Origin of the sequence: Streptomyces sp. yr375 (assembly GCF_900110755.1) — a bacterium.
Lineage (GTDB): Bacteria > Actinomycetota > Actinomycetes > Streptomycetales > Streptomycetaceae > Streptomyces.
Genome location: NZ_FOFF01000027.1, coordinates 1 through 112,847, shown reverse-complemented (window position 1 = coordinate 112,847; position 112,847 = coordinate 1). Strand labels below are relative to the sequence as shown.

Annotated in this window: 74 protein-coding genes and 3 pseudogenes; 38 read left to right on the top strand and 39 right to left on the bottom strand. The window is 71.8% G+C overall.

Annotated features, from left to right (window positions below; genetic code table 11):
- The coding region (locus BMZ82_RS24875; protein ID WP_143098898.1) for a transposase at positions 1-297 on the top strand (297 nt) is incomplete at its 5' end.
- A gap of 53 nt (positions 298-350) precedes the next feature.
- Here BMZ82_RS24875 and BMZ82_RS24870 read toward each other — a convergent pair.
- From BMZ82_RS24870 to BMZ82_RS24860, 4 genes are all read right to left on the bottom strand, one after another.
- Positions 351-1,424: a M14 family metallopeptidase gene (locus BMZ82_RS24870; protein WP_177244648.1), complete on the bottom strand. Its 1,074-nt coding sequence runs from the start codon at positions 1,422-1,424 to the stop codon at positions 351-353.
- A gap of 10 nt (positions 1,425-1,434) precedes the next feature.
- A complete protein-coding gene (locus tag BMZ82_RS40855; RefSeq protein ID WP_177244647.1) occupies positions 1,435-1,749 on the bottom strand; it encodes a hypothetical protein in 315 nt (104 codons plus the stop codon).
- 94 nt (positions 1,750-1,843) lie between these two features.
- Positions 1,844-2,587, bottom strand: coding sequence for a TetR/AcrR family transcriptional regulator (locus BMZ82_RS24865; protein WP_093779447.1), 744 nt, complete (start codon positions 2,585-2,587; stop codon positions 1,844-1,846).
- Between the two features lie 596 nt (positions 2,588-3,183).
- Positions 3,184-4,323, bottom strand: a complete 1,140-nt coding sequence (locus BMZ82_RS24860; RefSeq protein WP_093779445.1) for a lytic polysaccharide monooxygenase auxiliary activity family 9 protein — start codon at positions 4,321-4,323, stop codon at positions 3,184-3,186.
- A gap of 274 nt (positions 4,324-4,597) precedes the next feature.
- On the opposite strand from BMZ82_RS24860, the gene BMZ82_RS24855 reads away from it, so the two are divergent.
- The 3 genes and pseudogenes from BMZ82_RS24855 to BMZ82_RS39585 form a co-directional block, all read left to right on the top strand.
- Positions 4,598-4,882, top strand: a complete 285-nt coding sequence (locus tag BMZ82_RS24855) for a hypothetical protein (protein WP_093779443.1) — start codon at positions 4,598-4,600, stop codon at positions 4,880-4,882.
- A gap of 357 nt (positions 4,883-5,239) precedes the next feature.
- Positions 5,240-5,515, top strand: coding sequence for a hypothetical protein (locus BMZ82_RS24850; protein WP_093779441.1), 276 nt, complete (start codon positions 5,240-5,242; stop codon positions 5,513-5,515).
- A gap of 78 nt (positions 5,516-5,593) precedes the next feature.
- A pseudogene (locus BMZ82_RS39585) lies at positions 5,594-5,671 on the top strand (IS5/IS1182 family transposase); the annotation flags it as partial.
- 26 nt (positions 5,672-5,697) lie between these two features.
- Here the strand turns inward: BMZ82_RS39585 and BMZ82_RS24845 are convergent.
- The gene (locus BMZ82_RS24845; protein WP_093779439.1) at positions 5,698-6,816 is read right to left on the bottom strand and encodes a fatty acid desaturase family protein; all 1,119 of its coding nucleotides are present in this window, start codon (positions 6,814-6,816) and stop codon (positions 5,698-5,700) included.
- 7 nt (positions 6,817-6,823) lie between these two features.
- Positions 6,824-7,879: a ferredoxin reductase gene (locus BMZ82_RS24840; protein WP_093779437.1), complete on the bottom strand. Its 1,056-nt coding sequence runs from the start codon at positions 7,877-7,879 to the stop codon at positions 6,824-6,826.
- A gap of 86 nt (positions 7,880-7,965) precedes the next feature.
- On the opposite strand from BMZ82_RS24840, the gene BMZ82_RS24835 reads away from it, so the two are divergent.
- Positions 7,966-9,105, top strand: a complete 1,140-nt coding sequence (locus BMZ82_RS24835) for a PucR family transcriptional regulator (protein WP_093779435.1) — start codon at positions 7,966-7,968, stop codon at positions 9,103-9,105.
- Positions 9,106-9,203: 98 nt separating this feature from the next.
- Here BMZ82_RS24835 and BMZ82_RS24830 read toward each other — a convergent pair whose 3' ends face one another.
- Entirely contained in the window at positions 9,204-9,479 is a 276-nt protein-coding gene (locus BMZ82_RS24830; RefSeq protein WP_093779433.1) for a hypothetical protein, read from the bottom strand.
- Between the two features lie 608 nt (positions 9,480-10,087).
- On the opposite strand from BMZ82_RS24830, the gene BMZ82_RS24825 reads away from it, so the two are divergent.
- Complete coding sequence (locus tag BMZ82_RS24825) at positions 10,088-10,750, top strand: hypothetical protein (protein ID WP_093779431.1); 663 nt, start codon at positions 10,088-10,090, stop codon at positions 10,748-10,750.
- 353 nt (positions 10,751-11,103) lie between these two features.
- Positions 11,104-12,294, top strand: coding sequence for an RHS repeat domain-containing protein (locus tag BMZ82_RS24820; RefSeq protein WP_093779429.1), 1,191 nt, complete (start codon positions 11,104-11,106; stop codon positions 12,292-12,294).
- Between the two features lie 639 nt (positions 12,295-12,933).
- Here the strand turns inward: BMZ82_RS24820 and BMZ82_RS24810 are convergent.
- Entirely contained in the window at positions 12,934-13,242 is a 309-nt protein-coding gene (locus BMZ82_RS24810) for a hypothetical protein (protein WP_256252081.1), read from the bottom strand.
- 430 nt (positions 13,243-13,672) lie between these two features.
- Between BMZ82_RS24810 and BMZ82_RS24805 the strand changes: the two genes are divergently transcribed.
- Together BMZ82_RS24805 and BMZ82_RS40295 are read left to right on the top strand one after the other, a co-directional pair.
- Entirely contained in the window at positions 13,673-14,236 is a 564-nt protein-coding gene (locus BMZ82_RS24805; protein ID WP_093779423.1) for an RHS repeat-associated core domain-containing protein, read from the top strand.
- A 505-nt stretch (positions 14,237-14,741) separates the two neighbouring features.
- Positions 14,742-15,302 carry a hypothetical protein gene (locus BMZ82_RS40295; RefSeq protein WP_143098902.1) on the top strand — a complete coding sequence of 187 codons (561 nt, stop codon included), beginning with the start codon at positions 14,742-14,744 and terminating at the stop codon, positions 15,300-15,302.
- Here BMZ82_RS40295 and BMZ82_RS24800 read toward each other — a convergent pair.
- Complete coding sequence (locus BMZ82_RS24800) at positions 15,252-15,854, bottom strand: HutD family protein (protein ID WP_093779421.1); 603 nt, start codon at positions 15,852-15,854, stop codon at positions 15,252-15,254. The two genes, BMZ82_RS40295 and BMZ82_RS24800, sit on opposite strands and share 51 nt — an antisense overlap.
- A gap of 945 nt (positions 15,855-16,799) precedes the next feature.
- Between BMZ82_RS24800 and BMZ82_RS24795 the strand changes: the two genes are divergently transcribed.
- The 4 genes from BMZ82_RS24795 to BMZ82_RS24785 all read left to right on the top strand — a co-directional run bounded on the left by BMZ82_RS24795 (position 16,800) and on the right by BMZ82_RS24785 (position 19,984).
- Complete coding sequence (locus tag BMZ82_RS24795; RefSeq protein WP_371271301.1) at positions 16,800-18,827, top strand: SpoIIE family protein phosphatase; 2,028 nt, start codon at positions 16,800-16,802, stop codon at positions 18,825-18,827.
- 68 nt (positions 18,828-18,895) lie between these two features.
- On the top strand, positions 18,896-19,252 hold the full coding sequence (locus BMZ82_RS24790) for a PRC-barrel domain-containing protein (protein ID WP_093779465.1): 357 nt from the start codon (positions 18,896-18,898) through the stop codon (positions 19,250-19,252).
- A gap of 45 nt (positions 19,253-19,297) precedes the next feature.
- Positions 19,298-19,471, top strand: coding sequence for a hypothetical protein (locus tag BMZ82_RS40850; RefSeq protein WP_177244645.1), 174 nt, complete (start codon positions 19,298-19,300; stop codon positions 19,469-19,471).
- 108 nt (positions 19,472-19,579) lie between these two features.
- Positions 19,580-19,984 (top strand): hypothetical protein, encoded by a 405-nt coding sequence (locus BMZ82_RS24785; RefSeq protein ID WP_093779419.1) that lies wholly within the window; start codon positions 19,580-19,582, stop codon positions 19,982-19,984.
- Between the two features lie 40 nt (positions 19,985-20,024).
- Here BMZ82_RS24785 and BMZ82_RS24780 read toward each other — a convergent pair whose 3' ends face one another.
- The 9 genes from BMZ82_RS24780 to BMZ82_RS24740 all read right to left on the bottom strand — a co-directional run bounded on the left by BMZ82_RS24780 (position 20,025) and on the right by BMZ82_RS24740 (position 55,096).
- Positions 20,025-20,483 (bottom strand): SRPBCC family protein, encoded by a 459-nt coding sequence (locus BMZ82_RS24780; RefSeq protein ID WP_093779417.1) that lies wholly within the window; start codon positions 20,481-20,483, stop codon positions 20,025-20,027.
- 134 nt (positions 20,484-20,617) lie between these two features.
- Positions 20,618-21,391: an ABC transporter permease gene (locus BMZ82_RS24775; RefSeq protein WP_093779415.1), complete on the bottom strand. Its 774-nt coding sequence runs from the start codon at positions 21,389-21,391 to the stop codon at positions 20,618-20,620.
- Positions 21,388-22,380, bottom strand: a complete 993-nt coding sequence (locus BMZ82_RS24770; RefSeq protein WP_177244644.1) for an ABC transporter ATP-binding protein — start codon at positions 22,378-22,380, stop codon at positions 21,388-21,390. The genes BMZ82_RS24775 and BMZ82_RS24770 overlap by 4 nt, the downstream gene beginning before the upstream one ends.
- Positions 22,377-23,504: a TauD/TfdA family dioxygenase gene (locus BMZ82_RS24765; protein WP_177244643.1), complete on the bottom strand. Its 1,128-nt coding sequence runs from the start codon at positions 23,502-23,504 to the stop codon at positions 22,377-22,379. The genes BMZ82_RS24770 and BMZ82_RS24765 overlap by 4 nt, the downstream gene beginning before the upstream one ends.
- 46 nt (positions 23,505-23,550) lie before the next feature.
- Positions 23,551-23,769 (bottom strand): MbtH family protein, encoded by a 219-nt coding sequence (locus tag BMZ82_RS24760; RefSeq protein WP_093779409.1) that lies wholly within the window; start codon positions 23,767-23,769, stop codon positions 23,551-23,553.
- Positions 23,770-23,855: 86 nt separating this feature from the next.
- Positions 23,856-31,031, bottom strand: coding sequence for an amino acid adenylation domain-containing protein (locus BMZ82_RS24755; protein ID WP_177244642.1), 7,176 nt, complete (start codon positions 31,029-31,031; stop codon positions 23,856-23,858).
- A complete protein-coding gene (locus BMZ82_RS24750) occupies positions 31,028-54,229 on the bottom strand; it encodes a non-ribosomal peptide synthetase (protein ID WP_093779405.1) in 23,202 nt (7,733 codons plus the stop codon). Before BMZ82_RS24750 ends, BMZ82_RS24755 begins: the two co-directional genes overlap by 4 nt.
- A gap of 184 nt (positions 54,230-54,413) precedes the next feature.
- Entirely contained in the window at positions 54,414-54,542 is a 129-nt protein-coding gene (locus BMZ82_RS24745; RefSeq protein WP_371271300.1) for a hypothetical protein, read from the bottom strand.
- A gap of 107 nt (positions 54,543-54,649) precedes the next feature.
- A complete protein-coding gene (locus tag BMZ82_RS24740) occupies positions 54,650-55,096 on the bottom strand; it encodes a VOC family protein (protein WP_093779403.1) in 447 nt (148 codons plus the stop codon).
- A 231-nt stretch (positions 55,097-55,327) separates the two neighbouring features.
- On the opposite strand from BMZ82_RS24740, the gene BMZ82_RS24735 reads away from it, so the two are divergent.
- Complete coding sequence (locus BMZ82_RS24735) at positions 55,328-55,651, top strand: antibiotic biosynthesis monooxygenase family protein (protein WP_093779402.1); 324 nt, start codon at positions 55,328-55,330, stop codon at positions 55,649-55,651.
- Between the two features lie 65 nt (positions 55,652-55,716).
- Here the strand turns inward: BMZ82_RS24735 and BMZ82_RS24730 are convergent.
- Positions 55,717-56,802, bottom strand: a pseudogene (locus BMZ82_RS24730) (chitinase); the annotation flags it as partial.
- Positions 56,803-57,068: 266 nt separating this feature from the next.
- Here BMZ82_RS24730 and sigJ point away from each other — a divergent pair.
- Positions 57,069-57,995 carry an RNA polymerase sigma factor SigJ gene (gene sigJ, locus BMZ82_RS24725; RefSeq protein ID WP_093779398.1) on the top strand — a complete coding sequence of 309 codons (927 nt, stop codon included), beginning with the start codon at positions 57,069-57,071 and terminating at the stop codon, positions 57,993-57,995.
- Between the two features lie 12 nt (positions 57,996-58,007).
- Here the strand turns inward: sigJ and BMZ82_RS24720 are convergent, their stop codons facing one another.
- Positions 58,008-58,748, bottom strand: a complete 741-nt coding sequence (locus BMZ82_RS24720; protein ID WP_093779396.1) for an SDR family oxidoreductase — start codon at positions 58,746-58,748, stop codon at positions 58,008-58,010.
- A gap of 312 nt (positions 58,749-59,060) precedes the next feature.
- Here BMZ82_RS24720 and BMZ82_RS24715 point away from each other — a divergent pair, with 312 nt between their 5' ends.
- Together BMZ82_RS24715 and BMZ82_RS24710 are read left to right on the top strand one after the other, a co-directional pair.
- Positions 59,061-60,614, top strand: a complete 1,554-nt coding sequence (locus tag BMZ82_RS24715) for a glycoside hydrolase family 43 protein (RefSeq protein WP_093779394.1) — start codon at positions 59,061-59,063, stop codon at positions 60,612-60,614.
- Between the two features lie 12 nt (positions 60,615-60,626).
- A complete protein-coding gene (locus BMZ82_RS24710) occupies positions 60,627-62,390 on the top strand; it encodes a cellulase family glycosylhydrolase (RefSeq protein ID WP_093779392.1) in 1,764 nt (587 codons plus the stop codon).
- An 82-nt stretch (positions 62,391-62,472) separates the two neighbouring features.
- Here the strand turns inward: BMZ82_RS24710 and BMZ82_RS24705 are convergent, their stop codons facing one another.
- From BMZ82_RS24705 to yicI, 3 genes are all read right to left on the bottom strand, one after another.
- Positions 62,473-63,336, bottom strand: coding sequence for an ABC transporter permease (locus tag BMZ82_RS24705; protein ID WP_256252080.1), 864 nt, complete (start codon positions 63,334-63,336; stop codon positions 62,473-62,475).
- Positions 63,333-64,184 (bottom strand): ABC transporter ATP-binding protein, encoded by an 852-nt coding sequence (locus BMZ82_RS24700; RefSeq protein ID WP_371271299.1) that lies wholly within the window; start codon positions 64,182-64,184, stop codon positions 63,333-63,335. The genes BMZ82_RS24705 and BMZ82_RS24700 overlap by 4 nt, the downstream gene beginning before the upstream one ends.
- Before the next feature lie 128 nt (positions 64,185-64,312).
- Positions 64,313-66,550: an alpha-xylosidase gene (gene yicI / locus BMZ82_RS24695; RefSeq protein ID WP_093779390.1), complete on the bottom strand. Its 2,238-nt coding sequence runs from the start codon at positions 66,548-66,550 to the stop codon at positions 64,313-64,315.
- 283 nt (positions 66,551-66,833) lie between these two features.
- On the opposite strand from yicI, the gene BMZ82_RS24690 reads away from it, so the two are divergent.
- The 4 genes and pseudogenes from BMZ82_RS24690 (at position 66,834) to BMZ82_RS24675 (ending at position 71,804) form a co-directional block, all read left to right on the top strand.
- Positions 66,834-68,510 carry an extracellular solute-binding protein gene (locus BMZ82_RS24690; RefSeq protein WP_093779388.1) on the top strand — a complete coding sequence of 559 codons (1,677 nt, stop codon included), beginning with the start codon at positions 66,834-66,836 and terminating at the stop codon, positions 68,508-68,510.
- Positions 68,510-69,553, top strand: a complete 1,044-nt coding sequence (locus tag BMZ82_RS24685; protein WP_093779386.1) for an ABC transporter permease — start codon at positions 68,510-68,512, stop codon at positions 69,551-69,553. Before BMZ82_RS24690 ends, BMZ82_RS24685 begins: the two co-directional genes overlap by 1 nt.
- Complete coding sequence (locus BMZ82_RS24680; RefSeq protein ID WP_093779384.1) at positions 69,550-70,476, top strand: carbohydrate ABC transporter permease; 927 nt, start codon at positions 69,550-69,552, stop codon at positions 70,474-70,476. The genes BMZ82_RS24685 and BMZ82_RS24680 overlap by 4 nt, the downstream gene beginning before the upstream one ends.
- Before the next feature lie 75 nt (positions 70,477-70,551).
- Positions 70,552-71,804, top strand: a pseudogene (locus tag BMZ82_RS24675) (MFS transporter).
- Between the two features lie 30 nt (positions 71,805-71,834).
- Here the strand turns inward: BMZ82_RS24675 and BMZ82_RS24670 are convergent.
- The 3 genes from BMZ82_RS24670 to BMZ82_RS40845 form a co-directional block, all read right to left on the bottom strand.
- Positions 71,835-72,248, bottom strand: a complete 414-nt coding sequence (locus BMZ82_RS24670) for a hypothetical protein (RefSeq protein WP_371271298.1) — start codon at positions 72,246-72,248, stop codon at positions 71,835-71,837.
- A gap of 131 nt (positions 72,249-72,379) precedes the next feature.
- Positions 72,380-73,603 carry an aminotransferase class V-fold PLP-dependent enzyme gene (locus tag BMZ82_RS24665; RefSeq protein WP_093779382.1) on the bottom strand — a complete coding sequence of 408 codons (1,224 nt, stop codon included), beginning with the start codon at positions 73,601-73,603 and terminating at the stop codon, positions 72,380-72,382.
- 32 nt (positions 73,604-73,635) lie between these two features.
- Complete coding sequence (locus BMZ82_RS40845) at positions 73,636-73,812, bottom strand: hypothetical protein (protein WP_177244641.1); 177 nt, start codon at positions 73,810-73,812, stop codon at positions 73,636-73,638.
- A 274-nt stretch (positions 73,813-74,086) separates the two neighbouring features.
- Between BMZ82_RS40845 and BMZ82_RS24660 the strand changes: the two genes are divergently transcribed.
- Positions 74,087-76,213 (top strand): FUSC family protein, encoded by a 2,127-nt coding sequence (locus BMZ82_RS24660; RefSeq protein ID WP_093779380.1) that lies wholly within the window; start codon positions 74,087-74,089, stop codon positions 76,211-76,213.
- Positions 76,214-76,285: 72 nt separating this feature from the next.
- On the opposite strand, the gene gap is transcribed toward BMZ82_RS24660, so the two are convergent.
- Together gap and BMZ82_RS24650 are read right to left on the bottom strand one after the other, a co-directional pair.
- Positions 76,286-77,284, bottom strand: coding sequence for a type I glyceraldehyde-3-phosphate dehydrogenase (gene gap / locus BMZ82_RS24655; protein ID WP_093779378.1), 999 nt, complete (start codon positions 77,282-77,284; stop codon positions 76,286-76,288).
- A gap of 121 nt (positions 77,285-77,405) precedes the next feature.
- Complete coding sequence (locus BMZ82_RS24650; RefSeq protein ID WP_093779459.1) at positions 77,406-78,362, bottom strand: GlxA family transcriptional regulator; 957 nt, start codon at positions 78,360-78,362, stop codon at positions 77,406-77,408.
- 198 nt (positions 78,363-78,560) lie between these two features.
- Between BMZ82_RS24650 and BMZ82_RS24645 the strand changes: the two genes are divergently transcribed.
- From BMZ82_RS24645 to BMZ82_RS24630, 4 genes are all read left to right on the top strand, one after another.
- Positions 78,561-79,484, top strand: coding sequence for an SGNH/GDSL hydrolase family protein (locus BMZ82_RS24645; protein ID WP_093779376.1), 924 nt, complete (start codon positions 78,561-78,563; stop codon positions 79,482-79,484).
- Between the two features lie 103 nt (positions 79,485-79,587).
- Entirely contained in the window at positions 79,588-80,037 is a 450-nt protein-coding gene (locus BMZ82_RS24640; protein ID WP_093779374.1) for a hypothetical protein, read from the top strand.
- A gap of 83 nt (positions 80,038-80,120) precedes the next feature.
- Positions 80,121-80,810: a DUF6882 domain-containing protein gene (locus tag BMZ82_RS24635; protein ID WP_093779372.1), complete on the top strand. Its 690-nt coding sequence runs from the start codon at positions 80,121-80,123 to the stop codon at positions 80,808-80,810.
- A 73-nt stretch (positions 80,811-80,883) separates the two neighbouring features.
- Positions 80,884-82,074: an MFS transporter gene (locus tag BMZ82_RS24630; RefSeq protein WP_093779370.1), complete on the top strand. Its 1,191-nt coding sequence runs from the start codon at positions 80,884-80,886 to the stop codon at positions 82,072-82,074.
- 277 nt (positions 82,075-82,351) lie between these two features.
- Here BMZ82_RS24630 and BMZ82_RS24625 read toward each other — a convergent pair whose 3' ends face one another.
- Positions 82,352-85,768, bottom strand: coding sequence for a S8 family serine peptidase (locus BMZ82_RS24625; RefSeq protein ID WP_093779368.1), 3,417 nt, complete (start codon positions 85,766-85,768; stop codon positions 82,352-82,354).
- A gap of 200 nt (positions 85,769-85,968) precedes the next feature.
- Between BMZ82_RS24625 and BMZ82_RS24620 the strand changes: the two genes are divergently transcribed.
- Both BMZ82_RS24620 and BMZ82_RS24615 read left to right on the top strand, forming a co-directional pair.
- On the top strand, positions 85,969-86,610 hold the full coding sequence (locus BMZ82_RS24620; RefSeq protein ID WP_093779366.1) for a DUF2975 domain-containing protein: 642 nt from the start codon (positions 85,969-85,971) through the stop codon (positions 86,608-86,610).
- Positions 86,611-86,960: 350 nt separating this feature from the next.
- Positions 86,961-88,013, top strand: coding sequence for a methyltransferase domain-containing protein (locus BMZ82_RS24615; protein ID WP_218159046.1), 1,053 nt, complete (start codon positions 86,961-86,963; stop codon positions 88,011-88,013).
- 92 nt (positions 88,014-88,105) lie between these two features.
- On the opposite strand, the gene BMZ82_RS24610 is transcribed toward BMZ82_RS24615, so the two are convergent.
- Entirely contained in the window at positions 88,106-88,528 is a 423-nt protein-coding gene (locus BMZ82_RS24610) for a hypothetical protein (protein ID WP_256252078.1), read from the bottom strand.
- A 241-nt stretch (positions 88,529-88,769) separates the two neighbouring features.
- On the opposite strand from BMZ82_RS24610, the gene BMZ82_RS24605 reads away from it, so the two are divergent.
- The 4 genes from BMZ82_RS24605 to BMZ82_RS24590 all read left to right on the top strand — a co-directional run bounded on the left by BMZ82_RS24605 (position 88,770) and on the right by BMZ82_RS24590 (position 93,126).
- A complete protein-coding gene (locus tag BMZ82_RS24605) occupies positions 88,770-89,765 on the top strand; it encodes a hypothetical protein (RefSeq protein WP_371271297.1) in 996 nt (331 codons plus the stop codon).
- A gap of 100 nt (positions 89,766-89,865) precedes the next feature.
- Positions 89,866-91,344 carry a glutamate-cysteine ligase family protein gene (locus BMZ82_RS24600; RefSeq protein WP_093779362.1) on the top strand — a complete coding sequence of 493 codons (1,479 nt, stop codon included), beginning with the start codon at positions 89,866-89,868 and terminating at the stop codon, positions 91,342-91,344.
- A 480-nt stretch (positions 91,345-91,824) separates the two neighbouring features.
- Positions 91,825-92,322 (top strand): peptidylprolyl isomerase, encoded by a 498-nt coding sequence (locus BMZ82_RS24595; protein ID WP_093779360.1) that lies wholly within the window; start codon positions 91,825-91,827, stop codon positions 92,320-92,322.
- A gap of 123 nt (positions 92,323-92,445) precedes the next feature.
- A complete protein-coding gene (locus tag BMZ82_RS24590; RefSeq protein ID WP_093779358.1) occupies positions 92,446-93,126 on the top strand; it encodes a maleylpyruvate isomerase N-terminal domain-containing protein in 681 nt (226 codons plus the stop codon).
- A gap of 127 nt (positions 93,127-93,253) precedes the next feature.
- Here the strand turns inward: BMZ82_RS24590 and ligA are convergent, their stop codons facing one another.
- Positions 93,254-95,347, bottom strand: coding sequence for an NAD-dependent DNA ligase LigA (ligA, locus tag BMZ82_RS24585; RefSeq protein WP_093779357.1), 2,094 nt, complete (start codon positions 95,345-95,347; stop codon positions 93,254-93,256).
- Positions 95,348-95,501: 154 nt separating this feature from the next.
- On the opposite strand from ligA, the gene BMZ82_RS24580 reads away from it, so the two are divergent.
- The 3 genes from BMZ82_RS24580 (at position 95,502) to BMZ82_RS24570 (ending at position 98,297) form a co-directional block, all read left to right on the top strand.
- Positions 95,502-96,074 (top strand): AMIN-like domain-containing (lipo)protein, encoded by a 573-nt coding sequence (locus BMZ82_RS24580; RefSeq protein WP_093779355.1) that lies wholly within the window; start codon positions 95,502-95,504, stop codon positions 96,072-96,074.
- 137 nt (positions 96,075-96,211) lie between these two features.
- Positions 96,212-97,027, top strand: coding sequence for a polysaccharide deacetylase family protein (locus BMZ82_RS24575; RefSeq protein ID WP_093779353.1), 816 nt, complete (start codon positions 96,212-96,214; stop codon positions 97,025-97,027).
- A 91-nt stretch (positions 97,028-97,118) separates the two neighbouring features.
- On the top strand, positions 97,119-98,297 hold the full coding sequence (locus tag BMZ82_RS24570) for a tetratricopeptide repeat protein (RefSeq protein WP_093779351.1): 1,179 nt from the start codon (positions 97,119-97,121) through the stop codon (positions 98,295-98,297).
- Between the two features lie 22 nt (positions 98,298-98,319).
- Here BMZ82_RS24570 and BMZ82_RS24565 read toward each other — a convergent pair whose 3' ends face one another.
- The 3 genes from BMZ82_RS24565 to BMZ82_RS24555 are packed head-to-tail and all read right to left on the bottom strand — an operon-like array spanning position 98,320 to position 103,293.
- Positions 98,320-101,919: a CHAT domain-containing protein gene (locus tag BMZ82_RS24565; protein ID WP_143098901.1), complete on the bottom strand. Its 3,600-nt coding sequence runs from the start codon at positions 101,917-101,919 to the stop codon at positions 98,320-98,322.
- Between the two features lie 47 nt (positions 101,920-101,966).
- On the bottom strand, positions 101,967-102,941 hold the full coding sequence (locus tag BMZ82_RS24560) for a hypothetical protein (RefSeq protein ID WP_093779349.1): 975 nt from the start codon (positions 102,939-102,941) through the stop codon (positions 101,967-101,969).
- Positions 102,942-102,948: 7 nt separating this feature from the next.
- Complete coding sequence (locus BMZ82_RS24555; protein ID WP_093779347.1) at positions 102,949-103,293, bottom strand: hypothetical protein; 345 nt, start codon at positions 103,291-103,293, stop codon at positions 102,949-102,951.
- Between the two features lie 390 nt (positions 103,294-103,683).
- Between BMZ82_RS24555 and BMZ82_RS24550 the strand changes: the two genes are divergently transcribed.
- Positions 103,684-104,844 (top strand): Cmx/CmrA family chloramphenicol efflux MFS transporter, encoded by a 1,161-nt coding sequence (locus BMZ82_RS24550; protein ID WP_093779346.1) that lies wholly within the window; start codon positions 103,684-103,686, stop codon positions 104,842-104,844.
- Between the two features lie 16 nt (positions 104,845-104,860).
- Here BMZ82_RS24550 and BMZ82_RS24545 read toward each other — a convergent pair whose 3' ends face one another.
- The 3 genes from BMZ82_RS24545 to BMZ82_RS24535 form a co-directional block, all read right to left on the bottom strand.
- Complete coding sequence (locus BMZ82_RS24545; RefSeq protein WP_093779455.1) at positions 104,861-106,345, bottom strand: MFS transporter; 1,485 nt, start codon at positions 106,343-106,345, stop codon at positions 104,861-104,863.
- Positions 106,346-106,530: 185 nt separating this feature from the next.
- Positions 106,531-107,511, bottom strand: a complete 981-nt coding sequence (locus tag BMZ82_RS24540; protein ID WP_093779453.1) for an AraC family transcriptional regulator — start codon at positions 107,509-107,511, stop codon at positions 106,531-106,533.
- 85 nt (positions 107,512-107,596) lie between these two features.
- The gene (locus BMZ82_RS24535; RefSeq protein ID WP_093779345.1) at positions 107,597-108,262 is read right to left on the bottom strand and encodes a hypothetical protein; all 666 of its coding nucleotides are present in this window, start codon (positions 108,260-108,262) and stop codon (positions 107,597-107,599) included.
- 341 nt (positions 108,263-108,603) lie between these two features.
- On the opposite strand from BMZ82_RS24535, the gene BMZ82_RS24530 reads away from it, so the two are divergent.
- Positions 108,604-109,956 carry an alpha/beta fold hydrolase gene (locus BMZ82_RS24530; protein WP_093779343.1) on the top strand — a complete coding sequence of 451 codons (1,353 nt, stop codon included), beginning with the start codon at positions 108,604-108,606 and terminating at the stop codon, positions 109,954-109,956.
- A gap of 100 nt (positions 109,957-110,056) precedes the next feature.
- Here BMZ82_RS24530 and BMZ82_RS24525 read toward each other — a convergent pair whose 3' ends face one another.
- Positions 110,057-110,506: an ATP-binding protein gene (locus tag BMZ82_RS24525; protein WP_256252077.1), complete on the bottom strand. Its 450-nt coding sequence runs from the start codon at positions 110,504-110,506 to the stop codon at positions 110,057-110,059.
- A gap of 273 nt (positions 110,507-110,779) precedes the next feature.
- Here BMZ82_RS24525 and BMZ82_RS24520 point away from each other — a divergent pair, with 273 nt between their 5' ends.
- On the top strand, positions 110,780-111,988 hold the full coding sequence (locus BMZ82_RS24520; protein ID WP_305729217.1) for an acyltransferase family protein: 1,209 nt from the start codon (positions 110,780-110,782) through the stop codon (positions 111,986-111,988).
- 21 nt (positions 111,989-112,009) lie between these two features.
- On the opposite strand, the gene BMZ82_RS24515 is transcribed toward BMZ82_RS24520, so the two are convergent.
- Positions 112,010-112,780: a chitosanase gene (locus BMZ82_RS24515; RefSeq protein ID WP_093779451.1), complete on the bottom strand. Its 771-nt coding sequence runs from the start codon at positions 112,778-112,780 to the stop codon at positions 112,010-112,012.
- Between the last annotated feature and the right edge of the window lie 67 nt (positions 112,781-112,847).

Below are 112,847 nucleotides of genomic sequence, written 5' to 3'. Positions count from 1 at the left end.
GCATGGGAACTGTCCGGCGCGAAAGACGCCGTCGGTCACACCACGGTCATCGCCGACGGCGGTTACCGGGGCACCGGCCTGGTCATCCCGCACCGCCGCGAACCCGGCCAGACCGAACTCCCGGCCTGGAAAGAGGAACACAACACCTCCCACCGCAAAGTTCGCGCCCGCGTCGAGCACGCCTTCGCCCGGATGAAGACCTGGAAAATCCTCCGTGACTGCCGTCTCAAGGGCGACGGCGTCCACCACGCGATGCTCGGCATCGCCCGCCTGCACAACCTCACCCTCGCCGGCTGACGAAGAAACAGGCAGGCCAACGAACACGTCGAAGATCATTTACGGGACAACGCTTAGGTGGCAGCGGTCAGGCAGAACTGCGCCAGTCCGGCGTCGACGTCGAGGATGATTTTCTTCATCTCCGGCCACGGCGGGTGGAAGCTGTTCTTCCCCCACTCGACCGTGAAGCCGAGGACTTTACCGTTGTGTGACTCCACCAGGTGGCGCGCATAGGCGTAGTCGTCGCTGGTTCCGCAGGTCGGGTAGAGGTCGAAGGCGGGCATCGGGGTGTAGTCCTTTCCGCGTACGCCCTTCACCCCCTTACAGAACTGTTCCGCGAGCACGGCGGCGTCGTCGGTATCGGCCTTCGGGACGAACTCCCCGTACAGCAGGTCGTCGGCCAGTCCGCGCTTGCCGTCGAAGGCCGGGTTCTGGAAGTTCTTATTCGGGTCGAGGGACTGGCCGTCGTCGTCCCCCCAGACGAAGAGCATGTCCTCGGAGTAGCTGTGCACGTCGACGAACCAGCGGGTCCGCGGGAACTGGTCGAGCAGCCAGCGGACGTTGCGGGTCTCGGGCTCAGAGAAGGGCCTGGGGCCTTGGTACACCTGCTGGGGGTTGGCCGGGTCGGTCGAGACCCGCACCGGGGCGGCCGGGTGGAAGGCGGTCTCGAAGTCGAAGAGGAAGTCGTAGTTGCGGTTGATGTCGACGCCGACACCGGCCGGGTCGCCGCCGGACTGGGCCGGGTTGCGGTTCTTGCGCCACAACGGGTCGACGGTCTGGCTGTAATGCCGACCGTCCGGATTGACGAGCGGGAAGACGACGACGTCGAGTTCGTCGAGGATGCTGCGCACCTGGGTGGAGGTGAGGCTGGTACCGCCGTAGGTGAGACCGGTACCGTCGCGGTGGGCCTCCAACAGGTCGGCTGCGAGGTCCACCAAGATCTCGCAGCTGCCCCATTCGCGGGCGTGGACGCCGCCGATCAGCACGACGACGTCGTTGCCATCGCGCTCTGCCGTGCCGATCCGCAGGGCGTGAGAGGTCCGGCCCTCGACAGAAGGTTCGGGCAGTCCGATGAGCTCCGCGGCCGGGAACGCGGCGGCCAGACTGGTCACGGCCGACTCGACCTCGGTGATGTTCAGATACGGCATGATGTCCCTCCTAGGCTTCCGTGACCTTGAGGGCGAGCCCATGCGGAACCGCGTCCTCGGGAGCGAACCGGTCTCCCGCTCCGACCTCGGCCTGGCGGGCTCTTCCGGTGGCCGTCGCGTCCTCGTGGATCGTGACCGACACACCCTCGCGGTCGAGGGCCTCGGCCTCCTCGAGGGACACGTAGGCATCGACGCCGAAGCTGCCGTCCTCGCCTCGGCGGACCCGGCCGCCGACATCGGGACGGGCCTCGCGCAGGAGCGCGCGCAGGGTGTCGGCGTCCTTGGCCGTGACTCGGACGCGCAGGGTCGTGTACTCGGTGGACATGGCGGCCTCTTCCCGGGCGCCGTCGAGTTCACATCAGCGGTGTCGACGACGCACCTGCCGACGCAGGGATATGCCCGATGTGTACCTCGTATCCTCAGGGTGCGCTTCTGCCGTAGAACGCGTCAAGGGGTGCCTCGGGCATCCGGCCGAGCAGGCTGTCGAGACCTGCGATCAGTTCCTGCTCGACGTTGTACTCGGCCAGTCGCGGCATGAGGGCACGCAGTCGCGGGTACTCGGCGGCGGGCAGTCGGTGCAGCCCCAGGCGCAGCATGAGGTCCGGTTCGTCAGGGTTGTCGACGATCTGCCGGTTGTGCACGAGGAGACAGCCGAGAATCCAGGCCACGAACGCCCGGTAGATGGTCAGCGTGGCGGCTTCGTCGAAGCCGGCCCGGCCGAGCACGGCAAAAATGTGTTCGGTGAGCTGAAGCAGGGAGGCCGGGCGCCGGGCCACCGGCACGGCGAGCGGGCGCGTGGCCACCACGGACAGGATTTCGGGGTGGACGTGCACCACCGCGGAGAAGGCGCGCGCGATCCTGCACAGTTCTGCGCGCCAGGGCAGCTCGGTGCATTCGGCGTCTTGAGTCGGCCGGATCTCCTCGGACGTGGTGCGCAACCGGTCGTTCACCTCGCCGAAGAAGGCCTCGACCAAGCCGTCGACGAGCGCTTCCTTGCCGGCCGTGTAGCGGTAGATGGCCATCGGCTCCACACCCAGGTCGGTGGCGAGGCGCCGCATGGTCAGCGCTGCAAGCCCTTCCCGGTCGACGAGTGCGACGGCCGCGGCAAGCACCAGTCGACGGTTCAGGCGCCCCCGTCTTTCCGGGCTGTCCCGCTCCACCATCTGCCTACTCCCACCCGAGAGGCATACAAAGCAAATATCGTACGTAATTCTACTAAATATCTTCGTGCAGTCGCGAATCCGAGTCCGAGTACGCCGTCGGCATGGCCGTGGGCGCACCCGTGACGGCCGCGCCGTCGCGCTCGCGGCGTTCCTGCCGCGTTCGTCGTCGTGCACGTCGTCGGCACCGTCACGTCGGACTTCTACCTGCTGTTCGGGACCCGGGTCGTCGCGCGATCTTCAACGCCGGTCGGCTCGCTCCGACACTCTCGCGCCCGGGTTTGCGGCCGGCGCCCGTTGACGGGCGGCACCGTCCAGGTCGCGCAGGGTGTAGGCGTCGGCGTCCGGCAGCCCCAGGGTCTTCGCCGTCGGGCGACGGGCTGGGCGCTGCCCGACTCGTTGAAGAGGGCGACGACCCCGGAGCCTGCCTTCTGCCATAGCCCGCCCGAATTGAACGGGCTGCCGGCCTCAAGGGGTGGAGGGCCACTGCGTGCGGCCCGCCCCGGCGTGGCGCCGGGGCGGAGTCCGGGAGCGAGGAGTGTGGGCGTGACCGAGTCCGGTTTTCGGCACGCCGGTTCCATCTGCGGCTCCCCGTCAGATCATTCGAAGACGACGTCCGAGACGGACACGAAGAACTCGCCGGTCATCTGCTGCTCCTGGTCGACGTGGTCGCAGCACCTCTCCGGGTTGCCGGTGGTGCAGACGCCGCCGTGCCCGCCCCAGATGTTCACGATCGCGTGTCGGCCCGTCTTGCGTCCGGCCAGCGCCTCCGTGGTCCATGCCTGTTCGGGGTTGCGGCCGTGGACGACCACCATGAACGGGGTCGGCTCCAGGTCGGTCCAGGACAAGGGGGCTGAGGCGTTCCAGCCGTCCTTGGTGACGAAGAACTGGTACGTCCACGTCGGTCCGGTGTGGCTGGCGGTGTGCTCGTAGGCGAAGGTGAGGTCCTTGGCACCCGCGTCGAGGGCGGTGGTGGGCCAGTCACCCACGAGGTCCAGGCCAGCGAAGCGGGGGTTGCCCGCGGAGGCCACCTTGCCGTCGTCGCTGCCGGTGCTGAACTTCCGGTACTCCAGGTAGTGGCCGTGCCGGTTCCACGGGTAGTCCGCGCACATCCGCTCCTTGCCGGGAACGACTTCCGCCCACCACACGTCCGGAGCGCAGGCCGCCCGGACCTGGTCACAGAATGTGCTCGTGCAGGCGTGACCCCCGCCGCCCTCCGCGGGCTTCAGGGCGAGCACGGAGCGGCCCGGCGGGTCGGCCATGTTGCCGTGCCTGGGCTGCGCGACGTCCCCGCTGCGGTCGTCGGACACCGCGACCGGGATCGGCTGGTACGGGTCGTCGGCCCGGCCGGGCACGGTGCACTCCTCGGAGAACGGGCTCCAGGTGCCGTCGCCGCGCCGGGCCCGGATCTTGACTCGGTAGGTGTCGCCCGGATCGGTTCCCAGCGTGACCCAGTGGTTGGCGGCGAGTTTCCAGCCACCCCACCAGGCCGGCCAGTCCAGATAGAGGGTCTGGGCGGGCTGGCCATTGAGCCACACCTCGTACTCGTGCGGGTACGGAGCCCGGCCGTCGTCCCAGTCCGGCGGGGTGGTGTCACCGCCGGAGTTGCCTCCGGTGGTCCATCGCAGGGAGATGCCGTGGAGGATCTCGGAGCCGTCGGCCCGGTAGGTCGTGGCGGCCGTGAGGTCCTTCGGGTCGTAGTAGTCGCCGTTGACGGGAGTACTGGAGTTGGGGGTCACCCGCAATCACCTCGGACTTTCAGCGCAGCGGAAAGCTGACAGAGAACGGAAGGGTGCTCCCCCAGTCCCTCACCCCCGGCTCCCTGAAGCCACCCGGATTAGCCCCAACGGTTGACGTTTCAGGCGGGCAGAAGAAGGTCCGACGCGCACGCCACGGTCCTGCCCAGGCAGGTGCCGCCCCAGGGCTGCGCCGCAGAGCGACGAGGTCCCGAAGGACAATGGCCTCTCCCAACGTGATCAGCGTTCAGGGAAATTGCCGTGTCCGGTACACCAGATGAGCCCCGACTTCTCCGGCCTGGACGAGGGCGAGGATCAGCAGGCGGACATCGTGCGGGAGGTGGTGGGCCACCACGCAGCCGGTTCCGAGGGCACGTCCGGCAGTTTCGTCAGCCGACGGCAAGACGCCCCGGTGAGGGAAAACGGCCTCGGCGGCCCGCAGGCCGTCGTAGGTCAGCTCGCGCTGGAGGTCGCGCTGGAGGTCGCCTGCGGCGGACGCCGGTGGGCAACCAGGGGGCTATTTTTCGAACATGTGGACGATAAGATGAAGAGCCGCAGGTGACGGTGACCCTGTCCGGCGGGCGCGCGGTCGAGGGTCGGCTGCTGGCCCGCCGCCGGGAGGCGGACGGCATCTGGGTCTACCGGGTCGGTCTCGACGGGCCGGGACTACGCCGACGTTTTCATCGAGCGGGCTCCGACGTGGGTCTTCGAGGCCCTGCGGCACGGCCGCGCCGAGCGGCGCGCCGTCGTTCTGCACACGGGCGCCGACGGGTGGGTGGCGAAGGGCCGCCTCACCCCCGCGCCGGCCGACCAGGTGAAGCTCTTCCTGCGGGAGCGCTGGGCCACCGCGTGCGAGGCTGCAAGCCGGACCCGTGACCGGGCGGACCCGCCCGGTGTGTTCCGAACGTAGGTCCCGGGCATGAGCGAGCAGGCGATCCTGATGCAGGGTCCGGCGGCCGGCCGGGTCGTCGAGGTGAAGCTGAACGGGAACGGGTGGCCCCCGGACCACCGGGCGGTGGAGTCCGTATCGCAGGAGCGGGTCGTCGTCGCCGAGTGGCTCGGTCCGCTGGGGCCTGAGTCGGAGATCTGCCTACGGACGTTCCGGAACTGGAACCACGACGAACCGGCGAAGGACGACGAGGGGCGCTGGTGCTTCGTGTGGCGAGACCCACGCGACCCGAACCGTCCCGGCTGAGGCCGACACCGGCCCCCGTCCCCCCGCTGGCCCGGCGGACCAACCACGCCCCATGGTTCCCGGATGAGCTCACATATGGCCGACCACTCGGCCAAGCACCGCCGGCACGGAGTGAACGTCCAGGTCGTCACCGACCCCACCCGTGAGGTCCTGTGGGATCTGAACCAATACCGGGAATCAGGTCAGGCCGCGACGAGTTCCTGCTCGCGGTCCGGCGTCTTGACCTTGGGCTTCTTGTTCGGCAGCGAGAGCCGGAAGACCTTGCGCCACGCGGAGAACACCTGCTTGGGCAGCGGTCCGGTGACGTACTCCAGCTCATACTTTTCGAACAGCGCGCGCACCTTCACCGCGACCTCGGCGTACCGGTTGCTCGGCAGGTCCGGGAACAGGTGGTGCTCGATCTGGTGCGACAGGTTGCCGGTCATGAAGTGCATGGCCCTGCTGCCGCTGATGTTCGCCGACCCCATCATCTGGCGCAGGTACCACTGGCCGCGCGTCTCGCCCTTGATCGACCGGCGCTCGAAGACCTGTACGCCCTCGGGGAAGTGCCCGCACATGATCACCGAGTGGGTCCAGATGTTGCGGACCAGGTTCGCGGTGAACGTGGCGGCGAGCGTGGTGAGGAACGACGGGCCCGACAGCAGCGGGTGGATCACGTAGTCCTTGAGCACCTGCTTGCGGATCTTGCGGCCCACGGCCTTGGCCCGCGCGCGGAACTCCGGGTTGTTGCGGCGGCGCTTGCGCAAGTTCTTGGCGAGCTCCAGGTCGTACGCGGCGATGCCGTACTCGAAGAAGCAGGCGTTGATGAAGTTCCACAGCGGCTGGCCGAGGTGGAACGGGTGCCACCTCTGGTCCTCGTCGACGCGCATGATGCCGTAGCCGAGGTCGTTGTCCTTGCCGATCACGTTGGTGTACGTGTGGTGCAGCTCGTTGTGCGAGTGCTTCCACTGCTCGGACGGCGAGGCGTGATCCCACTCCCAGGTGGTGGAGTGGATCTTCGGGTCCCGCATCCAGTCCCACTGGCCGTGCAGGACGTTGTGGCCGATCTCCATGTTGTCCATGATCTTCGCCACGGACAGACCTGCGGTGCCGATCAGCCACGCGGGCGGGAAGATCGAGAACAGCAGCACGCCCCTGCTGACCAGCTCGAGCTTGCGCTGCGCCGAGATGACCTTGCGGATGTAGGCGGCGTCTTTCTCGCCGCGGTCGGCGATCACCTCGTCGCGGATCGCGTCCAGCTCGCGGCCGAGCTCCTCGATCTGCTCCGCGGTCAGGTGGGCGGTGGGGTCGGTGGCGGTCAAGGTGTTCCTACCGTTCGATGTCGCAGGGGCCCGCGGCGGCGGACACGCAGGTCTGGATGAGGACGCCCGGTTCGGCCTCGGTGATCTCGCCGGTGCGCAGGTCGCGGACGGCGCCCGCCTTGAGCGGTGTGACGCAGCCGAAGCAGATGCCCATGCGGCATCCGGAGGGCATGAGCACGCCGGCCTCCTCGCCGACGTCCAGCAACGGTGTGGCGCCGTCCGCGTCGACGGTCTTGCCGGTGGTGCTGAACGTGACCTCGCCGCCGTCGCCGGCGACTGCGATGCTGGGGCGGAAGCGTTCGGTGTGCAGGCGCTCTCGGACGCCGTGCTCGCTCCAGTGCTCTTCGGCGGCGTCGAGCAGGCCTGCGGGCCCACAGGCCCAGGTCTCGCGCTCGGCCCAGTCGGGCACGAGTTCGTCGAGGCGGGCGATGTCGAGCGTGCCGTCCGTGGCGGTGTGCACCTCGGTGAGCCGCAGCTTCTTGTCCGCGACCAGGTCGTGCAGTTCGGCGCGGAAGATCACGTCTTGCGCCTGTGGTGCGGAGTGGACCATGACGACGTCGTCGAACTCGGTGTCGCGCAGCATGCCCATCACGGGCGTGATGCCACTGCCGGCCGTCAGGTAGAGCACCTTGGCGGGCTTGGCCTGCGGCAGCACGAAGTCACCGGTCGCCTGGTCGAGCTGGATCAGCGTGCCCGGTTTCGCCCTGCGGACCAGGTGGTTGCTGACCTTGCCGTCCGGGATCGCCTTCACGGTGATCGTGACGCGGCCGTCCCGGCGGTTTGTCGGCGAGGTGATGGAGTAGGCACGCCACAGGCGCACCCCGTCGACGTCGACCCCGATCCGCACGTACTGACCGGCCGTGTGGCCGCGCCAGCCCCGTCCCGGTCTGATCACGATGGTCGCGGCGTCACCCGTCTCGGGGTGCACGGCCTCGATGCGCCCACGCAGGTCGGCGCCCGCACGCAGCGGGCTGACCAGGTCGAGGTAGTCCGACGGCAGCAGCGGCGTCGTGACCATCTCCAGCAGTTTCCACGCCCTGCTGCGGAGCGCTGTACTCGTCATGACTCCAGCCTGATGCGCCTCAGGGCGTAAAGTCTTGTCCGTAGGACGTGAATCCGGTCGACTGAATTGTTCGCAGGGAACAAAACATGGGGCATGCAATCCGGAGGGCCAGCGAACTGGCCCTGGATGAGACGACGGTCGCCGCACTCCGGGCCGCGCTGAAGAGCACCGCCGACGAGGTCGTCCAGGCGATCATCGACGAGGTCCCTCCCTACGCCAACGCCCTTTCGGGCCGCATGGGCGGCACCATCCGCCGAGCCGTCCGCACCGCTCTGGGGCACTACCTGGACCTCGCGAGCGGGAACGCCACAGGCGGCGACGCCGGTGACGCAGCCTACGAGCTGGGCCGCGGCGAGGTCCGGGACGGCCGTTCGATGGACGCCCTGCTCAGCGCCTACCGTGTCGGCGCCCGCGTGGCCTGGCGGTGCCTGGCAGCGGGTGCCGTACCCGCAGGTCTGCCCGCCGCCGAGGTCGCCAAGTTCGCCGAGCTGACCTTCGCCTACATCGACGGGCTCTCCGCCGCGAGCGCCGCGGGCCACGCCGACGAACTGGCCGCCCGGGGCAGGGCCCACGAGCGCCACCTGGAACACCTGGCCCGCGACCTCCTCACCGGCGCGAGCCCGGACGTGCTGCTGGCCTCTGCTCAACGGGCCGGATGGCAGCCCCCGGTTTCACTGACCGCGGTCCTGCTGCCCGCCGCCCAGGCCCGGCCTGCCTACCACGCGCTCGACCCGAGCACCCTCGTCCTCGACGATCTGCCGGACGCCACCGGTGTGCTGCTCGTCCCCGACGCCGACCGATCACATCTCTCGCGGCAGTTGACCGACCGCACCGCCGTGGTCGGCCCGGCCCGGCCATGGACTCGAGCGTCCGCCTCGTACGCACGGGCCGTACGCGCCCGCTCCCTCTCCGCTGATATTCGCGACACCGAGGACCACCTGCCCGAGCTGGTGCTGAGCGCCGACGTGGACGCGTTCGCAGACCTGCGTGCCCGAGCCCTCGCACCGTTGAGGACCTTGCCTGCCGCGACCGCACGGCGGCTGGAGGAGACGTTGCGGGAGTGGCTGCTGCACCAGGGCAGGCGGGACGAGGTGGCGGCGGCGTTGTTCGTCCATCCCCAGACGGTCCGGTACCGGATGTCGCAGTTGCGGGAGCTGTTTCCGGATCTCGCATCGCCACACCGGGTCCTTGAGTTGACGCTGGCGGTCGGTCTGCGGGTGAGCTGACGCGTACTTCGACCGTCCATGTAGGCACCGGAGCGCTGGTCCTTGCGGGAAAGTCAAGATTCTCGACAGAGTCACTCATTGATGTCGCCCGGGATCCCTCACCCGGCCTCTGCCCCAGTCCGGCGAGCCAGGCGGAACAGGACCCGGGCGTACACGAGGGTCGCCGCCGTGATGATCGTCGGGATGACCGCCAGCGCGAGTATGCCCACCAGCGCGCGGCCGCCTTGGGCGGGTGCGAAGAGTCCCCGGTCCTCGTCCAGCAGGAACCGGTAACCGAACCACGCCCACATCGCCAGCGACAGCAGCATCCACCCGATCGACCACTTCTCGATCCGGTGCCCGTCCTGGCGGAGCTGCTCTGCGTCTGCCGTCATCTCTCTCCTGCTTCACTGGTGATCAGTGGCCAGTTCATCACAGCGCATACGTGCCGACGGCGCCGGTCCCTCGCATGGCGCTGCCAGACGGGGTGGTCGGGCTTTCGAGGCCCAGCGGGTGGCGAGGAGCGGCCCGAGGATGCCGGCCAACGCGAAGGCGGGAACGGGAGATAGCCCGTGAGGTTGGATGACGTCCCCGTCAGGGCGGGGATCGCGGCCGCGGTTCGTCACGGATAGGGGGCCTCGTGGCACGGAGCGGGGGGGCCGACGTCCTCGCGGGAGACCGTGAAGCGGAACATCCAGCCGTCGGGGGCAACGAGGATGCGTGCCTTGACGAGCCGAAGAGTGGGCCGCGATGTCGGGCGTGGAGCCATCTGTCGGCGACTTCGGGGTCGCCCGTGGCAGCCTCGCGGCGGCCGTCGCGAACTTGCCGACGACCGCCGTGCCGACCAGGCCATCCGCAGCGCTGTCTACGACGTTTAGGGAGCGCTCCCTGTGGCCGCCCCGCCGGATGGCGCGGGTGCTCCCGCCCGGGCACCCCGCCCGGAGTGCGGAATTCCCGGTAGGGCAGCATCTGCTCAGTTATCGCCTGCCCGTGAGAGGTCGTCATGCGCTCCACCCGCCGCGTCGCTTCGCCCGCGCTGCTGGCCTGCCTTGTTCTGGCGGGCTGTTCGTCCGTCCCGCCGAGTACGTCGGACCCGTCGTCACGCGGGGCTGCGGCGCCGGCCGCGTCGGGTGCCGCGGGCGGGGCCCGGTCGATCGCGGTGGGAGCCGGCCCGCAGAAGAAGTACACGGTGCAGCAGCAGCCGGCGGCGGGCAGCTGCCACTACCGGCACGAGAAGGGGGAACCGCTGGAGGACCCGAAGTGCACACCGGGCGCGATCTCTCCGGCCGTCACGCAGACGAACCTGAAGTCGACGATTTGCCGCAAGGGTGGCTACACCTCCGGCGTGAGGCCCTCCACGTACGTGACAGGCAAGGAGAAGAGGCTCAACGCCGCCTCCTACGGCTTCGCCGGGAACATGAGCGACGCCGAGTACGACCACTTGATCAGCCTGCAACTGGGCGGCGACCCCAACGACTACCGCAACTTGTGGGTGGAGCCGGCCGACCCGGGCCACAAGAAGGGCAGCGGGGTCAACAACTCGAAGGACCCGGTGGAGACGAAGCTGCACACCGCGGTCTGCGCCGGCAAGGTCACCCTCGCGCAGGCGCAGCAGGCGATCGTGACCGACTGGACCACCGCGCTCGCCACGCTCGGCCTCAGCTGACCCGGGGCCGCTCGGTCGGCCGTACGTGGTGCGCGGGCGGCGGCGTCGGGCCGGGGTGCGTCCGGGCTCGTCGCAGTGGCACCCAAGCGGGTAAGAACGTAGCTGGTCGGGACACGGACATACGGAAGGGCCCGCACCATGGAATCCGCCATGCGAGGCGGGCCCGCCGCCAGGCCGGAAAGGCGAGGAAGACCCTCGTCAACGAGGAAGAGCCGCGGACACGGTGGCGACCGCACACGCCGCAGCCGGCAGGGCCTCACCGCCGTGCAGGGCGTCGCTGTCCCGCCCTAGGACTGACCGCAGCCGCCGACGGCACCCAACTCCTGGACACCTACGGCCCCGCCCACCAGGCCATGGCCTCGGGCAGCCTGCAGACCATCCGTACCCACACCCACCAGGTCTACGACCAGAACGCCCCCAACAGCGACAAGGACGCCGACGGCGATCCCTACGACCTGGTCACCTCCCAGACCGTCAGCGCCGGCCTCGGCAGCGCCGTGCCCGGCACCGACGACGTCGACGCCCGTACCACCGCCTACCGCTACAGCAGCGGCAGCGACACCACTGGCTGGACCGTCCACAGCCCGCTCCAGACCGTCAACGGCCTGGGCAAGGCCACGACCGTCGCGTTCAACGAGAACGCGGGCCTCCACGGCGGCGAACCACTGGTGATCTCCAGCAGCCAGCCCAGCGACACGGCCGGCACGGGGGCAGGCACGACCAAGGTCGTCTACTACACCGCCGGCGGCAACTCCGCCGACACGGACTGCGGCAACCAGCCCGCCTGGGCCGACCTCGTCTGCAAGACCAGCCCCGCCGCGCAGCCCGGCACCGCCCAACTGGCCGGCCTTCCCGTCACCAAGTACACCTACAACACCTACCTCGAGCCGCTGGCCAAGACCGAGACCTGGACCGCGGCCGACAACAGCACCTCGACCCGCACGACCACGACCACGTACGACTCCGCCGCACGCACCGTCGGCAGGTCCATCACCACAACGGGCACCGGCACGGGCGCGGCGCTTCCGGCGACGAAGACCGTCTACGACTCCGCGACCGGCCTGCTCACCGACACCGACAACGTGGACACGGGCGGCGCGGTCACCGCGGACCTCAACACCACCTACGACGACTTCGGCCAGATCGGCAGCTACACCGACGCCACCGGAGCCGTCACCCACTACACCTACGACCTGGCCGGCCACCCCACCGCCCGAAGCGACGTCCAGGGCAGCGCCACCCTCACCTACAACGGAGGAACCAACCACACCGGTGGCATGACCTCCGAGACCGACTCCCTGGCCGGAACGTTCACCGAGACCTACGACCCGGACGGCGACCTGACCACCGAGACCTACCCCGGCGGGACCGTCGCCACCTACCAGTACGACGGTACGGGCACGGCCACCGATCTCACCTACACCAACCCCAACTGGGCCACTTCGCTCTCCGACAGCATCGACACCAACGCGCAGGGCGACTGGGTCGACCACAACAGCCTCAACAGCACCCGGTCTACGCCTACGACGCCGCCGACCGCTTGACGAGCGTGGCCGACACCCGGGCCGGCCAGTGCACGACCCGCACCTACGGCTACGACGCGGACTCCAACCGCACGTCCACGGCGGCACCCAGCTCCGACGGGACCTGCCAGACCAGCGACGCGACCACGGTCAACCACTCCTACGACGCCGCCGACCCGACTGACCGACACCGGCTACACCTACGACACCCAGGGAGACATCACCACCACCCCCTCCCCGGACACCGGAGGTTGCCGGTCAGACCAGGAGTTCGGAGTTGTACTGGTCGGGCCGGGGTAGACGCGTTCGCGTTCTTTGCGGGTGTGGAACGCAACTGCGCACGGCACTCCTGGACGTCGCCGAGCGCATCATCACCCCGATCACCACGCCCCCAGCCAGGACGAAGGCCACCCGAGCTCGGACTCCTTCGCCCTGGAAGCGCTCGGACGCATCTCTCTCAGCGTCCTGCACACCGAGGACGGCGTGCGCTCGTCGTCGGTACCGGGCATCGCCGCAGCCGTCATCAGGTTCACCGAAGAGATCCTCACCGAGGACCCAGAGGACATCGCGGACACCCTGGAGCAGATGAGGGCCGCCCCCTCGGGCCAGGTCCGCGGTGCGCACCCCGCACCTGATGCGCACCGGATCCGGCGTTTCCTGCTACGTCGCCTGCCGGCCGTCAAGTTCCCGCCGGGCGGCGAGCGCCCTCGCCAGCACCTTGGCCCGGTAGGGATTCGCGGCGCTGAGGGCCGTCGCCACCGCCACCGCCTCGTCCAAGAGGGCCAGCCGTTGCCCGGGCAGCTCCCGCACCAGCGGCAAGGCACTGGCCTCCACCAGGACGTACGCCAGCTTCGACCCGTACACCTCCGGCTCGGCCTGCGTCAGCAGGCGGTAGATCCACAGCCCTTCGACGCCGCGCACCACCCGCCGGTTGGCACCGAGCAGCTTGACCCTCGCCTGCAGAACCATGTCCTGATCCATCGATCCCCCTTCGTTCCCGCACCCCCCTGCCCGCCCCGTCACGCGACGAGACAGCACAGCGAACGTGTCGGCAGCCGGGAACGGATGCCGACACGGACGTCGGAGAGTGGATGACGACGAGTCTGCGGGCGGACCAGCACCTGCGACAAGTCCGAACGGACGTGCGCTCCGTCCTACCGAAAACCGCCTCCGAACAGGCATGATGGATCTGACACTCACTGAGGACCGAGCCCGCACCCCTGGGCGCGCGCAGCGGAATCCGCGCATCGTGCGTGGCACCGACGACGGGGATGCAAACCGCAGGCAGTACAGGGCAGTTCCCCTCGGAGGAGTCGCCCATCTCACACAGGAATGCCGGATTCCAAGTGAACCGTCAGGCCCGAACGACCGCATTGATCCGATTAGTTGAGCCACGCAGTTGCAGAACAACGGCACCGACACGGGTGCGAGGCACCTGCCGAGCCCGGTTCGCGACCGCGAGGGCCGCACCGGCCGCGGCGTGGACAAACCGAGCAAGGCCCAGGCCCTGGCCAGATACCTGGTAACCAGTTGGAGGACCGCGTCGCCGGTGGCGCTGGTGGTGATGGCCAGCCCGCCCGAGAGGTCGGAGAAGACCCCCACCGCCACGGTCCAGCGCTACGACGGGTACGGCGACCCGCAGGACGCCGCAGTCGCCGCAGCGGAGTACGGATCCCTGGGCGCCTACCAGCGCGCCACCGACGGCGCGGCTGGGTACACCCTGACGGGTGTCCGCGTCTACGACCCGACCACCGGCCGCTTCCTCCAGGCCGACCCGGTCTACGGCGGCAACGCCTACGTCTACCCTGCCGATCCGATCACGCAACTGGGCACCAGCGGCAGTCGACTGAACTATCGCGATCAGCAGAAGGCGACGAAGAACTACACGCTCCATCTCAGGCGATCTTGCACTGGACATTCCAAGTGCAGTATCACTTGGGCTCTGCGATTGAAGAGCATATAGAAAAGGTACGGTGCCGTGAAACTGGTGTTCGGCATCACCATTCCGGGCAAGTAGATCGTGAAGAACCAGAGCTACGGCCACGCGGAGGCAGGTGATTACCTCTTCCACACCTCCTGGGGGTTCCAAACGGGAGAGGCGGAACGGAGTCCGATCGGGGGAAATGCAGCGTAGTGGGCATCACGACATGGTTCGACTGGACGGACAATGAGGAATGGGCTGGCACCGTCACCGTTCAGAACATTTGCGTGAGGAATCCGAGGCTGAGCATCTACACACCATTCACCTGAGGATCCCCAGTTCGATCCAAGTGATCACTTGAAGTAGCATATCGCCGGAAGGAATCCCTTCCGGCGATATGCTATTTTGTGGGCTGAACTTTCAATGAGTGAAGGTGAATCCCATCAGGGGGTTGGCGACGATGTCGAATTTTCCGGACTGGCGGGATAGGATGCTGCAAGCTGTCTGGCGGCAAGGAGAGTCCGTCCCGGGGGAGGTGCTGACCTGGATGTCCGAGGTGCATGCCGAATTCGGAGAAATGCCCGAGGATGAGTTCTGCGAACTCTGGACCGAGCGAACCTTTTCCATGGCGAGATCAGCCTTCAAGGTGACCGAAAAGTCCGTTTTTGACGGAACAGGGAAAAGGATCACCGGAGACGAGTTTGACTACGTCAATTATTTTCGCGACCCGGATCTCGGACCGGTCGGCGTAGTCCGCTTCAAGTCCACGGAAGTCTCGACGCCGGATTGGACGGAGGTTCTGGGCGTCGTGGCGGAAGGGGTGCAGGAATTCGTCATGGATTATTACTCAACGGTGTGGCCTGTCTGTAGCCTGCACACTTTCGGCCTGCACGTGGATTACGTCCATGGTACCGCGGTCTGGAAATGTAGCGGCGGGCCTGCAGGCGGCCACGTGGTAAAGGCGGTTGATCCAACATGCCCCAACCACCTGCGTCACCGCGGGTCAACGGCACGCAGTCACCGCAACAACGATGCAGCCTCACCGGCGTCCCCACGATCAGCGCGCCGCGGTGATCCTGATCTCGGCCACTGTGCCGGCGCCCCGTAGGGTCAGCGCTCCCGGGCCTTCGTGGCGTACGCAGTCAAGACGGCCGAGTGGCGTCTCCCGCCCGTCCGGTCCGCCGACGGCGATCCCCTCGGTGACCGTCATGACGAGCAGGGTCTCGCCTGCGGCGCACGCCGTCTCCGCTCCCTGTCCGGCGACGACAGTGACGATCCGCACTTGTGCCGTCGCCCGGCCCCTGCGGGTCATCACATTCATATCGCGCACCGCGCCCGCCTCCAGCCGACAGTCCGTGGCCGCGTCGCCGGAGAAAGCGAAGGGGCTCAACGGTGCGACCGGATGCGGGGTCCCGTCCACGGTCAGCACCATGCCTTCGCCCTCGACCAGGGTGATCACGCGGTCGATCCCGGGGAAGGAGGAGAAGGAGCCTCCCGCGTCCACGTCCGCGACGCTCACCCGCCAGTCGAAGCCGTCCTCGGGCTCCGCCGGGGCCAGGGGCGCTTCCACGGCGCCCGACGCGACCTCCCGGGTCATACCGCCGCCGTTCTTCCACGGCATGCTGCGGTACTCGTCCCAGCGCAGAACATCTCCACCCATGCGACGCCGCCTCCTTCTTTCGTCGTCCGGCCGACCGCCTTCACCGGCGAAGCCGGGCCACCGCCACCGGGCCTGTCCGTCGTCAGGTTGTACGAGCGCGCCCAGCCACGTGATCACTGAGTCCGGGGCCAGCCTACGTGTCGGCCGTGCGCAAAGAGCCGGGTGCGTCACCCGGCGCATGGACCGACGGGTGGAGTCCCAAGGCCCGGAGCCAGGACCGGTTCTCCATCAGAACGCTCGGGGGCGGCATGGGCGAGATCGTCAATGGGCTTGAGCGAGCGCGCTGACCCGTCCCGGGCAAGGTGGCGACGCCGCTGTCCGTTCTCTGTTCAGGGCGGAGACGGGCTCCACGAAGAACTCGGTGTCTCCTTCGAAACCGCCCGGGCACCATCGACTGGAACCAAAAGCGGGGCGCCCCGGCAGTTGCCTGAACGCTGGACGGCTGGACGGGTCGCGGCCTGGCCGTGAACGAAATCATGCCTCCGTTGGAACAGAAGGTCAGCCGGTGGCCTGTGACCGACCTGCCGTCAGGCTCAGGAAGGAGCATGGAAGCTGATCGGATCCGAGCGCGAAGAGACGCAGGAGCGACCTGACCAGCCGCACGCCGAGGTGCACGGCTACTCGCCTTCACCGTTCCCTCTCCTGCCGGCTCAACCCGAACGATCCTCTTCACCACAGCTCGCAGTCAGCGCAGCAGCTCCCGCCCGGCAACTATCGTGCGCAGCCTCCTGTTCACCTGCCGGATGTCGTCGGCCAGGCCCTTGGTGGCCCGTCAAAGCGAATCCGCCCCGCACCAACACGACGGCCGGTCCAGTCCTGGCCTCGGCCTCGGTTGCAACACCAGCCAGCTCCAGAGCTGGTTCTGACAGCTACTGCCTTCTCGGAGATCACCGCCGATCCCGATCGTGCGGTTATATGATGAATTCTCCTCGAAGGGAGGGTCAGGTGGTCGAACAGCCCCTGGGGGCTGTCGGGTACGCGGGTGTGCTGCGCGAGCTGCTTCCGATCGCGCTGTGGCGGGAGGACGCGCACGGCCGCATCGTGGAGTGGTCGCTGGCCGCCCAGGATCTGCTCGGGTTCCGGCCGCAGGACGTACTCGACCGGCCCGCGTCCGCCCTGCTGGTCCCCGAGGGCAACCGTGAGCTGGCCGACCAGCTCACGGACCGTGTCCAGGGCGGGGAAACCGTCGTCGGCACGCTGTCGGTGCGCCACCGCGACGGCCATCAGGTCACGATGGAGACGTGGATCGTGCCGGCCACCGACGCGCAGGGGCGGCCCGGAGCCCTGCTGATCGCCGTGGAGACCTCCGAGGTCCTGCGCATGCGCGATTCCCTGGCGGCCCTGGAGAGTCTCTTCGGGCAGTCCCCCATCGGTCTGGCCACCCTCGGTACCGATCTGCGCTTCCTGCGGGTCAACGACGCGCTCGCCCGGATGAACGGCGTCCCCGCCGCCGAGCATGTCGGCAGGCGGTTGACGGAGGTCGTGCCCGGCGTCAACGCCGTGGCGCTGGAGAAGACGATGCGCGAGGTGCTGGAACAGGGCGCGGCCGTCGTCGACGTCCGCCGTACCGGTCGCACTCCGGCGGACCCCGACCGGGAGCGGACCTGGTCGTGCTCGTACGCCCCCCTGCTCGACGGTGCGGGCCGGACGCTGGGTCTGATCGCGTCCCTCATCGACATCACGGAGAGCCAGCAGGCCGAACGGGACGCCGAACGCGCCCGCCGCCGCTTCGCGCTGCTGGCGGAGGCCGGCACCCGGATCGGCACCACGCTGGACCCGCGGCAGACCTCCGAGGAGATCGTGCGGATGCTGGTGCCCCAGCTCGCGGACTCCGCCGACGTGCAGCTTCTCGAAGAGGTCATCGCGCCCGACGAGTCCACCGCCGCCACGCACGGCGTGGTCCGGCGGATGGCCGCGCTTTTCCCCGACCCGTCCGCGCCGACGGCGAAGCTGCTCCCGGGCATGACGTCCCGGATCTCGCGCGGCTCCCTCTACGAACGCGTCATCGCCGACGGCCGTCCCACCGACCTCTACCGGTCCGACGTCCCGGCGCTGGTCACCGATCCCCGCGCCGACGAGCTGCGCGCCTACCTCATGAGCCTCGGCTCCGCGCGGCTGGTCCCGCTGGTCGCCCGGGGCAAGGTGCTCGGTGCGGTCGTGGTGACGCGGCTGCGCAGCCGTGAGCCGTTCGACGAGCAGGACTGCGTCCTCATCGACGAGCTGGCGGCGCGCGCCGCCCTGAACATCGACAACGCGCTCATGTACACCCGGCAGCGTGCGGCGGCCCTGACCCTGCAGCGCAGTCTGACCAACAGCGCGCTGCCCGACGTCCCCGGCCTCGAGCTCACGGGGCGCTATCTGCCGGCCAGCGAGCACGACGTCGGCGGCGACTGGTTCGACGTCATCGCGCTGCCCGAGGAGCGGACCGGGCTCGTCATCGGGGACGTCATGGGGCACGGCATCCACGCCGCGGCCGTCATGGGCCAGCTTCGCGCGGCGGTGCGTACGCTCGCCCGGCACGGCATCGATCCGGCGCGCATGCTCAGCTCGCTGGACGCAGTCGTGGCCGACATGGGTGAGGACCAGATGGCGACCTGCGTGTACGCCGTCCACGATCCCGCCACCGGCGGATGCCTCGTGGCCCGGGCCGGTCACCCCCCGCCGGCCGTGGTGACGCCCGGCGGGGCGATCACCTTCCTCGACGGCTCGCCGGGCACCCCGCTGGGGACGGGAGAACGGCAGTTCGAGACCGAGGAGGTCCCGTTGCCGCCGGGGAGTCTGCTCGTGCTGTACACCGACGGGCTCATCGAAGCCCGCGACCGGGACCTCGACCAGGGCCTCGACCGGCTCGCACGGGCGCTACGACACCCTGGGCAGCCGCTCGGGGCACTCTGCGACGGCGTCCTCGAGCAGATGCTGCCGTACGCCGCCCAGGACGACGTCGCGGTGCTGATGGCCCGACCGCAGCCGTAGCGTGCGGGAAGGACATCGGAAGCGTGGATAGGGGGTACCCGCGCTTGCGGAGGTACCTCATGTCCGAGATGTTCGAGGCCGGCGACATCCGTGAATGGCGCGGTCACGCCGTGGTCGACCCGCGGGGGCACCGGATCGGCGTCCTGGAGTCGGTCTACGTGGACACCGGGACCGACAGGCCCTGCTTCGCCACCGTGACCGTGGGGCTTCCCACCCGTCGCCGCCTGGTGTTCGTACCGCTGCTCGGGGCGACGGTCGGTCCGGGCTATCTGAAGGTCGCCCACAGCAAGAACGCGGTGCGAAAGGCCCCGGCGATCGACGTCGACGGCGAGCTGCGCGCCCAGGACGAGTCGAGGGTTTTCGCACATTACGAACTGGACTACGCGCCGGGTGCCGGCGGCGAGCGACGCCTTGCCCGCCGCTGAGACATCGGGACCCGTCGAGACCCGCCGAGACCGTCGGGAGAGCCAATGACCCTGTTCCTGTTCCTGATCCTCGTGGCCCTCGTCCTGGGCATCATCGGATTCGCGGTGCATGGGCTGTTCTACCTGCTGATCATCGGCGCTCTCGTACTCCTCGCCGATCTCTTCTACGTCGCGATACGTTTCCGCCGCGGCGGAGGCAAACACCGCGTGACCCGCTGACCGCCTCTGCGGCAAGCCGTACGGCGTAGCAAAACAGGGCCGGTCGACGGTGGTGTCCATAGGTTCGAGGCGACGGCCCACGAGTGCTTGCCTCGAAAGGAACGGCTCATGCGGATACATGCCGGATTCGCCGCCGCGGTGACGGTGATCCTCACCGTCGGACCGATTGCGGGCCTCGCACACGCCCGGTCCGATCTGGATTGCAGCGACTTCGCCTTCCAGGAGGACGCCCAGGCGGAGCTGGTCCGCGATCCCGGTGATCCGAACCGGCTGGACGAAGACCAGGGGGCGGACGACGGCATCGCGTGCGAGGCCCTGCCTCGCCGTAGCGCTGTGACCTCAACGGTGTCGCCGGTTCCGACACGCGGCGTCCAGGGTGGCGTGGGCGGGAGCACGGATCCGGCGGACTTCGCACGGCCTCTGGGGGTGGGCCTGACCTTGGGCGCGCTGGGGATCGCGGTCGGCGGACTGGCCCGTCGCCACCGGCGGTCGGTCGGGTCCCACAGGGGTTGATCACCCACTCGCCGCCGAGCTCCTCGACCAGATCGCCGTGTCAGCGCGGCGTGGTCGCCGCCTCGGTCGCCGTCTTGATGCGGATGCCGAAAGCGGCGGCGTCCTTGCGGGCGGCGGTGAGTGCGAGGGCGACGAGGAGTTTGCCGAGGCCGTGGCCTTCCAGCACGTTGAAGATGCGGACCCTGGTGCCGCCGGTGGACAGCGGCTCCAGGTCGTAGCCGCCTTCGCGTACCGTCACCATGTTCTTCGAGACCTCGGCCCAGCGGATCTTCCGCGGTGCTTCGAAAGCGGTGATGCGGAATTCCCTGGCCGTCTTCATCCCCGCGTCCTTGACCGTGCTGCGGAAGACGGTGCCGACGGTGGTCGGCGCGTCGGGGGTCCGCTCGATCCTGAGCACGCGGGGGCTGAACTGGGGATCGTTGCGCCCGTCGGCGAGGTAGGCGAACACCTCTTCGACAGCCCGGTCGACCTGGACCGTCGCTTCGAACTGTCCTGACATGAGCACTCCTCGTCGGTCGAGCACACACACGCGCGCGGGCCACGCCGTACCGCCGCCCCTTCCGTCGTAGCGGTACCCGCGACCCCATGGGACCACCGAACGTCACCGTCGGCAACGGCATGGCCGTCGGGCGCTCAGCCCCAGTAGGCCTTGCTCTCCCCCGCTCGGAAGCGGGCCGTGGTCAGGAGGGCGAACACGGTGGTGAAGCCGAGCAGTGCGGCGACCGGGAGCGCCACGTCGGCCAGGCCGCCCTGCTCCAGTACGACCGCGTGCAACCCTCGCATGGCCCAGTAGGTGGGGAAGGCGGGGGCGACGGTGTCCACCCAGGCCGGCAGGGCCGACAGCGGGACGAGGGCTCCCCCGAGGGCCGCGAACGCGAGACCGCAGACGCCGCTGATCGAGTTGAGCTGTTGGGACGTACGGGACACGGCGGTCATCAGGGCACCGAAGGTGCACAGGCACAGCGCGGTGGCGAACAGTACGAGGATCAGGGCCGGCCAGGAGCCGGAGACCCGGAAACCGAGCAGGGGCATCGCGGCGACGAACAGCCCGAGCATCTGCACCAGCGACATGACCACCCAGGGCGACACCTTGCCCACGACGATGTCGAGGGTGGACGCGGGGCTGGCCCGGAGCCGGTCCCAGGTGCCCCAGCCGTAGTCGCGGAAGAACGCGAAACCGGGGCGACCTGCGCCGAGCGCGGCGAAGGCCACCGCCATGCCCGGGACGGCGAGTTCGGCGCCGTCGGCGCCGACGGCGCTGGTGGTCGGCACGGCACTGCTGAAGAGGCCCTGGGTCAGTGCCGCGAGCACGATCGGCATCGCGATCCCGAACAGGGTCGAGGCCGGCATGGTGCCGATGATCCGGAGTTCGTGGCGCATGATCAGCACGCCGGCGCGGCCCGTCACGACAGCTCACCGCCGGTGCCGTAGCGCCGCCCGGTGAGGGCGAGGTACACGGTCTCCAGACTGGCCTGGACGATCTCCACGCCGCGCAGCCGCCGGGCGTCCTCGCCCAGGGCGGGGATCGTCGCCGCGACGGTGGCGGCCGGATCCGGTGTGGCGATGCGCAGCAGGTCACCGTGGCATTCGGCGAAGCCCTCGCGACCCGGCTCGGCCACCACGAGCGGCGCGGGCCCGGCGAACCGGAATTCCACCGTGGGGGTGGAGTGCCCGGCCACGAGTTCGCGTACCGGACCGCGTGCGATCACGGTGCCCGCTTCGAGCAGGACGACCGACGCCCCGAGCATCTCGACCTCTTGGAGATAGTGGGTGGAGTAGATGACCGCCGAGCCGTCGGCCGCCAGTTCGCGTACGACGTCGAACAGGTAGCCGCGGGTCTCGACGTCCGCGCCCGCGGTCGCCTCGTCGAGCAGCAGCAGCTTCGGCCGGTGCAGCAACGCCATCGCGGTGTGCACGCGTCGCTTCTGGCCGCCCGAGAGCAGGCCCACCGGACGGTTGAGGAGTGGTTCGATGCGCAGCGCCCGCGCCACCTCGGCGATGCGCGCGGCGAGTTCCCGGCCGCGCAGGCCGGCCAGCTCGCCGAAGAGTCGCAGGTTGTGGCGCGCGCTCAGTACCGGGTAGACGGCCAGGTCCTGTGGTGCCAGACCTGTCATCCGCCGCGCCGCTCTGGGCTGCGCGAACGCGTCGAGGCCGGCGATCGTGACCGAGCCGGAGTCCGCCCGGCGCAGCCCGGCCACGATCGACACGAAGGTCGACTTGCCCGCGCCGTTCGGCCCGAGCAGGGACACGATCTCCCCGGCGCGGACGTCCAGGTCGATGCCGCGCAGAACGGCCACGTCACCGTAGGACTTGCGCAGTTCCCGCACTTCGAGCACCGGCCGGGTGGTCTCGTGCCGCGCTCGGGAGCCGGCGTCGACGAGGGGGCCTGTCGTCACGGGCGGCCCCCCGGCGGCAGCGGCTCGCACACCTGGGACCCGGCCGCCCGCAGGCCACGGGACAGGCGCAGGTCGGAGACCGCGAAGCAGCGCCGCAGCCAGCGGTCCCGGCCGTCGTAGCGGGGCCGGAAGTCGGTGCGGCCGTGTACGGCGGCCCGGTTGTCCACGACGATCAGGTCGCCGACGTCGAGCACCGTGCCCACCAGCACCGCGACCATGGCGTCCCGGAGTTCGTCGAGCGCCCGTGCCGCGCCCTCGCCGTCCGCTTCCATGGCGTGGAAGTCGGCGATCAGTTCGGGCTCGGCGTGCGGCCCGGACAGGACGGGCAGCGGCATCGAGACGGCGTCGGTGCCCGTGCCGGTTCCGGTGCTGGTGCCGGTTCCGGTGCTGGTGCCGGTTCCGGTTCCGGTGCCGGTTCCGGTTCCGGTTCCGGTTCCGGTGGCGCCGAACGAGCTGCTGTGGCGGATCCGGTACAGCGGCCGGCGCAGTGTCGCGACGCACTCGGCGGACAGTCGGGGCAGCGCCCGCGTGATCGCGCCGGACGTGGTGAACGCGCCGCGCTCGTGGTCGGCGCGCAGGCACAGCAGGGTGATGAAGTCCGGCTTGAAGGGGTGGAAGCCGTCCTCGGTGTGCAGTTCGAGCATCACGCTGCCGCTGTTCTCCTGCCGCCGCTCGGCGCCCCTGACCGGTACGACGTCCTGGACGAGGCGGCCGGACTTCTCTTCCGCGTAGGCGATGACGTCGCCGAGCCAGGACACCGTGGCGAGCTGGGCGACGGTGGCCAGCGGCAGCCGCGTCCAGTCCGGGGCGACACCGTCGGCGGGCGTCGGGGGCAGGTCGTCGTCGACGGGTACGTTCCGCACGACGAGGGTGCCGTGCGCGTTGCCCGCTCTGCGGAAGTGGCTGAGCGCCCGGGCCAGTCGCGGCGGGAGCCAGCGCGCCGCCAACTCGACGTCCGCGAGCAGGTCGGGGTCGTCGAGCAGCGCAGGGTTCGCGAGGCCCGCGTGCGGCAGCGCGTCGGTCACCTCGGCGGCGACCTTGCGGAACTGCTCGCTCTCCTGCGCCGTCAGCTCCAGCGTCACCTCCTCGACGCCGCCGAGGGCGAACTCCTGGTAGGTCGGCAAATCGGTCCTCCTCAAGGTCTAGATCTGATGCGCGTTCACCGACGCGTCAGGAACCGGCCCCGTCCATGGCCCGCGCCAGGCTCTTGGGGCGCATGTCGGTCCAGTGCTCCTCGACGAAGGCGAGGCAGGCCTCCCGCGTGTCCTGCTCGTGGGCGACCTCCCAGCCCGCCGGGACGTCCGCGAAGGACGGCCAGAGAGAGTGCTGGCCCTCGTCGTTGACGAGCACCAGGTAGGTGCCCTCGGAGTCCTCGAAGGGGTTCGTCATGGCTGTGCTTCCTTCCTGCTTCCAACTTCCGGCTTCCGGCTTCCGGCTTTCGGCTTTCGGCTTTCGGCTTTCGGTGTCTGCGTCGCTCAGTCGCTCAGTCGCTCGGCCAGTACGCGGCCGATCCGGGCCAGCGGTTCGGGCCGGCACATCTCGCGGTGGGCGCAGTCCACGGCGTACTGCTCCACCCGTCCGGTGATCGCGGGCTCCCAGACGGCCGCCGTCGGCTGCCCGGGCGGGCGTTCGGCCAGGGCCGTGAAGTGCAGGACGTTCCCGTCGAACCGGCCGGGCACGTGCGCCGCGGAGAGCCTCGCGTTGTTGGTGAAGACCTCGGTCAGGGCCACGACGCGGCGCTCCTCGATGTCCGCCAGGTGCCCGCCGCCGGTCCGCAGGATCTCCATGACATCGGCGATCCGCAGGGGTTCGCCGTCGGCGGCGATGCCGGCGTCCTCGCCGTGGCCCGCGAAGTCGAGCAGGGTGGCGAGGACCTTTTGCTCGTCCACGGGCGGAATCCGGGTGTCGGGGTCAGTGTCGGGGTCTCGGGGATAGGCGTCGAGCAGGGCGAGCAGGGCCACCTCCTCGCCCTCGGACTGGAGGCGGACCGCGACCGCGTGGGCCGCGACGCCGCCGAACGACCAGCCCAGCAGGTGGTAGGGGCCGGTGGGGCGCACCGACCGGATCTGCGCGACGTAGTCGGTGACCAGGTCGTCCATCGTCGCCGGGTACGCGTCGGGCCGCGCGATGCCGCGCGACTGGAGCCCGTACACCGGGACGTCCGGCCCCAGTTGCCGCAGCAGCCCGGTGTAGCACCAGCTCAGGCCGCCGGCGGGGTGCACGCAGAACAGCGGCGGGCGTCCGCCGGAGGCGCGCAGCGGCAGGAGGACGTCGAAGGCGTCGCCGGAGACGCCGAGGCGCAGCCGGTCCATGAGGCGGCTCACCGTGGGCGCGGCGAAGAGGTCCCGGACCGACAGGTCGAGGCCCGTCGTGTCCCGGATCCGGGACACCAGCCGGATCGCCGCCAGCGAGTCCCCGCCGAGTTCGAAGAAGTCGTCGTCGATGCCGGCTCCGGCCACGCCGAGGGACTCGGCGAACAGACCCCGGAGGATCTCCTCCTCGGGCGTGCGCGCCGGCCGCCTGGACGTCACGAAGCGCCGGCTGGGCTCCGGCAGGGCACGCCGGTCCAGTTTGCCGCTGTTCGTCAGGGGCAGGGCGGCCACCACGACGACGTGGGCCGGCACCATGAACTCCGGCAGCGTCGCCGCGGCGTGGGCCCGCAGGTCGGTCTCCTGCGGCTCGGTGCCAGGGGCCGCGACCACGTACGCCACCAGGCGCCGCTGTCCCGGCTGGTCCTCGCGGATCAGCGCCGCAGCACGGGCGACCGTGTCGTGCCGGGTCAGTGCAGCCTCGACCTCGCCGAGCTCGATGCGGAAGCCGCGCAGTTTCACCTGGTCGTCGGCGCGGCCGGTGAAGCGCAGCACGCCGTCCGCCGTCCAGTGCGCGAGGTCGCCGGTGCGGTACATCCGCTCCCCCGGGGCGCCGAACGGGCAGGCGACGAACCGTTCCGCCGTGAGGTCGCGCCGGTTGAGATAGCCGCGGGCGAGCTGGACGCCGGCCAGGTAGACCTCGCCCACCACGCCGGGCGGCACCGGGCCGAGTCCCGCGTCCAGGACGTAGGCGCGCATGTTGGTGACGGGGCGGCCGATCGGCACCGTACGGCCGTCCGTGTCCGTGTTCGTGCCCTCGTGCGTGTCCGTGTTCGGGCCGGTGGCCGGTTCGCGGTCGCAGGTCCAGGAGGTCGCGTGGATGGCGGTCTCCGTGGGGCCGTACAGGTGGTGCAGGGTCGCGTCCAGCAGGGTCAGGGCACGGTCGCGCAGGTCCGCCGGGAGTGCCTCGCCGCCGGTCAGGACGCGGCGCAGGCTGGCGCAGCCGGCCGCGGCGGGCTCGTCGAGGAAGGCCGCCAGCATCGACGGCACGAAGTGCACGGTGGTCACCCGGTGTTCGCGGATCGTCGCGGCCAGGTAGGCCGGGTCGCGGTGGCCCTCGGGGTCCGCGACCACGATCCGGGCACCGGTAATCAGGGGCCAGAAGAACTCCCACACGGACGCGTCGAACGCCATCGGCGCCTTGTACAGCACGATGTCGGAGGGCTCGAGTGCGTACTCGGCCTGGATGCCGAGCATCCGGTTGACGACGGCGGCGTGCGGGACGACCACTCCCTTGGGCGTGCCGGTGGATCCGGAGGTGTAGAGCACGTACGCGGGGTGCGCCGGCGTCAGCCGTGTGGCGCGGGAGGTGTCGCCGGGGTCCGTGTCCGGCCGGTCGCCGGGGTCGCGTACCTGGTCCGGGTCGTCGAGGACGCAGACCGGCCGGGCGTCGTCGAGCAGGGCGCGGATCCGCTCGGCCGGATGGTTGGTGTCGATGGGCAGATAGGCGGCGCCGGACTTGAGGACGGCCAGCAGGGCCACGGCCAGTTCGGCGGAGCGCGGCAGGGCGACGGCCACGACCTGCTCCGGGCCCGCGCCGCGCTCGATCAGGGCGTGGGCCAGCCGGTTGGCGCGGGCGTTCAGTTCGGCGTAGGACAGGGTGACGCCGTCGGCGGCGAGGGCGGGCGCCTGCGGGGTGCGGGCCGCCTGTGCCTCGAACAGGTCCGGCAGCGTGTGCGGGGACAGCGGCCGTGCGGTGTCGTTCCACGTCCGCAGGACCCGCTCGCGGTCCGTGGGCGCGAGGGTGTCGAGCCGCCAGATCCGTTCGGCGGGGTCGGCGGTCGCGGCGTCGAAGAGCCGCTCGAACCTGGTCACCAGGTCCTGCACCGTCTGCCGGTCGAAGAGGTCGGTGCTGTATTCGACGCCGCCCTCCAGACCGCCGGGCAGGCCGTCCGGGGTGTGCCGTTCGGCGAGCCGGAACAGCAGGTCGAACTTGGCCGACCGTGACTCCACCTCCTCGGCCCGGTAGCGCAGACCGCCCAGCTCCACGGCGAGGTCTTCGGCGTGCTGGAGGGTCAGCATCACCTGGAAGAGGGGGTGCCGGGCCGCCGAACGGGCCGGCTTGAGCACCTCGACCAGGTGGTCGAAGGGCACGTCCTGGTGGGCGTGTGCGGCGAGGCCCCTCTCGCGGACCCGGCCGAGCAGGTCGGCGAAGCTCGGGTCGCCACCGGTGTCGGTGCGCAGCACCAGCGTGTTGACGAAGCAGCCGACGAGGTCGTCGAGGGCGTCCTCGGTGCGCCCCGCGATCGGCGTGCCGATCGGGATGTCGGTGCCCGCGCCCTCCCGGGTGAGCAGCGCCGCCAGCGCCGTCTGGACGACCATGAACAGGCTCGCGCCCGCCGTCCGGGCCAGCCCGGCGAGCCGGGCGTGGAGGTCCGGGCCCAGCCGCAGCGGGACCGTGGCGCCGTGGTGGTCGGCGACGTCCGGGCGGGGCCGGTCGCGCCGCAGCTCCAGCTCGGTCGGCAGGCCGTCCAGGGTCTCCCGCCAGTACTCCACCTGGCGCGCGAGCACACTGTCCGGGTCGTCCGGCGCGCCGAGGAACCGCCGCTGCCACAGGGTGTAGTCGGCGTACTGGACGGCCAGTGGAGCCCAGGACGGGGCCCGGCCCGCACTGCGGGCGGTGTAGGCGCCGGAGAGGTCGCGGGCGAACGGGCGGTTGGACCAGCCGTCGCCGGCGATGTGGTGGAGCACGAGCAGCAGGACGTGCTCGTCCGGGCCGAGCGCGAACAGGACGGCGTGCAGGGGCGGTTCGGCCGTGAGGTCGAACCGGTGGGCAGCGGCGGCCGCGATCGCGGCGGTGAGCCCGGCCTCGTCGACCGACCGGACGGGCAGGTCGACGGGGGCGTCGGCGGGGGCGAGGACGTGCTGGCGCGGGGTGCCCTCGGCGTCCGGGTAGACCGTGCGCAGCGTCTCGTGCCGGGCCACCACGTCGCCCAGGGCCGCGCGCAGCGCCGGGACGTCGAGGTCACCGGTCAGGCGCAGGGCGAACGGCATGTTGTAGGTGGCCGACGGGCCTTCCAGCCGGTGCAGGAACCACAGGCGGCGCTGGGCGAACGACAGCGGGAGTTCGTCCGGGCGCTCGCCCGCGGACCGCAGCGGCGGCCGTCGCCGGACGCCCTCGCGCGGCGCGTCGAGCCGGGCGGCGAGCCCGGCGACGGTCGGGGCCTCGAACACGTCCCGTACGGCGAGTTCGGCGCCGAGCACCGTGCGGATGCGGGACACCAGCCGGGTCGCGAGCAGCGAGTGCCCGCCCAGGGCGAAGAAGTCGTCGTCGATGCCGGCGCGCGCGATCCCGAGGGCCTCGGCGAACAGGCCGCACAGGATCTCCTCCGCCTGGCCGCGCGGCTCCCGGCCGGCGGCTCCGTGGAAGCCGGGCCCCGGGGCCGGGAGTTCGCGGCGGGCCAGTTTGCCGCTGGGGGTGAGGGGCAGGGCGTCGAGGAGGACGATCGCGGCCGGGACCATGAACTCGGGCAGCGCCCGGGCGACGTACTCCCGGAGTTCGCCCGGGTCCGCCGTGGCGCCGGGCGCGGGCACCACGTAGGCGGTCAGGCGCTGGTCGCCGGGGCGGTCCTCGCGCACCGTCGCGACCGCGTGGGCGACCGTGGCGTGCCGGGCGAGCACCGCCTCGACCTCGCCGAGCTCGATCCGGAACCCGCGCAGTTTCACCTGCTCGTCGGCGCGGCCGGCGAACTCCAGCAGTCCGGCGGTGGTCCAGCGGGCCAGGTCACCGGTCCGGTACATCCGGGCTCCCGGACGGCCGAACGGGTCGGCGGCGAAGCGCTCGGCGGTGAGACCGGGCCGGTTCAGGTAGCCGCGGGCGAGCTGGACGCCGGACAGGTAGACCTCCCCCACCGCGCCGGGCGGCACCGGGCGCAGCCGTGCGTCGAGCACGTAGACCCGCATGTTCTGGATCGGCCGGCCGATCGCCGGCCGGTCGCTGTCGCGTACCCGGGCTCCGACGGCGTCGACCGTGCACTCGCTCGGCGCGTAGTAGTTGTGGACCTCGGTGCCCGGGTGCTCGCGCAGCGTCTCCCACAGCGCCGCTCCGGTGGCCTCCGCGCCGAGCAGGATCACGTTCGGCCGGTGGCCGGGGCCGTCCAGCAGGCCCAGCGCGGCCAGTTCGCGCAGCAGCGACGGTGTGATCCCGAGGTAGTCGAGACCCTGGTCGCGTACGTGGTCCAGGAGGGCGACGGCGTCGCGGCGGGTGTCGTCGTCCACGATGTGCAGTTCGTGTCCGGCGACGAGGCCCAGGATCTGGCCCATGCTCGCGTCGAAGGACAGCGACGCGGTGTGCGCCACCCGCAGCCGGCGCCCTTGCGCCGCGGCCACGGTGGCCGCGGCCGGGCCGAACACCCGGTCGCGGTGGTTGGCGTACAGGTTGGCCAGCCCCTGGTGCGTCACGACGACGCCCTTCGGCACGCCCGTCGACCCGGACGTGTACACGACGTAGGCGGCGTGGTCCGCACGTAACACCGGCGGCGTGACCGCGTGGGCGTCCACTTCCGTGTCGGGCTGATCGTCCGTGTCCAGCAGGACGAGGGCGGCGCGGTTGTCGGGCAGGAGTGCGGTCAGTGCGCGTTCGGTCAGGACCACGGGCACGGCGGCGTCGGCGAGCATGAGGGACAGCCGCTGCGCGGGGTAGCCGGGGTCGAGCGGCACGCACACGCCGCCGGCCTTCCACACGGCCAGGACGGCCGCGATCATCTCCGGCGACCTGCGCACGCACAGTCCGACGAGGGTGTCGGGCCCGACTCCGAGGCCGGTCAAGCGCCGCGCGAGCGTGTCGGCGCGGGCGTCCAGCTCCGCGAACGTCCACCGGGTCCGGCCGGCGGTCACGGCCACCGCGTCCGGGGTGCGCGCGGCCTGTGCGGCGAAGGCCTCGGGCACCAGGACCGACGGCGGCTCGCCCTGCGTGCCGTTCCACTCCACCAGCACCCGGGCGCGTTCGTCCGGCGTGAGGATCTCCAGAGCGCCGATCCGTCGGCCGGGGTCCGCGACCGCGGCCCGCAGGACCCGGACCACCCGGCCCATGATCGCCTCCGCGGCCTCGCGGTCGAACAGGTCGCTCTGGTGGTCCAGGCGCAGCCGCAGCGGCCTGCCGGGCATCACCATGAAGTTGAGCGGGTAGTGGGTGACGCCGTGACTGCGGGTCGCGGTCACCCGCAGTCCGGTGCCGTGCGCGGCTGCGGCGAGTTCGCTCTCGCCGGCCGGGAGGTTCTCGAACACGGTGGCCGTGTCGAAGAGTTCACCCGAGTCCAGGCTGCGCTGGATGCCGGCCAGCCCCACGTGCTGACAGGCCATCAGGCGGGTCTGGTCCTGTTGCAGGCGGGCCAGCATCCCGGTCAGCGGCTGCGCCGGGTCGAGGCGGACGCGGACCGGCAGTGTGTTGGCGAACAGGCCGATCATCTTCTCGGCCCCGGGCACCTGGGGCGGGCGCCCGGACACCGTGGTGCCGAACACCACGTCGTCCCGGCCGGTCAGCCGGCCGAGGACGATCGCCCACGCGCCGAGGAACACCGTGTTGAGGGTCAGGCCCTCGCGGCGGGCGAGGCCGTCCAGCGCGGCGGCGAGGTCGTCCGGCAGGTCGCGGAGGACCTGGCCGGGCAGTTCCGGTGCCCGGGACGGGTCCGCGGGGGCGACCCGGGTGGGTTCGTCGACGCCCTTCAGCACCTCGCGCCAGACGTCCTCGGCGGCGGCCCGGTCCTGGCCGGCCAGCCAGGCCAGGTAGTCGCGGTAGCGGGCCGCCGGGGGCATCCCGTCCTCGTGGCCGCGCCGCGCGTAGAGCTGGAACAGCTCGCCCAGCAGCAACTGCACGGACCACCCGTCGAGCACCAGGTGGTGGGCGGTGAGCAGGAACCGGTAGCGCGCCTGGCCGAGCCGGATGAGCGTGAACCGCAGCAGCGGCGGGTCGGCCGGGTCGAAGCGGCGCAGCCGGTCGGCCACCGCGATCCGCTCCGCCTCGGCGTCGCGCTCGGCGCAGTCCATCGCGCTAAGGTCGGCGTCCGCCCAGGGCAGCGCCACCTCGCGGGGGATGATCTGCACCGGCTCGTCCAGGTCCTCGTGCCAGAAGCCGGCCCGGAGGCTGGCGTGGCGGCGCAGCAGGGCGCGCGCGGCGGCGCGCAGCGCCTCGGCGTCGAGGGCGCCCTCCAGGTCGAAGGCCATCTGCAGGGTGTAGACGTCGAGCGCCGTCTCGTCGTAGAGCGCGTGGAACAGCAGCCCTTCCTGTAGGGGCGCCAGCGGCAGGATGTCTTCCAGTTCCGGCTGCGCATCCGCCTGCGTCATCGCTTTTTCCTCCATGCGGCTTCGAGCTGTTCGAGCTTGTTCTGACTCAGCCGGACCAGCGGTACGTCGGAAGGGGTACGGCCACCGGCATCGGGCCGGGTGGCGTGGGCGGCCAGCACTTCCAGCGCTCGCGCCCAGGTGTCGGCCAGATCCCGCAGGTCGGCCTCGGTACGGTCGGCTTCGGTACGGTCGGCCTCGGTGGAGGGGGCCGGCGGGCGGAACCAGGTGGCGGTCAGCCGCGGGCCGTCCGGGTGTTCGACGGCGGCGACCCGCACCTCGATCCGGTACTGCGGCGGTATGCCGGGCTCGCCGGGTTGCCATGGGCCGGACGGTGGCTGCGGCAGCCGTCCGAGGTAGTGGAACGCGGCCTGCGGTGCGGGCAGGTCCGCGAGGAGCGGGGCGGTGTCGGGGTTGAGGTGGCGCAGCAGGCCGAAGCCCAGGCCGCCGTCCGGCAGGGACCTCAGTTCCTCCTTGACCCGCTTGAGGGCCGTGCCGGCGGCGTGTCCGCCGTTCCACAGTTCGTTCCAGTCCACGCCGCCCAGGTCCAGGCGGACGGGATGCGTGGCGGTGAAGCAGCCGACGGTGCGGGACAGGTCGACGCCGTCGGCGATGCCGGTGCGGCCGGGCCGTCGTACGTCGGTCAGGACGGAGTCGCTCCGGATGCCGGGGGTGTCCGGGTCACTCGCCGTCAGTCGGCGTCGCCGGTCGGCCAGGGCGAGGGCGAACGCGGTCAGCAGGACGTCCTCGGCGTCGGCGTGGAAGGCCGCCGGGACGGTGGTGAGCAGCGCTTCGGTGCGCTCGGCGGACAGGGTGACCGTCCATGTGCCGGTCCCGGCCGCCGGGTCGTCGGGGCTGTCCATCCCGGTGTCGCGCGCGGGGTCGTCCGGTGCGGGGGCGGGGTCGTGGGATGCGTGCGGTTCGGTGAGGATCTCGGTCCACCGCGCGAGCTCCTCGACCCGCTGCGCGTCCTGTGCCTGGGCGCGCAGGTGCTGGGCCCAGCGCCGCAACGACGTGCCGACCGGGGCGAGTTCGGGGCGGTGGCCCTCTGCGGACGCGGTGCAGGCGGCGGTGATGTCGCGCAGCAGGATCCGCCAGGACTCCGGGTCGGTGACGAGGTGGTGCAGCGCCAGCAGCAGTCGCCCGGGCCGGTCGGGGCCGGCGTCGAACCAGACCGCCCGGATCATCACGCCGGACTCCGGGGCGAGTTGGGCCGCCGCCGCCTGTTCCTCCGCTGCGGTGAGGTCCTCGTTGGGCGCGGCGGTGACCCGGTGGAGGCGGTCCGCGGCCCGGATCGTGCCGGGTGGCGTCACCTCGAGGAGCCAGTCGTCCGGGCTTGTCCGCAGGGTCTCGCCGGGGAGGCGGGTCAGGCGGGCGCGCAGCGCGTCGTGATGGTCCAGGACGGCCTGGAGCGCCGTTTCGAGTCGCTCCGCGTCCAGTCCGGCCGGGATGTCGACGGTCATCGCCTCGTACCGGTGGCCGGGATCGGGGTTCCGGCCCCGTAGCGCGTGGAGGGCGGGGGTCAGCGGAACCGTGCCGATGCCCGCCTGCGGCGCTTCGGCCTCGGTCGGCTCTCCGCCGAGTGTTCCGGCGGCGGCGGCCAGTTCGGCCACGGTCGGGTGCCGGAACACGTCCTGGGGGGCGATCGCGACTCCCGCCGCGCGGGCCTTGCTGACCACCTGGATGGAGACGATGCTGTCGCCGCCGATGTCGAAGAAGTTGTCGTCGACGCCGACGGCCGGGAGGCCGAGTACGTCGGCGAAGATGTCGCACAGCAGGCGTTCGCGGGCGGTGGCGGGCGGGCGGCCCGCCGGGGCGCCGGCGGCCTCGGGTGCGGGCAGCGCCTTGCGGTCGACCTTGCCGTTCGGTGTCAGCGGCAGGGCGTCGAGCGTGACGACGACCGACGGGACCAGGTATTCCGGCAGCTTCTCCCGCAAGCGGGCGCGCACCGAGGTGCCCAGGGCCACGGGTGCCGTCAGCGCCGCCGGGTCGTTGGTGAAGACCCGCAGCGCGGACCGGTCCGCCACCGGCGGGGCCGTCGGCCGGTACCCCCCGGTGACCACGGCACCGGGAGTGTCCCCGGCGTCGGTGCCCTCCCGGGCGTCGGCGAACAGGGCGTCGAAGCGGTCGTCGCCTTCCGTGCCCGACCAGGTGACGGCCACCCACAGCCCGAGCCGTTCGCCTAGTTCCCACAGGGTCTCCGGGTCCACGGCCGCCACGGGTGCGGCGGGGGTTTCGCCCGCCAGCCGGGCGTTGGGGATCCCGGCGACCCGCAGCCGGTCCGGCCGGCCCTCGGCCAGCAGCGCGGCGAGTGCCTCCACTCCGTCGGCCGGCTCCGCCCCGCCGGTCAGCTCCGGCCAGCGCACCACCGGTGCGTCGCCGAACGGCCGGGGCGGTGCGGCCAGCGGCGCGCGGTGCAGGACGGCGTCGTAGCGGTAGCGGGACAGCTCGTTGTGGTCGCGCCCGCGCTTGAGGCGGATGTCGACGGCGGCGGCCTCCGGCAGCACCCCGGCCATGGCCTCGAAGTAGTCCGGATCGACAAGCAGTTCCCGTTCCGGTCCTGCGCTGCCCGTGGCCGTCTGGAGCATCGGCAGCAGCCGCAGGTTGCGCAGGTCGCCGAGGAACAGTGCGCCGCCCGGCGCCAGCAGCCGCAGCGCCTTGCCGATGACGTCGGTCAGGTAGTCGGCGTCGGGGAAGTACTGGGCCACCGAGTTGAGCACCACGGTGTCGAAGAAGCCCTCGGGCAGCCCGGTGAGGTCGTCCGCCGGCTGCGCCCGCAGCACCACCTTGCCGGCGATCGCCGGCTCGTCGGCGACCTGGGCCGTCAGGGACTCGATGACCGCCGCCGACAGGTCGGTGCCCCAGTACGCGTCGCAGTCCGCGGCGAGCTGGGAGAGGATCAGGCCGCGGCCGACGCCGATCTCCAGGATGCGGCCGGGCCGCAGTTCGCGGATCCGCGCGACGGTCGCGTCCCGCCACTGCCGCATCTCGGGTTCCGGGATGGGCTGTCCGTCGTAGCTGCTGTTCCAGCCGGTGAAGTCCGCGCCGAACGGGGCGGGTCGCGACGCGCCGTAGAGCGTGTCGTAGAGCTGCCGCCACTCGCCCAGCATCCGGTCCGCCCCGTCCGGCGCGCCTCCGGTGTGCGCGGTGGCCTCGCCCTCGGCGGTGTCCTTCGCCGGTACGACGTACCCGACGAGGCGGGCGGTGCCGGGGCCGTCCTTGCGGGCGACCGCGACCGCCTGTGCCACGCCGGGGTGGGCGGCCATCGCCGACTCCACCTCGCCGAGCTCGATGCGGTGGCCGCGGACCTTGACCTGCTGGTCGGCCCGCCCGGCGAACTCCAGATCACCGTCGGAGTTCCACCGCGCGAGGTCCCCGGTGCGGTACATCCGCGTGCCCGGATCGCCGAACGGGCAGGCCAGGAAGCGTTCGGCGGTCAGGGCGGGCCGACCGAGGTAGCCGCGGGCCAGGCCCGTGCCCGACAGGTACAGCTCGCCCGTGACGCCCGGCGGTACGGGGCGCAGCCCGGCGTCGAGCACGTAGGCGCGGGTGCCGAGGATCGGCGTGCCGATGGGCGGTACGCCGCTCTCGGCGGTCAGCGGGCGGCTCATCGTGCCGCAGACCGTCGACTCGGTCGGCCCGTAGGCGTTGACCATCCGCCGGTCGCGGCTCCAGGCCGCCACCGTCTCCGGCGGGCAGGCTTCACCGGCCACCATCAGGGTGGTCACCGTCGGGAGTTGGTCGGGTGTCATCACGCCGAGCGCGACCGGCGGCACCGTCAGGTGGGTCACGCGGTGCTCGGCGGTCAGGGCGGCGAGGTCGGGGCCGGGCAGCAGCCGCTCGGCGGGGGCCACCACCAGTGCCGCGCCGGTCAGCAGCGCCATGCACAGTTCCCAGAACGCGGCGTCGAAGCTCGGCGAGGCGAACTGCAGGACCCGGCTGCCCGGTCCGGCGTCGAAGGCCGCTTTCTGGGTCGCCACCAGGCTTGCCGCACCGGCGTGGGTGACCACGACGCCCTTGGGCCTGCCGGTCGAGCCGGACGTGTAGAGGACGTAGGCCGGGTGGGCGGGTGCCAGGGGCCGTAGCCGGTCGGCGGCCCCGGGGTCGGTGTCCGCGCGGCCCGCGAGATCCGCGGCGTGCTGTCCGTCGGCGTCCAGGTCCAGCCTGGGCAGGTCGGCGGCCGCGAGTACCTCGGCGTCGCCGGTGCCGCCGGTGAGCAGGAGCGAGGGGCGGGCGTCGCCGAGCATGAACGCGAGGCGCTCCGCCGGGTAGCCGAGGTCGAGCGGGAGGTAGGCCGCCCCGGCCTTCAGGGTGGCGAGGACGGCCACGATCAGGTCGGCGGAGCGGGGGAAGGCCAGGGCGACGGTCTGCTCGGGCCCGATGCCGTGCGAGATCAGCAGGTGGGCGAGGCGGTTGGCGCGCGCGTTCAGCTCGGCGTACGACAGGGTGAGGTGGTCGGTGATGACGGCCGGCGCGTCCGGGGTCCGGGCGGCCTGCGTCTCGAACAGCGTCGGCAGGACGGCCGGGGCGATCCGGTCGTCGGCTGCGCCGAGCATCCGGGTCCGTTCGGCGGGGGTGAGGAGGTCGCTCTCGCCGATGGGCCGGGCCGGGTCGGCGGTCACCGTCTCCAGCAGCCGGATCCAGCGTGCGGCCATCGCCTCGACGGTCCGCCGGTCGAACAGGTCGGTGCTGTACTCGACGGTCGCGCGCACCCCGCCGAAGGAGCCGGCCGGCGCTCCGGGCGGCGCGGGCCGTTCGGTGACGCTGAAGAACAGGTCGAACCGCGAGGTGCCGGAACCGGCCGACTCGGGCGTCACGTCGACGCCGGCCATCGCGAGGCCGGAGGCCGGGGTGTTCTGCAGCACCAGTGCCACCTGGAACAGCGGGTGGCGGTTCGGGGAGCGGACCGGGTTCAGGGCCTCCACCAGGTGCTCGAAGGGCACGTCCTGGTGGGAGTACGCGGTCAGCGCCGTCTCCCGTACGCGCCGCAGGAGTGCGCCGAACGTCGGGTCGCCCGAGGTGTCGGTGCGCAGCACCAGCGTGTTGACGAAGAGGCCGATCGCGTCGTCGAGCGCCTCGTCGCGCCGCCCGGCGACCCCGCTGCCGATCGGCAGATCCGTACCTGCGCCGAGCCTGGTCAGCAGGGCGGCCAGGCCGGCGTGCAGCACCATGTGGAGGCTGGCCTCCTCGGCCCGGGCCAGGCCCGCGAGCCTGCCGTGCAGTTCGGGGCTCAGGTCGAAGCCGTACATCTCGCCGCGGTAGGTGGACACGGCGGGGCGGGGGCGGTCCGCCGGGAGCGCGAGCTCCTCGGGGAGGTCCGCCAGGGCCTCGGCCCAGTACGCCACCTGCCGGGCGAACAGGCTGTCGGGGTCGTTCTCGTCGCCGAGCAGGGCGCGCTGCCAGAGCGTGTAGTCCACGTACTGGACGGGCAGCGGCGCCCAGGACGGTGCCTCGCCGCGGCTGCGTCCGGCGTAGGCGGTCGCGAGGTCGCGGGCGAGCGGGGCCGTCGACCAGCCGTCGCCCGCGATGTGGTGCACCACCACGACCAGGACGTGTTCCCGCTCGCCCAGGACGAGCAGTTCGGCCCGCAGCGGCAGGTCGACCGCGAGGTCGAAGGGGTAGCGCGCCGCCTCGCGGACGGCCGCGCGCAGCCCGCTCTCGTCGAGGCGGCGGACGATCAGTTCGGGGCGGGCGTCGGCCGCCCCGAGGACGAGTTGGCGAGGCACGCCGCCGACCGCCGGGAACACGGTGCGCAGGGTTTCGTGCCGCGCCGCGACGTCGGCCAGCGCGGCCCGCAGCGCCGCGTGGTCCACGTCGCCGCGCAGGCGCAGGGCCATCGGCATGTTGTACGTGGCGCTGGGTCCCTCCAGGCGGTGCTGGAACCACAGGCGTTGCTGTGCGAAGGACAGCGGCACGGTGTCGGGCCTGGGCATCGGCCGCAGGGCGGGCCGCACCTCGCCCTGGTGTGCCTCCGCTTCGGTGAGCCGTTCGGCGATCCCGGCGACCGTGGGCGTCTCGAACACGGTCCGGACGGCGAGTTCGACGCCGAGGGCGGCGCGGATGCGGCTGATCAGCCGGGTGGCCAGCAGCGAGTGTCCGCCGAGGGCGAAGAAGTTGTCGTCGACGCCGACCGCCGCCACGCCGAGCACCTGCGCGAACAGGTCGCACAGGGCCTGCTCGCGGGGGGTGGCGGGCCGCCGCGAGCCCGCGAGGGAGCCGAGGTACGGGGCGGGGAGCGCCGCCCGGTCGAGCTTTCCGTGCAGGGTCAGGGGAAGCGCGTCGAGGACCACGACGGCGGCCGGGACCATGTACTCGGGCAACTGCTCCCGCAGCGACAGGGTGAGTGCGGCGACCAGTTCGCCGCGCTGCCGTGCCGCCGCCGGGTCGTTGGCGAGCGCCGCCTGCGGCACGGCCTCCGGGGACGGCGGGGCCGGGCGGTGGACACCGGTGAGCGCGGTCGTGGCCGGGTCGACGAAGAGGACGTCGAGGCGTTCGGCGTCGGTGCCCGAGCGGGTCACCGCCACCCGATAGCCTGCGCGTTCGCCGAGGGCGCAGAAGTCGTCGGGGCCGAGGCGCGGGGCCGCCGACCGCTCGGCGGGGCCGAGCAGGGCGAGCAGTTCGGGCAGTGGCCTGCCCTCGTCGAGGGCGCGCAGGGCGGCGCTCTCGTCGGCGACCCGTTCGTCCGGCACGCCGGTGACGCGCAGTGCGGGCACGCGGTGCTCGGTGAGGTCGTGTTCGAGGGCGTCGAGTGCGGTGATGTCGTGGCCCCACCGCCGTTCCGGGGCGTCGGTCAGGTTCCGGAGCGCGGTGTTCGGCCGCTTGTGCAGGACGACGTCGTACCGGTAGCGGTTCAGTTCGTTGACGTAGTCGCCGCGCTTGACCTGGAGGTCGATGCCCGCGATGTCGTCCCGCCGGTCGGCGAGCGTGGTGAAGAACGCGGGGTCGAGCAGCAGTTCCTTCTCCAGCAGCACCGCCTGGTCCACCGCGCGGCGGACCAGGGCGAGGTCGGCGGACGGTGTGGCGCGGCGCAGTTGCACCGCCGTGTGCAGGGTCCGCAGGGTCCGCAGGTCGCGGACGTCGCCGAGGAACAGGGCCCCGCCGGGGGCCAGTCGCTCCAGCGCCGTGTCGATGACGTCGGTGAGGTGGGCGGCGTCCGGGAAGTACTGGGCGACGGAGTTGATCACGACCGTGTCGAAGTGGCCGGCGGGCAGTCCGGCGGCGTCGGTGGCGGGTTGGACGCGCAGTTCCACGCGGTCGGCCAGGCCCTGTTCGGTCACCTGGGCGCGCAGTCGCTGGATGGCGTCCGCCGAGATGTCGATGCCCCAGTAGGTGTCGCAGTCGGGCGCGAGCCGGGAGAGCAGCAGGCCGCTGCCCACGCCGATCTCCAGCACGCGGCGCGGCCGCAGTTCCCGGATGCGGGCGACGGTGGCGTCCCGCCACGCGCGCATCTGCTCGACGGGGATCGGCTCCCCGTCGTAGCTGCTGGTCCATCCTGCGAAGTCCTCGCCGAAGGGGGCCGGTTCGGCGGCGGCGCGCTCGGTGCCGTAGAGGGAGTCGTACACCTCCTGCCAGTCGCCGAGCTGGGCGCGGGCCGCGTCGCCGCCGCGCCGCCCGTCGGCCGCGGGGACGACGTAGGCCACCAGGTGGGCGTCGGACGGCTCCTCGCCCCGGGCGATGACGGCGGCCTGGGCCACGTCCTCGTGCCGGGTCAGCGTCGCCTCGATCTCCGCCGGTTCGATCCGGTACCCGCGGACCTTGACCTGTTCGTCGGCGCGGCCTACGAAGACGAGGTCTCCGCCGGGGGTCCAGCGGGCCAGGTCGCCGGTCCGGTACATCCGCTCCCCCGGTGCGCCGAACGGGTCGGCGACGAACCGTTCGGCGGTCGGGCCGGGCCGGTTCAGGTAGCCGCGGGCGAGCTGCGCCCCGGCGAGGTACAGCTCTCCGCTCGTGCCGGGGGGTACGAGCCGCAGCCCCGCGTCGAGGACGTAGGCCCGCGTGTTGGGGACGGGTCGCCCGACCGGTATCGGGCCGTCGCCGATTGCGGCGCCGGGCGGCAGCCGGAACGTGACGCAGCCGACGGTGGCCTCGGTCGGCCCGTACTCGTTGACGACCGTGGCTCCCGGCTGCGCGCGCCGCCACGGGGCGAGCTGTTCACCGGTGAGCTGCTCACCGCCCACGACCAGGTCCGCGACCGCCGGCTGCGGTCCCGGCGCGGCGCCGAGCAGCGCGAGGTGGCTGGGCGTCGCCTTGAGGAAGGTGTACGGCCCCGGGGCCGACGATCCGTCGGACAGGTCGCCCACCAGCACCCGGCCGCCCGCGGTCAGCGGCGCGAACAGCGCGGTGACGGTCAGGTCGAAGGAGACCGGCGAGTGCAGCAGCGCCGTCCCGGTCACGCCGGGGTAGGCCGTGCGGGCGAACGCCAGGTAGGCCGCCAGCGCGCGGTGTTCGACGAGCACGCCCTTGGGGCGGCCGGTGGAGCCCGAGGTGTGGATGACGTACGCGGGATGCGCCGGGCGCAGCGGTGTCGTGCGGTCGGTGTCGGACGGGTCGTGTCCCGGCTGTTCCCCGGTGGCCCGTGCCGTCTCGGGGTCGTCGACGGCGAGCCAGCGCGGGCCCGTGTCCGGGAGGTCCGCGGTGAGGGTGCTCAGGGTGAGTCCGCTGGTCGCGCGGGCGTCGTCGAGGACGTAGCGGAGCCGCTCGGCCGGGTGGGCCGGGTCGAGGGGCAGGTAGGCGGCGCCCGTCTTGAGTACGGCCAGCAGGGCGACGACGAGGTGGGCCGAGCGGGGCAGGGCGAGGGCCACGACCTGCTCGGGGCCGATGCCGTGCCCGATGAGGAGATGCGCCAGCCGGTTGGCCCGGGTGTTGAGTTCGGCGTAGCTCAGGTCGGTGCCGGCGTCGGTCAGGGCGACCGCGTCGGGCGTGCGCGCCACCTGGGCCTGGAACGCCTGCGGCAGGGTGGTCGGCGGGAGTGCGGAGGTGGCTCCGTTCCAGGTGACGAGCAGGTGTTCGCGCTCGGTGGCGTCGGTGAGTTCGAAGGCGCTGATCGGCCGGTCGGGTCCGGCCGCCGCGTCCGCCAGCAGGCGCACGAAGCGTGCCGTGAGGGCCTCGGCAGTGCCGTGGTCGAACAGGTCGGTGCTGTACTCCAGCACTCCGTCGACGCGGTCGGGGCCGCCGTCCTCGGTGTGCCGGTCGGTGAGGCTGAACAGCAGGTCGAACTTGGCCGCGCGCAGGTCGGCGACGTCGGGCGTCACCGTCAGGCCGGGCATGTCGAATGCGGGGTCGGCGTTGTTCTGCAGCGTCAGCATGGTCTGGAACAGCGGGTGGCGGGCCGCGGACCTGACCGGGTTGAGCAGTTCGACGAGGTGCTCGAACGGCACGTCCTGGTGGGCGTAGGCGGCAAGGTCGGTTTCGCGGACCCGCTCCAGCAGGCCGGTGAAGGTCGGGTCGCCCGAGGTGTCCAGGCGCAGCACGAGCGTGTTGACGAAGAAGCCGACCAGGTCGTCGAGGGCTTCGTCGGTGCGTCCGGCGACGGCGCTGCCGATCGGGATGTCCGTGCTCCCGCCGATCCTGCTGAGCAGGGTGGCGAGGGCGGCCTGGAGGACCATGAACAGGGTCGCGCCGTGGGCGTGTGCCAGGTCGGCGAGGCGGCGGTGCAGGTCGGGGTCGAGGGTGAACGGCACCCGGCCGCCGCCGTGGCCCGCGACCGCCGGGCGGGGGCGGTCGGCGGGCAGGTCGAGCTGGTCCGGCAGGCCGTCCAGGGTGCGGGTCCAGTGGGCGACCTGGGCGGAGATCAGGCTGTCCGGGTCGTCCTCGCCGCCGAGGAGGTCGCGCTGCCACAGCGCGTAGTCGGCGTACTGGACGGGCAGCGGCGCCCAGGCGGGGGCGCGGCCGGAGTGGCGGGCGGCGTAGGCGGTCGAGAGGTCGCGGGCGAACGGCACGTTCGACCAGCCGTCCCCGGCGATGTGGTGGATCACCAGCAGCAGCACGTGCTCGTCCGCGCCGAGGGCGAACAGGTCGGCGCGCAGTGGGAGTTCGGCGGTCAAATCGAACCGGTGCCCGGCCGCGTCGGCCAGCGCACCGGCGAGCCGGTCCTCGTCGACCGGGTGGACCGGGAGGGCCACGGCTGCGTCGTCCGGGTCCAGCACCACCTGGCTCGGGACGCCGCCGGTCTCCGAGAAGACCGTGCGGAGGGTCTCGTGCCGGGCGACGACGTCGTTGAGCGCGGCGTGCAGGGCACGGGTGTCCAGGTCGCCGGACAGGCGCAGCGCGAACGGCATGTTGTAGGTCGCGCCGGGGCCTTCCAGTTTGTGCAGGAACCACAGGCGGCGTTGGGCGAACGACAGCGGTACGGCGTCGGGGCGGTGGGCCGCCGCGCGCAGTGCGGGGCGTCGCGCGCCGCCGGTGCCGATCCGGGCGGCCAGGCGGGCCACCGTGGGCGCTTCGAAGACGTCCCGGACCGACAGCTCCGCCCCGAGTACGGCGCGGATGCGGGAGATCAGCCGGGTCGCGAGCAGGGAGTGGCCGCCGAGGGCGAAGAAGCCGTCGTCGATGCCGGGCGCGGCGCAGCCGAGGACGTCGGCGAACAGGCCGCGGAGGATCTCCTCCTCGGGCGTGCGCGGGGCCCGGCCGCCGGCCGTCGGCGCGGTGGTCCGCGGGGCGGGCAGGGCCCGGCGGGCCAGCTTGCCGCTCGAGGTGAGCGGCAGTGCGTCGAGGACGACGACGGTGGCGGGCACCATGTAGTCGGGCAGGGTGCCGGCGGCGAAGTCGCGCAGCCGTTCCGGCTGGGGGGTGGTGCCCGGTGCGGCGACGACGTAGGCGACGAGCCGCTGGTCGCCGGGGCGGTCCTCGCGCACCACGGCCACGGCTTCGGCCACGGTGTCGTGCCGGGTCAGGGCCGCCTGGATCTCCGCCGGTTCGACGCGGAAGCCGCGCAGTTTCACCTGGTCGTCGGCGCGTCCGGCGAACTCCAGGACGCCGTCCGCCCGCCGGCGGGCCAGGTCTCCGGTGCGGTACATCCTGGCTCCGGGGCCGCCGAAGGGGTCGGCGAGGAACCGTTCGGCGGTCGGGCCCGGCCTGCCGAGGTAGCCGCGGGCGAGCTGGTCGCCGGCGAGGTAGAGCTCTCCCCGTACGCCGGGCGGCACCGGGCGCAGGCCGGCGTCCAGGACGTAGGTGCGGGTGTTCCAGACCGGTCGGCCGATCGGCACCGGGCCGGGGGTGTCGTCGTAGGCCCAGGAGGTGACGTCGACCGATGCCTCGGTGGGCCCGTACAGGTTGTGCAGTTTCGGGCCGAGGACGTCGTGCGCGCGCCGGGCCAGGTCGGCGGGGAGTGCCTCGCCGCTGCTGAGGACCCGCCGCAGGACCTGTCCGGCGTCGGGCGCTGCCGGTGCGGCGAGGAACGCGCGCAGCATCGACGGGACGAAGTGCACGGTCGTCACCGCGTGTTGCCGGATCACGGCGGCCAGGTACGCCGGGTCCTTGTGTCCGTCGGAGCGGGCGACGACCAGCCGGGCGCCGGTGATCAGCGGCCAGAAGAACTCCCACACGGAAACGTCGAAGCTAGCCGGGGTCTTCTGCAGGACGCCTTCGCCGGGTTCGAGACCGTACGCGTCCTGCATCCACAGCAGCCGGTTCACGATGCCCGCGTGGGGCACGACGACGCCCTTGGGGGTGCCGGTGGAGCCGGAGGTGTAGAGCACGTAGGCGGGATGGGACGGCGTCAGCGCGGCGTTGCGGACGGCGTCGCCGGGGTCGGTGTCCGGGCGGCCGACGCCCAGGTCACGCACCTGGGCCGGGTCGTCCAGGACGCGGACCGGGCGGGCTTCCGCCAGTACGGTGCGGACGCGCTCGGCCGGGTGGTCGGCGTCGACGGGCAGATAGGCCGCGCCCGTCTTCAGCACGGCGAGCAGTGCCACGACCAGCTCCACCGAGCGCGGCAGCGCGACCGCCACCACCCGCTCCGGGCCCGCCCCGGCCTCGATCAGCGCGTGCGCGAGCCGGTTCGCCCGGGCGTTCAACTCCCCGTAGGACAGGGCGACATCGTCGGCCACGACGGCCGGCGCGTCCGGTGTCCGGGCCACCTGGGCCTCGAACAGGTCCGGCAGCGTCGTCGCGGGCACCGGCCGGGCCGTGTCGTTCCAGGTGACCAGGACGCGTTCGCGTTCGGCCTCGTCGAGGATCGTGAGGTTCTCCACGGGCTGCGCCGGGTCGGCGGCCACGGCGTGCAGCAGGCGTACGAAGGCGTCGGCGATCCGGCGGGCCGTCCCGGCGTCGAAGAGGTCGCTCGTGTAGTCGAGGACGCCGTCGAGTCCGGCGGCAGCGCCGTCCGGGCCTGTCTGCTCGGTCAGCGTGAACGCGAGGTCGAACTTCACCGCGCGGGTCTCGATCGGCAGCGGGCTGCTCTCCAGTCCGGGCAGGTCGAGCGGGGTCCCGGCGGTGTTCTGGAGGGCCAGCATCACCTGGAACAGCGGGTGCCGGGCCAGCGACCTGGTGGGGTCGAGGACCTCGACCAGGTGCTCGAAGGGCACGTCCTGGTGGGCGTAGGCGGCCAGGCAGGTTTCGCGGGCGCGGGCCACCAGGTCGGTGAAGAGGGGGTTGCCGGAGGTGTTGGTGCGCAGGACGAGGGTGTTGACGAAGCAGCCGATCGCCTCGTCGAGGGCGTCGTCGGTGCGGCCCGCGATCGGGGTGCCGACCGGGATGTCGCTGCCCGCGCCCAGCCGGCCGAGCAGCGCGGCGAGCGCGGCCTGGACGACCATGAAGAGGCTCGCGTCGCAGTCGCGGGCGAGGTCGCGGAGCCGGGCGTGCGCTGTCGCGTCGAGGGTGAACGGCGTGCGGCCGCCCCGGTGTCCGGCCACCGCCGGGCGGGGCCGGTCGGCGGGGAGGGCCAGTTCCTCCGGAAGGTCCGCCAACTCGTCTGTCCAGTAAGCCACCTGACGGTGCATCAGGCTGTCCGGGTCGGCGGGGTCGCCGAGCAGCTCGCGCTGCCAGAGTGTGTAGTCGGCGTACTGGACGCGCGGCGGTGCCCAGGCGGGGGCCCGGCCAAGGCGGCGGGCGGTGTAGGCGGCCGAGAGGTCGCGGGCGAAGGGCACGTTGGACCAGCCGTCGCCCGCGATGTGGTGCAGGGCGAGGACCAGCACGTGGTCGTCCGCGCCGAGGGCGAGCAGCTCGGCGTGCAGCGGGAGTCCGTCGGCCAGGTCGAAGCGGTGGCCGGCCGCGGCGGTGAGCGCCTCGGCGAGCCCGGTCTCGGGCGTCTCGCGGACCGGCAGGCCGGGTACGGCCCGTTCCGGGGCGAGCACGACCTGCGCGGGGGTGCCCGCGGTGTCGGGGTAGACCGTGCGCAGCACCTCGTGCCGGGCGACGACGTCGGCGAGGGCGGCGGCCAGCGCGGCGCGGTCGAGCCCGCCGCGCAGGCGCAGCGCGAGCGGCATGGTGTACGCGTCGCCCGCGTCGTCGAGCTGGTGCAGGAACCACAGGCGGTGCTGCGCGTACGACAGCGGCAGGACGTCGGGGCGGTGCGCGGCGGGGCGCAGGGCGGGCCGTGGTGCGCCGCCGGCGTCGATCCGGGCGGCCAGTCCGGCCACCGTGGGGGCCTCGAACACGTCGCGTACGGCCAGTTCCACGCCGAGCACGGTGCGGATGCGGGACACCAGCCGGGTCGCGAGCAGGGAGTGTCCGCCGAGGGCGAAGAACGCGTCGTCGATGCCGGGGGTGGCGCAGCCGAGCACGTCGGCGAAGAGGCCGCAGAGGATCTCCTCGCGTGGTGTGCGCGGGGCCCGGCCGGTGGACGCGGTGGCGGGGTCGGGGGCGGGCAGGGCGCGGCGGTCCACTTTGCCGCTCGGGGTGAGCGGCAGGGCGTCGAGGACGACGATCGCGGCCGGGACCATGAACTCCGGCAGTGTCCGCGCGGCGTGCGCGCGCAGTTCGGCCGGGTCCGCCGTCGTTCCGGGCACCGCGACCACGTAGGCGACGAGGCGTCGGTCGCCGGGCCGGTCCTCGCGTACGACGGCCACGGCGTGGGTCAGGTCCGGGTGCCGTGACAGCACCGCTTCGACCTCGCCGAGTTCGATGCGGAAGCCGCGGATCTTCACCTGGTCGTCCGCGCGGCCCGCGAATTCCAGTGCGCCGTCGGCGGTCCAGCGGGCCAGGTCGCCGGTGCGGTACATGCGCGCCCCTGGTCCGCCGAACGGGTTCGCCACGAACCGCTCCGCCGTCAGGCCAGGCCGGTTGACATAGCCGCGGGCGAGTTGGGCGCCCGCGAGGTACAGCTCGCCCGGCACGCCCGACGGCACCGGGTGCAGCCCGGCGTCGAGCACGTAGGCCGCCATGTTCTCTACCGGCCGGCCGATGCGGGGCCGTTCGCTGCCGGAGACCGTCGCGCCGATCGCGTCGACCGTGCACTCGCTGGGCGCGTAGTAGTTGTGCACCTCGGTGCCGGGGTGGGCGCGCAGGTCCCGCCACAGCGCGGGGCCGGTGGCCTCCGACCCGAGCACGATCACGGACGGCCGGTGCCCGCCGCCGTCACCGTCACCGTCGCCGTCGCCGTCGCCGTCGCCGTCGCCGTCGAGCAGGCCGAGGCCGAGCAGTTCGCGGGTGAGGGTCGGGCTGATGGCCAGGTAGCCGATCTCGTGCCGCCGTACGTACGCGGCGAGCGCGGCGGGGTCGCGGCGGGTGTCCTCGTCGACGACGTGGAGTTCGTGGCCCGCGAGGAGGCCGAGCAACTGGCCGACGCACAGGTCGAACGACAACGACGCGGTGTGCGCCACCCGCAGCCGGCCCCCGGCCGCCCGTGCCGCCGGGGCGAAGACCCGCTCGCGGTGGTTGGCGAACAGGTTCGCGATGCCGCCGTGCCGTACGGCCACGCCCTTGGGCACGCCGGTCGACCCGGAGGTGTAGACGATGAAGGCGGCGTGGTCGGGCCGTATGTCGGGCCGGGGGAACGGCTGTTGCGGCGCGGCGGAGTGGTCCGCGACGTCGAGCAGGATGAGTTCCACCGGGTGCTCGCCCCACGGCCCGGTCGGGCCCTGTGCGAGTGCCGGCTCGGTGACGAGGAGGCGCGCGCCGGAGTCGGCGAGCATGAACGCCAGCCGCTGCGCCGGGTAGTCCGGGTCCAGCGGCACGCACGCCCCGCCCGCCTTCCAGATGCCCAGCAGCGCCGGCACCATCGCGGGCGACCGGGTCGTGCAGAGCCCGACGAGCACGTCGGGGCCCACTCCGCGTTCGGCCAGCCGCCGGGCCAGCCGGTCCGCCCGCGCGTTCAGCTCGGCGAACGTCAGCGTCTCGTCGCCTGCGACGACGGCCACCGCGTCCGGGGTCAGCGCCGCCTGCCGCTCGAACAGTTCGGGGACGGTGTGTGCGGGCGCGCTGCCGGGGGTGCCGGCCCAGTCGGCCAGGATGCGCCGCCGCTCCGCCGGGGCGAGGATCTCCAGCGTCCCGATGCGCCGCTCCGGTGCGGTGGCCGCGGCGTCGAGGAGCCGTACGAAGCGGGCGAGCAGGTGCTCGGCGGTGGCGTGGTCGAAGAGGTCGGCGCTGTATTCGAGGACGCCGCCCAGCCCCTCGGGTTCACCGCCCGGGCCGCGCGCCTCGGTGAGGCCGAACGCGAGGTCGAACTTCGCCGCGCCGACCTCGGCCATGTCCGGGCTCACCCGCAGCCCCGGCAGGACGAGGCGGGGCTCGGCGTTGTTGTGCAGGGTCAGCATGGTTTGGAACAGCGGGTGCCGGGCCGCCGACCTGGCCGGGTTCAGCACCTCCACCAAGTGCTCGAACGGCACGTCCTGGTGGGCGTAGGCGGCGAGCGCGGTCTCCCGTACGCGGGCCAGCAGTTCGTCGAAGGTCGGGTCGCCCGAGGTGTCCAGGCGCAGCACGAGGGTGTTGAGGAAGAACCCGACGAGGTCGTCGAGGGTGTCGTCGGTGCGCCCGGCGATCGCGCTGCCGAGCGGGATGTCGGTGCCCGCGCCGAGGCGGGTGAACAGGGCGGCGAGACCGGCCTGCAGCACCATGAACAGGCTCGCGCCGGACGCGCGGGCCAGCCCGTCGAGGCGGGCGTGCAGGGCGGCGTCGATCGAGAGCGGCACGACGCCGCCGGTGTAGCCGGCCACGGCCGGGCGGGGCCGGTCGGCGGGCAGGTTCAGTTCTTCCGGCAGTCCTTCGAGCGCGTTCGTCCAGTGGGCGATCTGCCCGGCGATCACGCTGTCCGGGTCGTTCTCGTGGCCCAGCAGTTCCTGTTGCCAGAGGGTGTAGTCCGCGTACTGGACGGGCAGCGGCGCCCAGGCCGGGGCCCGACCGGAGCGGCGGGCCGCGTAGGCCTCGGAGAGGTCGCGGGCCAGCGGGCCGTTCGACCAGCCGTCGCCGGCGATGTGGTGGACGACCACCACCAGGACGTGGGTGTCCGGTGCGACCGCGAACAGTTCGGCGCGCAGCGGCGGTTCGGTGGTCAGCTCGAACCGGTGGGCCGCGGCGGCGGCCACGGCTGCGGCGAGTTCCGCCTCGGCCGCCGGCCCGTCGCCGGTGATCTCGCGTACCGGCAGCCGCACGGCGGCGGCGGCCGATCCGGCGTCCAGGACGGCCTGGCGCGGTACGCCGTCGGTGTCCGGGAACACCGTGCGCAGGCTCTCGTGCCGGGTGACGACGTCCGCGAGGGCCGCCGTGAGCGCGCGGCGGTCGAGGTCGCCGTCCAGCCGTACGACGAACGGCAGGTTGTAGTTCGGGCTGGCCCCTTCGAGCTTGTGCAGGAACCACAGCCGGCGCTGGGCGAACGACAGCGGTACGGCTTCGGGTCGCCGTTCGAACGGACGGACCGGGGGCCTCCTGCGGTCGCGGGCGCCGGCCAGCCGGGCGGCGAGTCCGGCCACCGTCGGGGTCTCGAACACGGCCCGGATGGGCAGTTCGGCGGCGAGCACGGTCCTGATCCGGCTGACCAGGCGGGTGGCGAGCAGGGAGTGGCCGCCGAGGGCGAAGAACCCGTCGTCGATCCCGACCCTGGGCACGCCGAGCACCTCGGCGAACAGGCCGCAGAGGATCTCCTCCTCCGGGCTGCGCGGCGGCCGGCCCGCGCTCACCCGGGCCAGCGCGGGTGCGGGCAGGGCCCGCCGGTCGAGCTTGCCGTTCCTGGTCAGCGGGAGGGTGTCGAGGGTGGTGAACACGGTCGGGACCATGACGTCGGGCAGCCGCGCCGCCAGGTACGCGCGCAGGGTCTCCGGGTCCGCCCCGGCCGGGTCGGCCGGCACGACGTAGGCCGCCAGTCGCTGGTCCCCCGGCCGGTCCTCGCGGACCATGACCGCCGTCTGTGCCACGGCGGGGTGGGCGGCCAACGCGGCCTCGATCTCGCCGAGTTCGATCCGGTGGCCGCGGACCTTGACCTGCTCGTCGGCGCGGCCCGCGAAGACCAGCGCCCCGTCCGCCCGCCTGCGCGCGAGGTCGCCGGTCCGGTACATCCGGGTGCCCGGCTCGCCGAACGGAGCGGCCACGAACCGCTCCGCCGTGAGGCCCGGCCGGTTCAGGTAGCCGCGGGCCAGTTGCGGCCCGGCGATGTACAGCTCCCCGACCACCCCCGGCGGCACCGGCCGCAGCCCGGGGTCGAGCACATACGCCCGCATGGCCGTCATCGGACGGCCGACCGGGACCACGGCGCTGTCCGGCTCCGCGCCGGGGGCGAGGTGGAAGTCGAGGCAGCCGACCGTGGTCTCGGTGGGGCCGTAGTGGTTGACGACGGCCACCTCGGGGTGCCGCTCGCGCCAGGCGCGCAGCGGTCCGGCGGGCAGTGCCTCGCCGCCGAGCATCAACTGCTTCACGGGCGCGAACCCGGCGGGCAGCGCGGCGAGGATCCCCAGGTGGCTCGGGGTCGCCTTCATGAACGTCACCGGGGTGCGGGCCAGTTGGGCCGTCAGCCAGGGGTCGTCGTCGAGTTCGGCGACGACCACGCACCCGCCGGAGGTCAGCGCGCCGTACAGGCCGGTGACGGACAGGTCGTAGGACAGCGGGGTGGGGACCAGGACCGTCCCGTCGAGGCCGCTGTAGACGCGCCGGGCGCGGGCCACGTAGCCGGCCAGGCCGCGGTGCGCGACGACGACGCCCTTGGGCAGGCCCGTGGAGCCCGAGGTGTAGATGACGTACGCGGGGTGGTCCGGCAGCAGGGCGGTGACCCGGTCGGCGTCGGCGGGTCGGGTCGCGGGCTGCCGCTGAAGCTCCTGTACGACGGCCGGGTCGTCGAGCAGCAGGCGGGCCGTGCCGGGGGTGTGCGGGAGGTCGGCCGCCGCCTCGCGGGTCGTCAGGAGCAGGGCCGGGGCGGCGTCGCCGAGGAGGTGGGAGATCCGGGTGGCGGGGTGCGCGAGGTCGACGGGCAGGTAGGCGGCGCCGGCCTTGAGGACCGCGAGCAGGGTCACGACCAGTTCGGCGGAGCCGGGCAGGGCGACGGCGACCACCTGTTCCGGGCCGACTCCGTGGGAGATCAGCAGGTGGGCCAGGCGGTTCGCCCGGGCGTCGGCCTGCGCGTAGGACAGTTCCGCGTCCGGCGCGGCCACGGCGCGGGCCTGCGGGGTGGCCGCGGCCTGCTGCTCGAACATGGACGGCAGCAGTACGGGGGACGTGTCCGCCGTGCCGGTGTCGTTCCACTCCGTCAGGAGGCGGTGCCGCTCTGCGTCGCCGAGGATTTCCAGGGCGCCGATCGGCCGACCCGGCTGCGCGGTGGCCGCCGTCAGGAGGCGTACGAAGCGGGCGACCAGGGCCTCGACGGTGCCGTGGTCGAAGAGGTCGCTGCTGTAGGCGGCGTACCCGGCGATTCCGTCCGGGGTGTCGTGGGCGGTGGCGGACTCGGTCAGGTTGAGTGCCAGGTCGAACTTGGACGTGCCCGACTCGACCTGTTCGGCGGCGGCGGACAGGCCGGGCAGGTCGACGTGCGCGTCGAGACCGTTGGTGAGGGTCAGCATGACCTGGAACAGCGGGTGCCGGCTCAGCGACCTGGCGGGGTTGAGCACTTCCACCAGGTGCTCGAAGGGCACGTCCTGGTGGGCGTAGGCGACCAGGTCCGTTTCCCGTACCCGGGCGAGCAGTTCGCCGAAGTCCGGGTCTCCCGAGGTGTCGGTGCGCAGGACCAGGGTGTTGACGAAGAAGCCGACCAGGTCGTCGAGGGCGTCGTCGGTGCGGCCCGCCACCGGTGACCCGATGGGGATGTCGGTGCCCGCGCCGTGCCGGGTCAGCAGCGCGGCGAGGCCGGCCTGGAGCACCATGAACAGGGTGACGCCGTGGGCGTCGGCCAGGGCCGCGAGCCGCCGGTGCAGGTCGGCGTCGAGGCGCACCGGCACGGTGCCGCCGCGGTGGCCGGCCAGGGCGGGGCGCGGACGGTCGCCGGGGAGGTCCAGCTCGGCGGGGAGCCCCGCCAACGCCCGTGCCCAGTACGCGACTTGCCGGGAGACGAGGCTGTTCTCGTCGCTCTCGTCGCCCAGCAGTTCCCGCTGCCACAGCGCGTAGTCGGCGTACTGGACGGGCAGCGGCAGCCACTGCGGCGACTCGTGGGCGCAGCGCGCGGTGTAGGCGGCGGACAGGTCGCGGGCCAGGGGCACCATGGACCAGGCGTCACCCGCGATGTGGTGCACGACCAGCAGCAGGACGTGCCGGTCGGGGCCGAGTGTGAACAGCTCGGCGCGCAGCGGTGTCTCGGTGGTCAGGTCGAAGCCGGTGGCTGCGCCGGCGGCCAGCGCCTCGTCCAGTTCCGCCTGGCCCACGGGGCGTACAGGGAGGGCGACGGCGCTCGCCGTGGGGTCGATGACGACCTGTCGCGGTGTTCCGTCGGTCTCCGGGAACACGGTGCGCAGGCTCTCGTGGCGTGTCACCACGTCGGTGAGCGCGGCGCGCAGGGCGGCCTGGTCGAGTGCGCCGTCCAGCCGGAGCACGAACGGCATGTTGTAGCCCGCGCCGGCCTCGGGTCCCTCCAGCCGGTTCAGGAACCACAGGCGGCGCTGGGCGAACGACAGCGGAAGCGTCTCCGCCCGTTCCACGGGCCGTACGGGCGGGCGGACCCACCCGCCGCCTGCCCGCTCCGACGCTGCCGCGAGGCCCGCCACGGACGGCGTGTCGAACAGGGCGCGGATCGGGAGTTCGGCGCCCAGGGTGGCCCGTATCCGGCTCAGTAACCGGGTCGCGAGGAGGGAGTCGCCGCCGAGGTCGAAGAAGCTGTCGTCGATCCCGGGCGGGTCCACGCCGAGCACCTCGGCGAACAGGTCGCACAGCAGGCGTTCGGTCGCGTCGCGCGCCGCGCGCCGTGCCTCTCCTGAGGTGAACACCGGGGCGGGTAAGGCGGCGCGGTCGAGCTTGCCGTTGACCGTCAGGGGCAGCCGGTCCAGCACGACCACGGCCGCCGGGACCATGTGGTCGGGCAGGCTCCGCCCGGCGAACGCCCGCAGCGCACCCGCCTCGGGCCGGACACCGGTGCCATCGCCATCACTGGGAACGACGTAGGCCACGAGCCGTTTGTCGCCCGGTCGGTCCTCCCGTACGACGGCCGCGGCCTGGGCCACGTCCTCGTGCCGGGCGAGGACCGTCTCGATCTCGCCCAGCTCGATGCGGTACCCGCGCAGCTTCACCTGGTCGTCCGCGCGGCCGGCGTATTCGAGCCGGCCGTCCGCCGACCAGCGGGCCAGGTCACCGGTCCGGTACATCCGCTCCCCGGGCCGGCCGAAGGGATCCGCCACGAACCGCTCCGCCGACAGGCCCGACCGGTTGTGATAGCCCCGGGCCAGCCCCGCGCCCGCCACGTACAGCTCACCGGTGACACCCGGCGGCATCGGCTGGAGGCCGACGTCGAGTACGTAGGCGCGCAGATCGGGGATCGGCTCGCCGATCACACTGCGCTGCGGCTGCGCCGTCGCGTCCCGCTCGCCGAGCAGCGCGTGCGTGACATGCACCGTGGTCTCGGTGATGCCGTACATGTTCACCAGGCGCGGGGCGTCGGCCGGATGCCGCTCGTACCAGTCCCGCAGCTTCCCGACCTCCAGGGCCTCACCGCCGAAGATCACTGTGCGCAGTGCCAAGGCCGCCGAGAGGTCCGGGGCGTCCCGGTCGGCCTGCGTCAACTGGTGGAACGCCGACGGCGTCTGGTTGAGCACGGTCACCCGGTGGCGCACCAGCAGGTCCAGGAAGTCGGCGGGGGAACGGCTCGCCTCCTGCGAGACCACCACCAGCCGGCCGCCGTGCAGGAGCGGTCCCCACAGCTCCCAGACGGAGAAGTCGAAGGCGAAGGAGTGGAACAGCGTCCACACGTCGTCCGCGCCGAAGTCGAACCACGGCCGGGTCGCGGTGAACAACCGGGCCACGTTGCGGTGCGGGATCACGACGCCCTTGGGGGTTCCGGTCGACCCCGAGGTGTAGATCACGTACGCCGGATGCGAGGGATCCAGCGCTCCGATCCGCTCCGCGTCGCCCAGATCGCCGTCGTGCTCGCCGGCCAGGGCGTGGACGACGGTGTCCTCGTCGAGCAGGACCGGCGCGCCCGTGTCGTACGGCATCCCAGGCGCCAGTTCGCCGGTGGTGACCAGGCACACCGGGTCGGCGTCGGCCACCATGTGCGCGATGCGGCTCGGCGGATAGCCGGGGTCGATCGGCAGATACGCGGCGCCCGCCTTCACCACCGCCAGCAGGGTCACGACCAGTTCGGCGGAACGCGGCAGCGCGACGGCCACCAGCCGTTCCGGCCCGGCGCCCCGGCGCACCAGCAGCCGCGCCAGCCTGTTGGCCCGCTCGTTGAGCTGCGCGTACGAGAGTTCCCCGTCCTCGGCCACCACAGCCACGGCGTCCGGGGTGCGGGCGGCCTGTTCCTCGAACAACTGCGGCAGGGCCCGCGCCGGGACGTCGACGGGCGACGCGACGGGAGCGGGCGCGGGGAGCACCCGTGTGCGTTCGCCCGGGAGCAGGAGATCGAGCCTGCCGACCGGCTGTCCGGTGTCGGCCGCGGCGAGACCCTCCAGGAGACGCAGGAAGCGCTGCTGGTGTGCGGCGTGCTCGGCGGCGTCGTACACGGCGGGGTTGGCGTCGACGTGCACGCGCAGTGTGCCGTCGCCGGAGCGGTCGTCGACGCAGATGGACAGGTCGTGAACCGGCCCGATGGCCAGGTTGTGGGTGGTCGCCCGTGCTTCGCCGAAGGCCAGATCGTAGGAGAAGGCCATGATGTTGATCGTCGGGCCGAAGAGGCGGCGGCCGCTGCCCACCAGGTTCAGGTCTCGGCTGATGTCCTCGTACCGGTACCGCTGGTGTTTGAGCAACTGCCGTGTCTCGGCGGACACTTGACGCATGAGGTCCCGGGCGCTCAGGGCCGGCCGGACCTCCAGCCACAGCGGCAGCTCGTTGGACATCGGCCCGCGGATGCCCCGGCCGCTGCCCGCGCGCGCGGCGACGGGTACACCGAGGGCGACTTCCTCGGCGCCGGTCATCCGCCCGAGGTACACGGCCGTGGCGGCGATCAGCGGGACGGGCAGGCCCACTCCCGACCGGCGGGCCAGCGTCCGGAGGGCGTGCGAGGTCGCGGTCGGCACCTGCGCGGTGCGCCGCAGGAAGCTTCCCGAGAGTTCGCCCGCCCGGTCCGCCAGGGCGACCGCCTCGGGCCGGTCCGCCAACTTGCCCTGCCAGTAGTCCCGGTCGCGCGCGAAGCGCTCCGAGGCGCGGTACGCGGTGTCGTCGGCGAGGAGCAGGTCCAGTGAGCCGCTGTCGTCCGCCCGCTCGGGCGTCCCGTTCCGCAGCGCCGTGTAGACCTCGGCCACGCGGTGCGCGAACAGGGCGCACATGAACCCGTCGGTGACCAGGTGATGCCCGCGCAGATAGAGGAAGTGACGGTCGGTACCGGCCCGCAGCAGTGCCAAGGTGAACGTCCGGCCGGCCTCGAGACTCACCGGCCGGGCCGTCTCGGCCCGCATCCACGCCTCGGCTGCGGCTCGCGGGTCGGGCTCGGCGCTGACGTCGAGAACGGCGAACGGCCAGTCGCCCGCGGGCCCGTACACCTGCCGCAGGCCCTGGTCGTCCTGGACGAAGCCCACGTTCAGTGTGTCGGTCTCCGCCACCACCCGCCGCGCGGCGGCCTCGAGCAGGGGCGCGTCGAGCGGGCCGTCGATCTCCAGGTACTCCGCGGTGTTGTAGCCCGGGCTCTCCGGATCGAGCTGCTGCGCGAACCAGATACCGCGCTGCGCCGACGACAGGGGCCAACTGGGGTGCAGAGTACCGGACACTACTCATCCAATCTTCACAGCGCCCGCTGGGCGGGGGCAGCAGGACTCGCCCTCCCCCGTCTCACGGACATGCCTGACACACGTCGGAACACCGGCAGCCGCCGGGGAGAGGAGGGGGAGAGAAACAGAAAGAGGAAGAAGGGCAAGGGCGAGAAAAGGAACAAAAGGGATGGCGATTACGCCGTCAGCCGGCCATCGCCGCGATGAGGCTCGCGGGCCGCAGGTCCGTCCACTTCTCCTCGACGTACGCCCGACACGCGTCCCGCGCGTCCTGCCCGTACACCGCGCCGCCTGCGTCGTCAAAAGGGTTCACGGTGGGCTGCTTCCTCCAGTCGAACCATGGAACGTCGTGCACTACCCAGCATTGGCGCCAAGCGGAGCAACGACATCCGCAATCTCCACCGTTACGCCACACATCCCTCACACATGCGGCGACGCGTCCCCGTGCTGTCGTGGTGGGTCGATCGCCACGAGTTCGATCTCGAAGCCGTCGCCGTTCTCCAGATAGGCGGCGTAGTGCTGCGCGCCGCCCGCGTGCGGATGCCGGTCGGGGAACATCAGACACCAGCCGTGCCGGGTCGCGTCGGTCGCCAACTGTTCGACCGCCATGGCGTCTTCGACGTGAAAGGCAAGGTGGTTCAGTCCTGGCCGGCAGCGGTCGTGGCGGTCGGCGGCGAGGGCCGGCGACTGCTCAAGGACCAGGTAGGTCGTGCCGAGCCGCCAACTGCGTCCGTTGTGCCAGCTCTGGAAGAGGGTGTGGCCCAGGGCCTCCAGCAGCCAGCCGAGCGAGGCGACCGCGCGGTCGAGGTCCGGCACCCACAGTTCGATGTGGTGCAACGTGCCATGGGTGGGCGGGGGCCGGTTCACGCCGCCACCGCCTCGGGACGCTCGACGGCGGCCTCGTCGACGCGCTTCGCGTCGATCCGCAGAGCCTTCTCCTCGATCTCCCCGGCCACGGTCGTCACCCTCCACGCCTCATGGACGTCGTTACGCACGACGCACGACCAGCCCCTGCCGCACTGTAATCCGCCCGAACCGGAGGGGTGTCGCGTAGGGGTCGCGCGCCGGCTCGGTGGCTGTGGGAGGCAGGATGGGGGCATGAGCGTAGTGAAGATCAACGTACTGACCGTCCCGGCGGAGCAGCGGGAGACCCTTGAGTCGCGGTTCGCCGCCCGCGCCGACTCCGTCGCGGACTCGGACGGCTTCGAGTGGTTCGAGCTCCTGCGCCCGGTCGAGGGCACCGACACCTATCTCGTCTACACGCGGTGGCGTGACGAGGAGTCGTTCCAGGCCTGGCTCAAGGGCCCGATGAAGGCGGCGCACCAGGGCGGCGAGCAGGGGGAACGGCCCAAGCCCGCGGCTTCCGCGTCCACCCTCTGGTCCTTCGAGGTGGCACAGCAGGCAGCGCCGAAGGGCGAGTAGTCCGTCTCGACGACGGCACCTCCCGCCCGTCCAGAGGGGGGAGGTGCCGTCGCCTGGGGCCGTTACGGGCGGGTGGCGCCGCTCGTGAACGGCTCGAAGGCGTGGCTGAAGTGCCAGGTGTCCTGGGCGATTCCGGAGCACGAGTTGGCGCCGCCGGTGCCCACGCAGCCGCCGTTGTCGCGCTGGAGTGCCCAGAAGGAGAGGGTGTTGATCTTCTGGGCCGCGGCCCACTTCTCCACGGTGAACGCGTCCTGCGTGGTGAAGGTCTCCTCGGGGCCGAAGTCGTCGATGCCGGGCATCTCGATGACGCCGATCATGTTCCACAGCCGCGCGGAGCTCGTCTTCGGGTGGAGCGCGGCCAGTTGAGCGTGCAGACCGGTGGCGGCCTTCTCCGTGTCGGCCGCCATGTCGTGGGTGGCGCCGTCGTAGTAGTCGAACGTCATGAGGTTGACGACGTCCACGCGCGCCCCGTTGTCGACGGCGTTCTGCAGCAGAGCCAGGCCGTTGGCCCCGAGGCCGGACGTGGAGGTCGGCAGGGTGTAGGAGAACTGCACGCTGCGGCCGGTGCGCTCGGCCCAGCGCTGCACCTTGGCGATCGCCTTGTTACGGCGGTCGATTCCGGCCGCGTTGTTGATGGAGTCACCCTCGACGTCGAGGTCGATCCGGCTCACGCCGTACGTCGTGACGAGGCTCTCGTACACCTTGGCGATGGCGTCGACGTCGGTGCAACTGTCCGCCAGCTCGGTGCCGGTGGTGTCCGCGGTCCAGCCGCCGAAGGACGGGATGACGTTGCCGCCGCGCGCCTGGATCGTGGCGATGTCGGGGCCGAAGGTGCTCCGGGAGATGGGCTGGTCGGCCTGGCCGTTCCAGTACGCGGTGCACGAGCCCGCCGTGGCCGTCTGGAGGAAGGCCAGCGTGAGGTACTTGTTGCCCGAGGCGGCGGCGAGCGCGGCCGGGCTCTCGCCGGTCCACGCCTCGAAGTAGGGCGCCGCCACATGGGCCGGCATGGGCTTGCCGAAGGCCGGGAGCGGGTGCGGCGCGGCGAGCGCGTCCCCTCCCCCGAGCACGACGAGCCCGCCGGTCACGGCGGACACGCTCAGACAGGACAGCAACGTACGAAGAAGACCAGGTCGTCTCACTGACGCTCCCATGGGATAAGGGCCGAAGGGCAGGCGGGGACAGCGGAAGGACAGAACTGCGGGGGGGTGGGCGAGCAGGAACCATATTTGGACTAGACCACTTAACTGTCAAGGTTCTTTACAGTTCGGCCCGGTCGGTAAGGCGGGAACGCGACCCGCAAACACGGTCGCGTCGGCGCGGCCGCCGTAGAATCCCGGCGGGCGGGCCGCCCTCGTCCTCGTCGCCGGACCGCGCCCGTCCGAGGGCACGCCGGCAGACCTGCGGAGGTATCGGCATCGTGGACGCGCAACAGCCGCTCACCGACGACTCGCTGGACGAAGCGGCGGACGCGTTCCAACGGCTGCGTCCACGGCTGTTCGGCATCGCCTACCGCATCCTGGGCAGCGTCTCCGAGGCCGAGGACGTCGTACAGGACGTGTGGGTGCGCTGGCAGGGCACCGACCGGAGCGGCGTGCTGGACACCGGGGCGTTCCTGGCGAAGATCACCACCCGGCTGGCGATCAACGTCGCCCAGTCGGCGCGGGTCAGGCGTGAGGCGTACGTGGGGCCGTGGCTGCCGGAGCCGGTGGACACCAGTGTGGATCCGCAGGTCGGCGCGGAGCGCGGCGAGGCGCTGGAGTTGGCCGTGCTGCTGGTCCTGGAGAAGCTGAATCCCGTGGAGCGGGCGGCCTATGTGCTGCGGGAGGCGTTCGACTATCCGTACGACGACATCGCGGGCATGCTCCGATTGAGCCAGGCCAACACGCGGCAGATCGTGAGCCGGGCCCGTAAGCGGCTGTCCGCCGAGCGCCGCGATCCCGTCGACACCGCCGAACACCGGCGGCTGCTCGACGCCTTCGTCGCGGCGGCGCAGCACGGTGACGTCGCCGCGCTCGAGCACGTGCTGTCCGCCGATGTCGTCGCCTACGCAGACGGAAACGGCATACGCGGCGTGGCACGGCTGGAGGTCGCGGGGGCCCGGCGCGTCGCCAGGATCAGCGCCTTCGCCAAGAAGTTCTTCCCCGACGCCGACTACGGCGTCGCCGAGGCCAACGGCCTGCCCAGCCTTCTGCTCACCAAGGGCAGCGTCGCCGTCGCCTTGGTGAGCGTCACCGTGGGACCGGACGGCATCGACGGGCTGTACTGGGTCCTGGCGCCCGACAAACTGAGTGCCTACGAGCAGTCGGCACGCAGACTCACCGTCCGGCCCCGACAGACCGGGTGAGGGTGGGCGCGGTCAGTTCCGCTTGAGCCAGTCCTCGTAGCGGGTGGCCGCGAGGTGCGCCGTTTCGTCGCCGATGAGGACCCCGTCGGGCATGCTCGCGAACAGGCCGGCGTTCTCGTCGGTGACCACGGTGCGGCCGTCCGGCTTCGCCGCCAGGGTGATCTCGCCGAGGCGGTCGAGCCGGTGGACCTCGGGGCCCGCGATGTTGCGCACGCCGTACGACGGTTCACCCTGCGCCGCCTCGGCGACGGCGGCGGCGACATCGGCGGAGGCGATCGGACGCAGTCGCGTGGGAGGCAGGTGCACCTCGACGCCCTGGGCGGACATGCCCATCACCGGTGCGATGAACTCGAAGAACTGGGCGGCGCGCACGATGCTGTACGGGACGCCGCCGTCGCGCACCGCCTCCTCCTGGGCGACCTTGGCCCGGTAGTAGCCGTAGTCGGGTACCTGGTCGACGCCGACGATGGAGAGCGTCACGTGGTGGCGGACATCCGCTTCCTTCTCCGCCGCGATCAGGTGCTGCGCCGAGCGGGTGAAGAAGTCCAGCGCCGCCTCGTCTTCGAAGGACGGGGAGTTCGACACGTCCACGACCACGTCCGCCCCCTTCAGAGCCTGCGCCAGACCCTGGCCGGTGAGGGTGTCGACGCCCGTGGAGGGAGCGGCCGCCACGACCTCGTGACCACCGTCGCGCAGCAACGCGACCACCTGCGAGCCGATGAGACCCGTACCGCCGACGACCACGATCTTCATCACTGTCCGTCTCCGTTCGTTGTTGGCTGTTGACTGTCTGCTGCCTGCTGTTCGCTGTCTGACGGGTACCGGCGACGGCCCGCCGGACCCCGTGCTGCAACGCGCACACCTACAAGACAAGGCAGCACCCAGGTCTGTGACAACCGCACGACCCGCCCCGCCCCGCGCCATCGTCGAAGCGCATCACTACCGATATTGACGGTGTTCTGGCTCTTGCTCTGCAACAACCCGCTTATTACTCTCCACAGGAATCGAAGCGCTTCAACAGGTGTTTCAGCAGGATTCACCACGTGGCGAGACGGGATGGCTGTCATGTCGGTCCAGCAGCAGGCGGGCAGGGGCACCGTCACCGTCGCCAATCCGGTGATCCCCGGGTTCCATCCCGATCCGAGTGTCTGCCGGGTGGGCGACGACTACTACCTGGCGTGCTCCAGCTTCGAGTACTTCCCCGGCGTGCCCCTCTTCCACAGCCGCGACCTGGTGCACTGGACGCAGCTCGGCAACGCGCTCGACCGGCCGAGTCAACTGTCCATCCCCGTGGGGACGCCGTCGTCCGGCGGGATCTACGCACCGACGCTCCGCCATCACGACGGCCGGTTCTGGCTGATCGTCACCAATGTCTGCGAGGGCGGCGGCAATCTGCTGGTCACCGCCACCGACCCGACCGGACCCTGGTCCGACCCGGTCCGGCTGCCCGGTGTCACCGGCATCGACCCCGATCTCGCCTGGGACGAGGACGGCACCTGCTGGTGCACGTTCGCCGGGATACAGCAGGTCCGTATCGACCCGTACACCGGGGAGACGTTCGGGCCGGTCCGCCCGCTCTGGTCCGGCACGCCCGGCGCCAAGTACCCGGAGGCGCCGCACCTGTACCGGATCGGCGACCACTGGTATCTGCTGATCGCCGAAGGTGGCACCGAGCGCGGCCACGGGGTCTCGGTCGCCCGATCCGGCTCCCCCACCGGCCCCTTCGAGCCGTGCCCGGCCAACCCGATCCTGACCCACCGCAGCCTCGAACACCCCGTGCAGAACACCGGCCACGCCGATCTGGTGCAGGCGCCCGACGGTTCGTGGTGGCTGGTGCTGCTCGGCGTACGGCCGCTCGGCGGCACCCCCGGCTGGCACGTGCTCGGCCGGGAGACCTTCCTCGCCCCGGTGAGCTGGGCGGACGGCTGGCCGGTCGTCGACGCGTTGCGAACCGCCATGCCCACGCCCGCGTGGCCGCTCCAGCCCGGCCCGGTCGTGTCGAACCGCGACGACTTCGACCTCAGTGAGCCGCAGCCCTGCTGGGTGTCACCGCGTCAGCGTTCCGCCGAGCACTGCACGACGAAGGAGCGCGCCGGCTGGCTGACCCTGCGCGCCCCCGACACCCACGGCGCACGCAGCAGTTCCCTGGACGACGCCGACGCCGTGTTCGTCGGCCGGAGGCAGCAACATCTGTCGTGCCGGGTGCGCACGTTGGTCGATCCCGGGGCCGGGTCCGGCGGGCTCGCGGTCCGGTTCGACGAGGAGCACCACTACGACATCGAGGCGGGAGCGGGAGAGGTGCGGGTGATCGCCCGGATCGGTCCGCTGCGCACCCTCGTGGCGTCCCGTCCCGTGCCGGCCGGGCCCGTGGTGCTCGGCGTCGACGTGACCGCCACGCAGACGCCCCGCGACGCGCGTTCCGGCCCCGACACCCTCTCCTTCGGCGTCGAGGAACCGGACGGCGCGTTCACCGTGCTCGGCGTCCTCGACGGCCGGTACCTGTCCACCGAAGTGGCCGGCGGCTTCACCGGCCGGGTCATCGGCATGTACGCCGCGACCGGCACCGTCCACTTCGACTGGTTCGACTACGAGCCGCTCGACCTTCCCACTTCCCAGTGAGAGGAACGGGACATGAGGAATACGAGAGACACCAGGGACACGAGACGGGTACGGCTCCGCTACGGGCGCGTGGCGATGCTTCTGCTGGCGCTGCTCGCGGCGCTCGGTCTCGCCGTCGGCACCGCGTTCGCCGCCCCCGAACACGCCTCAACTGCCGGTAGGGGCAAGGTGGTTCCGGTTAACGCGATGGACGCCGTGGCCGCCATGCAGCCGAGTTGGAACCTGGGCAACACCCTGGACGCCATCCCCGACGAGACGTCCTGGGGCAACCCGCTGACCACGAAGGCGACGTTCGACGCCGTGAAGGCGCAGGGCTTCCGCAGTGTCCGGATCCCTGTCACCTGGAGCAACCACCAGTCGGCGACGGCCCCTTACACGATCGACGCGACCTACCTGAGCCGGGTCAAGCAGGTGGTCGACCTGGCGTTGGCCGACAACCTGTATGTCGTGCTCAACGTCCATCACGACTCGTGGCAGTGGATCAACAAGATGGCCACCGACCACGATCAGGTGCTGGCCCGTTTCAACGCGACCTGGGACCAGATCGCCACCAAGTTCCGTGACTCGTCACGCCAGTTACTCTTCGAGAGCGTCAACGAACCCGTCTTCGACAACGCCACCGATGCCCAGAAGACCCAACTGCTCAACGAGTTGAACACGTCGTTCCACACCATCGTGCGCCAGAAGGGCGGCGCGAACGCGACCCGGTTCCTCGTTCTGCCCACCCAGGCCTCGTCACCGGACGACCAGCGTGTCATGGACGAACTGGCCACCACCATCAGCTCGTTGAACGATGCCAACCTCGTCGCGACCGTGCACTACTACAGCTTCTGGCCGTTCAGCGTGAACATCGCGGGCTACACCCGGTTCGACGCGGAGGTGCAGAAGAACCTCACCGACACGTTCGCCCGGATGCACGACACGTTCGTCGCGAAGGGCGTGCCCGTCTACCTCGGTGAGTACAGCCTGCTCAGCTACCCCGACTACACGCGCGCCAACGACATCGTCGAGCGGGGCGAGGCCCTGAAGTACTTCGAGGCGGTCGGTTACGCGGCACGGGTCAACGGGGTCACCACCGCGCTGTGGGACGCGGGTTCGTTCCTGAACCGCAACACGCTCCAGTGGCGGTACGCCACCCTGTCCGCGCAGATCAAGTCGAGCTGGACGACCCGCTCGGGCACCGCCTCCTCCGACCGGGTGTTCGTCCCGAAGACCGGCGCGATCACGGCCAAGACCCTCACCCTGAACCTCAACGGCACGACGTTCCAGGGGCTTTGGCAGGGCAGCACCCGGCTCACGCAAGGCCGGGACTACACCGTGTCGGGCAGTCAGCTCACCCTGACGGCGGCCGCCCTCACCCGGCTGACCGGCAACCGGGACTACGGCGTCAACGCGACGCTCCAGGCGCGGTTCTCCTCCGGGGTCCCCTGGCAGCTCGACGTGATCACATACGACACCCCGGTCCTGTCCCAGGCCAGCGGTACGACCAACTCCTTTGCCGTTCCCACCCAGTTCCGGGGCGACACTCTGGCGACCATGGAGGCCAAGTACGCCGACGGCCGCAACGCCGGTCCCGCCGACTGGACTTCGTACCAGCAGTTCGACACCGCCTTCGCCCCGGACTACAGCGGCAACGCCCTCACCCTCACCCCCGCCTTCCTCAACGCGGTCGGCGACGGCACACCGGTCACGCTCACCTTCCACTTCTGGAGCGGCACGACCGTGACGTACCACGTGACGAAGTCGGGAGGGACGGTCACGGGCACGACGTCCTGAGCACGACGTCCTCAATACTCCGTCGCCGCGTGCGACCGGGGCCGGGATCCGTTGGCGGATCCCGGCCCCCACCCCCGTGTGCTCAGTAGGCGGTCTTGGCCACTCGCTTGCGTTCGCGTTCCGAGAGGCTGCTTCCGGACTCCCTGCGGGCCATCCGCTGGAGCAGCCGGGGGGCCAGGGCGAGTCCGGCGAGTGCCCAGAGCGCGAGCATGCCCGCGACGGCCGGGTGCTGCCAACTACCGCCCAGTTCAAGGGCTTTGGCGTTGTCCGGGAGGAGCGCCGAGCGGACGCCCTGGGCGATCCAGCGCAGCGGGAAGACGGACACGAGGTTCTGAAGCCAGTCCGGCATCTCGCGCAGCGGCGTGAACGTGCCGGACGTGACCATCAGGGCCAGCATCGGCAGCATGTAGATGCCGAGCGCTTCCCGTGCGGCGGGCAGTAGGGAGCCGATGGCCGCCCCGATCGGCACGACGGCCATGATGCCCAGGGCGACGACCCAGACGAGCGTCAGCCAGCGCTGCGGCGAGTGCGGCAGGCCGGTCCCCAGGAGCACCCGACCGCCCAGCAGCAACAGCGCGACGGACACGGCGATGTTGACGAGGACGAACAGGATCTTCGCCGTGACATAGGCGGTCATCGCGCCGGGCACTCCGCGCAGCCGCAGCAGTGTGCCGTCCTCGCGGTCCCCGAACAGGAACTGAGGGACCGTCAGCAGACCAAACATGAAGATCGTGGAGCCGACGCCACCGGCCAGGGAGAGCTGGGCCATCGCGTCGTCGCCGTCGCCCGACTGCCAGTAGGCGACCCCGAGGAAGGCCAGCGGAGTCGACAGGTACGTGTAGATGTCCTTGCCGCTGCGCAGCACTTGGCGCAGTTCGATGACGCCGCGCGACAGACCGAGTCGGTACGGGTTCGGGCGGGACGGGTTCGTGCCGGACGCGTTCACGCGGCGGCCTCCTCGCGGTCGGTGCCCACGGTTGCGTCGGCGTCGGCCACCATGCGGAGGTAGGTGTCCTCCAGGGTCGGGCGGCGCACTTCCAGGTCGGGGATCGGGCCTTCGAACCGCTGGTGCAGTTCCCAGACCAACTGGGAGGGATCCGAGGTGAGTTGTCGCCGCGAGGTGCCGTCGGCGTCCGTCCAGACGACGTCGGAACGGGTGCGTGCGGCGGCCGAGAGTTCGGCGAGCGTGCCGCAGGCGGTGATCCTGCCGGACTGCAATATGCCGATGCGGTCGGCGAGTTGCTGGGCCTCGCCCATGTCGTGGGTGGTGAGCAGCATCGTCGTACCGAGGTCGTCCCGCAGCCCTCGGACGAGGTCGTGGAAGCCGCGCCGCGCCTCGGGGTCGAAGCCGGTGGTCGGCTCGTCGAGGAAGACGAGTTCCGGCCGTCCGACGATGCCCAGGGCGACGTCGAGGCGGCGGCGCTGGCCGCCGGAGAGGGTGCTCACCTGCTGGGCGGACTGCACGGTGAGGCCCACCAGGCCGAGGAGTTCGGCCGGCTCGAAGGGGTGGGCGTAGTAGCGCGCGAAGTGGCCCAGCAGGTCCCCGACCCGCCAGCGGCCGTGGTCGCGGTTGGCCTGGAGGACGATGCCGATCCTGGCCCGCCACCCGGCGTCCTCCCGTGCGGGATCCCGGCCCAGGACGTCGACATCGCCTCCGGAGCGCCCCCGGTAGCCCTCGAGGATCTCGATCGTGGTGCTCTTGCCCGCACCGTTGGGCCCGAGCAGCGCGAACAACTCACCCTGGTGGACGTCGAGATCGAGTCCGTCCAGCACATCACGGGTCCCGTAGCGCATCCGGAGCCCCCTGACGCGGATCGCGGTTTCCTGTTCTCGCGGTGACATCGCTTCCTTCCCCCCGGCGCGGTCTCTTTACCTCGACATTACCTGGAGGGTTCGATGCCACGGCAACGGGGGCCGCCGCGTTACAACTCCCGTACCTCATACGGCAGTTCCGTGCCCGTCAGTGCCACCCGCACCGCCCCTTCGCCACCGTCCCCTCCCCCGTTTCGGGTCAGTCGGTACGTGGCTGCCGGGTTTCCGGCGTGGTCCGGGACCGTCACCGTGACGTCGTCGGCGTCCGGGGTCACGAGGAGGGTGAGGCCGTCGAGCCAGTCGCCGTCCGGGCGTCGGTCGTCGGCGGACATCGGGAGTACCGCGCCCGGGCGGACGTACAGCGGGAGGCTGTCGAAGCCGTGGGTCTCGTGGCACCAGGCCGGGCCCTGGACGCGCTCGCCGGTCAGGAGGTGGGTCCAGGTGCCCTCGGGGAGGTAGAACTCGACCTCGCCGTCGGCGGTGAAGACCGGGGCCACGAGGAGGTCGGGGCCGAGCAGGTACTGCCGGTCGAGGGTGCGGCAGGTCGGGTCGTCGGGGAAGTCGAGCAGCATCGGCCGCATGACCGGGACGCCCGTACGGTGGGCCTCGACGGCGGCGGCGTACAGGTACGGCATGAGGCGGTGCTTGAGCAGGGTGAACTGCCGTGCCACGTCGACCGCTTCGTCGCCGAAGGCCCACGGCACCCGGTAGGAGACGTTGCCGTGCAGTCGACTGTGGGAGGACAACAGGCCGAAGGCCAGCCAGCGTTTGAAGACCGCCGGGTCGGGCGTGCCCTCGAAGCCGCCGATGTCGTGCGACCAGAAGCCGAAGCCGGACAGCGACAACGACAGTCCGCCGCGCAGGGATTCGGCCATCGCCGTGAACGACGCGAAGCAGTCGCCGCCCCAGTGCACGGGGAACTGCTGCCCGCCGGCCGTCGCCGAACGGGCGAAGACGACGGCCCCGCCCGCGCCGCGCTCCTTCTCCAGCAGCTCGAAGACGGTGCGGTTGTAGAGGTGCGCGTAGTAGTTGTGCATGCGCTCGGGGTCGGAGCCGTCGTGCCAGACGACGTCGGTCGGCACCCGCTCCCCGAAGTCCGTCTTGAAACTGTCGACGCCCTGGTCGAGCAGCCGGCGCAGTTTGCCCGCGTACCATTCGCGGGCGGCCGGGTTCGTGAAGTCGACGAGTGCCATGCCGGGTTGCCACAGGTCCCACTGCCACACGTCGCCGTTGGGCCGCCGTACGAGGTACCCGGCCGCCGCGCCCTCCTCGAACAGGGCGGACTTCTGGGCGATGTAGGGGTTGATCCACATGCTGATGCGCAGGCCCCGGTCCTTGAGGCGGCGCAGCATGCCCTCCGGGTCGGGGAAGACGTCGGCGTCCCACTCGAAGTCCGACCACTGGTACTCGCGCATCCAGAAGCAGTCGAAGTGGAAAACGGACAGCGGGATGTCGCGTTCGGCCATGCCGTCGACGAAGGACGTCACCGTCGCCTCGTCGTACTCCGTGCAGAAGGACGTCGTCAGCCACAGGCCGAACGACCAGGCGGGCGGCAGGGCCGGGCGGCCGGTGAGCGCGGTGTAGCGGCGCAGTACGTCCTTCGGGGTGGGGCCCGCGACGACGTAGAACTCGACGGACTGGTCCTCGACGCTGAACTGGAGCCGGCCGACGGACTCCGAGCCGATCTCGTAGCTCACCTTGCCCGGGTGGTTGACGAGGACGCCGTAGCCGCGCGAGGAGAGGTGGAACGGGATGTTCTTGTAGGCCAGTTCGCTGCTGGTGCCGCCGTCGGCCTGCCAGATGTCGACGGTCTGGCCGTTCTTGACGAACGGGGTGAAGCGTTCGCCGAGGCCGTAGATCTGCTCGCCGACGCCGAGGGCGAGCTGCGTGACCATGTGGTGGGCGCCGTCGGGGGTGGTGGCGAAGCCGGCGCCCTTGCTCTCGACTGCCGTGAGACGGCGGCCTGTCGACGTGTCGTGGAACTCCATGCCCCACTCCCCCGCCGTGTCGAGACGGACGCTCAGCGGGCCGGTGGTCAGCTCGGTGACCGTGCCGTGCCGGGTCACCCGGGCCCCGCTGCCGCCCTCGGCGGGCAGCAGTTCGAAGTCGGGGCCGCGCCGGACCCGCCCCGCGTGGTGCGTGAGGCGTACGCCGATGACGCCCTCGGCGGGCGCGAAGCAGTCGACCGTGATGAGCGGCTGGTTGAGGGTGTCACCCCGGTCCCGGACGTGCCGTACGGCGGCGTACGCGGTGAAGCGGTCCTCGGCCGCCCGGATCTGGCGGACCTGGGTCGCGTACGAGGTGCGGACCCCTTCCCGCATCAGCCAGAAACCGTCGGTGAACTTCATGCGGTGGTCCCCCGTGGGGTGAAGGCGCTTCATCGACTGGCAAAGCGACCGGCGGAGTGGCTGCTGGAACGACTGGCGGAACGGCTACGGGAACAACTGCTGGAGCGAATCCTCGAAGCGCTTCGATGCTCCGTACTGGGCCTGCCAGGTGTCAAGTGGGCATGAAAACTCCGTTCAGGAATTCTGCGCATCCACCTTGTGACACCCAAAGCGGTCACTTAATCTCACTGCAACATCGAAGCGCTTCGACGATGCTCGACGCGTTCCCCGAAGGGTTGCCGCAATGACGCCGAACTCGCCCTCCGCTCCCGCCCCCAGCCGGAGAGGTTTCCTCGCCTCCACCGCAGTCGCCGCAGCGGCGGTGGCCGGCGGGATGCCGCTGCTCGCCGCCTGCGGCGGGTCGGAGAACAAGGACCGGGAAGGCACCACCGCCGGCAAGGCGGCCCAGAAGCTGCTGCCCACGTTCGTCGCCAGCGCGCTGGCCACGCCGGACCTGCCGTCGAAGAACGGCTCGGCGGCCGGCTACACCGGCAAGGTCGACCTGGCGAAACTGGTCACCTCGGTCCCGGACAAGCTCGGCACCGGCGCACCCTTCAAGATCATGTCCCCGTTCTGGGGCTCCCCGCCGAAGGCCGGCTGCGCCTACTACACCGCGCTCGACGCGGCGGCGGGCACCAAGGTCACCTGGCAGAACCAGGACGGCACCACGTACGGCGAGAAGCTCGGCGCCGTCCTCGCCGGCAGCTCGATACCCGACATGGTGGTGGTGCCGAGCTGGGAGCTGACCGGGAAGATCCCGAGCGCGGTCACCTCGAAGTTCATGGACCTCGGCCCCTACCTCGCGGGCGACAAGGTCAAGAAGTACCCGAACCTCGCCGCGATCCCCTCCGACTCCTGGCGTATGAGCATCTTCGGGGGCGCGCTGCGCGGCATCCCGATGCCCGCCGCCAGTTCGACGTTCATCGTGCCGTACTACCGCAAGGACATCTTCGACAAGAAGGGCTACTCCGTCCCCAAGTCGCCGGAGGAGTTCCTGACTTGGGCGAAGGAGGCGACGAGCGCCAAGGCCCGGGTGTACGCCTGCGGCGACAACATGATCTGGACCGCCTTCAACGTCTTCGGGGTCCGCTCGTCCGGGTCGCTCGGCTGGAACCTGGCCGACGGCAAGCTGACGTACCGCATCGAGCAGCCCGAGTACCTGGAAGCGCTGGAGTGGACCCGCAAGCTGTTCGACGCGGGCGTCGTGCACCCCGACGACCGGGCCCGCTCGGGCGACTCGGGCCAGCGGTTCACGGCGGGCCAGGTCCTGATGTTCAACAGCGACCTCTCCGCCTGGTACGTCAAGACGGCCGAACAGGCCGCGTCCCACCCGGACTTCGCGATCGACGGCATGGACCTCTTCGGCGCGGACGGCGGCGCACCGAAGCTGTACGCGAGCCAGCCCGCCACCATCTGGTCGTTCATCCGCAAGGGCGCTTCGAAGGCGACGGTCGAGAACGCGCTGGCCGCCGCCGACTTCGCCGCCGCGCCCTACGGCACCAAGGAGCGGATGCTCGTCGACTACGGCGTCGAGGGCACCCACTACACGGTCAAGGACGGCGTCCCGGTCAAGAACGACCTGGGCAACTCGGAGGTCATCAACGCCTGGGTGATGCTGGCCGCGCCGGCCCCCTACCTCGCCCACCCCGACTTCCCCGAGGTCGCCCGCAAGCAGGTCGAGTGGCAGCAGCGGATGGGCGCCTTCGTCTCGAAGACCTCCACCTACGGCATGAACATCGTCGAGCCGTCCCGCTACGCCAACCTCGCCACGCCGTTCGAGCAGTTGGAGATCGACTACGTGCGCGGCAACCGGAAGCTGTCCGACGTGCAGGGCGCCATCTCCACCTGGAAGTCCTCCGGCGGCGACAAGCTGCGCGCCTGGTACCAGCAGCTCCTCGACCAGAACGGCAGCGGCAACTGATGTCCCTCACGGCCGGAAACAGGGCCGGCACGGCCAAGGGCGCCGAGCCTGCCGGGGATTCGGAGGTCGCCACGGCGGGCGGCGACGTCGACGTCTCATGGAAGCGGAAGAGGGGCCGGGTGCCCTGGCGGATCCGGCTGCGCCGCGACCGCGCGCTCGTCCTGATGACGCTGCCCGCCATCGCGCTGGTCCTGCTCTTCAACTACATTCCGCTGCTCGGCAACGTCGTCGCGTTCCAGGACTACGACCCGTACGTCTCCGGCAACGGCGTCACGGCGATCTTCCACAGCCCGTGGGTGGGCGTGGAGCAGTTCTCCCGGATGGTCGACGACCCGCTGTTCTGGGGCGCGGCGAAGAACACCATCGTCTTGTTCACGCTCCAACTGGTGCTGTTCTTCCCGGTCCCCGTCGCGCTCGCGCTGCTCATCAACAGCGTGGTGCGGCCCCGGGTGCGGGCCGTGGCGCAGGCGATCATGTATCTGCCGCACTTCTTCTCGTGGGTCCTCGTGGTCACCGTGTTCCAGCAGGTGTTCGGCGGGGCGGGCATCATCGCGCAGACCCTCTCCGACCACGGGTGGTCCGGCTTCGACCTGATGACGAACGCGGACCTGTTCAAGTACCTGGTCACCGCGCAGGCCGTGTGGAAGGACGCCGGCTGGGGGATCATCGTCTTCCTCGCCGCGCTGGCCGCCGTCAGCACCGACCTGTACGAGGCCGCCGCGATGGACGGGGCGGGGCGCTGGCGCCGTATGTGGCACGTGACGCTGCCGGCACTGCGGCCGGTGATCGCGCTGCTGCTCGTGCTGCGGGTGGGGGACGCGCTCAGTGTGGGCTTCGAGCAGTTCCTGCTCCAGCGCGACGCGGTCGGCGCGGGCGCCAGCGAGGTCCTCGACACGTATGTGTGGAACGTCGGCATCCAGAACGGCGACTTCAGTTACGCGGCCGCCGTCGGCCTCGTCAAGGGACTCATCGGAGTCGTACTCGTCCTGGGCGCGAACAAGTTCGCGCATCTGCTGGGCGAGCAGGGGGTGTACCAGAAGTGAGCCTCAACACGCAGCTCGTCCGCAGTCTCCGGGCGCCGGCCCGGCCCGTGTGGGAGGAGCCGCCGGGCAAGGCGGGACTCACCCTCAAGGGCGGCTTCCTCGCGCTGGCCTGCCTCGGCGTGCTCGCCCCGCTGTGGATCGTGATCGTCACCAGTCTCTCCCCGAAGCCGGTGATCGACCGGGTCGGCGGTCTGGTGGTGATCCCGCAGGGCATCACCTTCGTCAACTACACGGAGCTGCTGGGCGGCGGCCAGGTCAGCCGGGCGATGCTGGTCTCGACCGGGGTCACCCTCGTCGGCACGCTGTTCTCGATGACGGTGTCCGTGCTCGCGGCGTACGGTCTGTCGCGGCCGGGCAGCCTCGGGCACCGGTTCCTGCTGATGACCCTGATGGCGACCATGTTCTTCGGGGCCGGCCTCATCCCGACATACCTGCTCGTGCAGTCGCTCGGCCTCACCGACTCCTATCTGTCCCTGATCCTGCCGAGCGCGGTCAGCGTCTTCAACATCCTTGTCCTGCGGGCCTTCTTCATGGGGATCTCCCCCGAACTCACCGAGTCCGCGCGCATCGACGGGGCGAGCGACCTGCGCATCCTGCTGACCGTCGTCATGCCGCTGTCACGGGCGGTGCTGGCCGTCATCTCCCTTTTCTACGCGGTCGGTTACTGGAGCGCCTGGTTCAACGCCTCCATCTATCTCACCGACCAGCAGATGATGCCGCTCCAGAACGTGCTCATCCAGTTGGTCCAGAAGAACACCGAAGCGCCGACCGGCCTTCAACAGGCGGTCCGCACGGGTCAACTCTCGGCGCTGGGACTCCAGATGGCCGTCATGGTCCTCGCCCTGGTCCCCGTGGCGATCGCCTCCCCCTTCGTACAACGCCACTTCAAAAAGGGCATGCTCACAGGAGCGGTGAAGGGCTGACGCCCCGTACTTCCGGCAGCCCACGAACCCAGCGGCGACGGCTACGTCGAACGCCGCCCTGGGTACGCTCCGTTCATGCCGCGCCTGGTGAACGTCCCTGGGTACCTACGCTTTTGGACCGCCTCCGCCGTCTCGGCCTTCGGCTCACAGGTCTCCGGGCTGGCCCTGCAGATCCTCACGTCACACTGAGCGCATCGGCCACACAAGTGGGCCTGGTCAACGCGGTCCGCTGGGCGCCCTACTTGCTCTTCGGCCTCGTGGCCGGAGTGCTGGTGGATCGCTGCCGGCGCAAGCCGATGATGGTCGCCATGGATCTCGGCAGGGCTGTCCTGCTCGGTGCGATCCCCCTGCTGTACGCGCTGGACGGGCTCAGCATCACTGCCCTGTGCCTGTGCGTCTTCGCGTTCGGGGTGCTCTGCCTGTTCTTCGAGGCGGCCAACCAGTCGTACGTGCCACGGCTGGTGCCCAAGGAGCTCCTCAACTCGGGGTACGCCCGGCTGGAACAAGCCAATGCGGCAGCCGGTTCGACCGGTCCGCTGATCGCCGGCGTGCTGATCAGGTTCATCGGTGCCCCGCTCGCCGTGCTGGTGGACGCGGCCAGTTATCTGGTGTCCGGTCTGCTGCTCGCCTCGGTGAAGGCACACGATCCCGTACCCGATCCGGGTGCGCGGCGCAGCCTGGGCGGTGAGCTGCGGGAAGGGGTGGCCTGGGTGTATCGCCATCGGACACTGGCGTCCATCGCGTTGACCTCGCACGCGATGCTTCTGTTCAACACCGTCGTGAGCACGGTCTTCGTGGTCTTCGCCCTGCACGAGCTGAAGATCGGGGCCTTCGGCCTGGGGGTCACGTACGCCTGTGCGGGAGCCGGTGGGATTCTCGGTGGTGCGCTCTCCGCGCGGGTGGTGAGAAGGCTGGACGTCGGTGCCACCTTGATCGTGTTCCGCGTCGTCGCCGCCGTCGGCTGGCTGCCCCTCGTCGTCGCCGCGCGTGGAGCGTGGGCGCTGCCCGCCGTGTCGCTGGCGTTCTTCGTGGTGTCGCTGGCCATCTCCGTCGAAAGCCCGGTGGAGATGAGCTATCGCCAATCGGTGACGCCCGATCGGCTGCGGGGGCGGATGAACGCCACCATCCGCTCGTTCAACTGGGGAATGGTGGCGGTGGGCGCGCCGCTCGGCGGACTGCTCGCCGATCAGGTCGGCTACCGGTTCGCCCTGGGGGTGGGGCTGTGTGGAGCGGTCGCCCAGGCGCTCGCACTCGCGGTCTCCCCTACCCGGGACGCCCGCGCCGCCGACGAAGGCGAAGACGAACTCGAGCCGGTGGCGCATGCGTAGGACACGGCCGCTCCGCGCGCCGGCCATCGCTCACGCCGCGCGTCTCCTCGTCCCCGTCGTCCGCACCGGGGCGGGTGCAGGGGCAGGGGTGGGTGTGGGGCGGCGGGTCGAGGTCGGGGTGTGGGTCGGGTGGGCTCGGTAGGTCGTCTTCGTGGGGTCTTTGACGGGCTCTCCGAGCGTGATGCGGCCCGCCGCGTACAGTTCGTCGCACTCGGCGGTGGGGAGCGCGACGTAGCAGCCTCCGCGGCCGGCTTCGGCGTCCAACGGCCGCCAGTAGCCGTACACACGGCGTCCGCTGGCGTGCTCGGTGACGAACACGGGGGTGCGCGGATCGGAGACGATGCGCAGGACGTCGGCTCCGGCGCTGCTCAGCGGTACGGCGGGGCGGCGCGCGGCGAAGCGTATGTCGAGGGACTGCTGCTGGTCGGCGGTGGGCGGCATCATCGGTGACCTTTCCTGGGCAGGGACACGAGACCGTCTACCCTGCCGAGCGGAAGTTGATCTCACCTGAGGCATCCTGCAGCACGGCACTGACAACGGCCCGCCCCTCGGCCCCGGTCAGCCTGCGTCCGCCGTTACGCGCGGGCCCACTTCTCGACGACGGGCACGCAGGTCTCCGCGAAGTACTCGTAATCCTCAGGGGTGTTGTAGACGTGGGCGGACAGCCGGAGGTAGCCGAGGCCGTCGAAGCTGGTGAACGCGGCTTCCACACCCAGCTCGGCGGTCGCCCGGTCGCGCAGGGCGTCCGCCGCGACCCGGCTGGTGCCGAGGCCCTCGGGCAGGCGGACCAGGCGCATGCCGGGGACGGGCATCCCGACATCCACGGGGTCCGGATCCACCGGGGTGCCGGTCCTGCCGAAGGCGGCCGCGACGACTTGAGCGCCGTAATCCGCCAGCTCGTCCATGTACCGGCGGGCGGTGTCCCAGCCCCAGGTGTCGTCGATGAAGTCCAGGGCCGTGGGCGCGGCCAGACAGCCCGTGGCGTCGAGCGTGCCCTGATGGTCGAAGCGGTCCGGGAAGGGTTCGGCCGCGCCCCACGAGTCGATCAGCGGGTGCAGGTCCCCGCGCAGCGGCCCTCGGGCGACGAGCGCCGCCGTGCCGCGCGGGGCGCAGCCCCATTTGTGGAGGTTGCCGACCCAGGCGTCGCAGACCAGCCCGTCCAGGGGCGCGGCGAGCAGGCCGGGGGCGTGCGCGCCGTCGACGAGCAGGGTGATCCCGCGCCGAGCGGCTTCGACTCCGACGCGTTCGGCCGGCATCAGCCGTGCCGTCGCGGAGGTGATCTGGTCCAGGACGATGAGCGTCACATCGTCGTCGATCTCCGCCATCACCGCCTGGTACGCCTGCTCGGCGTCGGCCGCCAGGGGTACCCGGGCGGTGCGTACGCCGGTCCCCCAGCGGGCGGCGAGCCGCTGCGCGCCCATGGTGACCGCGCCGTAGCCATGGTCGGTGACCAGGATGTCTGCGCCGGGCCGGGCGGCCAGCGCCGCGTAGACGACGCTGACACCGGCGCTGGCGTTCGGCACGAGGGCCAGGTCCGCGCTGTCGGTCCGCAGGTGAGCGGCGACGGCTGCGCGGGTCGCGGCCATCCGCCCGGGCAGCGCCGGGAACCACGCGACCGGGGCGCGTTCCATCTCGGCCCGCAGTGCGTTCTGCCGCTCCTGCGCCACGCGTGGGACAGCGCCGAACGAGCCGTGGTTGAGATGCCTGCGCCGGGCGTCGAGCGTCCAGGCCGCCATCGCGGGCCGCCCGTCGCGCAGCGTCAACGGCCGGGGCGCGGCGGCGACTTCACCCTCGTACATAAGACTCGGCGGCTTCGGCGGCCTCGGCGGCTTCAGGAGAAGAACGACCGCTGCGCCGGCGGGCCGGGGGCGAAGGAGGACGGGGCGTTCATGACCCGGTCCAGGTCGCGCTTGATGCGTTCGGCCTCGCCGCGCACCTGGGCGGGCACGTCACCGCGCTCGCTGATGAGGCGATGGTAGATCGGAGTGTCGTCGAAGACGGAGATCACCGAGGCTCTGCTTTCATGGACGGTCGCTGTCGAGACGTCGCCCGACGGCTCAACAGCGGGGCCGTTGGCGCGACATCATCGTATTGTCCCCTATGGGTTCGGTGCGGGTGACCAAGGGACCACGAGAGCACCGGTTCTGCACGGACTCGACACCCCACCACGGCCGTTCCGCGTCACCCCACCGGGACGCGCCCTGCCTGCGGGATCACCGGACCCGCGCGACACTGAAGCTGCGGACGGGACGACCCTCAGGGTGGTGCGGAGAGGAGCGCTGATGGTGAAGCGGCCGTCCCTCGCCGAGTCCGTCGGGGCGGGTCGGCGTGCGGCACGGGTCACGGTCGCCGCGGCGGCCGGGTTCTATCCGGCGGCGTACCTTCTCGACCAGCCGGAGACCGCGCTGTACGCCCTGTTCGCGCCGATCGCGCTCGGCGTGCTCTCGCCGGTGCCGGGATCCGGGCGTCGGCGCGCTCTAACCGTGCTGCCGGCCCTGCCGGTCGCCGCCGCGCTCACCGTCCTCGGCACCGCCCTCGCCGTGCGGACCTGGTCGGCCGTGGCGGGCATGCTGCTGGTCGCGTTCGTGCTGACCTTCGGCGCGGTGTGCGGCCCGCGGCCGGCCGGCACGGCTCCCGGGCTGCAGTTGTTCTACATCCTCGCCTGCTTCCCGCCCTTCGCCCCGGAGACCCTGCCCCAGCGGTTGACCGGGGTCGCCGTCGGCGTGGCGTTGCTCGTGGTGTGTGAGCTGGTGCTGTTCCCGGACCGGCCGGATCCGTCGTACCGCGACCGGATCGCCGACACCCTCGACCTCGCGGCCCGGGCCGCCGGCTCCCTGATCCGTGGCGGGCGGGGCCCGGAGCCCCGGCTCGCCGGGCGGCTGCGGGCGGCGGGCCGGGGCCTGCGTTTCTCGCACCAGCCGACCGGTGCCCGCCCGACCGGCGCGGGCCGGACGGACCGGGCGCTGGCCCAGGCGGGTTCCGCGACCCGGCGGCTGGTGGACCAACTGGCCGCCCTCACCGAGATGCCTCCCGCGCCCGCCGACCTGGCCTCGCAGACCCTGCTGCACGGGACCGCCGCGGCCTGCGCCGAGACGGCCGGCTCGCTGCGCCGCACGCGCCCCGCCGCCGGGCCCGAGCTGCTCGAGGAGATGATCGCCCAGTTCCTGGCCACGCGCGAGGCCGCCTCGACCGGGCGCACGCCCGCGTCGCACCAGGTGCTGCTGCGGCAGTCGACGGTGCTGACGGTCGCGGTCTCGGCCGTGACCGTGCGCACGGCCGTCGCTCTGGCGTTCGGCGGCCGTCGGCCGGTGCACGGCCTGCCCCGGGAACAGTTCTGGTACGCCCGGACCCCGACGGTCGGTCTTTTCGCCGTCCGCCTCGCCGGAAACCTCACGCGGCGCTCCGTCGTCTTCCAGAACGCGCTGCGCACCGCGCTCGGTCTCGCCCTCGCCCGTCTGGTGGCGGGCTCGCTCGACCTGTCGCACGGCTTCTGGGTGCTGCTGACGGTGCTGACCCTGGGGCGTACCACGGCGGGCGCCACCTGGTCCGCCGTCCGCGCGGCCGTCGTGGGCACGCTGGCCGGTGCGCTCGCCGCCGGACTGCTCATCATCGGGGCGGGTCAGGCCACCGAGGTGTACGCGTACCTGCTCGTGCCGGTGATGCTGCTCGCCTTCACGGTGGGCCCGCTGGAAGGACCGGCCTGGGCGCAGGGTCTGTTCACGCTGGTCGTGTCCATGGCGTTCGCGCAGATCGCTCCCGTGACGTGGCGGCTCGCGGAGACGCGGGTCGTCGACGTGCTGACGGGGAGCGCGGTGGGGCTGCTGTGCGGGGTTCTCGCCTGGCCGTCCGGGGCCCGCGCCGAGACGCGGCGCAGTATGACGGCCCTGCTCAGCGCGGCGGCGCCGGTGGTGCGGGCGACGACCACAGCCGCGACCGGCCCCCCGACCGGCACCGGCCCCGCGCGCCGCGCGGACACCGTCGACCAGGTGCTCCGGCTGACCCGGCACCGGCTCCGGATGGCGGAGGACGCGTACGCGCAGTACCGCACGGAGCCCTCCGGCCCCGCACCCGAGTCCGAGCCCGACTACCTGGCCGCGCTCAACTTCGGCGCCCGCGTCCTGGTCGGCGGCTACTGGCTGCCCCGGACGACCCAGGCGCACGATCTGCCTCCCGACGCCCTGCGCTGGGTCCGGGACGCCACCGAGGAAGTGGAGACGGCCGCCGCCCGGGCGGCCGACTTCCCACCCGGCGGCATCCGTCTGCGGCTCACTCCGCCGCCCTCCCCCACGCCCCGGTCCCCACCCCAGGTCCCGGCGCTCCTGGCCGACCTGGAGGTGTGGCTCACCGCGCTCGCGACGGACCTCGGAACCAGCACCGGCCACCGGACGACGCGGCCGCCCCCGTCCTGAGACCGAAGTCCTGAAGCCTGAGACCGGAGGGCCCGCGTCAGGCGGCCCCAGGTCCGGGGGGCCTGCGTCCGGTCAGCGAGCGGCGAGGAGTTCGAGCGTGTCGATCACCCGGTGCGAGAAGCCCCACTCGTTGTCGTACCAGGCGACGACCTTGACGTGGCGGCCGTCGACGCGGGTGAGGGCCGAGTCGAAGATCGACGAGGCCGGATTGCCGGTGATGTCGGACGACACGAGCGCGTCCTCCGAGTACTCGAGGACGCCGGCGAGCGGCCCCTCGGCGGCGGTGCGGTACGCCGCCAGGATCTCGTCGCGCGTCACCTCGCGGGCGACCGTCGTGTTCAGCTCGACGATCGAGCCCACCGGCACGGGCACCCGGATCGAGTCGCCGGACAGCTTGCCGTCGAGGTTCGGCAGCACCAGGCCGATCGCCTTCGCTGCGCCCGTCGTGGTCGGCACGATGTTGACCCCGGCGGCGCGGGCGCGGCGCGGGTCGCGGTGCGGTCCGTCCTGGAGGTTCTGCTCCTGGGTGTAGGCGTGCACGGTCGTCATGAAGCCGTGCTCGATGCCGGCGAGGTCGTCGAGGACCGCGGCCAGCGGGGCGAGCGCGTTGGTCGTGCAGGAGGCGTTCGAGACGATCGTGTGCAGCTCGGGGTCGTAGGCGTCGGTGTTGACGCCGTAGGCGAGGGTGACGTCGGCGCCGTCGGAGGGCGCGCTGACGAGGACCTTGCGCGCGCCCGCGTCGAGGTGGGCGCGGGCCGCCTTGGCCGAGGTGAAGCGGCCGGTGGCCTCCAGCACGATGTCGACGTCGAGCGCGGCCCACGGCAGTTGCGCCGGTTCGCGCTCGGCGAGCACCTCGATGCGGCGGCCGTCGACGACGAGGGTGGTGCCGTCGACGGTGACCGGGCGGCCCAGTCGGCCGGCCGTCGAGTCGAAGGCGAGCAGCCGCGCGAGGGTCGCGGGCTCCGTGAGGTCGTTGACGGCGACGATCTCGAGGTCGCTGTCGCGCTCGAGGAGCGCGCGCAGCACGTTGCGTCCGATGCGGCCGAATCCGTTGATGGCGATGCGAGTCATGAGTGGTGTCCCTTCGGTTCGCCACCAGCCTCGCGCGCGCCGCGCGCCCGCGGCCGGGGCGTGCGCGCCAGGGTTCGCAAGGATCTCGCCAGGCAGGACGCGCTCCCCGTCACGCGCCCCGTCACTCGCCCCGGGTGAAGGTGCGCCGGTACTCGCTCGGGGTGGTGCCGAGGATCTGCTGGAAGTGCGCCCGCAGATTCGCGCCGGTGCCGAGTCCGACGTCGTTGGCGATCTGCTCGACGCCGCGCTCGGAGCGTTCCAGCAGCTCACGGGCCATGTCGATGCGGGCGCGCATGACCCACTGCATCGGCGTGTACCCGGTGTCGTCGACGAAGCGCCGCGAGAAGGTGCGCTCCGAGACCGCCGCGTGCCGGGCCAGTATCTCCAGGGTGAGGGGTTCGTCGAGGCGGTGCAGTGCCCATTCACGGGTGGCGGCGAACCGTTCGCCCAGCGGCTCCGGCACGCTGCGCGGCACGTACTGGGCCTGGCCGCCGCTGCGGTAGGGGGCCGCGACCAGACGCCGGGCCGCGTGGTTGGAGGCGGCCACCCCGAGGTCGCGGCGCAGGATGTGCAGGCACAGGTCGAGGCCGGAGGCCGCGCCGGCCGAGGTCAGCACACTGCCCTCGTCGACGAACAGGACGTTCTCGTCGACCTGCACGAGCGGGTGTTTCGCCGCCAGCGCCCGGGTGTAGTGCCAGTGCGTGGTGGCCCGCCGGCCGTCGAGCAGACCCGTGGCGGCGAGCGCGAAGGCCCCCGTCGAGATGGCGGCCAGCCGGGCGCCCCGGGCGTGGGCGGCGAGCAGCGCGTCGACGACGGCCCGCGGCGGGTCGTCGCGGTCGGGGAGCCGGTAGCCGGGCAGGAAGACGACGTCGGCCCACTCGAGCGCCTCCAGACCGTGGGCCACGTGGTACGACAGTCCGTCGCCGCCGGTCACCAGTCCGGGCGCCGCGCCGCACATCCGCACCTCGTACGGCATGCTCGCGCGGGTCGTGAACACCTGTGCGGGGATGCCGACGTCGAGCGGCTTCGCACCTTCGAGGACGAGGACGGCGACACGTTGGAGACGGGAGGACGGCACCCGCACAGGGTACGGCCCCACGCACCGCCGAACCCGTCCCGCACCGCCATATCCGTCCCGCGCGGGCGGCCCGGTGCCCGGTCCGGGGCGACGACGGCGTCGAGGGCGTCGAACTGTGCCCTCCCGGCTCTGGCCCTGGGCCCAACGGGGCGATATACAAGCCGAGTTGAACGGCTTGGGCTTCCAGGGAGGAACGCGATGCAGCGCGACGTACGCACACGGACACCGGTGGTCGGGCGTCGCCGAAAGGGCGTCACTTTCCTTGCGGTGTTGGGAGGTTGTGCGCTGGTCGCCGCATCCGCGGTGCCCGTGGCGGCGGGCGACTTGGGTAATCCGGGCAACGGAAAGCGGTACGTGGCGCTCGGCGACTCCTACACCTCCGGCCCCTTCATCCCCCGGCAAGTGGACGCCAACTGCGCGCGCTCCGACCACAATTACCCGTCCATCGTGTCCGAGCGGCTGTGGACGAGCGTGTTCAAGGACGTCAGTTGCGCCGGGGCGACGACCGACAACATGTGGAAACCGCAGGGCACCAACGGCCCGCAGCTCGACGCGTTGAGCCGCGACACCAGCCTCGTGACCGTCCAGATCGGCGGCAACGACATCGGCTTCAGCTCTGTCATCGGCACCTGCGTCCAACTGGCCCCGCAGGACCCGACCGGCAATCCGTGCCAGCGTCACTACGGCGCGTCGGGCGTCGACGGGCTCACGCTCGAGATCGTCAGAACCGCGCCCAAGGTCGCCCGGGTGCTCCAGGCCGTGCACGACAGGGCCCCGTACGCCCGGGTCCTCGTCGTCGGCTACCCGGACCTCCTGCCCGACGACGGCAGCGGCTGTGCGCCCTCGGTGCCGTTCGCGACGCGGGACTTCCCCTACCTCCGGGACACCGGCAAGCGCCTCAACCTGATGCTGCGTCTGGTGGCCCGCCGGAACCACGCCGAGTACGTCGACACCTACGGTCCGAGCATCGGCCACGACATGTGCAAGCCCCCGGCCGACCGCTGGATCGAACCGTTGCAGCCCGCCTCGCCGGCCGCCCCCGCGCACCCCAACGCCAAGGGCGAGGCGGCGATGGCGCGAGTGGTGGTGAAACGCCTGGCACTCGGATGGCACAGTCGCTGACCCCTCCCCCGCCTCTGCAACCGGCGGGGCATATCGCGTGTCTTCCTCGGCAAAGGGATGATTCACACCGACCGTCCCGACTCGTTCCAACGGGGGAACACACATGAGCCTCGCTCGCCTTCGGACCCGCGGCGTCACGGCCGCCGTCCTCATCGCTCTGGCCGCGACCACGCTCGCAGCCGCCGACGCGGGGGCCGCCGACAGGGCCGCCGCAGCGCCGCAGACACGTCAGATCGCTTCCTCTGTGCTCGGCACCGACTACAAGGTCACCCTGACCGCGCTGCGTTCGGCCGACGACGAGTACGCCGCGTCGGTGCGCCTTCAGGTCTACACGCAGGCCAACGGCGCCTGGAAGGAGTCGGACCGCGTGACCGTGGGCGACGTCGACGGCTGGTTCTGGTACCCGCTCACGGGCAAGGGCGCGGTGTGCCAGTTCTCGACCGCCGGTACAGAGCCCGCGCCGATCGCGGTGAGCCTGCTGCTCACACCGTCCCTGGGCTGCTCCGAGCCGACGCACCTCGTCCTGCGGCAGGGCAGGGTGTACGCCGCCTGAGCGGACGCGGGGAGGGGCGGGGCCCGCCCGACAGTCGGGCCCCTCCCCGACGCCTGTTCGATGCCGCCCCATAAGGTCGGGGCATGGCAAGTGAATTCAGCGAAGCGTTCCTCCTCGAGGCCGAACGGCATGCCGCCTGGGGCGCGGCGCAGCTCGACGCCCTGGCGGCGTTCCTGCCCGAGGGACCGTGGACCGCGGACCTGCCCTCCTGCACCTACCGCCAGGGGGACCTGGACCTGCGCGTGGCCGTGCTCGGCACCTACGACGCGGAGGAGCGGTCGTGGATGTGGGGCTGGGCGAACCCGGGCCTGCGGGGCACCGAGGCGGTCGCCCTGACCGGCGCGGTCGAGCGGTACGGGCGGGCGCAGGGCATCGGCGAACTCACCGATGAGGTCGTGCCGCTGTCCGGCTTCGACGACCCGCGCCGGGCGGCGGAGATGCTCGCCTTCACAGGCATGGGGGTGACCGGGGCGCCCGGCTACATCGGCGTCCCGGCGGGAGGGGCCACGCTGGTCTACTTCCTGCCGGACGACGCCCGGGTGCCGCGTACGGCCCTGGATCTGGTCGAGCTGCCCCGGACGCTGCTCACCGGGGCCGGGCTGATCGGCTACTCGCCCCGGCAGGTCGTCCGCGGCTACTTCGACCACCACGGCGTGGCCCGGCGCGACGAAGCCGACCGCATCGTCGCCGAACCGACCGGCGGCCAGACGGTCGAGGTCACCTTCGACGCCGTCGGCCGGATCGCGGGCATCGAGGCCAAGATCCTCCCCTGAGCCCTCCCGGCCCGACTCGCCGCCGGCGCGTGGAGGGTTACGGGGGCCGCGCGCCGGGGTTACGGTCGCCGGCATGAATCGTGAGCGTCGAGGGTGGCTGCCCTGTCTGCTCGGTGGCGCCGTGTTCGCCGTGTGCATGGTCGGCACCACGCTCCCGACCCCCTTGTACGGCCTCTACCAGGAGAAGTTCGGCTTCTCCGAGCTGACGGTCACGGTCGTGTACGCGGTGTACGCCTTCGGGGTCATCGGCGTGCTGCTGCTGGCGGGCAACGCCTCGGACACCGTGGGCAGACGTCCGGTGCTGCTGTGGGGTCTGGGGTGCGCGGCGGCGAGCGCCGTCGCCTTCCTGTGCGCGACCGGGCTGGGCTGGCTGTACGCGGGGCGGCTGCTGTCGGGGCTGTCGGCCGGTCTGTTCACCGGTGCCGCCACGGCGTACGTGATGGACCTCGCGCCGTCCGGCGGCGCTTCCCGGGCCACGTTCGTGGCGACGGCCGCCAACATGGGCGGGCTGGGCTGCGGACCGCTGCTCGCCGGGCTGCTCGCGCAGTACGCCCCCTGGCCGCTGTACCTGCCGTTCGCCGTGCACCTCGGCCTCGTCGCCTGCTCGGCCGCGGTCGTGGTGTGGCTCCCGGAGACCGTGCGCGACCGGCGGCCGCTGAGCGCCGTACGACCGCAGCGGCCCGGTCTGCCGGCGCGGGTGCGGGCGGTGTTCGGGCCGGCGGCGATCGCGTCGTTCGTGGGGTTCGCGCTGTTCGGGGTGTTCACCTCGGTCAGCCCCGCGTTCCTCGCGCAGTCCCTCGACGTGGACAACCACGCGGTGAGCGGTCTGGTCGTCGCGCTGGCCTTCTTCGCCTCCACCGGCGGGCAGTTGGCCGTGGGCCGGGTCGGGGTCGGACGATCGCTGCCGCTGGGCTGCGGCGCGCTGCTGGCCGGGCTCGCGCTGCTCGCGGGCGCGCTGCGCTGGGATCTGCTGCCGCTGGTGGTGCTGAGCGCGCTCGTCGGCGGGGCCGGGCAGGGGCTGACGTTCCGTGGGGCGCTGTCCGCGGTGGCCGCGGCGTCCCCTGCCGACAAGCGGGCGGCGGTGATCTCGACGCTGTTCGTGGTGGCCTACGCGGGCATCTCGGTGCCGGTGATCGGGGTGGGCGTGCTGGTCGGTCCGCTCGGACTGGAGGGTGCGGGGCTGGTGTTCATCGCCTGTATGGCCGTCCTCGTGTCGATCGCCGCCGCCTACCTGCTCCGGCGGCCGGTGCCGGCGAGCACCTGATCCCGCGTGGGCGCGGCGTACGCACGCTTGGCCGCACCCGTACGGGTGGGGTCGGTCCGTCGGCGAAGCGACAAAGACCCGACCGGCGTTGTGCAGAGCCCGTCCATCATCACCGGAAAGGTTCTTCCATGCGACGTACCGCCCTCCTCACCGTCTGTGCCCTGGTCAGCGCCGCGGCAATGGGTTTCTTCACCACCAGCGCCTTTCGCAGCCGCTGAGTCAGGGGCCGGGGCGGCCTTGCGGCTGCCCCGGCCACTCGGCCGTCCCGGTCGGAGGTTTACGAGGTGGTGAGGTAGGCCCTCTGGATCGTCTGGACCAGGGTGTTGCCGGCCCGGTCGGTCAGTGCGGCGCGCAGGGAGACGGAGCCCGCCTTCGCCGGGTGCCGCAGTGCCAGGTGCGTGCCGCCGACGGCCTTGGCGGGCTGCCAGGTGGCGCCGTCGTCGTACGACACCTGGAAGGCGAGCTTCGCGGGCCGCTGCCCGGCCGCCGCGCCCTTGATCGTGAACGGCACGTCGAAGGTCCGGCCCGCCTTCGCCGTGGAGGCGAGGGTCAGGTGCGGGGAGAAGGTGACCGTCGACAGCGGCAGCGCGGCGAAGCCGTCTTCGGGGGTGCTGGGGGTGGTGGCCGAGTGGAAGGTCCACTCCGCCTGGACTCGGGTGCTGACGGCGTAGACGGCGGGGTCGCGGGAGCTGTCCACGGTCAGCTTGTACGCGGCGTTCCCGGCGGGGACGGTGTACTCGGTGAGGCCTTCGGTCGGCGGGGTCTCGTAGTCGTCGGTGATCTCCTTGCCGTCCGCCGTGAGCGTGGTCTTCACCGAGGTGGAGTCGGCCTCGCCCCAGTGCCCGGCGCCGTCGCCGAACAGCGGCACGTACGCCCTGACGGTGTTCCCGCGCCGGCTGACACCCGGAAAGCCCCTGTCCGGCCCGAGCTCGCCGGGGCCGTTCAGGACGGGGCCGAACACGCCGACGTTGAACCGCTCCTGGTAGGTGTGGCCGGCCTTCCAGATCCTGGGCATCCGCATCAGGAAGTTCTCGAAGACCGAGTCGTGGCCCTCGCCGGAGACCGACCACATGCGGGCCGACCACTGCACGCCGTTGTCGAGGATGTACTCGGTGGTGCGCAGCGGCAGGTCGCCGCGCATGTCGGTGAAGCTGCGCACCAGTTCGCCGTCGGGTCCGTGCGGGGTCACCTCGACCTGGACGCGCCGGCCGTCGACCGGTTCGCCCGCCTGGAGGTCGACCTCGGCGAGCTGCTTCCGCCGCACCGCGGCGGTGAAGCCGTCCAGGTCGCCGGACCGGTTCCAGGCCAGGTGGTAGTTGACCGGCCGGCCCGCCGTGTCCTGGCGGGTCCAGGTGCCGGCGTACAGGGAGTACAGCCCGTCGACGGGCTCGCCGGAGCCGAGCCGCCCGACGCGGGTGCCCTGGAAGGTCGGCAGCAGGTACTGGAGGAAGCCGTCGTTCAGCCCCTCGCCGCGCTCGAAGCCGATCGCGATGGACGCGTCGGTGGCCTCGGCCGCCGGGTCCGGCACGGTGATGTCGACCGGCTTCGCCCGCCGGGCGTCGACGGTGACGGTCCTGTCCCCGTCCAGCCGCAGCCTGGGCTCGACCAGCACGGCATGCTTGCCGGACTCGATGCTCGGGTGGATCACGCCGCTGAGGATGTAGTCGCCCTTGGGCAGCCGGACCGTCACCTCGCCGTCCTGCTCGTCGGCGTAGTCCGCGTAGAAGTCGCCGACGAAGCCCGCGACGGAGGTGACGGCGTCGCCGGTCGGCGCGCCGTTCTCGTCGAGGTGCTTCAGCGTCAGGCTGTACGACTCCACCTCGCGCGCCACGCCGACGGCGGTCCGCACCTGGACCTTGCCGTCGGCGGAGACGGCGGCCACCGACCCGCCGAAGGTGCCGTCGGCCGTGCCGGCGCGGGTGTCGGCCGTGACCTCGGCGCTCGCCGTGCCGCCCGCCGGGACGGTGATCCGCTGCGGGGAGACGGTGAACATGCCCTCGGCGGCGGGCTTGCCGTCCACCGCGTAGGCGTCGGTGGAGAGGTCGAGGGTGACCGGCTGCGTGCCGAGGTTCCGGTAGGTGAGCTGCTTGGTGACCGGCTTGTCGTCGTCGTGCGGCCACGACTGCTCGCCGAAGCCGATCGGCTGCTGCTCGCCGACGACGCTCTGGTCCAGCGCCCGCACCAGGTCGGTGCGGCCGGTGCCCTGCTGGAACGAGCTGTACGCGCCCGGTTTCGCGGAGGCGGTGAGGACGGACTTGATGCGCTCGCCGGTCCAGTCGGGGTGTTGCTGGGCGAGGAGGGCGGCGGCGCCCGCGACGTGCGGGGTCGCCATGGACGTACCGTCGAGGGTGAGGTAGCCGGGGGTGTCGGAGGGGAACGCGCCCGCCAGGACGCTGCCGGCCGCCGCGGCGGCCGTGATGGCGACGCCGGGCGCGGTCAGGTCGGGCTTGACGCCGCTGTCCCCGACGCGCGGGCCGCGGCTGGAGAAGTCGGCGAGCTTGTCGGACTTGTCGACCGCGCCGACGGTGAGTGCGGCGTCGGCGCTGCCGGGCGAGCCGACGGTCTTCTCGCCGTACTCGCCCTCGTTGCCGGCCGCGATGACGAACAGGGCGTCGGACTCGGCGGAGAGCCGGTTGACCGTCTCCTCCAGCGGGTCGACACCGGGCGTGTCCGTGCCGCCGAGGCTGAGGTTGACGACGTCGGCGCCCTGCGCCACCGCCCATTCCATGCCCGCGATGATCCCGGAGTCGTAGCCGCCGCCGTTGTCGTCGAGGACCTTGCCGTTCAGGATCTTCGCGCCCGGGGCGACGCCCTTGTACTTGCCGTCGGACTTGGCGCCCGTCCCGGCGGTGATCGACGCCACGTGCGTGCCGTGGCCGAACTTGTCGCCGGTGCTGCCGGAGTCGGCGAAGTCCTGCGCCTCGATCACCTGCCCGGTCAGGTCGGGGTGGGAGGTGTCGACTCCGGTGTCCAGTACGGCGATCTTGGTGCCGGTGCCGTCGTAGCCGGCGGCCCAGGCCGTGGGCGCGCCGATCTGGGGCACGCTCTTGTCGAGGCTCGCCTTGCGCCGGCCGTCCAGCCAGACCTTCTCCACGGCCGTGGAGCCGGTGAACTCCGTACCGCCGCCGCCCGCGCTGTCGGTCACGGCGTTCCAGAAGTCGGCGGCCCGCTTCTTGACGGGGCGTATCGCCTTGCCGTTGACGACGGGCAGCGACCGGCCCATCCTGGCCCCCGCCCCGGTGAACGGGGTCATCGAGGGGGCCTTCTTGCCCTTGAAGGTGACGATCAGCGGTACGTCGGTGCGGGTCGCGTCGTCGTAGCCGTCCGCCGCGAGCTGGGTCACGTCGAACAGCCGGACGTCCAGTTTGCCCTGCGCGATCAGCAACTGCGCGTCGGCGGGCACCACTTGGGTGTGGTCGCCGACCGTCCGGACCGAGAACGTGCCCCGCTCCCGGCCCTTCGCCCGCTCGACGCCGGCCACCTTTCCGGCACGGTCCAGCAGGACGCGGTCGCCGGTCACCAGCGTCACCGTCTTCACGGCGGCGGCCGTACGGGAGTTGCCGCCGGCCGCGTCGCCGGGCGGCGCGGCCTGGGCACTCCCGCCCGGGAGCCCGGCCAGCACCAGGGCCACGACAGCCACTCCGGCCGCTCCTGCCGCCGTGGCTCCATGTCTGCGTCTTGCGCGTAACTCCATCTGACTGAACTCCTGGGAATCGAAAGGGAATACGGGTGCCGACGAGTGCACGGTCACGGTCGTTCACGGTGTTACCGCCATGTGATCGGACCTGGCCCAATAGGCAACGAATCGATAACGCCGGAGGGTGGGCAGCTCGGGCGAACGCGCACAGCGACCGCCGGGAGGACATCCGGACGGCCGGCGAGGCCTTGGAGCCCATGGCCGGTGCGGTCACCGCGCTCTGCGCACTGTTCACGGTGCTGCTGACGCTGAAGGCGTTCGCGGCGGTCGGGATCGGCGGTGCCTTCGGGTGGCGCGACGGTTCGGTCTGCGCCTCCGGCCCGCACACGCACGGGGGCGCCGAGGACTGGTTCAGCCAGGCCATGGAGCCCAGGCCCGGTGTCGAGGTCTCCCTCACGCCGGAGTGCTGCGACGGCTCCCCGAGCGGCGGCGCGCGCCTGCTGAGCACGCTCACCGAACTGCCGTCCTCCGCCCTCTACATCGGCGCGCTGTTCCTGCTGTCCTGGCTGATCCGCGCGGCCCGCCAGAACGGCCCGTACACCTTCCGCACCGCCGGTCGCCTGCGCATCCTCGGCTGGTACCTGGCCGTCGGCAGCGTCGTGTGCCACGTCGCCGAGAGCGTCGCGGGCGCGGCTCTGCTGAACTCCCTGCGGGCGGCGGGCCACAGGCCGCTGCTCTACGACGTCACCCACGGCATGCCGTACTTCGTCATCCTCACCGGCGTCGGACTGCTCTCCCTGGCCCGGATCATGCGGGTCGGCACGGAGATGCGCGAAGTCCTCGGCTGCCCGCCCGGCGACCTCCTCACCCACCGCCGACAGGGTCCGGAGCAGGAGTAGGGCTTGGCCGTGGTCCGGAGGGCTTCGCGGCCGAGATGTCCGAGTCTGAAGACGAAGTTGCAGGAACACTAATTCCAGGTGCGGGAATCCGAAGACGTGCTTGTGACGTTGTTCCGTCGGCGGACTCGGCCCTCCCGTTGCGGCTTGAGATTCAGCCCCATAAAGCGGCCCAGACTCCATAACCCGAATACTCCGGCGGCCATCCCCTGTTGCTGTCGCTCATCATGTCCGCATCGATAGGCGTCAAGGGCAGTACTCTTGACGGCCCCATTGGGCTCCTGGCATGGTGCAGTGCGGGTTGCCGCGAACTGCTCGCTGTACAGTGGACAGTCTGCGATGACACCCATCGAATGACCGGATTGGAAAATATAATGCAGTCGGATGCATTGGCAGAGGTGGATTTCTATCTGCCGTCCATGACTCTCAGCGAATATCTGCGCGATGTGGTGCCGGCCCATCCGCTTTTAGGTTCGGCGCTGGACTTCGCCCGCCCCGGGGCCGAAAAGGCGCTGAGATTACTCACAACGACGACTACTGAATTCGACTCCGACGACACGGGGCGGGGCGACTCCTACCGCCGGGCTCAGCGCGACTCGTCCGTCCGCTGGAGGGGTGTGCGGCAACTCCTCGAACTGGCCGCCGAGTCGACCCCGGAGCGACCGTGCACCGTCCTCGACGTTCTCGGCGGCGACGGGACCATCGCCCGCGCTGTCCACGAACACGCCGCTGACCTGCATGATCGCTTCGGCATCCTGACGGGGGACCTCTCCGGGGAGATGGTCGCGCAGGCACTGGCCCAGGGACTGCCCGCCGTCCGACAGGCAGCGGACCACCTCTTCCTCGGAGACCGCACGGTGGACGCGGTACTGCTCGCCTACGGCACCCACCACATAGCGCCGGACGACAGACTCAGCGCGGTTACCGAGGCGCTGCGCGTGGTGCGCCCCGGAGGCAGGGTCGTCCTGCACGACTTCGACGAATCCAGCCCGATGGCGGACTTCTTCACACGCATCGTCCACCCCTACACAACGGCAGGCCACGACTATCCGCACTTCTCCCGCACGCTGCTGAACGAACTCTTCGAAGAAGCCGGAGCACCGGCCGACGTGGTCGACTTCTACGACCCGCTGATCGTCCACGGCGAAACAGAAGAGGACGCCCGGCGGCGTATGTGCGACTACGTGGCCGACATGTATGGAGTCGGATCATTTTTCGACACATTGGGTGGCACCGATGCCTGCTGGCACGTTCTGGAGCAGCACTTCGGGCATGAGAGATACCTGGCGAGCCTCCCCGACAGGGTCGATTTCACGCCAGGGCCAGTGGTCTATCGCTCTCATGACACCTACGTTGCCGAGGTCCCCCGGGCCGCGATCGTCGCAATTGCACAGAAAGCGGCCTGAGGGTCCATGACTGGTCCTTTCCGACGGGGCCTCATCCGCAGATCCGCAGGACCACGCAGCGCGGGTACAGGCGCCTGAAGCCGCTGCGGGCGCTACTCCGGCTGAGTCACCGTCAGCGCCCACCGGATCGACTCCGACGAGGCGTCCACCCCTACGCTGAAGGAGCCGGGGCGGACCACGCCGGCGGGCATGGTCACCGAGCCCACCCCGGCGCTGTCCGCCGGGCAGTCGACCGAGAAGGCGGCAACCTCCGCATCCGGTGTCTGCGTCTGCATCGTGACCCGCACGTCGCCGCCGCCCTCGCACGCCACCGTGAGGACGGTCGGCAGGCCCTCCCACGCGCCTCCCGACACGACCCCGCCGTCACCGGTCCATTCCTCCACCCACACCAGGCCCTCCGGACCGGGGTGGGGCAGCAGAGGATCTGCCGTCGCGGCTGCGGGTCCCGTCCCGGCACCGGTCAGCGCGCAGGCGGCCAGCACCGTCACGGCCAGGGTTCTGCTCGTTCGACTCACGTTCGCTCCTCGGCGATCTGTCATGGACTCCACAGTCTGCCGAGGTGATCGTCTCCGTTCCTGAGTACGCGTACTCAGTCGTCGGGACCGCCGCCGTCGTTCCGGCGCTGCGGCCGGCACCTGAACTGCCTGCTCATCCTCGGGGCGTCGGCGAACCGGCCGGTCCGTGGTCCGTGGGTCCGTGGTCCGAGGTCCGAGGTCCGAGGTGCGCGGTGGGCCGGTCGGGCGGAAGCTGACGATCGTGGAACGCGCGAAGGGCGTCAAGAAGGGCGTGCGGCGCGGTGCCGGGCATGACGTGGCGAGGCTTCTCGACGAGCTCTACGTCACGCCGCCGTCCGACTTCGTCTCGCGGCGGGAGGAGCTGGCCGGCGCGGCCAAGGCGGCCGGGCGCGTGGCGGACGCCCGTCTCATCCATGCCGCGCGCCGTCCCACTCTCGCGGCCTGGGCCGCCAACCTGCTGGTGCACTCGCGGCCGCAGGAGAGCCGGCGGTTCCTGGAGCTGGGGCGGGCGCTGCGCGAGGCCTACCGGACCCTGGATGCCGACGGGATCCGGGAGCTGTCCGAGCAGCGCCGTACGGTCGTCTCCGCACTGTCCCGGCAGGCTGCCGAGCTGGCTCGAGACGCCGGGCACCGGCTGTCGGGCCCGGCCCAGCAGGACGTCGACGCCACCCTGCGCGCCGTACTCGCCGATCAGGACGCGGCGGACCGGTGGGCCACCGGCCGCCTGGAGAGCACCCTCACTCCACCGGCGGACTTCCCCGCGCGCGATGCCCCAGCAACAACAGCACCAGCACCGGCACCGGCACCGGCAGCCGCCGATGACGCACCGCGCAGGTCGGCCCGAGCGGCGGCCACGGCATCGCCCTCGCGGGCGCGGACGGACGACGAGGTCGCCGAGCGGCGTCGGCGGCGGCAGGAGCGGCTCGACCAGGCCCGGCGGGCGGCCGAGGCCGCTGATCAGCGGCTCCGTGATCGGCGCGCCGAGCAGGCGGACGCCGAGGCGGCGCGGCAGCGGGCGCGGGACCGCCACGACCAGGCCGCCCGGCAGGAGTCCGACGCCGAGCAGCGGCTACGGCAGGCACGGCGGGAGCTCCAGCAATCCGAGCGCGAACGGAGCGAGGCCGAGGAGCGGCTTCGGGTGACCGCCGACGCGACGGTCCGGGCCGAGCAGGCGGCCCGGGACGCCGCGCGGGAGGTCGAGCGGGAGGTCGTACGCTCCCGGAAGGCGCGGCCGTGAACGGCTTCGGCCTCGCGGGTGCCCGCCTGGTGAGGGGCGGCCGGTGGTGCGACGCTGGAGGCAGCAGAGGCGGTCGACCAGGGAAAAGCCGGGAGGGCCGATGGGACGCGATGTCCCGGCGCTGGTCTTCACCCGCGAGGACCGCCGCCGGTACCGGACCAAGATGCAGGAGTGCCTCGAGGTGTTCGCGCAGATGCTGCGCGAGTCGCGGTTCGAGTCCGAGCGGCCCCAGGTGGGCCTGGAGATCGAGCTGAACCTCGTCGACGAGGCGGCCGAACCGGCGATGCGCAACAGCGAGGTGCTCGACGCGATCGCGGACCCGGTCTGGTCCACCGAGCTGGGCCGCTTCAATCTCGAGATCAACGTCCCGCCGCGTCGGCTGACGCAGGGCGGCCCCGACGCCTGGGAGTCCGAGATCCGCGCCGCGCTCAACCACGCCGAGCAGCGCGCCGGCTCGGTCGGCAGCCATCTGATCATGGTCGGCATCCTGCCCACCCTGCGGCAGGAGGACGTCGGCGAGGGGGCGCTGTCGGAGAACGCGCGCTACCGGCTGCTCAACGACCAGGTGTTCGCGGCGCGCGGCGAGGATCTGCGCATCGAGCTTGACGGCGTCGACCGGTTGCGGATTTACGCGGACACGATCACCCCGGAGGCCGCCTGCACCAGTACGCAGTTCCATCTCCAGGTCTCCCCCGACGAGTTCGCGTCCTACTGGAACGCGGCGCAGGCGATCGCCGGGGTCCAGGTGGCGCTGGCGGCCAACTCGCCCTTCCTGTTCGGCAGGGAGTTGTGGCACGAGACGCGTATCCCGCTGTTCGAGCAGGCCACCGACACCCGCCCGCAGGAGATCAAGGTGCAGGGGGTACGGCCCCGGGTGTGGTTCGGGGAGCGGTGGATCACCAGCGTCTTCGACCTCTTCGAGGAGAACCTGCGCTATTTTCCGGCGCTGCTGCCGCTGTGCGACGAGCAGGACCCGCGCGAGACGCTGGCGCGCGGGGACGTCCCCGAACTGGCCGAGCTGACCCTGCACAACGGCACGATCTACCGCTGGAACCGGCCGGTCTACGCCGTCGCCCACGGCCGGCCGCACGTGCGGGTGGAGAACCGCTGTCTGCCGGCCGGTCCGACCGTCGCCGACACCCTCGCCAACGGCGCTTTCTACTACGGTCTCACCCGCGCGCTGGTGGAGGAGGAGCGGCCGGTGTGGTCACGGATGTCCTTCCAGGCCGCCGAGGACAACCTGCACACGGCCGCGCGACACGGCATCGACGCCCTCCTGTACTGGCCCGGGACGGGCGAGGTGCCGGTGGCCGAACTCGTCCTGCGGCGGCTGCTGCCGCTGGCGCACCGGGGGCTGGAGCTGTCCGGCATGGACGCGGCCTGGCGGGAGCCGTTGCTCGGCATCATCGAGCAGCGCTGTGTCACCGGCCGCAACGGGGCGGTCTGGCAGAAGGAGATGTTCCACCGCATCAGCGCCTCCGCACACACCGGCCGCCACGAGGCCCTGCGGCGAATGACACAGCTCTACATCGACTACATGCACCTCAACGCCCCCACCCACACCTGGCCAATCGACTGACCGCCCCCCGGCCGCGAACCCGCTCGCGACCCTGGTCGCCAACCCGACCACGAACCCGCTCGCGATCCCGGCCGCGGGCCCGGCGGTGGTCCCGGCCGCAGACCCGGACACGAACCCGGCCGCAGGACCGGCGATGGACCCGACGCAGGCCCGGTCGAGGCCTGGACGCGAACCCGACCGCAGCCCGGCCGTGGCCCCGGCCACAGGAACGGCGGTGGTCCCAGGCCACAGGACCGGACGCGAAGAACCCGGCCGCAGGACCGGCGACGGACCCGGACGCAGGCCCGGACGCGAACCCGACCGCAGCCCGGCCATGGACCCGCCCGCAGAACCGGACGCGAGCTCGGCCGCAGGCCCGGCCGTGGACCCAGCCACAGGCCCGGTCGCGAACCCGGACGTGGACCCGGCCGTGACCCTGGTCACGGGCCGACGTGGTACCCGCTGTGCAGCCCCACTCCTGGGACCGTGCAGGATAGGAGTATGACCATCAAGATCTACTTCGACATCACCATCAACGACGAGCCCGCCGGGCGGATCAACTTCAACCTGTACGACGACGTCGTGCCGAAGACGGCGGAGAACTTCCGCGCGCTGGCCACCGGCGAGAAGGGCTTCGGCTACGCCGGTTCGTCCTTCCACCGTGTCATCCCCGCCTTCATGCTCCAGGGCGGCGACTTCACCCGCGGTGACGGCACCGGCGGCAAGAGCATCTACGGCGAGAAGTTCGCCGACGAGAACTTCACCCTCAAGCACACCCGGCCGGGACTGCTGTCCATGGCCAACGCGGGCCCGAACACCAACGGCTCGCAGTTCTTCGTCACCACGATCGTGACGGACTGGCTGGACGGCAAGCACGTGGTGTTCGGCGAGGTCGCCGACGAAGACAGCATGGCCCTCGTCAAGAAGATAGAGGCGCTCGGCTCCCGCAGCGGCTCGACCTCGGCGAAGATCACCATCGCGGAGTCCGGTCAGCTCTGACCTCGGTCCGGTCGGCTCCGATCTCGCGCTGAACCGCCCGCCCGCCGTCCGGGGTACCACCCCGGCCGGCTGCGCGGTGCCTTCGGCGTCGCGGCCCGGGCCGGGCGCTGTTAGCTTGCGGGCGTGGATCTCTTCTCGCGCTCCTGGACGGCGTTGCGCACGGCGGTCGCCGAACTCCCGGACGAGGATTTCGCGCGGCCGTCCGGCTGTGCCGGCTGGCTCGTACGGGACCTGGTGTGCCACCTGGTCATCGACGCTCAGGACGTCCTGATCACTCTCGTCACACCCGCCGACACGGAACCGACGCGGGACGCGGTGACCTACTGGGACCTCGTCGAAGCGCCGACCGGCGACGACCCGCTGGACGCCCTGATCGTCCGGCTCGCCGCCGCGTACGAAGAGCCGTGGCTGCTCAAGTTCCACCTGGACGACGTCGGTTCCGCGGCCGGTCGTGCCGCCGGGCTCGCGGATCCCACGGTCCGGGTCGGCACCCGCGACCAGGTACTCACCACGGGCGACTACCTCAACGCCTACGTCCTGGAATGGACGCTGCACCACCTGGACCTGATCGCACACCTCGCGCACCTCCCGTACCTGACGGCACCGCCCGCCGAGGGCCTCGCCCGGTCGCGCGAACTGCTGGAGCAGATCGCCGGTGCCGAGTTCCCCCCGTCGTTCTCCGACACGGACGCCCTACTGATCGGCACCGGACGACGCGCCCCCACGGAGGCGGAGCAAGCCGAGCTGAGCGAGTCGGGCGGGTCGGGCGCGTTGGCCGCGAAACTCCCGCTCATCCTCGGTTGACGGTCGCCCGACCGTCACCGAAGTCGAGGTCCACGACAGGCAGTTCGGGGAGCGGTCATCATGAACGAGGGCGGGTCGCACCGACGCGTGCTTGTGTCGTCGGTCGGGACATCGCCAGTCGGCCGGCTCAGACTGTGTCCAGGTAGTCGGCGACGAGGGCGGCGAACTCGTCGGGGGTGGTGAGACGGATGCCGAGGGTTTCGGCCTTGGCTCGTTTGGAGCCGGCGCCCTCTCCGGCGACGACCAGGGTCGTCTTCTTGGAGACGCTGGAGGAGGAGCGGCCGCCGGCCCGTTCGACGAGCTCGTTCATCTGGTTGCGGGTGAGTTTCTCCAGCGGTCCGGTCATCGCGCCGGTGACGACCACCGCCATGCCGGCCAGCGGGCCTGCCGCCGCGTCCGAGATCTGCACGCCGTCATCACCGTCAGCGCCGTCACCGCCGTCAGTACCTTCTGCCTTCGGGGCCGGTGGGGTCGCGCCCGGCTCGGTCATGTTCACGCCTGCCACGGTGAGTCTGTCGATGAGCGGGGACAGTTCGGCGAGTTCGGCGACGATGGACGGGGCCTTTTCGACGCCGATGCCCTCGACCTGCTGGATCGTCTCGGCGTCGGCGGCGCGGAGGTGGTCCATGGTGGCGAAGTAGCGGGCGATGCGGCGGGACATGGAGCGGCCGGTGCCGCGGACGCCGAGCGCGCACAGCACCCTCGACAGCGGCTGGGCCTTGGCCGTGGCGAGCGCGGCGAGGAGGTTGTCGGTGCTGGTCTCCCCCATCCGCTCGAGCCCCAGGAGCTGGTCACGGGTGAGGGCGAACAGGTCGGCGAGGTCCGTGACGAGGCCCGCGTCGACGAGTTGGACGACGCGGGTGTGGCCGAGGCCTTCGATGTCGAGCTGGTCGCGTCCGGCGGCGTAGGAGAGGGAGGCGACGAGGTGGCAGTTGCGGCCGTTGGTGCAGCGCCAGCGCTGCTCGCTGGTGTCGATGTCGGACCCGCATCGCGGGCACACCTCGGGGAAGACGATGGGCTGTTCGTCGCCGGTGCGCAGGTGGGCGACGGGGGCTTCGACGCGAGGGATGACGTCCCCGGCCCGGTGGACCATGACCGGGTCGCCGAGGCGCAGGTCGCGGCGGGTGATGTCGGCCGGGTTGTGGAGGGTGGCGTAGGTGATGGTGGAGCCGTCGATCTCCACCGGCTCCAGGACGGCCCGGGGAGCGATGATGCCGGTGCGCCCCACGTTCCACTCCACCGCCAGCAGCCGGGTGATCTTCTCCACGGCCCGCAGCTTGAAGGCGATCGCCCAGCGCGGGGCCCGCGAGCCCGAGCCTGCGGCCCGCTGGTCCGCGGCCAGATCGGCCTTGACGACGATCCCGTCGATCCCGAACGGCAGCGAGGCGCGCAGTGCGGCGATCTCGGCCACGCGGTTCAGGACCCCCTCCACCGTGTCGGCGGTGCTGCCGGGCACAGCGGTGGTGGCGGTGGTGTTCACCCCGTACGCCATGGCCCGGGCCATGAGGTCGCTGTGCGCGCACTCCCCCGACTCCTCGGCCGGCAGCAGACCGTAGGCGAAGAACGTCATCGGCACCGTGTAGGCGCGCTCCCTGGCCCGCAGGGTGCCCGCCGCCGCGTTGCGCGGGTTCGCGAACGGCGCGCCGCCGTGCGCGGTGCGGACCTCGTTGGCGTGCTCGAACTGGGCGGTCGTCATGAGGACTTCGCCGCGCACCTCCACCGTGACCGGCTCCGCCAGCTCGTCGGGCAGGCCCTCGATGGTGCCGATGGCGTGCGAGACGTCCTCCCCGGCGGTCCCGTCGCCCCGCGTGATCAGTTGCGTCAGGCGGCCGCGGGTGTAGCGGGCCGCGATCGCCAGACCGTCGAGTTTCGGCTCCACACTGAACCGGGTGACGTCGTGCCCGATGCGCCGGGCGAGCGACGCGGACCACGCGGTGAACTCCTCCGGCGAGAACACGTTGTCGAGGCTCAGCATGGCCACCGTGTGCGGGACGTCGCCCTGCACCGCGCCGCCTGCCACCTTGCCCGTCGGGGAGGCTGTCAGCACCTGTTCCGGGTGCTCGGTCTCCCACGCCGCGATGGCGCGTACCAGACGGTCGTACGCGTCGTCGTCCAGCACCGAGGTGCCGGCCGCGTAGTAGGCGGCCGACGCCTTCACCGCGTCCTCGACCGCCTGCGCGTAGGCGACGGCGTCAACAATCACTGCACCGGTTGTCGTCATGCCTCACATCCTGCCTCCCACCACTGACAACGCCCCGGCGCCCGGGTCGGGCCCGTGCCCGAACGCGCCACACGAGGCGTGAAAACAGTGCAACCCTTGGGCCAATCAGTTTGTCTCAGTTGATATCCGACACACCTGCCTTTCGGGGGAGATCATGGTACGAAGCAGGACCATCTGGGCCACCGCCGCGCTTCTGACCGCCACGTTGGGAGTGGCCGCGGTCCCGGCCGACGCCGCGCCGGTCACCGCGACCCGGGCCGCCGCCGCCTGTCCCACCGGCTGGGGCAGCCTGGGCAAGACGTACTTGGCGAGCACGGCGACACCGCTGACGAACGTCAGGACCGGCCGGCACGACTGCTACGACCGGTTCGTCATCGACGTCCCGGGCGCGGGCAGCGGCGAACTCGGCTTCTCCGTCGGGTACGTCGACGAGCTCTACCAGGACGGCTCCGGCCGCCCCATCCCCGTCGGCGGCGGCGCCATCCTGGAAGTGCGGGTGAACGCCCCCTCGTACGACCCCGAGACGGGCACCTCCACCTACCCCGGACGGGTCGCACAGCCGCTGCCGGGCGTGAACCTCACCGGGTACCGCACCTTCCAGGACACCCGGTACGCCGGGAGTTTCGAGGGTGTCACGCAGTTCGGGCTCGGGGTGCGCGCACGTCTGCCGTTCCAGGTGCAGCGCCTGGCCGACCACCTCGTGGTGGACGTCGCCCACACCTGGTAGACAGCCGTCCACGCGCATCCGTCCCGGTAACTCCCAAGGAAATTGTGCGTGATCGGTAACAGAGGGATCCTGCGCTGCCCTTTCCTCGTCTTGACTCATGCAGGGGGATTCACCAACTCGACGAGGACAGGGCAGACATGGCGCGGCATGGCGGACGGGGATGGTACGGCCGGGTACTCGCGGCGGCGGTCGGAGTGACGGCGGTCGCGGCGGTCACCTCGGTGTGGACGGCGCAGGCCGGCCCCGTCGGCGGGAGCAAGGCGAAGGCGGGCGTCTCGGCGGGCCCCTCCAAGCCCAGTGCCTCCGCACCGGGTGACGCCGCATCGGGTGACGCCAAGCAGGCGGCGCGGGTGTCGGTGGACATCGCGCACGCGTCGGACGCCGGCCCCCGGGGCATCAACATCACCATCGACGACGGGCCGGACCCGGGCTGGACCCCGCAGGTGCTTCAAGTGCTGCGGGAGAACGGGGTGAAGGCGACCTTCTGCATGGTGGGCACGCAGGCGCAGGCGCACCCGGACATGGTCAAGGCGGTGGTGGCGGGCGGTCACCGGCTGTGCGACCACACGGTGTCGCACGACACCACCATGGACAAGAAGTCCGAGGCCTACCAGTCGCAGGAGATCCTGGACGCCGAGCGCATGATCACCGAGGCCTCCGGCGGCGTACGGCCCGTGTACTACCGGGCTCCCGGCGGTGCGTTCACGCCCTACAGCCGTAACCTCGCCGCGTCGCACGGGATGCGGCCGCTGGGCTGGAACGTCGACACCAAGGACTTCGAGCGCCCCGGTGCCGCAGCGATCGTCGCGACCGTCAAGAGCGAGGTCTCCAACGGTCCGACGATCCTCTTCCACGACGCCGGCGGGGACCGCTCCCAGACCGTCGCCGCCCTGCGCGAGGTCCTGCCGTGGCTGAAGGAGCAGGGCTACTCCTTCGGTTTCCCGGTGCGTTGAGCGAATGACGTGAACCTCCTGGACCACCCCGCGCCCGTTGAGCGACCATGGGAGGGCGGGTCGGGCATCGCACCAGGGGGAGGGGCGGCCGATGAGTGGTGGACGGCGAGGATGGGGTCGTCGGCGCAAGGCGGGGCAACAGCCGCCCGGGGACGTGGAGTCGGCGGAGGACGCGGCGAGCGGCGAGTTAGCCGAGGGCATCTCGTACAGCGTCACGAAGCGGGACAGCGCAGACGGCGTCCCGGCCGTGAACATCCATTTCACGATGACGCCGGAGGCGAAGGCGCGGTGGACGCTGAGTGCCGCGTACCGGGAGAAGGGCGAGACGCACCCCGAAACGCTCACCGCCGCATACGAGTTGGCCGAGGTGCTGTGGGTGCAGGGTGCCGCGGACGAGGCGGTCGAGCTGTTCCGGTACGTGGTCGCCGGCCGGCGGGCCGTGCTCGGCCAGGGGCACCCCGACACGCTGGCGGCGACGTCGTATCTGGCGCGGGCGCTGGAGGAGTTGGGCGCGACGGCCGAGGCGGAGCAGTTGACGCGGATGGTGTGGGCCGAACACGTCCGCGCGTCCGGTGAGGCTCATCCGGAGGCCCTGACGAGCCTGGCCCGGCTCGCCCGGCTCGCGCTCCGGCAGAACCGGGCCGCGGAGGCGGAGAGCCTGGCCCGGCAGGTGCTGGCGGCCCGCGAGCGGGTCCTGGGCCAGGGTCACCGGGACACCCTGGGCAGTCGCAACGACCTGGCGGGGGCGCTGCGTGCGCAGGGCCGACTGGACGACGCCGAGTGGCTGTACCGGCAGGTGGCGGACGACGCCGACCGACTGCTCGGCCCGGCCGACCCGCTGAGCCTGAAGGCACGCGCCAACCAGGCCGCCGTCCTCGCCGGTCAGGGCCGGTGGGCCGAGGCGGAGCGGCACTACCGGGCGGTGGTCGACGTCCGCGTACGGGACACGGGAGCGGACCACGTGGACACGCTGTCGGCGCAGAGCAATCTGGCGTCGGTGCTGCACGGGACGGGCAAGGTGGACGAGGCCGAGGCCCTGATGCGCACGGTGCTGGCGGGGTACTCCACGCTGCTCGGCACGGACCACCCGCGGACGGTCACCGCGATGCGCAACCTGGCCGCGATGACACACCGGCGCGGCAATCGGGCGGAGGCGGAGGCGCTGTGCCGCCGGGTGGTCGCCGCGTACGAGCGCCGGTTCGGGCCGGGCGACCCGCGCACCGCCGAGGCGCGGGCGAACCTGCGGTTGGTCGTCGAGGGCGGCGGCTGAACGGCTCAGGGGCGCGGGCCGGTCAGACGCCCACGTGGATGTGCGAGGCCCACAGCGAGGGGAACCAGGCGTAGCGGGTGTGCAGTTCGGCCACCGTGGCGTGCAGGGCGAACGCCACCTGGTCGTCCAGCGCTCGGGGAGTGGGTCCGGTGTGTGTCGGCGCTCGTGCGGCGAGCGCCGCGTAGAAGGCCGTGGCCATTTCCGGTGCCAGTTCGTCGCCGACCGGCCACAGGGTGCCCACCACGTGCCGGAAGCCTGCCAGTTGGAAGGCGCCGGTGATGTGGATGGCCTCGTCCGCCAGTTCGTGCCGGGTGGCGGACGTCGCGCAGGCCGACAGGTAGGCCAGGTGTGCGCCGTCGAGCCGGAGCCCGGCGATGTCGGTGACGGTGAGCGGACGGGTCGCGTGGTCGTGGGTCAGGATGCGGCACGCCGAGGGATCCCGGGTGTCGGCCACGGCATGGCAGGCGAAGTGCACGGACCGCGCGTGCCGCAACGCCTCCAGCACACCGTCCCTGGTCACCTGCTCGTTGACGAGGGCGACGGGTCTGTGACGGTCCGTCATATATCCGCCCACCGCCCGGGCTTCGGCGTCCGCGTGCGGGAGGTCTCCCGCGCCCGGCGTGCGCGACATGCTGACGATCACCTGGTCCGGACGGTCCGGACCGTCCGCGCGGGTGTCCGTACGGCGCGTGCGCGCGTGGTGGAGTGCGGCGACGGTGGACGTGTACGAGGACGCCACCCGCGCCAGAACGCACCGCCGGTCGTCCTCCCCGTCGGCTCGCGGGCCGTGGTAGCCAGCGGCGTGCAGCGGCAGGAAGGCCAGCGATCCCTGGGGGCACCACCACACCCGCGGGGGCGGTGTGCCGTCGGACGGGGGCGGTGTCGGGAGGTCGAGCCGTTTCAGGACGGGTCCGGTGATCGTGTCCCACAGCCACTCCAGCGTGTCCGCGACCGTCTCCTGGCGGGCCAGCCGCCGGTCGAGGCCTTCCGCGCCGCCCGTGGGCGCGGCGACGGCGGTGAGGAAGTCGGCGACCCTGCGCTGCACCTCCTCGGCGGTGGTCTCCAGGGGGACGACGTCGAGTGCTCCGTCGGCCACGATCAGCGCGTCGCAGCGGATGCTGATGTTGATCACGACGACCGGTCCCGTCCCGGCCCGCCGGATGATCTCCGCCGCTGGTGGTGGGCGCAGGAAGGCGGCCAGGCCGGGCAGGGACCGGATCTCGGCCACGAGTGCGTCCCACTCGGCCTCGCGGGTCCGCAGCCGTTCGACGACCCGGTGTTCCTGCGCCGCGGAGTACGAGTCGGCCCGCGGCGGCGCCGGATCCTCCGCGTCACGCAGCCGTACGAAGCGGTCGGCCAGTGTCGGCGCGTGCTCCCGCAGCCGGGCCACGTCGGTCTCCCGGGACCGCAGGAGGCGGCCGAGCAGCACACCGCGCCCGTGTTCCAGGACCTCCAGGGCCTGTTCGGGCCGGCCGCACTCCAGTGCGTACGCGGCGGCCTCGGCCGCGAGGCCGTGCTCGTGGGCCAGCACGTACTGCTGGTCCGCGCGGTTCAGGTCGCGGGCGGCGAGCCTCGGCAGGAGCCGTACCGCCTCCGTGAGCCAGTGGCGGGCCGCCTCCCAGTCGTGGCGCGTGCCGCAGACCTGCCCGAGGGTCGCCCGGGCGCGCAGGCGCGCCTGGACGGGCGCGGTCCGCACCTCGACCGAGCCCCGCGCCACCTCGTGGGCCTCCGTCAGGAGCCGTTCGTCGCCCGTGGCGAGGAACAGTTTGTGCAGGGCCTCGGCGAGCGCGGTGCGCGAGGAGATCTGTGCCGGGTGATCGGCCGGGTAGCCGTCGACGAGCGTGCGCAGCAGCTCGACGCACTCCGTGAGGTCGGCGTCGTCGCCCAAGGTCTCGGCACGGGAGCGCAGGGCCTCGGCCAGTTGGAGGAGGGTGATCCGGGCGGCTCCGGAGTTGCCCGGCCGCAGGGCCAGTACCTGGCGCAGCAGGCCCACCGCCTCGTCGACGTCTGCGGTTCCGACGCCGACGGCGTCGTGGCGGAGTCGTAGCAGGAGTGCGAGGTTGCCCAGCAGAAAGGGCCGTTGGACCTCGCCGGCCGGGCAGGCGGCGACGGCGGCGCGCTGGGACTCGACGGCTTCGTGCAGGTGGGGGCGGTGGCCGGTGTGCTCGTAGCGGGCGAGTTGGGCGCTGCCGAGGGTGGAGAGCAGGGCGGGGCGGTCGGCGGAGTGCGGCGGGAGGGCGGTGAGGGCGCGGTGGAGGTGGTCGTCGCACTGGTCGAGGTCGCCGAGGTCGTGCCGGGACTGGAACCGTTGCAGCAGGCTCTGGCCGAGGGAGCCGTGCAGGGCCGCGAGGTTGGGGCTGTGCGGCGGGGCGTGTCGTACGGCGTCCCGCTGGAGTGCGATGGCCTGGTCGAGGTCGGCCGCGGCGCCGGTCCGGTCGTGGCGGTGGGCCAGTTGCATGGCGAGGACGGAGACGGCGGCTCTGGCGTTCTCCGCGGAGTGCTCGTCGGAGCGGAAGACGTCGAGGGCGGTGCGGAGTTGGGCGATGGCCGATTCGAGGTCGGCCGGATCATCGCTGAGGCGGTACCGGGTCGCGTGGGTCTTGCCCAGCTCGAACAGCGCCACGCCCCGGTTCAAATCGTCGTGGGGCATGGTCCGTACGGACTCCCGCAGGGCCCCCAGGGCCCAGTCCGCCCATCGCAACTGGCCGGAGAGTTCGGCCCGTTGCAAGGACAGGTCCGCTGCCCGCATGGTCACGAGGAGGTGGTCGTGGGTGTCGAGGGAGTGGTCGGTGTCCAGGAGGTGACGCAGGAGCGCGACGGCTTCGTCCAGTTCTCCGAGACGGCCGTCGAGCCGGAACCTGTCGGCCAGGCACCCTGCGAGACTGACGGCGAGCTGCCACGGCTGCGCACCCCCGTTCCTGAGCATCTCGTCGCGTGCCGCGCGCAGGCCTTCCACCGCCTCGTCCAGTGCGGCCCGCTCCTGCGTCAGTTCGTACCAACTGCTCAGGAAGAACGCCAGGTTGACCTGTCGGGCCGCCCGGTCCGGAGTCCCCCGGGGTGTCTCGGCCAGAGCTCGCCGCTGGACCTCGGCAGCCTCGCGCAGGTGCTCACGGTTCCCGCCGAGGTCGTACAACTCCCCCAGCACCTCGGCGAGACCACCTAGCTGAGCGGCCCGCTCGCCGGGGTCGGCGTACGGCAACTCCACGCAGCGGCGCAGCAGTTCGGCGGCCTCTTCGAGTGTGCGGGGTTCGCCGGTCCGGTGGTGCAGCAGGCGCAGGGCGTGGCCGAGGCCGTAGAGGTAGATCTCGCGGTAGCGATGCCCTTCGGGGGCCAGGTCGAGGGCGCGCCGGTACAAGTGGATCGCGTGTTGGAGGGTCGGTAAGTCACCGGTGTGCTCGTACAGTTGCTCCTCGGCGTGGGCGAGGTTCCTCAGGTGAACGTCCCGACCGGGTGTGGCGTCGGAGGTGGCGTCGACGACCCGCCGGTGGAGGTCGCGCGCCCGGCGGAGTGCGGCGATGTCCCCGGTGCGGTGGTAGAGCTCCAACTCCCGTAGGCCCTGCCGGTGCAGCTCGTCGACGGACATCCCGGCCGACCGCCTGAAGCGGGGAACACCACTGTCCATTCCACCACCATACGGTCGTAGCCCGCCCGGTTCGTAGGCTTCGGCGCTCAACTCCCGGGTGTGGTCGGGGAGTAGGGCGGACCGGTGGGGTCGGTCAGGCTGGTCGGGTGGGCGTACCGGGAAGGGGGTGGCAGGCCCTGACGCCAGTGCAGGCACAGGGCCTGCGCCAGGGTCCGTTCCTCCTGGAGGCTGTCGGGCAGCGGCAGGTGCAGGGCCGCCAGCAGGTCGAAGCGGTGCAGTTCGAACGCCGCGCGGACGGCGTCGCCGTAGGTGAGCGCCGCCTGTAGGGCTCCGTGGTACGCGAGTACGGCGACGGCTGCGGGGGCCAGGGCGAGCAGCAGCCACCAGCCGGAGCGCAGCAGCAGCGCGGTGCCGACGAGTGCGGTCGCCGCGTTGGTGACGCACAGGCGGGCCGCCGCGTCGAGGGAGTCGCGGCAGTCGTCGACCACGGCGCGCGCACGGTCTCCGAGCACCGGGTACAGGCGGGGCCAGGCGACCGCGGCGTCCCAGCCGTGGTCCCGGCCGGCCGTGTCCCGCAGCGCCGCCAGCACGTTGCCCAGGGCCGTCGGCCGGACGAGGTGGTCCGGGAGCGGATACCGCCGCCGCAGCACGGCCGCCGCGGCACCGGCCCGCTGCACCAGCGCGGGCGAGGGATCCGCCGCCGTCCCGTCCAGCTCCGCGCGCGCCGACAGTCGCGCCTTGCGCCGACGCTGGAGCGTCCGTCCGAGTCCGGCGCCGGGCGCGTCGGGCCGGCCGCCCTCCAGCAGTCGCATGACGGCAAGTTGGAAGGGCTGGAAGACGACTGCGACGACGGTGGTCCCGACGACGATCCACACCGCCTGCGCCGCACCGACACCGGTGGCCGTCCGCCAGGCGCGCCGCAGGGAGACGTCGTCGCCGGGTGCGCCCGCCCAGACGAGGAGCAGCACGAACACCGTGGCCACGTACGTCGGCAGATAGGCCACCGAGAAGAACCTCACCGAGCCGTCGAGCGGCTTGGGGACGACGGGCCCGAGACTCACGCCGGGCTCACCTCAACTCCATCGGTCCGTGCTCGCCGCTGCGGCACACCGGACGGTACCGGTCGTCGTAGAACGCGGTGTAGGCGCAACTCCCGCACACAGCACACCGGAACGCGACGACGCTGAACCGCGTCGACTCCCCGGGAGCCGCCGCGCGCACCTCGTCGCCGGGGCCGCGAACCGCCTGCATCCCCAGAACGGCACGCAGATACGCGCTCGACGTGACGCCGACCCGCTCGTCCCCCACGACAAGCAGCAGCCGCTCCGGACACTCCGCCGCACCCAACAACCGCCCCAACGCCTCGGCGACGTCGTCCAGTTCGGTACCGGCGGGAACCAACAGCCAAGGCACACCGTCACCTTGCGCTCTCGGATCCAACAACACCGCATAACGCACGGACCCTTACCCCCCTCCACCTGTGCCACGGGCCACCGGCCACCGGCCACGGCGAGCCGCATCTCCGCGCATCTGATCGCATCGGGATAGTACGCTTCGAGTGATGAGCCCAGAGTCGGACAGAGCGGAGCCGCCGGTCATGCGGCGGCGGGTTGGCTGACCGGTCGACGACCGGTCGGTGGGCGACCCTGTTTCCGGTGGCCGGACACGTGTTCCGTGTGTCTCGTCCCGTTTCCGCTCTCTGCTCCCGACCCTGTCGGTTGGCCGGTCGGTCGCAGGTGACGTAGGTCGACGTGTGACGCGCGGATGCTCCTGACCACGCATTCCGACGCTGGAGTCACTCCCTTGCCTGTGTTCGTCCACGTACTGGGCCTTGCCGTCTTCGCCCAAGGAACCTCCGAGTTCATGCTCTCCGGTCTCGTGCCGGGAATCGCCCGCGACCTGTCCGTGTCGGTGGGCGCCGCCGCGAGTCTGACGTCCGCCTACGCCATCGGGATGGTCGTGGGCGCTCCGGTGATGGCCGCGTTGGGCGCCCGTTGGCCGCGTCGTCGCGCGCTCGCGGGGTTCCTGGCCGCGTTCGTCGTCGTGCATGTCGTCGGCGCCGTCACGACGAGCTTCCCCGTGCTGTTCGGGGCCCGGGTCGTCGCCGCGATCGTCAACGCCGGTTTCCTGGCGGTCGCCATGTCCGTGGCAACCGCGCTGGCGCACCCCGCGAAGCAGGCCAGGGCCACCGCCGTCCTATTGTCGGGCGTGACGCTGTCGTGCGTCGTCGGCGTGCCCGCCGGCGCGCTGCTCGGCGAGTGGGCCGGCTGGCGTGCGGCCTTCTGGGCGGTCGCCGCGCTGTGTCTGCCCGCGTTGACACTCGTGTTCCGGTCCGCGCCCGCCGACGCGGCGGCCCGGCCGCGCGATGTGTCGGTCCGCCGCGAGGCGCGAGCGCTGAGGTCGGGGCCGGTGCGCTCGGCGCTGGTGCTCGCGGCGCTGGTCAACGGGGCGACGTTCGCGACGTACGCCTACCTCGCCGTCGTCGCCACCGACGTCGCCCGCCTCCCCGACGGCGCCGTTCCCGGGCTGCTCGCCGCGTTCGGGGCGGGGGCCTTCGTCGGAGTGACCGTGGCCGGGCGGGCGGGCGACGGGCAGTTGGGGCGAGGCCTGGTCCTCGCCCTGTGCGTGCTGCCGGCCGGTTGGGCGGTGCTGGGCTTCACCAGTGCGTGTGCGGGTCCGCTGTTCGCCCTGGCGGTCGTGCAGGGCGGGCTCTCGTTCGGTGTCGGATCGGCCCTCGTCGGACGCGTCCTGCGCGTCGCCTCCTCCCACGCGCCCTCCCTGAGCGGGGCGTTCGCCACCGTCGCGTTGAATGTCGGCGCGTTCCTGGGGCCGCTGCTCGCCGGCGTGGCCACCGGCGTCGCGGACGACTACCGCGCTGCCGTGTGGGTCAGCGCCGCCCTGGCAACGACGGCGGCGATCGCGGTCACCGCCGCTGCGGCTCAACTCGGGGAGTCCGGGGCCTAGTGAGGCGGACGGCAGGTCAGGCGCCGCCGCCCGGGACCGTGCCGCCCTTGAGGCGTTCCAGGTCCGAGGGGCGGACCTGGATGACCACGACCGCGATCAGGGCGGCCAGGACCGTGAAGATCGCCGCCATGACGAAGGCTGCCGAGACGCCGGAGGTGAGGATCTCGTCGGACCAGGGGGACGGGAGCTGCCCGGTGCGGTGGAAGCGCAGGCGTTCGGCCGGGGTCGCCTGGGCCAGGAAGGCGGGGATCTGTTTGTCCGCCTCGTTGCGGCTGGCCGTGCCGTACATCGTGACCAGGATGGACAGGCCGAGCGAACCGCCCACCTGCTGGGTGGCGTTGAGGAGTCCGGAGGCCGCGCCGGTCTCCTTCGGGGCCACGTTGGACAGCGCCATCAGGGTCAGCGAGACGAACTCCATGCCCATGCCGAGGCTGAAGACGAGCATCGGGCCGAGGACGCTGCCCGCGTACGTGGAGTGGACGTCGGTCAGGGTCAGCCAGGACAGGCCGGCCGCCGCGAGGATCGCGCCCCCCACCATGAACGGCTTGGGGCCGTAGATGGGCAGGAACCGTGAGGCGAGGCCCGCGCCGACGGCGATGACGGCGCTGACCGGGAGGAAGGCGAAGCCGGCCGCGAGCGGGCTGAAGCCGAGCACGTTCTGCACGAAGAGCGTGAGGAAGAAGAACATGCCGAAGATCGCGGCGGCGAGGCACAGCATGATCCCGTACGTGCCCGCCCGGTTACGGTCGGCGAACATGTGCAGCGGTGTGATCGGCTGCCGGGACCGCCGCTCGACCAGCACGAACACCGCGAGGACGACGACGGCCGCGATGAACGAGGCCACCGTGTACGGGTCCCGCCACCCTTCCTGCGCGGCCCTGATGAACCCGTACACCAGCAGGACCATGCCCACGGTGGAGGTCAGCGCGCCGGTGATGTCGAAGTGGCCGGGGTGGCGTTCGGATTCCTTGATGTAGCGGGGGGTGGCGAGGGCGATGAGCAGTCCGATGGGGACGTTGACGAAGAGCACCCACCGCCAGTTGAGCCACTCGACGAGGATGCCGCCCGCGAGCAGGCCGATCGCGCCGCCGCCCGCCGAGACCGCGGCGAACACGCCGAAGGCCCGGTTGCGGTCGGGGCCTTCGCGGAACGTCGTACTGACCAGGGAGAGCGCGGTCGGGGACGCGATGGCGCCGCCGACGCCCTGGAGGGCGCGTGCGGCGAGGAGTTGGGGCTCGTTCTGGGCGAGTCCGCCGAGCAGGGAGGCGAGGACGAAGAGCAGCACGCCGAAGATGAACATGCGCCGTCGGCCGAGGATGTCGCCGGTCCGGCCGCCGAGCAGCAGCAGGCCGCCGAAAGTGAGGGTGTAGGCGTTGACGACCCACGCCAGGCTCGTGGTGGAGAAGTCCAGGGAGCGCTGGATGTCCGGCAGCGCGATGTTCACGATGGTGATGTCCAGGACCACCATGAGCTGGCACGACGCGATGACCAGCAGCGCCATCGCGTTCCCGCCGCCCTCCGGCCGGGCGGTGGCCTGGGTCGCCGAGGTCGGCTGCGGAACGCCGCTCATGACGCGTCGCCCGCGCCGCGGCGGGCCCTCAGGAGCGGTCGGTGGACAGGTACATCCACTGTCTGGTCCATCGTTCGACCGTACGCCCGGGGCCGGACCGTCACCACTCGGAGGTGCTACGCGCCCTGCCCCTCGACCAGAGATTGTGCGCGTACCTCGCTGGGCGGGACGCCGTAGGCGGTGCGGAACGCGCGGGTGAACTCGGCGGCGCGGGGGAAACCCCGGCGGGCGGCGACGACGTGGATGGGCAGCGCGCGCAGCCGGGGGTCGGCGAGGTCGCGGCGGGCGTGCTCCAGGCGCTGGTCGCGGATGTAGGAGGCGACGGTGAGGCCCTCGGCCTGGAAGAGGCGGTACAGGTAGCTGCGGGAGATGTGGTGGGCGGCGGCGACGCCTTCGGGGGTCAGGTCCGGGTCGCCGAGGTGGCGGCGGATGAACGTCTTGGCCTCGAGGGTGAGGGTACGGCCGCGGGTCTCCTGCGGGACCAGGGGACCGGCGTCCATGGTGTGCGCGAAGAGCGCGGTGACCAGGTCGGCGACGACCGTGCCGAGCCGGGGCGCGTCCGAGGGCTGGTAGGCGGAGGTGTCCGCGACCAGTTGGCGGAGGAACTGCGCGAGCAGCGCGCCGATGCCTTCCCGGCCCGACATGAGGCTCCCCAGGACCTGGTCCGCCCGGTGCCCGGGCACGGCCACCAGGGCGCGCGGGACCTCGACGCCGACGACAGTGACGGGGTCGGAGCCGGTGTGCACCTCCCACGACTGCGAGGAGGAGTTGATATGGAAGTCGTGGGTCCGGTAGGCGGCCTGCTGTCTGCCCCAGTCGGCCGCTCCCTCGCCCTTGAGCAGGAGGGACAGGTGGTAGCTCTCGGGATCGGACTGGCGGACGAGTTTCGGCGTGCGGTGGAAGACCAGTTGGTCGAAGGTCGCCGGCCACACCGTCACGTCGCCCAGCCCGATCACGCGCTGGTGGCCGCGGTAGTCGGCAGCGCGGTCGCTGGTGAGCCGCATGGGCGCGTGTGTGCTGCCCATGCGCTCCACCCACGCCTCGAACCGGGCGTCCACCGGCAGGTCCGTGGTGCGGAAAACCGATTCGTGCAACACGATGGCAGTCAACCACACCACGTGTCCTGGCCTGTTGACGACGGTCGGGTCGGTTGTCGGGGCAGTCGTCGGGTCGGTTGCAGGGTCAGTTCAGGTGGGCGGTGTCGACGGTGATGGAGTCGTTGTCGGAGGCGGTGACGGAGATGTAGCCCGGGTCGCCGTTGCGGTCGAGGTAGCACACCACGTACGAGACGCCGATGGTGGTCTGACGTACCGGATGCTCGGTGACGGCTTCCCGGCAGCCCTCCGCCGTGGGGACCGCGGTCGAACTCCAGGCGGCCATCTTGCCGTTGGTGGAGAAGAGGTAAGTGCTCTGAAGGTAGATGGCGTCCGTGCCGGCGTCGGCGATCACGGGCGGGGTGGGGGTGAAGTCGTATCCCGGGGGCGCTTTCGCGCTGTCCGTCTTCATGACGAAGCCGCGGACGACTGTGGTCGAAGGCGAGGACGGCGAGTCGGGCAGGGCCGCCGTCACCGCCGCGCCGCCGCCCCCGATGACGGCGACGGCGGTGATGCCTGCGATCAGCGGATGCGCGTACGCCATGCTGAGCAGCGGTCCGACGACCGGGATCGAGAACTTCAACTGCGTGTTCTTCTGCGTGTTGTTCTGCGTGACGCTGGCGTTGCCGCTCGCGGTCGCCGTCTGCGTCGCGGAGTGGTGCGGGCCCGGCGGGGACTGCGGGGGCGGCACGGTGGGGTCGTACTGTGGGGCGGGGTCGCCGAGTTGCGCGCCGCGCGGGCGGTCGGTGTTCATGGCTCGGGACGCTAGCGACGCGCAAGCCCGCGGTCTTGTCTTGCCCGAGGTTGTCGCCAATGGGCCGCTTGTGAGCGCTCGTTGCATGGAAAGTGATCGGCGCGACGAGGACTTCGGACACGCTACTGCCCAGTTACATTACCGAAACGTAACCTTCCGGCTGCTACCCGAGGTAACCCCACCCTCGTTACGGTCCAGACAGTTCGTCCAGGAGCGATGCGGGGCAGCGGTGGGCGACCGAGGCCTCGTGCCGCTCGGTCGACACGGCCCGTACCCCACCGGGCCGTCCGCCACCCGAGCCGCAGACGAAGGCTCGGCCTCCCCTTTCCCGGAGGTCCGCCATGCCCGCCCCCACCCGCCTGCTGGCCGCAGCAGCCGTCACCGCCCTCACCGCCGCCTGCCTCGGCGTCACCGCCGTACCCGCCGTGTCCGCCACACCTGCCGACGCGCCGGCGCGGTCGGATGCCGTGGTCTCGCGCGGTGTCACCATCCCCACGTTCTACAACCCGCCCGCCACGCTCCCGGCGGCCGACGGCGCCCTGGTCCGCTCGGCGCCGCTCCCCCTCGCGTTGAGCCTGCCGGGCGTCGACGGGCCGCTGCCCGGTACGGCGACCCGCCTGATGTACAAGTCCACGGACTCCGCAGGCCAGCCCATGGCGGTCACCGGCGCCTACCTCGAACCCGCGGCCCGCTGGACGGGCCGCGGCGCGCGACCGCTGGTCGCGGTGGCGCCGGGCACCATGGGCCAGGGCGACCAGTGCGCCGCCTCCCTCGGCCTCGAACACCCGCTGCTGGCCAACGGGCAGACGCTGTCCGTCGGTTACGAGGACCTGGCGGTCTACCGGTTCCTCGCCCGGGGCATCGCCGTCGTGGTCACGGACTACACCGGGCTGGGCGCGACGGACCGGCTGCACACGTACGTCAACCGGGTCGACGAGGCCCACGCCGTCCTGGACGCCGTGCGCGCCGCCCGCTCCCTTGACGGTACGTCGCTCACGGCCGCCTCCCGGGTGGCGCTGTTCGGCTACAGCCAGGGCGGCGGGGCGACGGCCGCCGCCGCCGAACTACAGCCCTCCTACGCGCCCGACGTCACCCTCGCCGGGACCTACAGCGGGGCTCCGCCCGCCGACCTGGCGGCCGTCACCAGGGCCATCGACGGCAGTGACCTGGCCGGTTCGCTGGGCTGGTCGGTGAACGGGTTCCTGGAGTCCGACCCCGCCCTCGCGCCGATCGCCGAGGCACACCTGAACGCGGCCGGCCGCGCCGCACTCAAGGATCTGTCGACGATGTGCGTGGGCGACGCCCTCCTCGCCTACCACTCGGTGCACAGCAGCACCTGGACCACGGACGGGCGTTCCATCAGCGACGTCGTCGCGTCGGAGCCGGCGCTCAGGGCGTTCCTGGCCGACCAGCGCATCGGCACCCGCGAGCCGATGTCTCCGGTGCGGGTGGCGACCGGCACCGCCGACGACCTGGTGCCGCACGCGCAGGCGCGCGCGCTCGCCGTGGCCTGGTGCGCCAAGGGCGCCGACGTCACCTACAAGCCGGTGCTCGTGCCCGGTCTCGGCAGCGCACTGATCAACCACGTCACGCCGTTGCTCGTCGACCAGACCGACGCGATCTCGTGGCTGACCGACCGGCTCAACGGCCGCCCCACCATGTCCAACTGCGCGGCCCTTCCCCTGCTGCCCTGACCTGAACCCACAACACGCGAGGCGGTGACGCTTCGCGGACCGGCCCGGACGACGAGCGTGTGCGGCGTGGTCCGGGCCGGTCCCATCGGGGCGGGGCGGCTCACGGTCTGTCGGTCAGACCCAGGCGGGCGACGATCCGCTTCCCCACCGGCTCCCGCATGACGTCGAAGTCCTCGGCCACGGCCCGCACTATCTCCAGGCCGTGCTGGCCCACCCGGGTCGGGTCCGGCGCGTGGGGCGCGGGCAGCACCGGATCGCTGTCCCAGACGACGATCTCCACGGCCGAGCCGGTGATGCGCAGTTGCAGCAGGACCGGCCCGGGCGCGTATCTCAGCGCGTTGGTGACCAGCTCGCTCACCACGAGCTGGGACAGGTCCATGGCCCGGGCCGACACGGTCGCACCGTCCGGGTCCTGGACACGGGCGAGGAAGTCACCCGTGAGCTGCCGCGCCCGGGCGATGCAACCGTCCTTGCCGTCCAGTGCCACCGTCGTCTCGGCAGGGATCCCGTCAGGTGCGGAAGAGCCCTGGTCGGGCGGAACAGGTGCCATCCGGACCGCCTTCGCTACCCCGTTCATATCCGCGCGGCTACCCACGAACCCGCCCCCTACGCCCCAGCCACACCACCCACCCGGCCACGGCCCCGCCACCGCGCACCCGCGCCCCTGGCCGACACGGCTGAGGCTCACCTCCTGTCGCGTTCCGCCGTGTAACGCTTTCCGCGCCTCATGCCAATTCCCGCCCGCCGTCCCCCAACCCCGGAGTCGTCACTCTCCGTGATTACGCGATCACCTGTCTCGGCTGCTCCGGCCGGTCCCCCGCGACTGGGCTGGCTCGACTCGTTGCGTGGTGTCGCGGCGCTCGTCGTGGTGTTGGATCACTCGTCGCGCGCGTTCATGCCGGGGTTCCGGCAGGAGGTGATGCCCGAGTTCGACCTCGGCCGGTACGGGATCATGGTGTTCTTCCTGGTGAGCGGGTACATCATCCCCGCCTCGCTCGAACGGCGGGGCTGTGTCCGGACGTTCTGGATCGGGCGGGTCTTTCGGATGTATCCGCTGTGGGCCGTCGCCGTCGGCGCGGTCCTCGCCCTCGACTTCCTGGGCGTCGCCGAACTGCGCGCGGGGGTCGGCCGGGAGGACCTCGTCACCTCGACCGTCGCCCATGTCACCCTGCTCCAGGAGCTGTTGGGGACGCCCAGCGTGCTGCTCGTCCTGTGGACGCTCTCCTACGAGATGGCGTTCTACCTGCTGGTCGTCGCCCTCTTCACGGTCCGGCTCCAGCATCGGTCGGCGACGGTCGCCGTCACCCTGGCCGTGCTCGCCGTTGTGAGCGTGGTGGTGAGCACGGCGATGGGGGGCATGCTGCCGGCCTCCGCGCTCTCCGGTGCGGTCGGCACCGGTCGGCTGGTCGTCATCGTCTCGGTCGTCCTGGCGCTCGCCGTCGGCTGTGCGAGTGCCGGGTCGCCCGTGCTGCGCGTGGCGGGCGGGGTGCTGGGCGGGGTGGCCGCGCTGGTCCTGGTCGTTTTCAACGGCACGGTCCCGGTGTGGGAGGGGTTGGTGATCCTCTCCGTGATGTTCCTCGGCACCGCCGTCCACCGGGCCGAGAACGGCGAGAGCAGCCGGTGGTGCGCGGTCGGCACGGCGGCCGTGGTGCTCGGCTGCGCCGTGGGCAGTGCGTACGGGTACGGCGACGACGCCCACTTCACCCGGCGCGGCTGGATCCTGGCGTTCCTGCTGGCCGTGCTCACCTTCGGGGTCGGACTGGCCTCGCGCCACCGGCGCGTACCGCGCCTGCTGATCGGGCTGGGGGTGATCAGTTACTCGGTCTACCTGGTGCATCCGGTGCTGCTGGCGGTGACCGACGGCACGATCGGCCGGTGGCGACGAGACGTTCCCGTACTCGAAGTGGCGTTCTTCGCCGTGCTGTTGCCGCTGTGCGTCCTGACCCACCGTTACATCGAGGCTCCGGGCCAGGCTTGGGGGCGCGGGCTGGCGCGCCGGGTTCGGCCGGGGTCGCACACCACGGAGTCGTAGGACTCGGCCGATGTGGAGTACTCAGCCGATGTGGAAGTCGTCTCCATAGACCTTCCAGGCCAAGGGCGGGTCCAGGTCGAGGTTGCCCTTGCGCAGGAAGACGCGTTGGGCGGTGTCGACGCGGCTGGTGTCGCTGTGCGCCTCCTCCTGCTTCATGGCCCAGACGCGGGCGTCGAGGAAGGCGTTCAGGTACGCCGTCTCGTCGCCGCCCCTGGACGGCGGCTGGGCTTTGGCCAGCGCGCGCTTGCGGATGTTGCGGAAGCTGGTGGGGTCGGTGCCGTCGCCGTGCATGACGAGGGCGTCGTAGTAGGCGAACTGGCCGAGGACGCGCAGTCCGTCGGCCTTGCCCTGGCGGACGGCCGGGTCGAAGTAGACGCGGTCGCGTTCGTCGTTCTGGGCCTGCTGGAACGCTGTGTCCTTGGCCGCCTTGCGCCAGTCCTTTGGGTAGTTGGGGTCGAGGCCGGTGTGGGCGTCGGTGCCGTCGACGGCGCGCAGGGCGGGCAGGTAGCCGGCGAGGACGTTGCCGGGCTTGCGGTCGGTGTAGAGCTCGACGAGGTCGAGCATGTCGCCGGTGCCGGAGCAGAAGCCGATGATGCCGGCGGTGTAGCCGCGGCCGTCGCCGATGTCCTCGATGTACTGGTACTGCGCCTTCCAGTCGAGCGAGGAGTTCTCCGCGCTCGACACCAGTTTCATGGCGATCTCCTTCTTCGCCGGGTCGTCGAGGCCTGTGGACGTCATGAGCCCAGTCTCCGCGATCGCCGGGTGGGCGTCGAGCAGCGGGGCGGCCGTCAGGACGCCGGTGACGGCGAGGAAGAAGCGACGGGAGACGGGGGTGGAGACGGGGGTGGAGACGGGGGTG

Coding starts and splice junctions, on each gene's coding strand:
- BMZ82_RS24630 (WP_093779370.1), top strand. CDS start 80,884: ATGAATCGTGAGCGTCGAGGGTGGCTGCCCTGTCTGCTCGGTGGCGCC.
- BMZ82_RS24670 (WP_371271298.1), bottom strand. CDS start 72,248: ATGATGCCGCCCACCGCCGACCAGCAGCAGTCCCTCGACATACGCTTC.
- BMZ82_RS40850 (WP_177244645.1), top strand. CDS start 19,298: ATGACCCTGTTCCTGTTCCTGATCCTCGTGGCCCTCGTCCTGGGCATC.
- BMZ82_RS24600 (WP_093779362.1), top strand. CDS start 89,866: ATGGGACGCGATGTCCCGGCGCTGGTCTTCACCCGCGAGGACCGCCGC.
- BMZ82_RS24835 (WP_093779435.1), top strand. CDS start 7,966: ATGGGGCATGCAATCCGGAGGGCCAGCGAACTGGCCCTGGATGAGACG.
- BMZ82_RS24800 (WP_093779421.1), bottom strand. CDS start 15,854: ATGGGTGGAGATGTTCTGCGCTGGGACGAGTACCGCAGCATGCCGTGG.
- BMZ82_RS24525 (WP_256252077.1), bottom strand. CDS start 110,506: ATGGCACCTGTTCCGCCCGACCAGGGCTCTTCCGCACCTGACGGGATC.
- BMZ82_RS24595 (WP_093779360.1), top strand. CDS start 91,825: ATGACCATCAAGATCTACTTCGACATCACCATCAACGACGAGCCCGCC.
- BMZ82_RS24660 (WP_093779380.1), top strand. CDS start 74,087: ATGGTGAAGCGGCCGTCCCTCGCCGAGTCCGTCGGGGCGGGTCGGCGT.
- BMZ82_RS24825 (WP_093779431.1), top strand. CDS start 10,088: ATGCGCTCCACCCGCCGCGTCGCTTCGCCCGCGCTGCTGGCCTGCCTT.
- BMZ82_RS24735 (WP_093779402.1), top strand. CDS start 55,328: ATGAGCGTAGTGAAGATCAACGTACTGACCGTCCCGGCGGAGCAGCGG.
- BMZ82_RS24870 (WP_177244648.1), bottom strand. CDS start 1,424: ATGCCGTATCTGAACATCACCGAGGTCGAGTCGGCCGTGACCAGTCTG.
- BMZ82_RS24760 (WP_093779409.1), bottom strand. CDS start 23,769: ATGACGAACCCCTTCGAGGACTCCGAGGGCACCTACCTGGTGCTCGTC.
- BMZ82_RS24645 (WP_093779376.1), top strand. CDS start 78,561: ATGCAGCGCGACGTACGCACACGGACACCGGTGGTCGGGCGTCGCCGA.
- BMZ82_RS24575 (WP_093779353.1), top strand. CDS start 96,212: ATGGCGCGGCATGGCGGACGGGGATGGTACGGCCGGGTACTCGCGGCG.
- BMZ82_RS24780 (WP_093779417.1), bottom strand. CDS start 20,483: ATGTCAGGACAGTTCGAAGCGACGGTCCAGGTCGACCGGGCTGTCGAA.
- BMZ82_RS24850 (WP_093779441.1), top strand. CDS start 5,240: ATGAGCGAGCAGGCGATCCTGATGCAGGGTCCGGCGGCCGGCCGGGTC.
- BMZ82_RS24620 (WP_093779366.1), top strand. CDS start 85,969: ATGGCCGGTGCGGTCACCGCGCTCTGCGCACTGTTCACGGTGCTGCTG.
- BMZ82_RS24840 (WP_093779437.1), bottom strand. CDS start 7,879: ATGACGAGTACAGCGCTCCGCAGCAGGGCGTGGAAACTGCTGGAGATG.
- BMZ82_RS24710 (WP_093779392.1), top strand. CDS start 60,627: ATGAGGAATACGAGAGACACCAGGGACACGAGACGGGTACGGCTCCGC.
- BMZ82_RS24565 (WP_143098901.1), bottom strand. CDS start 101,919: ATGGACAGTGGTGTTCCCCGCTTCAGGCGGTCGGCCGGGATGTCCGTC.
- BMZ82_RS24570 (WP_093779351.1), top strand. CDS start 97,119: ATGAGTGGTGGACGGCGAGGATGGGGTCGTCGGCGCAAGGCGGGGCAA.
- BMZ82_RS24690 (WP_093779388.1), top strand. CDS start 66,834: ATGACGCCGAACTCGCCCTCCGCTCCCGCCCCCAGCCGGAGAGGTTTC.
- BMZ82_RS24635 (WP_093779372.1), top strand. CDS start 80,121: ATGGCAAGTGAATTCAGCGAAGCGTTCCTCCTCGAGGCCGAACGGCAT.
- BMZ82_RS24700 (WP_371271299.1), bottom strand. CDS start 64,184: ATGCGCTACGGGACCCGTGATGTGCTGGACGGACTCGATCTCGACGTC.
- BMZ82_RS24855 (WP_093779443.1), top strand. CDS start 4,598: ATGAGCCCCGACTTCTCCGGCCTGGACGAGGGCGAGGATCAGCAGGCG.
- BMZ82_RS24615 (WP_218159046.1), top strand. CDS start 86,961: ATGACCGGATTGGAAAATATAATGCAGTCGGATGCATTGGCAGAGGTG.
- gap (WP_093779378.1), bottom strand. CDS start 77,284: ATGACTCGCATCGCCATCAACGGATTCGGCCGCATCGGACGCAACGTG.
- BMZ82_RS24720 (WP_093779396.1), bottom strand. CDS start 58,748: ATGAAGATCGTGGTCGTCGGCGGTACGGGTCTCATCGGCTCGCAGGTG.
- BMZ82_RS24865 (WP_093779447.1), bottom strand. CDS start 2,587: ATGGTGGAGCGGGACAGCCCGGAAAGACGGGGGCGCCTGAACCGTCGA.
- BMZ82_RS24785 (WP_093779419.1), top strand. CDS start 19,580: ATGCGGATACATGCCGGATTCGCCGCCGCGGTGACGGTGATCCTCACC.
- BMZ82_RS24810 (WP_256252081.1), bottom strand. CDS start 13,242: ATGGTTCTGCAGGCGAGGGTCAAGCTGCTCGGTGCCAACCGGCGGGTG.
- BMZ82_RS24530 (WP_093779343.1), top strand. CDS start 108,604: ATGCCCGCCCCCACCCGCCTGCTGGCCGCAGCAGCCGTCACCGCCCTC.
- BMZ82_RS40855 (WP_177244647.1), bottom strand. CDS start 1,749: ATGTCCACCGAGTACACGACCCTGCGCGTCCGAGTCACGGCCAAGGAC.
- BMZ82_RS24625 (WP_093779368.1), bottom strand. CDS start 85,768: ATGGAGTTACGCGCAAGACGCAGACATGGAGCCACGGCGGCAGGAGCG.
- BMZ82_RS24665 (WP_093779382.1), bottom strand. CDS start 73,603: ATGTACGAGGGTGAAGTCGCCGCCGCGCCCCGGCCGTTGACGCTGCGC.
- BMZ82_RS40295 (WP_143098902.1), top strand. CDS start 14,742: ATGTCCGAGGTGCATGCCGAATTCGGAGAAATGCCCGAGGATGAGTTC.
- BMZ82_RS24755 (WP_177244642.1), bottom strand. CDS start 31,031: ATGACGCAGGCGGATGCGCAGCCGGAACTGGAAGACATCCTGCCGCTG.
- yicI (WP_093779390.1), bottom strand. CDS start 66,550: ATGAAGTTCACCGACGGTTTCTGGCTGATGCGGGAAGGGGTCCGCACC.
- BMZ82_RS24685 (WP_093779386.1), top strand. CDS start 68,510: ATGTCCCTCACGGCCGGAAACAGGGCCGGCACGGCCAAGGGCGCCGAG.
- BMZ82_RS24535 (WP_093779345.1), bottom strand. CDS start 108,262: ATGAACACCGACCGCCCGCGCGGCGCGCAACTCGGCGACCCCGCCCCA.
- BMZ82_RS24545 (WP_093779455.1), bottom strand. CDS start 106,345: ATGGCGCTGCTGGTCATCGCGTCGTGCCAGCTCATGGTGGTCCTGGAC.
- BMZ82_RS24640 (WP_093779374.1), top strand. CDS start 79,588: ATGAGCCTCGCTCGCCTTCGGACCCGCGGCGTCACGGCCGCCGTCCTC.
- BMZ82_RS24715 (WP_093779394.1), top strand. CDS start 59,061: ATGTCGGTCCAGCAGCAGGCGGGCAGGGGCACCGTCACCGTCGCCAAT.
- BMZ82_RS24790 (WP_093779465.1), top strand. CDS start 18,896: ATGTTCGAGGCCGGCGACATCCGTGAATGGCGCGGTCACGCCGTGGTC.
- BMZ82_RS24830 (WP_093779433.1), bottom strand. CDS start 9,479: ATGACGGCAGACGCAGAGCAGCTCCGCCAGGACGGGCACCGGATCGAG.
- ligA (WP_093779357.1), bottom strand. CDS start 95,347: ATGACGACAACCGGTGCAGTGATTGTTGACGCCGTCGCCTACGCGCAG.
- BMZ82_RS24580 (WP_093779355.1), top strand. CDS start 95,502: ATGGTACGAAGCAGGACCATCTGGGCCACCGCCGCGCTTCTGACCGCC.
- BMZ82_RS24820 (WP_093779429.1), top strand. CDS start 11,104: ATGGCCTCGGGCAGCCTGCAGACCATCCGTACCCACACCCACCAGGTC.